The following is a 115,343-nucleotide window of genomic DNA, read 5'->3' as shown; positions in this document are numbered from 1 at the left end:
CGATTCGCATTGTTCGGTCCAGCGGAGAAATCCGACTACTGTGGTGCTTTCGTGTCGCGGGTGGTTCTCGGAGGTGCGTATGGGGCGGCTCCGAAAATGCGCGGCGCTGTTCGCCGCCCTCGTTCTCACGAGCGTCGGCTGCGCCGAGACACCGTCCCCTCGGTTCGATCCGCTGTCGATCAGCTTCCTCTCGGACACAGAGGGATTCGTGCTCGGCACCGACTCGCCCTGCCCCGCCGGTGCATCGCGCCTGGCGGTGCGGCGCACCGTCGACGGCGGGGTGACCTGGCACGAGATGCCCGCGATCGTGCCGCCTCCCGGGACGACGAACCTCCGGTTCGTCACCGCGCGAGACGGATGGGCGCGGACGCACGTGCTGTGGGCCACGCACGACGGCGGGCTGACCTGGCGTGACGCGAAAGCCGACGAGGGCTCGTTTCCCGAATGGGGCGGTCGGGGCAATCTGGCGCTCCGCGACCGGACCGTCGAGTCGATCCGGGTTTCGCGCGACGGCGTGCCGACGATCCACCGCGGCGGTGTGGGCGGCGGCGACTGGGTCGACGTCGCGAGCCTCGAACTCGGCCCGAAGGACATGAGAAAGCCGTTCGTCGACGTGGCGGGCGACGGTGACAGAACGTGGATCTGGGTACTCGAGAGGGAGTCCGGAACTCCCGCGACCGGAGCGATATGGGACGGCAGCGGTCTGGCGCGGTGGACACCGCCGTGCTCCGGTCCGCGGGACCGCCCGGTCGAAGTGCGCGCGCCCGCCCCAGCCACCGTGCTCGTGGCATGCGGCACCGGCGATCTCCGAGCCCGCGACGAACGCGAAGTCGCGCTGCTGCGGTCGACCGATGGCGGCGAAAGCTTCACCGGCGCTCCGCTCCCGGCCGACCCGGCGTTCGGGTCCGGGGTCCGGCTCGTCGCGGCGCCTACACCGAGAGATCTACTGCTGGTCAGCGGGATCGGACTGTGGCACTCCGGAGACGGTGGGCAGAATTGGAGCGTCGCCTACAAACCGGATCGCCTGGGTTCGCAGCAGCAGGGCGGACCCTTCATCTCCTACCCGTCCGACGCGGTATTCCGCACGCCGAGTTCGGGTTTCCTCATCGAGACCAGGCGGTGGATGCCGGATACGGCCCGAAGCTATCGGGAGCAGCGCACTCTGCTGCGCACGGAGGACGCGGGGAAGACCTGGACGGCAATGGAATTCGACGCCTGAGACGTCGCGGTTCGCACAGCGCACCTTCGGTGCCGAACAGGCCGACCGGCTGATCAGGTCGGTGCGCGGGCCGCTACTCCCCTTCGTCCGGGTCGGTTTGCCCCGCGCCCGGCCTCGTTCCGGTCGGCCGCGAGCCTTCCGGTTCCGACGTTTCCGCCGGTTCGGACTCCTCGGGTTTCGGTTCCGGTTCGGCCGATTCGCATTTCACCACCGGGATCGGGTCGTACTTGACGGTGCGGGTGGTGCGGGAGATCTCGGCGCCGGTGGCACGGTCGGTGATGACGCGGGTGTCGGAGATCGTGAAGCCCGGAGCGCCTTGGGAGGGGATGCAATCGCGGCCTTCGGGGAGCGTGATGGTCTGGGGCTCCGTGGGTTTGGTGCGTTCGCCGGTGATGGATTCGACGTTGACGGTCTTGGTGCCCCAGATGCGGACGGTGATCTCCGAAGAGGTGGCGACGGTTTCGATGTAGACGCCGGTCTCGGTGTTATTGCGGAACTTCAGGTCGATCGCGCCGTCGAAGACCGTCGCTTCGCGCGCGGCCGGGTACCGCGAGATGTAATAGCTGTGCTCGGTGTGGCCCGCGTCCTCGAGGCCCGCGAAGTAGGCGGCGTTGTAGAGGGTGGTGGCGAACTGGCTGATGCCGCCACCGACCGCGGTGCTGGGGCGGCCGTGGTCGATGATGCCCGACTCCACATAGCCCTGCTCCACCCCGCGCGGGCCGGTGAACTCGTTGAGCGAGAACGTTTCTCCGGGCAGCACCACCGCGCCGTTCACCTTCGCGGCGACGGTGCGGATGTTCACGCCGGAGGGTCCGCTGAACCCGCCCGTGGTGAACGCGCCCATCGGTTCGACGATGCGCAACGCCTCGGCGGCCTGCGTGGTGAGTTTCGGTTCGACCTTCGCGTACACCGCTTCCGCGTTGCGCTGCGCGGTGGCGGTGAGCAGCGCGGGCAGGCGCTCGAGGGTCTTGGGCCAGTCGACCTTGTCGCCGACCACGCCGGGCACCACCCGCGCCGTACCGCCGCCGACGGCGAAAGTCGCGTCCTTGGGCTCGACTTCGGATTCGGCCAGCTGCGGCGCGAGCAGCGCGGTCGCGGCCTCGGTGTTGTAGCGGACGGCCAGGCCGCCCTGGCCGTCGGGTTCGAAGATCAGCACGGTGGCGATCTGCTCGGGGGTCAGGCGGGCGTCGCCGCCCTTGCCCTCGAACACCACGTCGGCGCTCACGGCGGGCTGAGCGATCTCGCGCAGGGCGCGGTCGACCGCTTCCGGCTGCACGGTGAGCGGGGCCGGGATGACCGGCAATTCGACCGTGCCGCCGTAGATCCAGTTGTCCACCAACGCGTTGCGCGCGGCGGGAATGTCGAGCACGCGGCCCTGAACCGGCGGCACCGCAACGGGATTCGCGCCCTGGAAGGTGATGGTGCCCTCGACGGTCGGCCGGTCGTAGGCGCGCAGTTCGGTGATCTTGCCGTCGAGCTTGGCGTCGTCGACGGTGCTGATGACGGAGATCTCGCGCTTGCCGAACAGGGAGATCAACCGGGTGACCGGGTTGAGGGGCTGGCCGCCGATGTGGTCCCACGTGGCGTTCCAGTCGATCGAGAGGCCGGCCTCGGCGGGGACCATGCGATCCTGCACGTCGCCGATGCGCAGCGGAAGTTCTTGTGCGGAGCGGTTTTCGAGCGCGCCGCGCAGTTTGGCGTCGGCGGCGTCGACTTCCATACCGCCGATGTCGACACCCGCGACCACGACGCCGCGCGGCACATCACCGGAGGAGACCACCGCGTCGACGGCGTAGGCGAGACCGCCGATGGCGATGAGGGCGCCCGCCGCGAATCCGGCGCGCCGGGCGGCGGGACGCTGCCACCACGGACCCGAACCGGCGGACCCGGGTCTCGGCCTGGGCCTGCGCGCGTTCATCCAGCGCTGTGCGCCCGCGGCGAGGCCACGCCCGGCGCCTGCGGGCGGCTGTCCGTCGTCATGTGCGTCCTGAGTCTTGTCGTGCGCCCGGTCGGCGGTCTGCCCCAGGGCCGTCGTGCGGGCGCTCTCGTTCGCGCCCGGATCGCTTGCGGTATCCAGCTTTTCCGTCGCCCACGACTCGACCGGCCTGCCGTGCGGGGAATCGGAGGCGAGCGGCACGCCGAAGGCGTTGGTGCGTTCGTGCGGATGCGAGGTCGCGTCCTGCGCACCGGAATGCGGTCCGGCCGCCAAGTCGAAACGCTCCGTCGCGTACTCGCGATCGAAAGGCTCGGGCGGCGCGCCGATTACGCCACCGAAGTCGGCGGAGGCGGTCGCGTCGGGTTTGCCTGCGGCACCGGGGTTTTCCGGGTGCGGCTTGTCGAAAGCGTTCGGCGCGTTCGCCGGTGACCTGTCGAACGCCGCTCGATCATCCGGAGCGTTCAGGGGCGCACGTACAGCCGCACCCATTCCCCCTCGGATATCGAAACGCTCGGTGACATGCTCCTGCTCGAACGCCGGCACCTCGCCGGTGCGCCCGGCCGGCTCCGAGCCACCGAATCCGGAACCCGTGGGCGGCCACCCCTCCCGATCCGGCGAGTTCTGTCCGCTCGCCCCGGGCTGCGCGGTCGGGATCGGCCGGGTGTCCTGGCTCGGCGCCTCTTGCGCGGCGAATCCGGGCTGACCGGAAGGATGCGGGTGGCCCTCCTGGCCCGGCGCACCCTGTGCGGGCAAGTCCAGCCCGCCGAAGCCGAGCTGTCCGTCGGCCTCCGAACCGCCACGCCCTGGCGACTCCGGCCCCGTATCGGGTCGCGCGCTCGAATGTCCTTCTTGGCCTATCGAATTCGACGCGCTTCGAGTGGGAGCGTGGCCGCCACCGGAGTTGCCGGTCAGCCCGCCGTCGGGACGCGGTCCACCGTCGGGACGCGCGGCACCGGTGACAGCGGCACCGGTAAGACCCGCACCGTGCTCCGGCCGTGGGTCGGCGTTCGTCTGCTCGGCAGAACCCACGCGCGGCTCGGCGTTCGGCGGGGGCGGCGGGTTCAGCCAGCCCGAGGCGCGCGGGCGATCGGGCGCACCGGCCGACTCCCCGGCGCCAGGTCGACCGGCAGCGCGGGATTGCCCGCGCAGATCCAGCTCATCGGTCGGTTGCGAGGGATTCACCGCGGGCGGCTGATCAGCGGGCCGCGACTGTCCGAGCCCGGTCCCCGCCTCGCCTCGGTTCGGAAGCGTCAATTTCTCCGTCGGGTAGGAGTGCTCGAACAGGCTCCCCTGTCCGCCTGCCCGCTCCGACTCGAACGGGTTGAACGGGCCGCCCTGCTCCGGCCCGGACCACTCCCCCTGCCGACGCGCCGCCGGCCCGGTACTCGACGGCCCAGCCTGCTCCGGCCCGGACCACGCACCCGGCTCACGCCCGGCCGACTCAGCACCCGACGGCCCACCCTGACCACTCACCCCACGATCGTCACCCTCGCGCACGACCTTCGCGGGCTCACCGAACGCGCTCCACCCCGCAGCACCGGTGTTCCCCCCGGGTCGCTGAAAGAAGCTCTGCTGCCCCCGTGCGGGCGACGGCGGATTGCCACCGCTCGGCGGCGGATTGCCGCCGCTCGGCGACGGAGCGCCCGACGGCTGCTCGGGCAATTCGCGAGCATTCCCTTCGGCGCCCTCCGGCCCTGAGACCTGTAGCGGCTGGGTGGCGGTGGAGTCGCTGGGGGATCCGGCGGTGGGCGTGACCTTCGTCACGGTCGGGCGAGGAGTCGGCTGCGCGGAGTTCCGGTTGCGGTAGGACTCGAGGAGCTGACGGAGTCCCACTTCGCCACTTTGGGGTGCGCTGTCGCGCTTTCCGGTGCTCGACTCGCTGGTCACGAACCGTCCTCCGATGAATCCGGTGAAGTTGGCCGACCGCGCACGCTGCCGGTCTTCGCCCACGATAGTGGTCCGCGGCCCGGTCGGCAGCACGGTCGTGCACCACAGCAAATCTTGCGCAAAGAACCGCCCCGAACGCGGAAAGGGCCCCGCGCAGTTGCCGGGTCGGGGGTCTGGCAACTGCGCGGAGCCGATCTGTTTATCGGGGCAGCGCACCGCGCGTTACACACTTCGCGCGACAATCGACGGCGACCCTCCTACCCCGTCCCGCCGAACTCGAGGAGATGGACGCCAATGCAGCTGGGAATGATCGGCCTGGGCCGGATGGGCGCGAACATCGTCCGCCGGATCGTCAAGCACGGGCACACCGCCGTCGGCTATGAACGCAAGCCCCACCACATCGAGGAACTGGGCGCCGAGCTGGGCGAATCCTTCCGGGGAAGCACCGACCTGAACGAGTTCGTGAGCATGCTCGACACGCCACGCGTGGTCTGGGTGATGATCCCGGCGGGCGCGACCGGCGCGGTGATCGACCAGCTCGCCGAGGTGCTCGAGCCCGGCGACATCATCATCGACGGCGGCAACAGCCGCTACCACGAGGACATCAAGCGGGCCGCGGCACTGAAGCCGAAGGGCATCCACTACATCGATATCGGCACTTCCGGCGGCGTCTTCGGGCTCACCCGCGGCTACTGCCTGATGATCGGCGGCGAGGCCGAGCAGGTCGCGTACCTGGATCCGCTGCTGAAATCCATCGCCCCCGGCGTCGAGGCCGCGCCGCGCACCCCCGGGCGCACCGGCGAGCCCACCCCTGCCGAGCAGGGCTACCTGCACTGCGGGCCCGCGGGCGCGGGGCACTTCGTGAAGATGGTGCACAACGGCATCGAGTACGGCGCGATGGCCGCCTATGCCGAGGGCATGAACATCCTGCACAAGGCCAACTACGGGTCCCAGCAGTCCGGCGAGTTCTCGGCCGAGGAGACCCCGCTCGAGCATCCCGAGTACTACCGGTACGACATCGACGTCCCTGAGGTCACCGAACTGTGGCGGCGCGGATCGGTGGTCGCGTCGTGGTTGCTGGACCTCACCGCCGAGGCTCTGCACGCCGACCCGAACCTCGACTCGTTCGGCGGACGGGTGTCGGATTCCGGCGAGGGCCGCTGGACCGTGGATGCCGCGATCGACACGGGTGTGCCCGCGCCGGTGCTGTCGGCCGCGCTGTTCGCCCGTTTCTCCTCGCGCGGCGAGGCGCTGTACGCCGACAAGGTGCTCTCGGCGATGCGCAAGGCGTTCGGCGGGCACCACGAGTTGCCGAAGTGACCGACCGGCTCGGCGTGCGTCGCCGAGCCGGTATTACGCGTCAATCGAACCTGCTGTCCATCCATTCGATGGTCTGCATGCCGAAAAGGTCTGTGCCCCAGCCGTACAGGTCGGTGATCATGCGCACCATGCTGCAATTCGTCGGCTGGTAGGTCACGTCCGCGCCCTGCGCGCGGTAGATGTCGGCGAGCTCGCGGGAGTCGGCGGCGGGTACCAGCGACATGAACGAATCGTCGGCCGCGCAGGAGGCGATGAGCATCTTCGAGGTCGGCGTGCCCGAGCGGCCCAGGATGTTGTCCTCGAACGCGTGCTGGAAGCCCGGCTCGTCGGCCGGGTTCAGTCCGGTGTGGAACAGCATGTGCAGCGGCAGGAACGGCAGGCCGAAGTACGCGGGCGTCTGGCACTGGGTGCGGAAGAAGTCGGCGATCGCCTTGCCCGCCGGGTTCAGTTTCTCGTCGATCCGCATCTCCGGGTACCAGGGTTCGAGCCCGAGCAGCGTGGCGAACGCGAATCCGGAACCGACCGACCCGTCCGCGACGCGCATGAAATTGCGCGGTTTGACGACCATGCCTTCCAGCACAGTCGATTTCACGTTCAGGTCCGGTGCGTACTCGGGGTGGCGTTCGGCCGAGAACGCCGCACCCACACCGCCGCCCGCGATCCCGAACAGCGCGACCTGCGCCCGCGAATCCAGTCCCGCGTCGGGGAGCCGCAATGCCGCACGCGCGCCGTCGAGTTGGGCGTGGGCGGCGAACTTGCCCGCGAAGACGCCGTGCGGTTTGCGGTCGGCGTCGTTGCCCACGTCGGAGATCATCACCGCGTAGCCCTTGCCGAACATCATGGCCAGCGGCCCGAGCGCCGACCAGGACGCACCGTCCATCGGGGCGCCGCCGGTCCACTGGGTGCTCGGGTGACAGGACCAGCCGACGCTGTCGTTGGCCTCCTGATAGGAGATGAGCTTGCGGTCGGCGTTCGGGGTGCCGTCCACCGGGATCATGAGGATGCCGGTGCTGATCACCGGTGTGACGCCATCGATTCCGGTGGTGACGTACATGAGTTTCCACGCGTTCAGATTCGCGGGCTTGACGCCCGTGAACAGCACGTCCACTTTCTTGGACTTCAGTACCGTGCCGGGCTTTTCGTTCCCGGTGAGCGGAGGCTCCTGATAGAAGGGATCATCGGCGGCCAAGCCCTCCAGGATCTCGTGCGGCGAGGCGGGCTGCGCGCCTCGCAGAGAGCCGATCACGTAGCCGTTGAACACCTCGCCCAATCCGGGCGTGCGCGGCGGAAGCGGCTCGGCGGCGACGATTCCGGCGCACGAGACGGCCAGGGCGGCAGCGGCGAACGCGGCGGCCGCGCAAAAAGTACGACGTTTCATGTCAATTCACCGCCAGTTCGGTCTCGACGGGTTCGACGCGCAGATTGCGCGCCGCGGAATCCAGCAGCTGCGGGATGTTCAGCAGGGGCCGGTGGGTTTCCATCTGGATCTCGTAGGGAGTGCGCATCACGGCTTCCAATGCGGGCCAATTGTTCTCGACCTGGAACTTGTATTTCGGGAGCAGTTCGGCGGTGATGTAGTCCCAGCGCGCGTCGAAGACCGACCAGTTCCAGTCGGGCAGCGGCAGGACCAGCCGGGCGGGGCGGCCGTCGGCCTGCGTGAACGGGATGCGCACCGGGCGGAATTCGCGGGGCGGTGCGACGCCGGCCACCGACGGCGAACCCGCGGCGCCGCTGACGTAGGTGATGGCCTCGCCGACCGCGCCTTTGTATTCGCGGACGTGGTCCCACTGGGCGCGGATAGCCCATTCCTGTTCGCGGCGAAGCAGAGTCGCGTTGCCCGCGGCGATGCGGTCGCGATCGCCGGAAGACACATCGCGCCAGGCGTTCATGATCGACGCGTCGAACAATCCCGCGGCCTGGAACTCCTCGAGCGCCGGAAGTCCTTCGGTGACATAGGCGTCGTGCATCGGCATCAGGTCCGAGAAGATGTTCTTCTGCATCACCAGGATCATCCCGATGATGTAGTGCAGGTCGCCTGGGGTGATCTGCGAGCCGGCTTCGGCGAGCGCGCGCAGGCCGCCGGGGAGTTGCGCGACGGCGGCCGGGCCCGCGGCCTGCTGCACCGCGGCCACCACGCCGCGCGCCGACTCCGATATGCCGGGAAGCGCGTAGAGGGTGCCCATCAGCTCGAAATCGAGCAGGCCGCCGCCGAAGTCGGCGCCGACCTGGCCGCCCATGCCCGCCCACTGGAGTTCGCGGTGGGCCAGTTGCAGGTCCTCGTAGTAGCGGTAGGAGCGGATCAGGTTGTCGCGGTTGGCCTGTACGCCCGTCCTCGGGTCCCAGGAGCGCAGGTCGATGCCCGCCTTGCCGGTGGCGTCGACCAGCCAGTACTGGAAAAGCAGGGCGGCGTAGCGGGTGGGGGCGATGCCGCGCGAGCGGGCCTCGTCGAGCAGGCCGCGCAGTTCCGCCGCGTCATAGGGCAGGTCGGGGTGGACGCCGCCGGGGCCGTGCGACGCGTCGCGATTGACCAGCGGTAGGTCCAGATATCGATCCACCGCGCCGTTCGCCCCCGCGGGGCCCGCGACCGCGAGCCCGAGCCCGACCACCGCCGCGATCGCCACCGCCGCGGCGCGCAGCGAAACACCTATACGCATCAGCCGATTCAGCCTTCCTGTGCGGGCCCACCCCGGGACGCTTCCCGGATGCGGATCGATTTCCTGTCGGTAGCTAACAATCGAACATCTCCACACGAGAGGCCCCGACACGCTCCCGAACCCGCCGCATCAGCAGGTTACGAGCACGTAAACACAGAGATCATCCTGAATCAACCCTCGCCACCCCACCCTGCAACCCTGCCGAACGGAACCGAACCGTCATATTCGCGAGCAATTTGCTACAACATCGCAGGAAGAGTGCTACTTCACCTGAAGCCACCCACCTCGAGTTCCGATGAGAATCTTCACAACCCGTAACGCGCGAACCAGCGCCGAACACCGCCCGGACTCATGCGCCACGACAACCGGCCGCACAGCGCTCGGGCCCAGCCCACCCTTTGCCGACCGCGCCGGCCGTCATGGTCGGATACCTGATCGTCGACGGCGCCTTCATCGACACCGCCCTCGAGTCGGCAGGATTCTGCCGACTCACCGGTCGACATCGCCGACGATGGCCGAAAATCTCAAAATCGGCAATATATTGCCGATTGCCTACCGATGAGCGCTTTCCGGTGCTCCGAAGTGAGAAATCGGCAATATTCTGCCGATCCGGAGGTCGAACGTGATCAGCGATATCGGCAGGGCCGTGCGGACGACGCGACGCGCGTACAACCTGACACAAGAGCAACTCGCGGAGTTGGCGGGCACCTCCACCCGCACCATTCGCGAGATCGAACACGGCAGCGGCTCCACGAGTATCGGAACGGTCGCCGCGGTCCTCGGCGCCCTCGGCCTCACATTGCGAGCCGACCGATGACCCGGCTCGACGACCTCCGGCGAATCACCCGGGCCGACGTGTCACTTTTCGGAGCTGATACCCCCGAAAATGGCCGTGGCGCCCGGCTTTCGGAAAGCCGGGCGCCACGAGAAACTACCTGCGTCAGCGCTCCAGGATGGCGACGACGCCCTGGCCGCCGGCGGCGCAGATGGAGATGAGGGCGCGGCCGCCGCCCTTCTCGGCCAGCTGCTTGGCGGTGGAGGCGATGATGCGGCCGCCGGTGGCGGCGAAGGGGTGGCCCGCGGCGAGCGAGGAGCCGTTGACGTTGAGCTTGCTGCGGTCGATCGCACCCAGCGCGCCGTCCAGGCCCAGGCGCTCCTTGCAGTACTGGTCGGACTCCCAGGCCTGCAGGGTGGCCAGCACCACGGAGGCGAAGGCCTCGTGGATCTCGTAGAAGTCGAAGTCCTGCAGGGTGAGGCCGTTGCGGGCGAGCAGGCGCGGCACCGCGTAGGTGGGCGCCATGAGCAGGCCGTCGGGGCCGTGGATGTAGTCCACGGCGGCGACCTCGGAGTCCACCAGGTGCGCCAGCACGGGCAGGTTGCGCTCGGCGGCCCACTCGTCGCTGGAGAGCAGCACCGCCGACGCGCCGTCGGTGAGCGGGGTGGAGTTGCCGGCGGTCATGGTCGCGTCACCGGCCTTGACACCGAAGACCGGCTTCAGGGTGGCCAGCTTCTCGATGGTGGAGCCGGGGCGCAGGTTGTCGTCGCGGGTCAGCCCGAGGAACGGGGTGATGAGGTCGTCGAAGAAACCGCGGTCGTAGGCGGCGGCCATGTTCTTGTGCGACAGGTACGCCAGCTCGTCCTGCGCCTCGCGGGAGACGCCGAACTCCTTGGCGGTGATGGCGGCGTGTTCGCCCATCGACAGGCCGGTGCGCGGCTCGGCGTTGCGCGGGATCTCGATGCCCACCATGGAGGGACGCAGCTGGCCGACCAGCTTGAGGCGGTCCTTGGTGGTCTTGGCGCGGTTGGCCTGCAGCATCCACTCGCGCATGCCCTCGCTCACGCCGATCGGCGCGTCGGAGGTGGTGTCGGTGCCGCCGCCGACGCCGGCCTCGATGCGGCCGAGCGCGATCGCGTCACCGACGGTGACGATGGACTGCAGGCCGGTGCCACAGGCGAGCTGCAGGTCGTGGGCCGGGGTGTAGGGCGAGAGCTTGCTGCCGAGCACGCTCTCGCGGACCATGCCGTGCTCGCCGACGCGCTTGAGGACCGCGCCGCCGACGACCATGCCGAGGCGCTCGCCCTGCAGGTTGAACCGGCTCACCAGCCCGTCCAGCGCGGCGGTGAACATGTCCTGGTTGGAGGCGTTGGCGTACGCCTTGTCGGAGCGAGCGAACGGGATCCGGTTGCCGCCCACAATCGCGACGGGGCGCGCCGTCTTCGCGGTCTTGGCCGTGCTCTTGGCCGAACGGGCTTTGCTTGTCACTCGAGTCTCCAAGGTCTCGTCGGGGAATTGCCCGGCGCTCGGGTGCCACGAACGCCGTATCGCATCGGTTTACTTTAAACTTACTCTGGAGTAAGTTTGTTGTCGACACCGCATTCCCCGAAGGTGCGCCGACACGCCTCGTCGCCCGGTGCCTCCCCCGCAGGTCGCACCCGCAGCGCGTAGCGTGCCCGGAGCACCCGCGAACGCGACAGACATCCGCCGAGAAGACAAGAAAAGGTAGGAACCGTGGCAGCCAAGAGCAAGGGCGCACCCAACCTCTACGGATCGTTCGTCCACTCCGCCCCCGGACAGTTCCTGGCCAGCAAGCTGGGTCTGCCGCAGCCGGAGAACCTGCGTCGTTACGTCCCCGGCGAACCCCCGCTGACCGGCCCGGTGCTGATCGGCGGCAAGGGCCGCGTCGCCGAGCCGGTGCGCGCGCTGCTGAGCGACTACACCTTCGCCGACTCGCTGGTCCAGGGCACCAAGCACGGCGCGCTGGTGTTCGACGCCACCGGCATCGGCGCCATCGAGGACCTCTCGCAGCTGTTCGAATTCTTCCAGCCGGCCATGCGCAGCATCGCCGCGTCGGGCCGCGTCGTCGTGATCGGCACCACGCCGGAGCTGGCGGCCACCGTCGACGAGCAGATCGCCCAGCGCGCGCTGGAGGGCTTCACCCGCTCGGTCGCCAAGGAGCTGCTGCGCGGCGCCACCGCCCAGCTGGTCTACCTGCACCCGGAGGCCTCGGCCACCGCGACCGGCCTGGAATCCACCCTGCGCTTCCTGCTCTCGGCCAAGTCGGCGTTCGTCGACGGCCAGGTCATCCGGGTCGGCAAGGACGACAACGCCGCCGCCGGCATCAACTGGGACCGCCCGCTCGAGGGCAAGATCGCCGTGGTCACCGGCGCGGCGCGCGGCATCGGCGCCACCATCGCCGAGGTCTTCGCCCGCGACGGCGCGACGGTGATCGTCGCCGACATCCCGGCCGCCGGTGAGGCGCTCTCGGAGACCGCGAACAAGGTCGGCGGCACCGCGCTGGCGCTGGACGTGACCGCGCCCGACGCCGCCGACAAACTCGCCGAGTTCGCCACCGAGCGCTTCGGCGGCATCGACATCGTCGTGCACAACGCGGGCATCACCCGCGACAAGCTGCTCGCCAACATGGACGAGGGCCGCTGGAACTCCGTGATCAACGTGAATCTCGCCGCGCCGCACCGCATCACCGAGGGCCTGGTGGCCAAGGGTGTGCTGAAGGAGGGCGGCCGCGTGATCGACGTGTCCTCCATCGCGGGCATCGCGGGCAACCGCGGCCAGACCAACTACGGCGCGTCCAAGGCCGGCGTCATCGGCATGGTGAACGCCGAGGCGCCGAAGCTGGCCGAGAAGGGCATCACCATCAACGCGGTGGCGCCCGGCTTCATCGAGACCGCCATGACCGCGGCCATCCCGCTGGGCACCCGCGAGGCGGGCCGCCTGATGAGCTCGCTGCTGCAGGGCGGCCAGACCGTGGACGTGGCCGAGACCATCGCCTACTTCGCCAGCCCCGCGTCGAACGCGGTGAGCGGCAACGTGGTCCGGGTCTGCGGTCAGAGCCTGATCGGAGCATGATGACCGAGACCATCACGCTCACCGAAACCCCCAAGAACAGCAGCCTTTTCGTCAAGGCCGCGCTGGGGGCCGTTCCGGTGCCGCTGCTTTCGGCACGCAAGCCGCAACTGCCCGACCGGGTGATCGAGCTGGAGGGGCTGCGGGTCGATCCCGACCACCTGGCCGCCTACTGCCGGGCGACCGGCCTGCGTTTCGGCGATTCGCTGCCGCTGACCTACCCGTTCATCCTCAGCTTCCCGCTGGCGATGCAGCTGGTGGTGGCGCGGGACTTCCCGTTCGTGGCGGTGGGCGCGGTGCACGCGCAGAACCTGATCGAGCGCACCCGCGACATCTCGGTGTCCGAGCCGCTGGATTTCCGCACGCACATCGAGAACCTGCGCGAACACCCGAAGGGCCTGCTGGTGGACGCGATCACCGAGGTGAGCGTGGGCCGCGAACTGGTGTGGCGGCAGGTCACCACCTTCCTGCACCAGCAGCGCACCTCGCTGTCGGGCGGGCCCAAGCCCGAGCCGAAGCCCGACGAGGTGCCGCCGCCCCCGCTGCGCACCCTGCGGGTGGATCAGAAGACGATCACCCGCTACGCCAACGCGTCGGGCGATCACAACCCGATCCACACCTCGGCGTTGGGCGCCAAGGCTTTCGGCTTCCCGAAGGCCATCGCGCACGGCATGTGGTCGGCGGCGAACATCCTGTCGAACATCGAGGGCCGGATTCCCGAGAAGACCACCTACGCCGTGAAGTTCGGCAAGCCGATCCTGTTGCCCTCGACGGTGAACGTCTACGCCGATCAGGTCGACGGCGGGTGGGATCTGGCGCTGCTGAACCCGAAGAAGGGGTACCCGCACCTCACGGCCACGCTGCGCTGAGTGGACGTCGGCACCGCCCCCGGATCGCGTTGATCCGGGGGCGGTTTCGCGTTTCGGCGGCGCTCGGATCGTGGATCAGCAGTCGCAGCAGCAGTTTCCGCACTTGCCGCAACTGCCGCAGCAGTTGCCGCAGGACGAGGTGCAGTCGGCGCAATCGCAGCACCGCTCACACCAGCGCTTCCAGCGCGGTTCACGCCGCCGCCGCGTCTGCTGGTCGCGCTCGTCCCACCGGGGTGGTGGTGCGCTGCCCCAGGTCGCCGCGACGGGGATGAGCTGGCCGCCGGTGAACGCTGTTGCGGAGGCGAGCGTGTCACCGGATGTTCCGCAGGCGTGCCCGGATTCGGCGGGATGACAGACATGGGACGCGAGCGCGCCCATGCCCCGGCCGACGCGGTGCACGAGGGAACGCAGCGGGTCCAGCAGCATCCACCGGACCGTGGACACCTCGGCCAGTTCGGATTCCGCGAGGGCGATGCGCAGCGCCCGGTCGGATTCGCCGATCAACTCGTACGCTTCGGGCAGCGTGGTGCCGGTGGCGCGGAGCGGGTTGAAGCGGTCGACGTCGTCGTCGTAGTCCTCGACAGCGTCGGTGAGGTGAGCGATGCGGCCGAAGTGGCGGCCCGCGATGCGCAGTGGCTCGACGTTCTCCGGCCGGTCCGCGAGAACCGCTGTGTGCGCGAAGAACTCGGCGGCGCACAGCTGGGTCGGCGAGGTGAGTACGTCGAGAGGGTCAGCCCCACCCTGCGGTTCGCCGCCGAACGTGAATGTTCCACCGCGACTACGCGACTCGCCGGGGTCCGAAGTCTCGCACGCTGTGCCGTGGCGACGCTCTCGCGCACTGTGCCGCGGCGCCGAGCCGCTCGACCCGTCGTCTGCGGCTAAGGCGGCGACCGCCTCCCGCTCCAACCGTGCCTGCGAATCAATCGCGGCGACAAGCGGTTCCACATCGAACCCGATGGTCGCCGCCTGTGCGCGGGCGGCGTCGGCCCAGCGCGACGACACCCGCGTCATCGGGCGGCGGGCCAGTGCGGAGCTGTCGCCGTCCTCGACGTGATCGCGAATCTTGGCCGCCCCCAGCAACAGTGACGCCGTCACCGCCAGCCGCACACCGGGCGAATCGGCGGTGGCGACCCGAGCGCGCCGCATCCCGCGCAACGGGCACGGCCCCGCCTCGGCGCGCGGCGCGGGTGCGCGGAGCTGCGCTTCGGTGAGCATGCCGAGCAGCAGCGCGTCGGTGTTGGTCGCGGCGCGCGCCAGCTGACCGTGCTCGTCGCGCAGACCCAGGCACAGCCCGCACAGGTGCGCCCGCCATTCGCTCGCGTCGATTCCATACCGCGCCGCGCCGTGCGAACACGGCCTGAGCATTCCGAACATTCCGTCCCGTAAGTTTCGAGATTCCGGTGAACGGATGAACATAGGCCGAGCGCGAACCACCCGGCAACAGGAACGACGAGCGCGCCCTACTCCGGCTTGCGCCCCGCCAGACCGCGCCAGGCCAGATCGTCCAGCAGGTTCACGGCTTCCGCCACTTCGATGCGCCCGCTCGCGACCCGGTCGGCGATGGCCTCGCCCGCTCCGATCACGGCGACGGCGACCACGTCGAAGTTGGTGCCGGGTTCGGCGTGCCTGGCGCTGGATTCGAGCAGCTTCGCGGTGAGTTCGATGACCCGCTCGCGCGCGTTGTCGATCTCGGAGGCGAACGCTTGCTGGCCGATCGCCTGACGGTAGAGCACCTGCCAGGAACGGCGGTTGTGGTCGACGAAGCCGAGGAAGCCCTCCAGCGCGGTGCGCAGCTGTTCGTGCGGTTTGAGTTGCGGGTTGCCCGCGGGCGCCACGGCCTCGATGAAACGCATGCCCTCGCGCTGGATGCAGGCGCGGAACAGTTCGTCCTTGGAGCCGTAGTACAGGTAGAGCATCGGTTTGGAGATCTTCGCCTCGGCGGCGATGGCGTCCATCGAGGTATCGTGGAACCCCTTGCGCGAGAACACCTCGACGGCCGCGTCGAGCATCTGCTGCTCACGAACCGCCCGGGGCAGTCGCTTCGTTCCGCCGGCCATCCACTCTCCTACCGCATGGTGAAGCTTTCATCTTACTCCAAGGTAAGTTAGGCCGGATCGATTTGCCGAGGTGTACCGCGTGCCCGCGTCAGCAGGCCAGGGCGCCCTTGTACTTCCCCATCCGCACGACCGACGCGTCCACCTGCGCGGTGGGCAGCCGACCGTTCGCCACGGCCTGCTCCAGCCCGTCGAGCACCGACGAGACCGCGGTGGTGCTGATCCACAGGGCGTTGTCGGCCCCGGCGACCAGCGCGGCCTCCACGGCCTGCTCGATCCCCATTCGGTCGGTGATCGCGGCCATACCGCTCAGGTCGTCGGTGAAGATCGGCCCGTCGAAGGGTGCCGCGCCGTAGCCGGTGCCCTCCCGCAGCAGGCTCATGACCTGCGGGCTGATGCTGGCGGGCACGTCGGGCGTGGTGAGACCGGGCACGTCGAGGTGGCCGATCATGACGGCTGCGCCCGACCCGATCAGGTTGCGGAACGGCACCAGATCCACGGTCTGCAATTGGTCCAGCGGCGGGGTGCGGACCGCGCCGATGTGGGAGTCGCCCGACCCGGAGCCGTGGCCGGGGAAGTGCTTCATCACCGTGCCCACGCCCACCTCGCGCATGGCGCGGATGTAGGCGTCGGCGTAGCGGGTGACCACCTCGGGATCGTCGGAGAACGAACGGTCGCCGATGACGGTGTCGTCGGGCTGGCTGCTGACGTCCACGTCGGGCGCGAAGTTCACCGTCACGCCGAGGTCCTTCAGCGCGCGGCCACGGGTGAGGGTGGCCTCGTAGAACTGCTCGGGCGTCATGGTCTGCGCGGTGACGCGGGCCGAGGGGGCCGGGCCGATGAGATCGCGCACGCGCGAGACGCGCCCGCCCTCCTCATCGATCGTCACCATCAGCGGCGCGACGGCCTGGGCTTGGAGCGCGTCGAGGGAGCCGTCGGTGAGCATCGACCGGTCGGTCCATCCGCCCACGAAGATGCCGCCGACCTGCTCGGTGCTCACCACGTTGTTCGCGTCGGCCGCGCCGGTGATGCCGACGGTGAGCAACTGCGCGAGCTTCTGGCGCGGGGTGAAACGCGCGAGGTATTCGGCCGCGCAGTCCCGCGCGGCGGGGGTGGTGGGATCGGCGGTCGCCTCGGTGGTGCCGGGCGTGCCCGTGGGCGATGCGGTGGTGGTGGACGGCGTGTCGCCGCCGGAGCACGCCGTGGCGAGCGCCGCGCACACCGCGAACAGGGCCAGTGCCGTTTTCCGCATGGGATCCCACGGTAGTTCGCGGGCGGAACGCGTGTTCGGACGGGTCTGCCCGCGTGCGCCGGACCGACGGATGCGCGCGCCGGGAGCCAGAGCCCACATGATCGGCTCCGGCGTCGCCCGCGCTCCCGGTTCCTCGGCGAGCGCGCCGGCTGTCCCGGCCCGCATCGCCTGCCGACGCCCGCACATGCTCATCGACCCGATTCCCGCAGTTCAGCGCCGAAATCTCCGCGCGCCGCCGCCGCGTGGGCCGGCGCGAACGGGGTACCCTCGACAACACAACCGCTCGACTCCAGCGGGAGGTCACCGTGCCCTGCGATCTGATGCTCATCGCCTACGACGGTTCCGAGAACGCCAAGCGCGCCATCGAATACGCGGGCCGATTCCTCTCGGCGAACAGAGCCGTGGTGCTCACGGCGTGGGAGCCGATGGTGCGCCAGGCGGCGCGCCTGTCCGGACTGTCGGGCGTCATGCAGCCGGAATGGGTGCCCGACGAGGAGATCGAGGACATCGCCTACGTCGACGCGCGCAACACCAACACCGAGGGCGTGCGGCTGGCCAAACTCGCCGGACTCAACGCCGAGGCGCGCACCGCCGAATGCACCACCACCATCTGGAACGCCATCGTGGCATGCGCCGACGACCTGGACGTCGACATCATCGTCGCGGGCACCCGCGGCGCCACCGGCATCCGCGCCCTGCTGCACAGCAGCGTCGCCGACGCGGTGCTCAAACACTGCCACCGGCCGGTCCTGCTGGTGCCGCCCGGCAAGGAACCGCACCGCTGAGCGCGAGCGAGGCACAGCACACCCATCTCGGCCTCGCCGCCAACGCCATCCGCCGCACCCCACCTGCGATCAGACGTCTCATTCGCGCCTTCCGACCACCTCGGGGAGGGAGCCTGACGACCGACTGTTCGCGGCCACCAGCGCGCCAACAAACACAGCCCGCTTTTGTCCACCCCGCCGCGCCCCGATGAGACGTAGATCGCTCGCGGCGAGCTAGCACAACAATTGCGCTCGTGACCGGCCTATCGTCGGAATCCATGAACGGATTCCTGCTCGCCCAGCCCGGGGCCGTGATGCGCTCGACCGGGAGTGCCGCGGCATTCGACCAGGTGGAGGGGGCACGAGCCGCTCTGCGCGACGGCGCGGGACTCGTCGTCGGCGCGCTCGCGTTCGACCCGGGCAAGCCCGCCGCGCTCACCGTGCCCGAACGCTTCGAGTACACGGCCGGTCCGTGGCGCCCCGCCGCGGTGCCGCCGCTGCCGGAGGTGCGGGCGGTCACCGAGATCCCCAGCCAGGCCGAGCACATCGCGCGCGTCACCAAACTGGTCGAGCAGCTCAACGATCCCGCGCAGCCGCTGCGCAAGGTGGTGGCCGCCAGGGCGGTGCTCGCGGAGGCCGCCGAACCGCTCACCGCCGACCTCGTCGCCGCGCACCTGCTCACCCGGCACCCGCACGCCAACGTCTTCTCCGTCGATCTCACCCCGTCGGGCCGCACGGGCGCGGCGCTGATCGGCGCGACCCCCGAGGTGCTGGTCGCCCGGCACGGCGACAAGGTGACGTTGCGCCCGCTGGCGGGCACGCTGCCGCGCCACCCCGATGCCGAGACCGACGCCGCCCGCGCCGCCGAACTCCTGGCCAGCGCCAAGAACCGCGACGAGCACGCGTTCGTCATCGAGTGGATCCGCGACATCCTCACCCCGGTATGCGCCGAACTCGACATCCCCGACGGCCCCGAACTCGTCGACACCCACGACGTGTGGCATCTGGCCACACCGATCACCGGCCGCCTCGCCGACCCCTCGATCACCTCGCTCGACCTCGCGGTCATGCTGCACCCCACCCCGGCGGTGTGCGGCACCCCGACCGAGCTGGCGCTGGACACCATCAACCATCTCGAGGAGGACCGCGGCTTCTACGGCGGCGCGGTGGGCTGGTGTGACGCGCGCGGCGACGGCGACTGGATGGTCGCGATCCGCTGCGCCGAACTCTCCGCCGACGGCCGGTCGCTGCGCGCGCACGCGGGCGGCGGGATCGTGGCGGCCTCCGAGCCGCGCGCCGAACTGGACGAGACCTCGGCCAAGCTGCGCACTTTCCTGGGCGGGCTGAACTGCGCCGTGCCACAGGACTGAAACCGCCACGTTTGTCACCTAGCTCACGCCGGGGTGGTTTCATGCGGTAGGTTGACCCGGAATACGCCCTGCTTCGATGTATTGGAGTGCCGTAATGAAGTTTGCTGTTCCTGGTGTTGCGAGCGCGGTCGTCGGCGCCGTGCTCGGTGCGATCACGGTGTTCGCGATCACCGCCGCGGTGCAGCAGAACAGCCGCCCCGACATCGATCGCAGTGGCGACGCCGACTCCTCGCTGCTCAACAGCGTTGAGTACGGCAGCCGCTGAGCCGCTGACCCCAGACCTATCCGCCGACTCGCTCGGCACACCCGGCGCGGTCCCGGCTCGGCCGGACACCGCGCCGCTCGGTAGACGGTGGTTCGCCGCGACCGCGGTCGTGGCGTTCCTGCTGACCTTCCTGCAGGCGCCCGGCCTGACGGTCGCCGACACGAAGTACGACCTGGCGCAGAATCCGCTGGGTTTCCTCGACCGCGCCTCGCACCTGTGGAACAGCCTGGCCCCGATGGGGCAGGTGCAGAACCAGGCGTACGGGTACTTCTTCCCGCACGGCGCGTTCTTCTCCGCCGGTGATCTGCTCGGGCTGCCCGCCTGGGTGACGCAGCGGATCTGGTGGGCGCTGCTGCTGCTCGCCGGGTTCTGGGGGATCATCCGGCTCTGCGAAACGCTCGGCATCGGCACGCGCGGGTCGCGCATCGTCGCGGCGATCGCGTTCACGCTCTCGCCGCGCGTCCTCACCACCCTCGGCTCCATCTCCTCGGAGACGCTGCCGATGGTGCTGGCGCCGTGGGTGCTGCTCGCGCCCGCCGCGCTGGGCAACGCCTATCGCAAACACACACGGGGCGGCGCGGATTCACCCGCCGGAAGCGCGCTGGCACTCGCGCTGATGGGCGCGGTGAACGCAGTCGCGACCGTCGCCGCGTTCCTGCCCGCGCTGCTGTGGTGGGCCTCGTACAAACCCGATCGCCGCTGGTGGCGGTTCACGCGGGCGTGGGTGCCGCTGCTGGTGCTGGCGACGTTCTGGTGGGTGGTGCCGCTGCTGCTGCTCGGCCGCGTGAGCCCGCCGTTCCTGGATTTCATCGAGTCGTCCGGTGTGACGACGCAGTGGGCGTCGCTGGCCGAGGTGCTGCGCGGCACCGACAGCTGGACGCCGTTCGTGTCGCCGGAGCGCATCGCGGGCGCGGTGCTGGTGACGCAACCGGCCGCGGTGCTGGCGACGGGGTTGATCGCCGCCGCGGGCATGGCGGGCCTGGCGATGCGGTCGATGCCGCACCGCGGGCGGCTCGGGCTCATCCTGATGGTGGGGCTGGTCGGGATCTGCGCCGGTTACGTCGGGGAGCTGAGCGGGCCGTTCGCCGATTCGGTGCGCGTGTTCCTCGATTCCCAAGGCGCGCCGCTGCGCAACGTGCACAAACTCGAACCGCTCATCCGCATCCCGCTGGTGCTGGGCCTGGCTCACCTGCTGGCGCGGGTGCCGCTGCCCGGATCGGCGCCGATGGCGCGGTGGCGCGAGGCCTTCGCCCATCCCGAACGCGACAAGATGGTGGCGCTGGCCGCGCTGATCCTGACGGCGCTGGCGCTGGCGACCTCGCTGGCGTGGACCGGCAAGCTGGCGCCGCGCGGCGCCTACGACGCGGTGCCGGAGTACTGGCACCAGACGGCGGACTGGTTGCGGGACAACGCCTCCGACACGCGCGCGCTGGTGGTGCCGGGCGCCCCATTCGGCAGTCAGGTGTGGGGCCTCACGCGCGACGAGCCGTTGCAGGCGCTGGCCACCACGCCGTGGGCGGTGCGCGACGCGGTGCCGCTGAACCCGCCGGGCACGATCCGGGCGATGGACTCGGTGCAGCGGTTGATCGCCGACGGCAGGCCCTCGGCCGGACTGGCCTCGACGCTGGCCGAGCAGGGAATCGGCGTCCTGGTGTTGCGCAACGACCTCGACCCGGAGACGTCGCGGTCGACGCGTCCGATGCTGGCGCACCGGGCCGTCGAAGGGTCGCCGGGATTGACCAAAGTCGCCGAATTCGGTGCGCCCGTGGAAGCTTCGGTGGTCGCCGACGGCCTGGTCGCCGACGGTGATCTGCGGCCGACCTATCCGGCGGTCGAGATCTACCGGGTCGATCCGGCGGCTCCGGGTGTGGCGGATGTCGAAATACTCTCCGGCACAGGGGCTCCCGAGTCGTTCCCCGGTGCGTACACGGTGCCGCTGTCGTCGGTGCCCGTCGTGCAGGGTGGGCCCGAGGTGCTGGAGCGGCGCAACCGCGACGGTTCCGCGCCGCACCCTTCGCTGCTCGCGGCCGACGCGGCGCGGGCCGGGGTGCCCGTCGGGGCGGTGACCGTCACGGATACGCCGATGAACCGGGAGGCCGATTTCGGCCGCGTCGACAACCACAACTCGGCGCTGCGCTCCCCCGACGACGCGCGCCGCACCCACAACCTCGTCCCGGACTACCCGGTGGACGGCGCCGAACTCGTGCAGGGCGAATGGTCCGGCGCCACGGTCACCGCGTCGAGTTCAGCGGCCGACGCCACCCAGCTGGGCGGCGCCGCGCCCGGCAGTTCGACCGCCGCCGCCGTGGACGGCGATCCCGCCACCTCGTGGATCAGCAACGGCGCGGAACGCGCACTGGGACAATGGCTTCGGCTCGATCTCGACGAGCCGGTCGGCGTCGGGCAGCTGCGGTTCACGGTGAGCGGAGCCGCCATCGGCGATCCGGTGCGCTGGGTGGAGGTGCGCACCAATAACGGCAGCACCTCGGTGCGGGTCACCGAACCCGGTGAGCCGCTGTCGGTTTCGCTGCCCGCCGGAAAGACCGACTGGGTCCGGATCACGGCGACGCGCACCCGCGACGGCAGTGGCGGCGGACAGTTCGGCATCAGCGAACTGGAGCTGTTCGACTACACCGTCCGCGACGCACCGGAGCGGGTGAACATCCGGCACCGCACGGTGCTGCCCGCCACGCCGGACGGCGCGCAGGTTCTCGGCTGGGATCTCGGCCAGGAATTCCCCGGGCGCAGTGCGTGTTTCGATTCGCCCGACCGCGTGCGGTGCCACAAGGGCCTGGCGCTCTCGGCTGAGGAGCCGGGCAAGTTCGAACGCACGCTCTCGGCGCCCGCGCCGATGGCCGTCACGCCCGAGCTCACCGTGCGCACCCGGCAGGGACCCGCGCTGGAGGCGCTGCTCACCGATCCGGAGCGGCCGGTGGCGCGCGGACAGTCCGACGTGGGAGATCTGCGCGGGTCGGCGTTCGCCGCGACCGACGGCGATGTGCGCACCACGTGGACCGCGCCCGAGGACACCGCGCGCAACGCGGCCGGCGCGAAACCCACACTCACGCTGGAACTTCCGTCGCCCACTCTGGTGACCGGGCTGGAGATCACGCCCTCGCTCGGCGGGCTGCCCGCCCCGCCCGCGACCGTCGCGGTGAACCTCGGCAACGGTCCGCAGGTGCGCGAGGTGGACGGGCCGACCCGGATCTCATTGTTCCCCACGGTCACCGACCGCATCGAAATCAGCGTGCAGAGCTGGCATTCGGTGCTCGACCGCACCGCGATCGGGTTCACCCTCACCCAGCCCACCGGCTTGGCCGAGGTGTCGGTGCTCGGGCCGGAGTATCCGGCGGCGGCCTTCGATCGCGAACTCACGGTGCCGTGCGAACTCGGCCCGACCATCGCGCTCGGCGGACAGGTCGTCCGCACGTCGGTCACCGCGACCGTCGAGGAACTGCGTTCGGGTGCACCGGTTTCCGCTCGGGTCTGCGATCCGGTGGAGCTGCCTGTCGCGCAGGGCGCGTCCGACGTGGTTGTCGCCCCGACGGAACTGTTCTCCGTCGACCGGCTGCGCCTGAACAGCACCGCGCCGGCCCCGCCCGTCGCGGCCGACGGCACCCGAGTCCTGGTGCTGCCGTTGAGCACCAACGTCGGATGGGAGGCGCACACCGCCGACGGACGCGCCCTCGACCCGATCGTCATCGACGGCTGGCAGCAGGCGTGGTTGCTCCCCGCCGGCGTCGAGGGCCCGATCACCGTGTCGTTCCCCGCCGACCGCTGGTACCGGCTCGCCATCTTCGGCGGACTGCTGCTCGTGCTACCCCTCTTCTACCTCGCGATTCCGCGCCGTGGACACCCCGCCGCCGAACACCCCGTCCGCACCTGGGGCACCCGCCCGATCGCCGCCCTCGGCCTGCTCGCCACCGCCACCATCATCGCGGGCCCCGTCGGCGCGGGCCTCACCCTCGCCGGCCTCGCCGCCGCCCACTTCCAACCGCACCGCACCGCCAAATCCCTTGCCGCGGTAGCGGGCCTGTTCACTGCCCTCAGCATGGCCGCCCTCTCCACCGGGCCCTGGCGCGCGCCCGGCGGTTACGTCGGCGACTCCCTCTGGGTGCAGTTGCCCGCGCTGATCGCGGTGGTCGCCGTGGGGCTGGCCGCCCTTCCGCGGCGGAGGTGATGCGGGGTTACGGCGTTTCGTCACGCCGACCGCCCAGCAGCACGATTGTCGCCGTGCCCTTTCAGCGGCGGAGGTGAGATTCGTCCGGTAATTGCTGACGTCGCGGAGGACGTAGCAGGCCTGATCCGGAGTGCGTTACGATCTTGGTCGTCAGGTTGCGGCCCGACGGGCTTCCGCCCTGCGGATATGCCCCCGCTGCACGAGGTTTCGTGCTGGCTTGGGGTAGGGGCGTGGTGGACAAGGCACTGCGGTCGACAGCGGAACAAGTGTTGGACTGGTCCGCGGAGGCCATCCTCGCGGAGTTGCTCACCGACCATCTGAGGCGACAGGCAGGGCACCGCGGCTCGGAGCAGCGGTCATGGGAAGCCAGTCTGCCGATTCTCGCGCAGGATCTACTGGATGCCGGTCTGGGTAAGGTCGAGATGCTGCTGGAGTATCGGCTACCAATGGCCAGGTCCCGGGCGGATGTGGTCCTCTGCGGCGTACATCCGCAGACCGGTGAGGACAGCTACGTCGTGGTCGAGCTCAAGCAATGGAGCGCGGCCGAGACCGTCTACAACAGTGATCGGATCGTCAGGGCCCACGGTCTGCCTGGAGAACAGTTGCACCCGATCGGTCAGGTACGGGGCTACTGCAAATACCTCACACAGAATGTCGAGTTCCTCCACGACCGACCCCACGCGGTACACGGCGTGGCATATTTGCACAACGCGACCCAGAATTCGATCAGCAGTCTCCGGGTCGGTCACGCCGACCGGTTCGGCCGCATGTTCACCGGTGACACCCGCACACAATTCAGGGAGTTCCTGGCAACGAGGTTGGCTCCGGCCGCCGACTTCTCGCCCGGCGATCGACTGCTGAAGAGTCCGATCCGACCGCGGCCCACCCTGCTCGACTTCACGGCCTCGGAACTGCGCGGCCCGACAGAGTTCGCTCTGCTGGACAACCAAGAACTCGCCTACCAGCGTGTGCTCGAGAGTGTCCGATGGTCACACGAGCGGGATGGCAAGACCGTGGTGATCGTGACCGGCGGACCGGGCAGTGGGAAGAGCCTCATCGCGGTGGCACTGCTGGCGGAACTGCACCGCGCGGGAAAGCAGGTACGCCACGCGACCGGCGCGCAGGCGTTCACCGAGTCATTGCGCAAATACCCGGCGCGAGGCTCGACCGAGCTGAAGGGCTTGTTTCAGTACTACCGGACCTTCGCGGACTACGCGAAGAATGAACTCGACGTCCTGATCTGCGATGAAGCGCATCGCATTCGCAGGGTCTCGACCAACCGCTTCACCAAGAAGGAGAAGCGCACTGATCGGCCGCAAGTAGATGAACTCATCGCAGCGGCCAAGGTCCCGGTGTTCCTCTTGGACGAGCATCAGGTCGTGCGCCCGGATGAGGTCGGCACCGTCGAGGAGATCCGGGCTCACGCCACGCGCGCCGGATACCCGGTCGACATGATCGAATTGGACGGGCTGTTTCGGTGTGGCGGTTCGGAAGCGTATGACGAGTGGGTCCGCCGCCTACTGGGCTTACGGGCCGGTGGTCCGACTCGATGGAATGGTGATGCGAACTTCGAGGTTCGCGTCGCGCGGTCGCCACAGGAGATGCAGGACTACCTGCGTGCGAAGAACAGCGCGGGGGAAACGGCTCGGATCACCGCAGGATACTGCTGGCCGTGGAGTGATCCGAACCCAGACGGCAGCCTCGTCGATGACGTCCGCATCCAATCTTGGTCGATGCCATGGAATCTGAAGACGGAACGGGCGGTCAACGGGATTCCGTCGCGATTGTTCTGGGCCACCGATCGGGCGGGTTTCGATCAGGTCGGCTGCATCTACACCGCTCAGGGATTCGAATACGACTGGGCTGGGGTGATCATCGGTCCCGACCTCGTCGCCCGCGGAGGACGCCTCGTCAGCGTGCGGAGTGCGAGTAAAGACCCTGCGATGAGGGCGAAAAGCCTGTTGGACGACAGGTACGACGAACTGACCCGCAATATCTACAAGGTGCTGCTCACCCGTGGAATGCGGGGCGCCATCCTTTACGCGACCGATGAGGAAACATCGGCATTTCTCCAGGAGTTGGTCGGGGAATCCACGTCAGGTTGATGTCGCCGATCCGGAGCGACCGCGTCGGGCCCGCTCACCGGCGGTTGGCGAGACGCGTCCGCGTGTGTCATCGAATTGGCTGTCCAGCGCGAGGGGCGATGCCCCGCACGAACACGTGGAGCTCCGATGCCGTCGGCAGGGCTGGTCAGGCCCCGCTTCGTCAACGCCGCCCGAAAACGGACCACGACCTCGCAGGTTCGTTGCGCCTCTGCGAATCGGGTCGCCGTGAGACCTAGCGTGCGCTCCGAGGTGTGAGCACCGTGACCCCGAAACTCGGTCGACGGATCGCCCGTCCTCGGGCTATGGTCGATCTCGTGCAATACCTCTTCTTCCTCTGAGAGCTCCGGGCCCGCATCCGCACCGGCGGATGACGTGCGGCCCCGCATCGATGTGCCCTCGCGCGGTGCGCGCGCATTCATCGACCAAGGCACACCCCGTGATTCCCGCCGTGGATGGCGTGTGCCCGGAGGAAGACATGAACACCACTCGTATTCGGCCTGCCCGTGCGCAGGCGCAACTGTCCTGCTCGAATATTCGCGTCCGGCGCGGTGAGCGCACCGTGCTCGACGGCGTCGATATGACGGTGTCGCCGGGTTCGCGGTGGGCGATCGTCGGGGAGAACGGGCGCGGCAAGTCCACGCTGCTGCACGTGCTCGCCGGGCTGCTCGCTCCCGACGACGGCGTGGTGCGGCGCGTCGGGACGCTGGCGCTCGCCACCCAGGAGATGCCCGACCACGACGAGCGCACCGTCGGCGACGTGATCGACGAGCACCTGGCCGACGCGCGCGAGGCGATGCGCGGGCTCGACGCGGCGACCGAGGCGATGGCCGAGGGCCGCCCCGGCGCGGACGAGCAGTACAGCGAGGCGCTCGACCTCGCGCAACTCCTCGACGCCTGGGACGCCGACCGGCGCGTCGACGTGGCGCTGGCCGGGCTCGGCGCGGTCGCCGACCGGGCGCGGCCGCTGGCGACGCTGTCGGTGGGCCAGCGGTACCGGGTGCGGCTGGCGGTGCTGCTCGCCGCGGGCGACGACTTCCTGCTGCTGGACGAGCCGACCAACCACCTCGACCGCGCCTCGCTCGACTTCCTCACCGCGAGGTTGCGGGCGTACGCGGGCGGTGTGGTGGTGGTGAGCCACGATCGGGCGCTGCTCTCGGATGTCGCGGAGACGATTCTCGATCTCGACCCGACCCGCGACGATCGCCCGCGCGTCTACGGCGGCGGGTACGCCGGCTACCGCGACGGCCGCCGCGCCGAACTGGAACGCTGGGCCGACGAGTACAAGCAGCAGCAGACCGAGCACACCCGGCTCGCGCAGGATCTGTCGTCGGCGCAGAACCGGCTCGTCAGCGGATGGCGGCCGGACAAGGGCACCGGCAAGCACCAAAGAGCCACGCGCGCAGGATCTCTGGTGCGCGCGGTGCATCGCCGCCAAGACGAGCTGGAACGGCATCGCATCACCGCGCCGCGCCCGCCGCAGCGGTTCACCATGCCGGAACTGCCGGAGCGGGCCGGTGTCACGGTGGTGCGCGCCGAGGAGGTCACGGTGGCGGGCAGATTGCCCGAACCCGTTGAGCTGTCGTTGGATTCGGGCGATCGCCTGGTGATCAACGGACCGAACGGCGCGGGCAAATCCACATTGCTCGCCGTGCTGGCCGGACTCGTCGAACCCACCGCGGGGCAGGTGCATCGGGCCCGCAGGTCGCGAATCCACTTGCTGCGCCAGGAATCCCGGCATCCGCTGCGCCGTCGCGCCCGCGAGGTCTACGAATCACACGTGGCGGAGCTGGTGACGGCGGGCATCCTGCCGGAACACGAGACGGTCGGCCTGTCCGCGCTGGGCCTGCTGTCCTCAGCGGAGACGAACAAGCCGGTCGGCGACCTCTCCATGGGCCAGCAGCGCCGTCTCGACCTGGCCTGCGCCCTCGCCACCCGCCCCCACGCCCTACTCCTCGACGAACCCACCAACCACCTCTCCATCCAACTCGTCGACGAACTCACCGAGGCCCTGCGCGCCACCCCCGCCGCCGTGGTCGTAGCCACCCACGACCGCCAACTCCACCGCGACCTCTCCGACTGGCCCGTCCTCGACCTCTCCACCCGGGAGGTGTCCCCCGCCCGAAACTGACAACGGCGCCGGGCCGCCCGAAGCGACGGCCCGGCACCGCGCAAACCCCCGTGGTCAGGGGGCGGGGTCCGGGGTTGGTGCTGAGGGTTTGCGGTCGAAGCGGCGGGCGAGGCGGCGGGAGGGTTCTTCGATGAGGGCGTAGCTGGCGGCGGCGAGGGGGAGGGTGATGGCGATGGTCAGGAGCAGGACGTAGGGGAAGTTGCCGCGGAAGGGGAGGATGCCGAAGACGGGGAAGACGATCGACAGCACCACCAGGTGCCAGAGGAAGATGCCGTAGGACCAGCGGCCGATGGTGAGGGCGAGCGGGGATTCGAGCAGGCGGTGGCGATGCTCGCCGAGGACCAGCGGGGCGAGCAGGCCGAAACCGATGAGCGCGCCGAGGCCCATCTTCGCGGCGTACTGCCACGGTTCGGCGCGGGTGAGGCCGCCGGGGCCGCTGAGTTCGGTGGCCGAGAGCAGAAAGGCGGTCAGGGCCATACCGCCCATGAGCCACCGGTTGCCGCCGATTCGCCGCCAGAGTGATAGCGGTTGCGCATCGAAAACGAGTTCGGCGAGCAGCATGCCCGCCGCGAACCAGGGCAGGTACCCGGGCAGCCAGTTGTCGGCGTTGATGGCGTCGGGCGTGGGCACCGGCAGGAAATTCCAGACGAGGCTGACCACGCCCAGACTCAGTACGGCCGGGATACGCAGTCGCGCGGACTCGCCGCGCAATCCCACGACCGCGAACGCGAGCAGCGGCAGCACCAGATAGAAGGCCACCTCCACCGCGAGGCTCCACATCTGGGTGAGGCCGTCGGTGAGCGTGAGCGGGACATAGATCTGGAGCAGCGCCAGATTCGACACCCACACCCGGATGCCCGCGGTGTCGGCCGCGTTCGGCAGCAGGATCAGCGCCGCGCACACCACCGCCCAATACGCGGGCAGGATGCGGGCGGCGCGATGGCGCAGGTAATAGCCCGTCGACGGGGCGGTTCCGGCTCCGCGCGCCGCCGCCGCGTGCGGGCGCCACAGCAGGAACCCCGACAGCGCGAAGAACACCGCGACCGCCATATCGAAGCGCTCCCAGATCGCGCCGAGCACCGGAGTGTTGGACGCGCCGGTCTGGAAGGCCACGTGCGTGAGCAGAACGCCGAGCGCCGCGAGCCCGCGCATCCCTTCGAGCGCGGGCAGGAAGGCGCGCGGCCGTGCGGGCGCGTCGACGGTTCCGGCGGGGCGGGTGAGGGTCATCGGGAACAAGTCTGCCCTACGAGAAATCCAGTGAGAACTACTCGTTTCACTTTTCGCGCTAAACTCGGGCGATTTCTGGTCGGAATCCGGCCTCGGCACGGCATGGTACGGCAAAGGACTGTTAGTGTCGGGGCTCACGAGTGCCGCGGCCTGCCCGCAGTACTAGCCGGACCGACCGTGTTCTATGACGAGGAGTGTTTGCATGGCACTGAGTGCCGGTACCAGAAGGACGGTGGCCTGCCTGCTCGTAGGTCTCGGCGCGTTGCTCATCGTGGTAGCGCTGATGATCCCGACCTACACCGTCGACAAACTGGCCAAGACTCCTCTCGACCTCGAGATCACCACGATCGCGAACAGCGTGCCCGGCGAAGAGAGCCTGGTGCTGGACTCGCGGTCGCTGACCTCCCCGGAGGGCTCGGCCAGGGTGGACACCGACGTCCCGCTCATCTCGCAGCGGTTCCTCACGGTCGAAGAGCCGTCGAACGCCACCGAGATGACGGTCCAGGCCGGTCAGACGCTGCGCCGCATCGACAGGCAGGGCGACACCGGCCTGCTCACCGCGAGCGTCGACCGCGTCACCATCGACCGCAAGACCGGTGAACCGGTGGCCACCGAGCCGAACGGTTCGATCGCGGTCAATGTCGATCCCCAGACCATGGAGAGCATCGCCGACCCGGTGCAGCACGTCGGTCTGCAGTACCGCTTCCCGATCGGCACCGAGAAGAAGTCGTACCCGTACTTCGACCTGAACGCGCGGTCCACCAACGACATCGACTTCATCGAAGAGACCGAGGTCAACAACACCAAGGTCTACCTGTTCCGGCAGACCGTCCCGGTGACCAACCTGTGGGACGTCGTGCAGGCGCCCACCAACCGCCTGAGTCTGCCCGCCAACAAGTGGGGCCTCGAGGGTGAGGAGCCGGTCACCATGTACCGCTTCTACACCAACGTCCGCGAGGTGTGGGTGGAGCCGCAGACCGGCACCGTCATCAAGGGCGGCGAGCACCTGCACATCTTCTACGGCCGCAGCGCCGAGCAGCAGGATGTGACCGCGCTGAAGTCGCACCTGGTGTTCGACGAGGCGACGATCGAATCGCAGATCGCGGTGGCCAAGGACAATATCGACCGCCTGTCGCTGTTCGGCCGCGTGCTGCCGATCATCCTCGGCGTGCTCGGCGCGATCCTCGCCATCATCGGCGTGCTGATCGGCGTGCGCGGCGGCGGCGCGACCACCCCGGCGACGCCGGCCCGCGGCGGTAACTTCCCGCCCAGTGGTGGTGCGGCCCCGCCCCGTTCGCCCGCACCGCGCGGCGCGGATGACGCACCGACCGAACAGATCAAGGTGCAGAAGAATCTGTAGCGCGGATCTGTAGTTCAGCGGAACGGCTCCCCTGCCTGATGGTGGGGGAGCTGTTTTGTGTTTGGGGTGATCGCCGCGCGGGATGCGGAACCCGAAGAGCGATAACGCCGGCGGCGGGTCGTCACCTGGCGCATATCCACCTCACTACCTGGGTCAGGTTGTGAGGTGGGGTTTCTCGGCGGCGCGGAGCACGGTTCCGGCGACGATGACCGTAGTCACGGTGGCGACGGAGACGGCCGTGACGATGAGGGTGGGCACCGTGCGCGCGAAGGCGATCATCAGCGCGACCTCGACGGCGAGGCCGAGCCAGGCGAGGGCGGCGGTGGCCGTGCGGTCGACGGCGATCGCGGACAGCACCGCGCCTTGCAGGACGGCCAGGACCGCGCCGTGCAGGGCGAACAACCACAGCAAGCCCTGGATCGGGGCGTAGTCGCGTCCGGCGAACAGCGGCGCCAGCGGTGCGGCGAGGGCGGCGCCAGCCACGGCGAGCACGCCGATGCCGGAGAGCACGGCGAGTGCGTCGCGGATGGCGCGGGCCGAATGCGCGGGCTGGGCCATGCGCGGGTACAGCACCACGCCCACGGCGGCGGGCAGCCAGAAGGCGATCTTGGTGGCGATGGCGCCGAGGGCGTAGCGGCTGGCGTCCTCGTCCTCGAGCACCATGCGCACGACGATCAGGTCGGCGGAGGAGAGGGCCATGAGGGCGGCCTGGAGTTGCGCGGCGCGCAGGACGGGGAGGACGCCGGTGCGGTGGTCGGCCCGGGTCGGCTCGGCCGCAGCGTCGGCGACGGCAGCGGTGTGCCTTGTAGTGGACCTACGGGTTCCGTCCGCGCGCGCACCGCCGGTCTCGTGCTGCGTTACCTCGCCGGGCCGGGTGGTCGGTGCGGATTCGCTGGGAACCGGTGCGCCATGCTCACCCTCGATGTGAGACCGGCCCTCGACGGCTTGCCGTGCGTTTTCGTGGGACTGTCCCTCGACGGTGTGCGGTGCGTTTTCGCGGGACTGCCCCTCAACTGCGTGCCGTCCGTTTTCGCGGGACTGCCCCTCAACTGCGTGCCGTCCGTTGTCGCGGGACTGCCCCTCAACTGCGTGCCGTCCGTTGTCGCGGGACTGCCCCTCAACTGCGTGCCGTCCGTTGTCGCGGGACTGCCCCTCAACTGCGTGCCGTCCGTTGTCGCGGGACTGCCCCTCAACTGCGTGCCGTGCGTCCGCGGCGTCGCGGCTCGCGAGGGTGCGGGCGAACAGGGCCGCGCCGCTCAGTCCGAGGGCGGTCGCCCACAGCGCCGGGGCGGCGCCCGCGCCCATCGCGAGCAGGGCGAGGGCGGGCGTCACGCGGGCGATGCCGGCCGCGCCGAGCACGATCGCCAGCTCGCGGAAGCGCCGATTGCCTTGCAGGATGCCCTGTTCCCCGGAGAGCAGCACGAGCGCGGGCGCGGCCGCCAGCGCACCCGCGCAGGCGAGCACACCCACGTCCAGCGCGACCGTCACGACGGGCACCAGCACCACCGCGACGGCGGCGACCATCGCCGCGCACCGCCACTGCAACCCGCGCAGCGCGGCGGTATCGGCACCGCGCACCCGCTCGCGCGCGACCACGTTCTGCAAGGCGAGAGCGGGCACCGCGCACAGCAATTGCACGGCGAGCAGACTGGCGAACTCGCTGTAGCCGCCGACGCCGAGCCACCGCCCGGCCAGCAACTGCAACAGGTACCCCGCCACGTTGGCGGTCATGGCGCCTGCCGTCACCAGCGTCAGGTCCGCCACCACGGGAGGACGACGGACCACGGACATCCCGCAATGGTCCCACCCCGATGTGAAACACCGCCACACGGGCGGGGTACTCACCGAGGGGCGGGCCCAGCGCGTGCCGGTTACTCGCGCCGAGTGAACACAGTGCGAGCCGCCCGCACCCGACTCGGGTCGGTCGCGGCCGGCCGCCACCTGGTCGCGGTTCACCACGCGGACCGGAGATCGTGGAGTGGTCCCGATTCGGAGCCGGATTCGACCTCGACTAACGGACACCCCTGAGGAGTGAGCCCGTGAGCTCCGCCGCATTCGGAAATGCTGCCCGCAACCTCGCCCACGCGATGCGTGCGGATCGGCACGTGCGGGGGTGCTCGATCCGGGGACGCCGTCGCGTGGTCAGTACTCGACTGTGTGGAATACGCATCCGGGGGCCCGTGGAGTGTGGGATCGCCGGAGTGAGGTGGCTGTCGGGGTGTGCCGGAGGCGGGGCGTCGTAGGGTGGGCTTCCGTGAGTGACGGCGGCGGGGTTCGGGAGCGGGTTGTCGCGGCCGTGTACAGCGCCGCGCTCGCCCTGCTGGTGGTGGGGCCGCTGCTCGGTCCGGGGTATCTGCTGTTGCGCGACGCGGTGAGCACACCGCGCTCGTATCCGACGGATTCGGCGCTGGGGTTGGGCGACGCCGCGCCGCGCGCGGTCCCGCAGGACGGTCTGCTGGCGGCGGTCTCGACGGTGGTGGACGGCGGGATCGTGGTGAAGGCGATCCTGGTCGCCGCGCTGTGGGCCGCCGGGTACGGCGCGGCGGTCCTGACCCGCGAACTGCTGGGGGCGCGCCTGGCAGCCCAGCTCGTCGCGGTGACGGTCGCGGTCTGGAACCCCTACGTCGCCGAGCGCCTGTTGCAGGGCCACTGGAGCCTGCTCACGGGCTACGCGGCCCTGCCGTGGATCGTGTTGGCGGCGTATCGGATTCGCACGGGCGGACAGAGCGGCAATCCCGACCGCGACAGGTCACCCTTCCAAGCATCGAACCCGACGCACACACGAAGCGGTGAAAACGCCGACAGCGCACCGAACATCGCGGATCAGAGCCGCGAGCAGGGTGATCGGAGCCGCGCCCGGGGCTCCGAGTCGAAGGGGCCGCTCGCGGTCGGGGAGCACACTTGGCGCGCGTGGGCGATGCTGGCCGGCGCGCTCGCGGCGGCAGGGCTGACGCCGACGGGGGCGCTGCTCGCCGGGGTCACGGCCGCCGTGACGGTCGGGTGGCGCAGGCTGCCCGTTTTGGTGGCGCTGGTGGTGGCGGCGTCGGCGCCGTGGTTGGTGGCGACCGCGCTGTCCGGCGGGGGCGCGGAGCCCTCCGATCCGGCCGGGATCGCCGCGTTCGCCGCGCGCGCCGAACCCTGGCTCGGGACGCTCGGGTCGCTGGCCGGGCTCGGCGGCATCTGGAACGGGGACGCGGTCCCGGATTCGCGCACCACACCCATCGCGTTCCTCGCGACCCTTCTCCTGCTCGCGGTGGTGGCGGCCGGTGTGCGCACTGTGCTCACCGACGGCGCGCGCGGGCGGGACAGCCTCGCCGTCCGCCGCGCGCTCGTCGCGCTGGCCGGTGCCGCCGTGGTGCTGCCCGCGCTCGCCGCCACCGGGTGGGGCATGGCGGCGATGGAATGGTTGGTCGTCAACGTGCCGGGCGCGGGTCTGCTGCGCGACACCCAGAAGTACGTGGCGCTGGCCGTACCGGCGTACGCGCTGTGCGCCGCCGCGGCCTGCGGGGCGCTCGCGCGGGTGTTGTCCAGCGCTGATGACGTTGCGCCGCAACAAGATCGCCCGAGTCGCGGGAGCCTCGCCCTGATCGCGGCCGCGCTCATCGCCGCCGTCATCCTCCCCCTGCTCGATCTGGCGTGGAGCGTCGGAGGATCACTCCGTCCCGTCCGTTATCCGGCCGGATGGGAGTTGGTCGCGCAACGCGTCGACGCACCCGGTGACGTCGCCGTCCTCCCGGCCGGCATGTTCCGCAAGTTCCCCTACACCGGCCCGGCACCGGTCCTCGATCCCGCGCCGCGCATGCTCCCGAACGACGTCCTCCAGACCGGCGAACTACCGGTCCGAGGGCGCACCGTCGCGGGTGAAGGCACCCGCGCCCGCGAGGTCGAAGATCTACTACTGCGCGGTGGTGACGCGACCGACCTGGCGGCGCTGGGCGTGGGCTGGGTGCTGGTCGAGCGCACCACGCCGGGCCCACTCGGCGACTCGGAAGCCACTCTGGCCCAGCTGAATCCGGCCTACACCGACGATCACCTCGCTTTGTACCGGGTCCCGGGTGTCGTCACCGACGATCACGTGACGCCGGTACGTCGCTGGACAGCCATTGCGGCCCACCTGATCTGGGCCGCACTGCTCCTCGGCGCCCCGGTCGCCGCACTGGTTCTACGGCGAAGGCCACGCTGAATCCGACCACACAGCCGGGCCGAATCCCACGCCGCGCCTTGGCCCGCGAACCTCAGCGCACGAGCACATCCGGAAGCTCCTCGAGTGACCCGATCACCCGGATCCCCTCGTCGATCACATTGCCGCCCCGCGCATTTCCGCGATCCAGCCAGTACGCCACCAGCCCGGCGTCCCGCGCCCCCACCGCGTCGACCGCGTACTTGTCCCCCACGTAGGCAACTTCGCGAGGCTCCAGCCCGAGACTGTCACACCCGGCGCGAAAGATCGCGGCGTCGGGCTTCGCCACCCCGTGCTGATCGCTGCACACCAGCGCGTCACCGAAATACGGCAGCAGGCCCACGATTCCGAGCTTGCGGCGCTGCGCCTCCGCCGACGAGTTGGACACGACCCCCAGCCGGTACGCGGGCGCGAGCCTGCGCAACGCGGGCTCGGTATCGGGAAAGGCTGCCCACGCGGCGCGCCGGTGCGTGTCGTAGCGACGGAACCACTCGGCGATCTCCGCTTCCGCCAACGCGATACCCAGACCGTCGAGAAACGCGCGCGTCCGGACGCGCTGCTGCTCGGTGAAAGTCAGCTCACCACGGACGAATCGATCGAAATGCGTATCGGTGAGCTCCCGCCAGATGCGCAGCGCCGCAGCCGGATCGGTGAAACGGTCGAGCAGTCGCTCCGCGCGCAGGTGCGCGAACAGCCCGGACTCCTCCGAGTTCGAGAACGCGAACAGCGTGTCGTCCACGTCGAACAGGACCCCCCGGACAGCCATGCCGCTGTTCAGTCGACCGGCGCGGGCGCCACCAGTCCCGAGACGTACTCGCCGCGCGCCACCGCCGCCAACACCTCGTACACGCCGTTCCCCGTTTGCTCCCAGGAGAATTCGCGGGCGCGGGCGCGGGCCTTCTCGCCCATGTCGGTGCGGGTGGCCGCGTCGGCGAGCAGTTCGCCCGCGGCGTCGGTGAGCTGGACGAGGTCGTCCACCAGCACGCCGGTGACGCCGTCGACGATCGAATCGGTGAGCCCGCGCGAACTGCGGTAACCGATGGTGGGCACGCCGTGCTGCGCGGCTTCGATCACCGCCAGGCCCCACCCCTCCTTGCGGGAGGGGAGCACGTGTACCCAAGCGCGCGCGAGCAATTCGTGCTTGCGGCGCTCGTCCACGTGCCCATGGAACGTGACGGCGTCGGCGATGCCGAGCGCGCGCGCGGTGGCCTCCAGATTCTCGGCCCACCAGCCGCCGCCCACCACGTCCAGGTGCAGGCCGGGGATCGTGCCCCGCAGCCGCGCGACGACCTCGAGCGCGTCCTCGATCTGCTTGTGCGGCACCAGCCGCGACAACACCACCAGGCGCGGGCTCGCCGCGCGGGTCACCGCGGCGCCGGTCGGGGCGTCGGCGGGCACGGGCTCGGCGCCGTTGCGCACCACCGCGATTCGCGTGCGATCCACGCCCAGCGTCGCCAGCTCCTCCGCCGAGGGCAGCGACACCGTGAGGTACTGGTTGTCGCGGTGCGCGCGGGGCGACAGGCGCGATTCGATCCACCACCCGATCCGGCCGATGAGGCGGCCCGCGACCGGCCACTGCTCCCGGTGCCCGTGATGCACCAGCACCACCGACGGCGCAGCGGCGGCGACGCCGGCGAAGAAGGGGATGCCGTTCTGGGTGTCGATGATCGCGTCGGGCCGCACGCCGCGCAGCGGGCCCAGGCCGAGCCGGCCCAGCGCGATCGCGGCCAGCGCGCGCGGGTAGACGGTGTAGCGGCCGCCGCCGCGACTGATGTCGATGCCGTCGACGTGCTCGCGCCGCGCCGCGCCGGGGTAGCGCGCGGTGCGCAGCGTGACCTTGACGCCCCGCGCGGCGAGCTGCGCACCGACCTGCTCGAGGTACCGCTCGCTGCCGCCGCCCTGCGGGTGCCCGGTGTCACGCCAGCAGAGCAGGAGGACTTCGCGCACGGTGGAGCTTCTCTCGTCGACGGGTCGGACACGGATGTCCGGTACACCATAATGGACGTCACAGTTTCACACGCGCGTTCATCGTCGCGTTGGCGTACCCTGCCAATTCTTTGAAACGCCCACATTTCACTACCCGATCCGGATACCCTCCCGCCACCCCCGTTTGCCGGGGGCACGGCCGGTCGAGCGTTGGCCGGCCATCACGATGAGGAGAACACCATGAAAACGGCACGGACGCGCACCGGCGGCGGTGGCGGCGGCAACGGCGACTTCGACGGCGGGCTGCTGGGCATCATCCTGGCACTGCTCTCGTCCTCCACCTCCACGGGCAGCGGCGCCAGCAGCGGCATCGGCTGACCCACCGCATCGACCGGACGTACCCGGTCGATCCGACGAACGGTCCGGCACTGCGCGGGTGCCGGACCGTTCCGCTGCCCGGACGCGCCCGCACCTCCGACCACCGACCACCCACACCCCCACCCTGTGGAAAACTCGGCGCCGTGCTGAGAGCAGAGAAACCGCCGAGGAGAGCGCCCCGATTCGCGCGACGCGCGACGCTGCGCCGTTCGCTGCGCCTGCTCGGCAGCTTCCGCTTCGAGCAGACCGATCCCGCCGTATTCTACGGCGGACTCGCCACCGACACCGCCGCCATGATCGGCGACTTCTACACCGACGTCACCGGCCGGTCGCTCACCGGAACCACGATCCTCGACGTCGGCGGCGGTCCCGGCTACTTCGCCGACGAGTTCGCCGCCGCGGGCGCGCGCTACATTCCCGTCGAGCCCGACCCGTCCGAGATGCACGCGGCGGGCCTCTCGGTGCCCGGCGCGGTGCGCGGCTCGGGCATGGCGCTGCCGTTCCGCGACGGCGCGGTCGACATCTGCTTCTCCTCCAATGTCGCCGAGCACGTGCCCGATCCGTGGGCGATGGCCGACGAGATGGTGCGCGTGACGCGCCCTGGTGGGCTGATCGTGCTCTCCTACACCGTGTGGCTGGGCCCGTTCGGCGGGCACGAGACCGGCCCGTGGCACTACCTGGGCGGCGAGTACGCGGCGCGCCGGTACCGCCGCAAGACCGGCAAGGAACCCAAGAACCGGTTCGGGGAGTCGCTGTTCGCGGTGCGCGCCGCCGACGGGTTGCGCTGGGCGGCAACCACTCCGGCCCAGGTGCACACGATCTTCCCTCGCTACCATCCGCACTGGGCGTGGTGGCTGGTGCGGGTGCCGTGGCTGCGCGAGCTAGTGGTCAGCAACCTGGTGGTCGTGGCCACCAAACCGGCGTGAGCTACTGCGCGAGCCACCCGCGCCGCCAGCGCGGCGCGCACTCCTCGCGCGGCGCCCACGGCGACTCGCGCATGGCCAGCCCGACCGTCTCGAGGGCCGTGAGCCCGACCTGATCGGCGAGCACGCCGACGGTCGCGACGACCTCCGCGGCCTGCATCGCGGCCGTCGCCTGCTCGAGCGTGAGCGTGCGGCCCGGTAGGTAGGAGACCACCCACCCGCCGCCGCCCACGCTCCTGGCCTGATGGTCGGTCCGATCGCTGGTCATCAGCGACCTGCCGATCACTTGCACCGCCATGACGATTTCACCCCGATCGCGGTCCGAAGATCACATGCTGATCAGTAGCTACAGCATCCACGGTCGCGAGGCGGAACGCAATAGTGCGTTCTCCGAAAAGCGAACCGACAGGTTGGAATTCGAGCTGGTCAACGCGGTCCCGAGCGGGGAGATTAGAACAGGTTGCAGACAGCGGGGCGGAAAAATTGTAACGTGTTCTCATGCATTACGACAGCTTGTTCATCGGCGGACGCTGGACCGCGCCAGCGGGCTCCGAGCGCCTCCAGGTCATCTCACCGGTCACGGTCGAGCCGGTGGGCAGCGTCCCCGTGGTGGAACGCGCCGACGTCGACGCGGCGGTCGCCGCCGCCCGTCACGCGTTCGACCACGGCCCGTGGCCCAAGACCCCGCCCGCCGAGCGCGCGGCGGTGCTCACCAAGGCGGCCCGGCTCATCGAGCAGCGTTCGGCCGACCTGCTTGCCGCGCTCACCGCCGAGATGGGCGCGCCCACGGCCACCGCCCTGACCCTCAACCAGATCCCGGCCGTCGCCGCGCTGGACGCCTACGCCGAGCTGGCGGAGTCGTTCCCGTGGCACGAGACGCGCACCGGCATCTTCGGCACCACCCACGTCACGCGCGAGCCGCGCGGCGTGGTCGCGGCCGTCACGGCGTGGAACGTGCCGCTGTTCCTGGCCGCCAACAAGCTCGGGCCCGCGCTGCTGGCCGGCTGTTCGGTGGTGCTCAAGCCCGCGCCGCTCACCCCGCTCAGCACCAATATCGTGGCCGATATCTTCGCCGAGGCCGGCGTGCCCGAGGGCGTGATCTCGGTGCTGCCCGCCGAGGCCGACGTCGCCGAGTACCTGGTGTCGCATCCGGGCGTCGACAAGATCACGTTCACCGGCAGCACCGCCGTCGGCCGCAAGATCGGGGCCATCGCCACCGGCCAGCTCAAGACGGTGTCGCTGGAACTGGGCGGCAAATCCGCGGCGATCGTGCTGCCCGACGTGGACCTCGCCAACATTCCGGCGCTGGCGTTCGCCGGTCTCATGAACACCGGCCAGGGCTGCGTGGACCAGACCCGCATCCTGCTGCCGCGCAGCCGCCACGACGAGATCCTGGACGCGCTGGTCGCGAGCGTGCAGGCCATGAAGGTGGGCGATCCCGCCGATCCCTCGGTGGTGCTCGGCCCGCTCATCTCCGAGAAGCAGCGTGAACGCGTCGAGGGGTACATCGCCAAGGGCAAGGCCGAGGGCGCGCGCCTGGTGCTCGGCGGCGGACGGCCCGAGGGGCTGGACCGCGGCTGGTTCGTGGAGCCGACCCTCTTCGCCGAGGTGGACAACAAGTCGACCATCGCACAGGAGGAGATTTTCGGCCCGGTGCTCTCGGTGATCCCGTACGAGACCGAGGACGAGGCCGTGGCGATCGCGAACGACTCCGCCTACGGCCTGGCGGGTTCGGTGTGGACCAGCGATATCGACCACGGGCTCGAGATCGCGAGCCGCGTCCGCACCGGCACCTACGCGATCAACTGGTACGCCTTCGACCCCAGCGCCCCCTTCGGCGGCTACAAGAACTCGGGCCTGGGTCGCGAGAACGGCCCCGAGGGCCTGGACTCCTTCTGCGAGCAGAAGTCGGTGCTCATGCCGATGGGCTGGACGAGGTAGCGATCGCACGACGACCGGCCCGCCGAGTGTTCGGCGGGCCGGTTCTCGTTGGGGGGCGGGTGCGTCCTGCGGCGGCAAGGCAAGCAACGGCACGACACACCGGGTCATGGGGCCGAGCGGACGAGACCTACCGGGGCCTTCCGCCGCCCGCAACTGTTGAGCGGGCATTCCAGGCGGGAGGGTCCACAGGGAGCGGGCTGTTCACGCGCGGCTACTCGACGCGCCACCTGGTTTCGGCGGCGATCACGGTCAGGGGCGCAGCCGACTGAGCTTCCGCGACGGGTCCACCGGGAGCGGCCGTCAGTCGTCCGGCATCACGACGCGCAGCGCGGGGTCGCGGTCGGGACGGGTCTGGGGGTCGACCACCTCGACGCGCCAGCCGGGGGGCAGGGCACGTTGCAGGCGGCCCGCGGCGCGGGAGATGGGGGTGCTGGTGTCCGGATCGATCATCGCCGGACTGTCCGCGTCGAACTCCAGGTCGGTCATGCTCCAACCACCTCTCACGTCGATCGGTCGCGGGCCCGGGTCGATCGGGTGGCGACGGCGCTGGGGAAGCAGTTCGTGCGACCGGCGGACCGCCCGTGCGGCGAACCCACCGGCTGTGAAGCCGGGAACGAGAACAGAATAGGGCACGACGGGCCGTTTGCGGTGAAACACGGCCCGTACGAGTGCGAGCCGACCGGCGAGTAGCCGGTAGGGGTGCGCAAGTCGGGGCATTCTCGGCGCGCCTCCCGTCTGATCGGCGAGCTCGCCGACCGTTCCCCGCCGGGGTGCCTGCGCCCGGCGCGCCGACCCCGGATTCATGACGCGACAACAGATATGCCCGGACCCGCGGTAGCGCCTCCCCCGGAGCGCGTGAACCGGAACGGAGTTGGCCGCCGCATCCCGCGAATCGGCACGCGGAGCGCCTTATTGGCAAATCCATGGCAACAGATTGGTGACACCCCATCCGGCGCACGCCGGTCACTGGACGGTCGACCGATCAATACAACGGCGGACCGCTCGGCTCGACTGCGCACAATCCCGCGCAACCGCGAATCGCGCAACCTACCCGAAAAGCGAACAGTACCAGTCACAAACGCGCATAAACGCACGTAAAACGTTGTCCTCCAATCGGTTCCACAATGTGGAGAGTCTCACATTATTTGCCATCGCCGAACGGCCGCCACTACGAATTAGGGCGTTCAGATCGTTCGATTCGACGTTCGATTCGTCCACCTCGGGGGTCGGGGGTCGGGAGGGAGAAACTTTTCATGTTCCATCGTGCTGCCATGCGGGTCGGCCGTAAGGCGCTCATCGCCGCGCTGCCGCTGGCCGTGGCCACCACGTTCGCCGGTGCGGGCGCGGCCTCGGCCGATGACTACACCGAGCAGCGGGCGCAGCTCGCGGCCGCGATCTCGTCGTCCGGCTCGGACGCCGGGATCGGCTACGACACCGAGGTCGCGCCGGATCTCAGCGCCGTCTCGGTGACGCTGGACGCCGCCACGTTCCAGGTCGGCGAGCACTCGGTGCGGATCGTGAACGCCGGTGGCACCGCCGTGTCGGAGCTGCCGCTGGCCATCGCCACCCCGGCGGGCGAGATCGCCCTCGACGCGACCGTGTCCGAGGACGGCCGCAAGCTCTCGGTCGCCACGCCCGCGGCGTCGGCGGCCAGCACCGAGCTGTCGGAGATCGCCACCAACCCGCACGCGCAGAACCCGGATCCGGTGCTGAACGGCGCGGCCGGCGGTGCCGTCGTCGGCGCGATCGTCGGCGCCATCACCTGCATCCCGACTGTGCTGGCGCTGGTCGTCGGCTACGTCGTGTGCGCCGTGCCCGGTGTCATCGGCACCGCGATCATGGGCGCCGTGATCGGCGCGATCGTGGGTACGGTGCAGCCGGATGTGATCCCGCAGGTCCTGCCCTGACGGATCGCTGATCATCGCGACATCGCGCGTCGCTTCGAGCGGTGCGCGATGTCGTGTTGTCCAGGAAGCCCTTTCGCACGGATCAGCGGCGCAGGGAACGGCGATAGCCGGCCGGAGTGGTCCCCGTCGCGGCCCGCAGGTGCGTGCGCAGCGCGGTGACGCTGCCGAAACCGGCGTGCGCCGCGACGACGTCCACCGGCAGATCCGTGGTTTCCAGGAGTTCGCGGGCGCGGGCGGTGCGCTGGGCCTCCAACCACCGGCGCGGCGTGGCCCCGACTTCCGCCTTGAATCGCCGGATGAACGTGCGCTCGCTCATCAACGCGTGCCGGGCCAGCGTCGAAACATCGGACACCGCGGCGATATTCGCTACGGCCCACGCGAGAGTGGCGGCCAGACCGGAGGATTCGCCCTGGCGCGGCATGGGATCCGGAATGTATTGCGCCTGTCCACCTTCCCGGTGCGGCGGCGTGACATTCCAGCGGGCGAGTTCGGCCGCCGCGCCCGCGCCCAGTTCACGGCGCACCACATGCAGGCACAGATCCAGCCCGGCCGACAGACCCGCCGAGGTGAGAATGTCGCCGTCGTCGACGTAGAGCGCGCCGGGGTCGAGCCGCACGGCGGGATACAGCGCGGCGAACTCGTCGCAATACGCCCAGTGGGTGGTGGCGGGGCGCCCGTCCAGCAGACCGGTCTGCGCGAGAACGAACGCGCCGACGCAGATGCTCACCAGCGTCGCGCCCCGCGCGCTCGCCGCCCGCAAGGCGTCGGCGACCTCGGTGGCCAGCGGCATCGTGGGCAACCCGATGCCGGGCACCACCACGACATCGGCCTGCTCCAGCAATTCGATTCCATGATCGACGTGCAGGTCGAAACCGTTGGGCGTCCAGACCTTTCCGGGCCGCACCCCGCACGTGCGCATCTCGAATCCGCGCCCCTCCCCGGTCTTGGCCGGACCGTGCCGGAACGCCTGGACCGCGACCGCCAGGTCATAGGTCATGACGCCGTCGAGCGCGAGAGCCACCACCTGCTTCACACCCCCACTTTGGCACGAATCCAAGGGTAGGTGTCATTCGCGCCGCTGGCCGGGTGGGCTGCCGCCCGATTGACTGGCCTTCGACGACGAGAACGAGGAGGTCGGCGTGGGCGCGCCAACGGGATTCGACTGGGAATGGGCCGAGCGAACGGGTGGAAAGCTCACCGGTGCGCAGCGGCGGCAACTCACCGCCAAACTGGCGGCCACCCTGCCCGGCGTGGTCGCCGACCGGGTGCGCCTCGCGCTCGGCAAGCGAGGTGCGGGACACGTCGACCTGGACGCCGCCCCGCCCGATTCGAAGCTGTCCCGCGCGACGGAAGAGGAAGCGCGCGAATGCCTCTCGCCCTACGTGCTCGAACACTCCTATCGCACGTACTATTTCGGGCGCGCGCTGGCGGAACTGAGCGGCACATCCTATGACGACGAACTCGCCTACGTCTCCTGCCTGCTGCACGACTTGACACTTGAAACACCCTCTCCGGGAGCATGTTTCGCTGTTGACGGCGCGGAGCGGGCGAAGGCTTTCGTCACCGCGCACGGGGCGTCCGAACACCAGGCGCACCTCGTGGGCGCGGCCATCGCCGCCCACCTCACCCCGGGTGTCGCCGACGATCTCGACACGGTCGGGATCGTCTCGGCGGGCGCGGCGGCCGACGTCCTCGGCCTGCGCCTCGCCGATCTGGACCCGGTATGGGTGGACCAGCTACTCACCCGCCACCCGCGCGCGGACTTCAAACGCCGGGTGCGCGCAGCCTTCGACGCCCAAGCTGCCGCCGCGCCGAATACCCGCATCCACTGGATGATGAACACCGCGCGCTTCGGCCCCCTCATCCGCTTCGCGCCGTTCGACGAGTAAACCCCCGAAACGCGAAACCGCCCGCACCTAGACGGTGCGGGCGGTTCGGCGACGATCAGCCCAGGCGCTGCTTCAGCGCCTCGAACTCGTCGCGCACGCCCGAGGGGAGCTTGTCGCCGACGAACTCGAACCACTCCTCGATGAGCGGAATCTCCTTGCGCCACTCCTCGGCGTTCACCGCGAGCGCCTCGTCGACGTCCTTCGTCTCGACGTCCAGGCCCTCCAGATCCAGCTGCCCGGCGGTCGGGACGTTGCCGATCGCGGTCTGCTCGGCCTGCGCCGTACCCTCGATGCGGCCGATGATCCACTCCAGCACGCGGGAGTTCTCACCGAAGCCCGGCCACAGGAAGCGGCCGTCGTCGCCGCGGCGGAACCAGTTGACGTAGAAGATCTTCGGCAGCTTGGCCGCGTCGGCGCTCTTGCCGACGTTGACCCAGTGGCCCAGGTAGTCGCCCACGTGGTAGCCCATGAACGGCAGCATGGCCATCGGGTCGCGGCGCACCGTGCCGACCTTGCCCTCGGCGGCGGCGGTCTGCTCCGAGGACAGCGTGGCGCCCATGAACACGCCGTGCTGCCAGTCGAAGGACTCGGTCACCAGCGGCACCGTGGTCTTGCGGCGGCCGCCGAACAGGATCGCCGAGATCGGCACGCCCTGCGGGTCGTCCCATTCGGGCGCCAGGATCGGGCACTGCGACATCGGGGTGCAGTAGCGGGAGTTGGGGTGCGCGGCCAGCGTCTCCGTCTCGCGGAGGTACCAGTCGTTGCCCTTCCAGTCGATCAGGTGATCGGGCTCGCCCTCCAGGCCCTCCCACCACACATCGTTGTCGTCGGTGAGCGCGACGTTGGTGTAGACGGTGTTACCCGCGTCCATGGTCGCCATGGCGTTCGGGTTGGAGCTGTGGTTGGTGCCGGGCGCGACGCCGAAGAAGCCGTACTCCGGGTTCACCGCGTACAGGCGGCCGTCCTTGCCGAAACGCATCCAGGCGATGTCGTCGCCCAGGGTCTCCGCGCGCCAGCCGGGAACGGTGGGCTGGATCATGGCGAGGTTGGTCTTACCGCAGGCGCTGGGGAACGCGGCCGCGATGTAGTAGGCCTTGTTCTCCGGGGAGATCAGCTTGAGGATGAGCATGTGCTCGGCCAGCCAGCCCTCGTCGTGGGCCATCGCCGAGGCGATGCGCAGCGAGTAGCACTTCTTGCCGAGCAGGGCGTTGCCGCCGTAGCCGGAGCCGTAGGACCAGATCTCGCGGTCCTCCGGGAAGTGGGTGATGTACTTGGTGTCGTTGCACGGCCACGGCACGTCGGCCTGGCCCTCGGCCAGCGGCGCGCCCACCGAGTGCAGCGCCTTCACGAACGGCCGGTCGGTGCCCAGCTTCTCGAGGGCGGCCCGGCCCATGCGGGTCATCACGCGCATCGACACCACGACATACTCGGAGTCGGTGATCTCGACGCCCAGCTTCGGGTCGTCGGCGCCGAGCGGGCCCATGCAGAACGGCACCACGTACATGGTGCGGCCCTTCATCGAGCCGCGGTACAGCTCGGTCATGGTGGCGCGCATCTCGGTCGGGTCGACCCAGTTGTTGGTGGGGCCGGCGTCGGCCTCGGTCTTGGAACAGATGTAGGTGCGCGACTCCACGCGCGCCACGTCCGACGGGTCGGACAGGGCGAGGAAGGAGTTCGGCTTCTTGCGCTCGTCGAGCTTGCGGAAGGTGCCCGCCTCGACCAGCTGGGCGGTCAGGCGATCCCATTCCTCGTCGGAACCGTCCGCCCAGACCACCCGGTCGGGCTGGGTGAGTTCCGCGACTTCCTGTACCCAGGCGAGTAGTTCGCTGTGCTCGGTCGGCGCCTTGCCGTCGGATCCACGAAGACCAGGAATGGTCGCTGAGGTCATGAAAACTCTCCTGAGATGGGCGGCTGTCCGATATCCCGCCGCCCGGCCCGAGGCCCATGACCGGCGCGGAACACCGAGCGCCACCGTTGGCGGGAAGGCACCCGCTGCGACCAGTCGAAAGCGCGCCCCGGCTGGACGGCGTACAAGGACGAAGCGGACGCCCAGGTTCCTGCTAAGAGGTTAACGCGATGTGACGATCGGTACGGCATCGGGTTCCCCCCTATGTACCCATTCTGTCGCCTATTCAACAGGCACGATGTGCCGGTCGATGATCGCAATGTCGCGTTCGCACGCCGCGAGTTGTCCCGGTTGCTCGGCCGCGGCCCGCCGGATCAGGGCTTCCAGTTCGGCGACGCGCCGGTCGGTTTCCAGCGCGCGGGTGGCGCCCGCGCGCACCACGCGGTCGGCCAATTCGGTCTCCGCTTCCACCAGCGCCGTCGCCACACGCTGCTCTAGCTGGGCTTTCACGTTGACCAGCGCGTCGGCGACCCACTGGCGCACGTGCGCGCGATCGGCGACCAGGCGGCGCGCGCGCACCACCCACCACGCCACCAGCGCGCCCAGCAGCAGCGTGACGGGGATGCTCGCCACCTCCAGCGCGGGCACCAGCGAGAGCGGCATGACGAGCAGTCTGCCGAGGCCGACACCTGCCGACGCGCCCAGTGCGATCATCACGTGATCTTCGACACCGCGATGCCGCGGCTCCGGATCGGGACCCACCCGCGGCGCCGGATCGAGCCTGCGGTGCGGCGGCGTCTGGGCGATCTGTCCGGTTTCGTCGAGGCGGTACGCGAGTTCGGCCATGCGGCGCTCGATGGCGGAGTCGACCACGCCGGTCAGCTCGGTGACCGCCTGCTGGAGGCGATCGGGGTAGTCGCCCAGTTCGGCGGGGCGCAGGCGGTCGAGCTCGGCACGGGCGGCGGTGTGCAGGGCGCGGACGTGGCCGCCCACCTCGGTCATGAGATCGACGCGGGCCAGGTGCAGCCGGCCGCGCAGCGTGGACATGGCGGTGGCGCGCCCGCCGTCGCGTCCGGCGAGCAGCGCGGCCCGCTCCTCGCGCCAGCGCACGGGTTGCGCGCCGGCGCGCAGGGCGGCGACCTGTTCGGCGATGCGCTTCCTGGTGTCGGTGAGCACGCGGTGCAGCACGGCGCCGTAGCGGTCGCCCACGGCGGAGCCCGCGCCCGCCGCGGCGGCGACCAGGTCGGCGTGCAGGGTGGGCAGGCCCGAGCGGTCCACCAGACCGGCGTCGCCGCCCGCGCGGCCCGCGACCGCCAGGCGCGCCGACACCGGCAGGATGTCGAGTTCGTCGAGGCCGTTCGCCGCCAGGATCTCGAGGTTGTGCGCGAGCACCGCGCGCCAGTCCTGGTAGGCGTGGATGCCGTTCATCACCAGTAGCACCCGGGCCCCGTCGGCGCGCAGCTTGCGCACGGCGGTCAACGTGCCGGTGCCGAGCGCGCTGCCCGCGTCCAGCAGGACCAGCGCCACGCTGGAGGGCGCCGCGCCCGAGGACGAGGTGGTCTCGACGGCCGCGCCGGGGTCGGTGATCGGATCGGTGAAGTCGATGTGCGGCTCGTAGCGGGCCAGTTCGGTGCGCAAGAGCGTGGTGTTCGCGTCGTCGGGGCCGATCAACGCGACGGTCGAGGCGTCCCCCGCGCCCCGCACCGCCTTGAGCAGCGCCGTGCCCTGCGGATGCCAGCGGGCCACCACGGCCTCGACCTCGTCGGGGAGGGTGTGCGGCGCGGCCGGGGATGTGCCCACGACAGGAGTGCCGGACGGAGGCGCGACATCCGGAGACGCGGGAGGCGGCGGTGATGGGTGCGCGCCCACCGCCGGGCTCGACGCATCGACTGGCGAATTCGTCCCATCCCGGGACGGGACCGGAACGCCCGCAGGCGGAATCGATCCGACCGGCGACGAGCCCGGCACGGACGACGGCCCCTGCGCGGGTGGGGGCGAACCCGAGGGCGGCGCTCCCGGCCTCGGTGGCGCGGCCGTGGTGGCGGGATCAGCAGCGGGCGCGCTCGGCACGGGATCGGGCTGGGAATCCGCCGCACCAGGGTCGGCGGTCCGTCCGGCCCACCCGCCGAACGGGCGCCACTCCTGGGCGGTGGCCGGGTCCGGGGGTTCGGCCGGACCCGGCCGGTCAGAGTCCGGCACTGCTCATCCGTTCCCATAGTCGGATGTAGCCGTTGTGGACGCGCAGGGCGGCGCGGCGGGCGACCGGCGGCATATCGCTGGACACCACGGCGCGCCAGCGGGCGGCCCTGGTGAGGGCATCGTCGGCGTCGGCGGGCGCGGGCGACGGGTAGCCGGCGGCCAGGTGCGCGACGGCCGGGTTGGCCAGTCCCGCGGTGAGCGCCAGCCACATCGCGTCGTCGCCGTAGAGGTAGTGCTCGATGACGTCGCGCACGGGCGCGCCACCGTCGGGGACGGCGCGCGCCGCCAACCGGGCCAGCTCGTCGAGCAGTTCGCCGCCGCGCAGCGCCGCCACCTGCTCGTAGCGGCGATGCAGCAGCCGGTGCAGCGCGTCGATGCCGCTGGCGGCGTGCAGGATTTGCAGGATCGCGTGCGGGCTCAGGCCCGGATCGTGGCGCAGCGCGCTCAGCGCGCAGTTCACCCCGTGCAGCTCCCAGCGGTGCAGCAGTTGCTCGCGCTCGGCGAAGTCGGGGCCCGCGGCGGGCGAGACGAACAGGTCGGCCGAGAGCGTCAGCGAGGGGTCGGCGTCGGCCGCGAGCCTGCGCAACGTGGCCATATCGGCGTCGGTCACCGCGCCCGCCCTGGTGCGCACGGCCAGCGCCGACACCACCGGCAGCGTGACGATCCCGAGTTCGCGCGAGTACTGCTCGGCGGCCACCACGGCGTCGCCCCAGCGCGAGCCGATCGCGTCGGCCTTGTTCAGCACCACCACCGTGCGCTCGGGCGGCAGACCCGCCAGCACCCGGCGGTCGGCGGGCTGCGGCGCGCCCGCGAGCACGTAGACGACGATATCGGCGTCGAGCACCGGATCGGGCACGCCGGGCTCGTCCACCGGACCGGTCTCCGCGGCCGACATCAGCGCCAGCGCGTGCAGCACCGTGGTGCGCCCGGCGTGCGCGCGCCCGGTGACCTGGATGCGCGGCGGCCTGCGCCACGCGGCGACGGCCGCGTTGGCCTGCTGCCCGAGGGCGGCGGCGCGGCCGCCGAGGGCTTGCAGGTCGTAGAGCAGTCGGTCGAGTTGATCCTGTTCGCGGGTCCGCGCGGTGAACTCGGTGGCCGTCGGCATGGTGGCACCCCCTTTTCGGTGCGCAATTCTGTCAGACGAGGGCCGCTCGGGGCAGCCGAGGAGTTCAGGACCCGGAGAAGAACTTGTTGACGGTGCGCACCGCCCAGCCCGGCGCGACCTTGGCCGCCGTGGCCAGCACCTTGGCCTGGGCGCCGATCTCGTAGTGCACCTTGGGCAGCCTGGGCCGTTTGCTGGTGGCCTCCCAGATCCCGTGCGCCACGTCCTCGGCGGTGAGCCGGACGCCGAGCGATCTGGTGGTCCCGGTGTCCACCCCCTCGACCATGGCGGTCGCGACGAACAGCGGCCACACCGCGATCACCCGGATGTCGTGGCGGGCCCATTCCAGGTCCAGCGCCTCGGTGAGGCTCTTGACCGCCGACTTGCTGGCCCCGTAGCTGGCCAGTTCGGGCTGGCCGTAGATCGCCGAGGCCGAGCACAGGTTCACCACCTGGGCGCCCTTGGTGTCGCGCAGGTACGGAAAGGCGTAGTAGCTGCCCGCGATGACGCCGCCGATATTGACGTCCACGATCGCCTGGTGGGCCGCGATGTCGAGCGCCTCGAAACGCCCCGACCGCAGGATGCCCGCGTTATTGATCAGCACGTCCAGGCGCCCGGTCTCGCCGTGGAACTCGGCCAGGCGCTGCTCCCATTGCGTGTTGTTCGTCACATCGAGCACGCCGGTCTGCGCCGTGCCGCCCGCCGCGGCGATGTCGGCGGCGAGCCGGCTCAGGCCCACCTCGTCGATGTCGTAGGCGCCCACGTGGTACCCGTGCCCAGCGAAAACAAGCGCGGTGGCCCTGCCGATGCCCGCCGCCGCACCGGTGATGAACACCGTCGGTGAACTCATGCGGGCAGTCTAGTGCCGGAATCGCCCGTTTCCGCGAGGGAATTCCGCGGCCGCCGGGGGCTATCGCGGGTTATCGGTGTTCACTTATTGTCAGCGGACGTGGCCGTCACCAGTGTCGGTGTGCAGCATCGCTTTTGGTGACGCTCTTCGGCCCTCCGAGGAGGTTGCGATGAGCGTCGACGCCATCGGTGTTGTCGGCAGCGGCGAACCGCTCTTACCGAGCGCCGACCCGTTCCACCGCCCGCCCCGCGGGTTCGCCGCGCGGCCACCCGGGACGATCCTGCGCAGCCGTCGCGTCGACCTCGCGGCATTCGGCCTCGTACCGCAACGCGCCTCGGCCTGGCAGCTGCTCTACCGCAGCACCGATATGCACGGCGCGCCGGAGGTGGCGATCACCACTGTGCTGCTGCCGGACGGCGCCGAACCGGGCGAGGACCGTCCCCTGCTGGCGTTCCAGACGGCGATGGACGCCGTCACCGAACGCTGCTCCCCGTCCTACGCGCTGCGCCGCGGCTCGCGCGCGCTGGGCTCGGTCACCCAGATGGAATGGCTGCTGGTCGCGAACGCGCTGCGCCGCGGGTGGGCGGTCTCCCTCGCCGATCACGAGGGCCCGCACGGCAACTTCGGCGCGCCCCGCGAACCCGGGTACCGCGCGCTCGACGGCTTGCGCGCCGCGTTGAGCTTCGAACCCCTCGGCCTGCCCGCCGACACCAGAATCGGCGTGTGGGGCTACTCCGGGGGCGGTATGGCCAGCTCGTGGGCGGTGGAGATGGCGCCGACCTACGCACCGGAACTCAATATCGTCGGGGCGGTGCTCGGCGCGCCCGTCGGCGATCCGGGACAGGTCTTCGAGCGGCTCAACGGCGGTCATTACGCGGGGCTGCCCGCGATCGTCATCGCCGCGTTGCACCGGCTCTACCCGGCGCTGGGCGAGGTCGTGGCGCGCGATATGACCGACGACGGCCGCCGCTTCCTGGGCATCGCCGAACGCTCCACACCGCTGGCCGCCATCCTCGCGCTGGCGGGCAAACGCGTGGACGACCTGATCAGCCGCCCGCTCGACGAGGTGCTGGCCTCCCCCGAATTCCGGGCCATGTTCGACGACCTCCGGCTGGGCAACTCCATCCCGGCCTGCCCGCTGCTGGTGGTGCAGCCCGTACACGACCAGGTCATCCATATGGACGGCGTGGACGGGCAGGTGGCCCGCTACCGGCGCGGCGGCGCGCACGTGACCTACGTGCGCGACCGGCTCAGCGAGCACTTCTCGATGATGGTGCTCGGCACCCCGATGAGCCTGGACTGGCTGGCCGACCGTCTCGCGGGCGAACCGCCGACCGCCGACGGCGACACGACGGTCTGGTCGGTGCTGACCTCGCCGACCACGCTGCGCGGCCTGCTGGAGATCGCGACGACCACCGCCCGCGTACTGCTCGGCCGCCCGCTGCGGTCCGACCCCGCGCCCGCACCGGCCGCCGTCACCGAGCGGGCCGCCTGAGGGGGCCGGGCGGCGTGATCACCCGCGACCACACGCCGACCCCGGCAATGGGACTTGACAGCGCGACCACACGCGACCGCGCGCCGGTCCCGGCACCGGGACCGAACCCAGTCACCACCACACCGCGAACACCCCGCCGACCCCGCCCTCACCTGGCGCACACGGCCCGGTGAGCACCCGCCGACGACGCGCGCCGAGGGAATCGGACACCGCCCGCCGCCCGCGCGAAAGCGCCCGTCCGGGGTACGAGTGCCGTGCGGTTACGGTGATGCTGGACAATGGACGCCGTGAACGACGCCGCCAACCACACTGTCGAGTCGGTTCCGGGCAGGCCGTCCACAGCGTCGGTCCCGCTCGAAGCGGGCCGACGATCGCCGACCGGATCCCGCCTGTACCCCCGCGTGACCAGCTTCCGCTCCCGCCGGGGCGCGCTGACGCCCAATCAGCAGGGCGCCTGGGAGCGCATGTGGCCGGCGATCGGCCGCGAGGTCGGCGACGCGCCGCTGGACGCCGCCGCCTGGTTCGGCCGCGAGGCGCCGCTGGTCATCGAGATCGGCTGCGGGACGGGCACGGCCACCGCCGCGATGGCGCAGGCCGAACCGCACCTGAACCTGATCGGCATCGAGGTCTACCAGCCGGGCCTGGCGCAGCTGGTGCAGCGCGTGGAGCGCGACGGCATCCAGAACGTCCGCCTGCTGCGCGGCGACGCCGTCGACGTGCTCGAGCACATGATTGCCGAAGAGTCGCTGACCGGGGTCCGGGTGTTCTTCCCGGATCCGTGGCCCAAGGCACGCCACCACAAGCGCAGGCTGTTGCAGCCCGCGACGCTGGCGCTCATCGCCAATCGGCTGAAGCCGGGCGGTGTGCTGCACGTCGCGACCGATCACGCGGGTTACGCCGAGCACATCGCCGAGGTCGGTGCCGCGGAACCCCTGCTCGTGGGCCTGAACGAGGTCACGGGCGGCCCCGGCGGCGCGGTGCTCGACAACGCGCCGATCGGCTTCGAACGGCCCGTGACCAAGTTCGAGGGCAAGGCACATCGGGCCGGAAACGCCATCACCGACTTCATATGGGGCAAGATCGAGTGATGAGCCTTAGCGAGATGGCCCACGAAGTCGTGGATGTTGCCGGGGGGGTGCACGGCGGGTCGGAAGGCCCCGGCGGCGCCACGCCGGATGTACGCCGGGTGCTGCTCGTCTGGGACGCCCCGAATCTCGACATGGGGCTGGGCGCGATCCTGGGCGGCCGCCCGACGGCCGCCTACCGCCCCCGTTTCGACGCGCTCGGCCGGTGGTTGCTGGCGCGCACCGCGGAACTGTCCGTGGGCAGTGCCACCCGGGTGGAGCCCGAGGCGACGGTATTCACCAATATCGCGCCCGGCACCGCCGATGTGGTGCGCCCTTGGGTGGAGGCGCTGCGCAACGTCGGCTACGCGGTGTTCGCCAAACCGAAGATCGACGAGGACTCCGACGTCGACGCCGACATGCTCGCGCACATCGAATTGCGCAGCCGCGGCGCCGGACTCGCGGGCATCATGGTGGCCTCGGCCGACGGTCAGGCCTTCCGCGAACCGCTCGAACAACTCGCCGCCCAGGGCGTGCCGGTCCAGGTGCTCGGCTTCCGCGAGCACGCGAGCTGGGCCGTGACATCCGATACTCTCGAATTCATCGACCTCGAGGACATCCCCGGCGTGTTCCGTGAACCGCTGCCGAGGGTCAGCCTCGACTCGCTGCCCGACGAGGGCGCCTGGCTGCAGCCGTTCCGGCCGCTGTCGGCGCTGCTCACCTCTCGCCCTGCCCAAGGAGTCGCTTAGTGTTCACGCGCTGGGGCGATCTGGTCTACCGGCTGCGCTTCGCCGTCATCGGCGTGGTCACGGCCGCCCTCCTGGCCCTCGGTGGCTACGGCCTCGGCCTGGAGGACCATCTCAGCTCCAGCGGGTGGGACGACCCCACATCGGAGTCCGCGCAGGCCGCCAAGATCGCCGACGCCGCCTTCGGCCGCGATCACAACAGCGACGTGATCCTGCTCTACACGGCGCCGGAGGGGAAGACGATCGACGACCCGGAGTTCCGGGACAAGATCGTCGAGAGCCTCAACCGGCTGCCGCGCGAGCATCCGGAACAGATCGCGAAGGTCAACGGCGCGTACTGGATCACCGAGACCGGGCCCGGCCAGCCGATGCTGTTCGGCTCCAAGGACAAGAAGTACACCTTCGCCTCCATCGCCATCGTCGGTGACAACGACACCGACATGGTGCGCAACTTCCGCGCGGTCAAGGACGTCTTCTACATCGACGGCGTCGACGTGCAGGTCACCGGCCTGCAAGCGGTGGCGGGCACGCTCAACGACACCATGGCCTCCGACCAGAAGCGCATGGAGCTGCTGGCCATCCCGGCCGTCGCGGTGCTGCTGTTCTTCATCTTCGGCGGCCTGGTCGCGGCCGGCCTGCCGCTGGTGGTGGGCGGTCTCACCATCATCGGCGCCAACGGCATCATCATGGCGTTGACGAAGTTCACCGAGGTGAACTCGTTCGTGGGCGGTGTCGTGTCGATGATCGGCCTCGGTCTGGCCATCGACTACGGCTTGTTCATCGTCAGCCGGTTCCGCGAGGAACTGGCCGAGGGCTACGACACCCGCGCCGCCGTGCGCCGCTCGGTGATGACGGCGGGGCGCACGGTCGTGTTCTCCGCGACCATGATCATCGCCAGCCTCGGCGGCATGCTGCTGTTCCCGCAGGGCTTCCTGAAATCGGTCGCCTACGGCACCATCGCCACCGTCTCGCTGGCCGCGCTCACCGCGATCACCATCCTGCCGGCGATGCTCGCGATCCTCGGCCCGCGCGTGGACATGCTCGGCCTCAAGCGTTTCCGCAAGACCAAGACCGCCGAAGAGGTGGAGAACAGCTTCTGGGGCCGGTCCACCCAGTGGGTGATGAAGCACCCGCTCAAGATCGCGGTGCCGATCTGCGTCGGCCTGCTGCTGCTGATCATCCCGGTGAAGAACCTGGCGTTCGGCGGCATCAACGAGCGGTACCTGCCGCCGGACAACCCCACCCGCGTCGCGCTGGAGAACTTCTACGAGGTGTTCCCGCTGCGCAAGACCGACCCGGTGCAGCTGGTGATGGTCTCCGAGGACAGCCAGGCCGTCGGCAACGTGTGGCGCCAGGCCAACGACGCCCCCGGCCTGACCGGTGACTTCTCGACGCCGAGCCGCTCGGTGGACGACCGCAACGTCTACCGCATCGAGGCGACGCTCGAGGACTCCGAGAACGCCAACCCCACCATCGACTATCTGCGCTCGCTCGACGTGCCCGACAACGTCGAGGTCTACGTCGGCGGACAGCCCGCGATCCAGAAGGACAGCATCGACGCGCTGCTGGACCGGATGCCGCTGATGATCGCGCTGGTGCTGTTCACCACCACGGTGCTGATGTTCCTGACGTTCGGATCGCTGGTGCTGCCGATCAAGGCCGCCCTGATGAGCGCGCTCGGGCTCGGGTCCACGCTCGGCATCCTGACCTGGATCTTCGTGGACGGGCACGGTTCCGGGCTGCTGAACTTCACCCCGCAGCCGATCATGTCACCGGTTTTGGTGCTGATCATCGCGGTGATCTACGGCTTGTCCACCGACTACGAGGTGTTCCTGCTGTCCAGGATGGTGGAGGCGCGCAGCCAAGGCGCGTCCACCACCGAGGCGGTGCGCGCCGGCACGGCGCACACGGGTCGCATCATCACCGCGGCGGCGCTGATCCTGCTGGTCGTCGTGGGCGCGTTCGCGTTCTCCGACCTGGTGATGATGCAGTACATCGCCTACGGCCTGATCGCGGCGCTGATCATCGACGCCACCATCCTGCGCATGTGGCTGGTGCCCGCCACCATGAAGCTGCTCGGCGACGACTGCTGGTGGGCGCCCGCCTGGATGAAGCGCATCCAGGAGAAGATCGGCCTGGGCGAGCCCATCCTCGACGACGAGCGCCCCGGCGGCGGCGAAGTGGTCGACCTGGTGAAGACCACGCCGATCACCGATCCGGTCACCATGCAGATGCCGGCCCTGCCGGAGAGCAAGCAGCGCAAGTCGCCGCGGCGGCCGCGCACCATCGAGGAGATCGAGGCCGAAGCGCCCACGCAGCGCATGGATTCGCTGCCGCCCGCGCCGCGGCCGGTGCTGGGTCCGCACGATCCGACGCGCCCGCGCGCCAGTTCGCTGTCGGGGTTGCCCGATCCGGGTGAGTCGCGAGCTGCCATGGATCCGGAGCCTCCGGCCGTGCCGGATGTGGATCCGAATCCGACACAGCGCTTTTCGCCGATCACCGGGGATGCCCCCGGGATCTCGCTGCCCGCCGAGCATGCTTCGGGGCCGAAGCCGCCGCGCCGGATCTCCGATTCCGGTGTGCCGGACGAGGTTTCGTCGGAGGATTCGACGCCGGAGCGGCCCGCGGGGTTCTCGACGCCAGGTGCGCCGGATTCGCCGGCCGGAGTTTCCGGGTTCCGGTTGCCGGAAGCCGAGTCCCAGGAGCCCGGTGGATCGCCTGCGTCGCAAGGTGATTCGGATGCAAGGTTCCGGTCCGGTGCGGATTCGGAGTTCACGCTCGGTGGCGAGTCGGGTGCCGGTGCGCACTTCCGGTCCAGCGAGAACTCGGGAGTGCCGCTCGGCAATGCCGCGGGACCTGCTTCCGGATTCGCGTTCCCCGGTGCGGAATCGGCGCGCTGGCCCGAGACCGAATCCGCCGGGGCGCGGGACGATTCGGGTGCCGATCGCCGGTTCCTGAACGGCGATGCGGATCACGGGCGGTCCGAGGCGGGCGACTCGCGTGCCGCCGACGGGTTCACGCTTCCGGGTGCGGCCTTCGGGCGCCGCGATGATACCGACGCCGCCGCTACCGAAGCGCCCGATTCCGGGGCGTCCAGCGATCCGGGCGTGCCCGGTGGGTTCCGCCCGTTCCAGGCGGATTCGCCCGCGCCGCAGAGCAGCCCGTTCGACGCGGGCACCGGGCTCATCGGCGCCAACCCCGACGCGTCCGAGGACGAGTCGCCGGAATCGGACCTCCCCCTGCCCCGTCTGCCACAGCGCCGACCGGCAAGTCCCGAGAGTTTCTCGCGTCCGGACGCTCCCGACGCGAGCCGGGACGTGTTCACCGCGCCGGGCGCTTCCGGAGCGCCCGAGGGCTTCCGCCCGTTCGACCCGGAAGCGGACGCACCGCAAGGGAATCCGTTCGGCCCGGGCATCGGATTCACCGCGCCCGAGGCGCCGGGCTCGGCGCTGCCGCGACGCGGTGGTGCGCCCACACCGCCGGGCGGGGGATACGCGGTGCCCGGATTCGAGCGGGAGGCTACGTCGCCGGATCGCGGTCCCGCGCACACCAGCCCGGCCGCGCCGGAGGACCTCTGGTCCGCACCCGGCACCGAGGATTCGGTATCGCACGGAAGCCCCTTCGGCACTGCTGCCAGCGCGGATTCGCCTGCGGGCGAGGATGTTTCGCGGAGTGCGGGCCACGGTGACGTCGGGTTCTCGCCGTCGGATTCCGAGGCGGCGCGCGGTGTTTCGCAGGGCCGTGAGTTCTCGGTGCCCGGTTTCGACCAGTACGTGCCGTCGCAGGGTGCACCTGATCCCGGCTCGGCTTCGGGTCGCGACGAGCAGACCCGAGGCCCTCTCGACGCGCCCGTCAACGGCAGCGCCGCCGCGCCGGGCTTCCCGACCGCGTACGACGCGCCGGGACAGGGGACTTCCGAGGAACCTCGAGGCGAGGGCGACCGGCCCGGTGCAGCCGACGGGCCTGCCATCGACGACCGATCCCGGGCAGCCGACCGACCCGGTGCCGCCGATGACGAAGCGGCGCGCCGCGAGGCCGCGCTCTCCGAGTCGACGCGCCCGCTGCCCGCCTCCGAGCTGGCCGGGCCGTGGCGTCCACCGTCGTCCGGCGACGCGGAAGCTTCCCCGTTCGGCCCCGCGCCCACGCAAACCCGGCCGTCGGCGAATCCGCCGCGTATCCCCGTCGGCCGCACCGAGCCGCCGAACACGGATCAGCCGCGCCCGCAGCACATCCCGGCACCGCCGAACCCGATCCGTCACGCTCCCGGCGCCACCCCGGACACGTCGCGCCAGACCCCGACCGACCAGGCCGCGGACGCTCGCGACACCACCCCGGACGACAACCGCGCCAGCATCGAGAACTGGATGGCGGAACTGCGCTCCTCGCGCCGCCGCCCCATCGATCCCGACGCGGGCAAGCACCACAGCGGCGACGGCCGCTCGGTCAGCGTGGACGAACTCCTGCGCCGCAACGACGACGACTGAGCCGAGGCGGCGGCCGTACCCGCGCCGCCTCCACCGTGATCGCACACGAAAGAACCCCGCCCCCAAGTGTTTCGGGGGCGGGGTCCGGTTCGGTCAGGCGGCCGGGTTCTGCTCCGGTTCCCGTTCGCCCGCCTCGGCGAAGGCGCGGGCGTAGCGGGTGCCGGTGAGCAGCAGGAGGATGCCGACGGCGAGGAAGGCGGCCACGCGGACCAAGCCGTCGAGGGTGGCCAGGTCGAACAGGAACAGCTTGGCCAGGGCGGCGGCCGTGACGAGCAGGCCCGAGGCCAGCGCCACCTTCGCGACCGACGGCTTGCGCGCGAGGTTGCGCAGGCCGTAGAACAGCGCGGCGGTGGCGGCGGCCATCCAGCCGATGGTGGCGACGCTGTGGCCGATGATGAACCCGTCCTCGACACCCGTCGCGACGCCGATCGACACGAACGCCGCGGTCACCAGGTACAGCGTCAGGAGGCTGGCCGCCAGCCACAGCACCGATTCCTCGGTGCCGCCCTTCGCCATTCCGGGCAGCCGGCGCACACCCCACACCGCGACCGCGACCACCGCGATGCCGAGGAGAGCGGCCAGCACCGTCGACACGCCCAGCTGTTCCTCCGCGAACCGTTGCGAGGCAAGCGTTTCCGGAGAGGCGGCGTCGAGCAACACGAGCCCGCCGAGCAGCGCGAACACCACACCGATCCCGGCCGCCACCACTGAGCGGACCTGCCCGGCCACCGCCAGGAAGGCCAGGGCCACCAGCAGTGTCGCGATCGGCAGGGTCTGCGCGTTCGTCACGCCGATGCACGCTTCCAGCAGGGCGAACGACCCGGTGACGGCGGCGGCGATCGCGGTGTGACCCGGAATCCGCGCGATATCACGCAGTTTCGGGATCAGCGGCACCGCGGCGACCGCGAGCAGCACTGCGGCGGCGACACCCGCGATGAGCGCGGCCGGGTACCGGTCGAACAGCACGGGCACCGCGAGCAGCGGCAGCGTCGCGACCGCGAACATCGCGGTGGCGGTCACGTCTTGCGCGTGGGCGCGCACCATGATCAGCGTGCCGGCCAGTCCGACCACCGCGATCGCGGACGCCGCCGCGAGCAGCCACAGCGCGCGGTCCTGCTCGACGGTGTCGAAGGTCGCGACGGCGATGCTGACCAGTGCCGCCAGCACCACGGGCACCGTGCGCGCCACGTGCAGGAACGGCCACTCCCTGCCGAGTTGCACTGGCAAGCAGGCGAATTGGAGCACGATCAGGAACGCCAGCAGCACCAGTTCGGAGGTCACGAACGGCGAGAGCAGCGCCGCGCCGAGCACCACCAGCACCGCCAGCGGCTGCGACTTCCACTGCACCGCCAGCGCCACACCGCCCGCCGCGACGGCCAGCGCCACCGCGAGGCCGAGCACCGGATGCAGCCACTCGTAGTAGGCCGTCACCGCGACGACATTCAGGTACGCGCCCGCGATTCCGGTGCCCGCCAAGGCGATTCCGCCGACCCGGCCACCGGTCCTGCCGAACACTCGCATGCCCGCGACCACAAGCCCCGCCGACAGCACCGCACCGGTCGCGACCCGCGCCACCGGCCCGTACAGGCCCGCCTGCGCTGCCAGCACCAGCAACATCACCACGCCGATGAGCGTGACGCCCACACCGGCGATCGCGAGCACCCGGCTGATCACGCCGTCGCGCTGCCACCACGGCACCCCGGGCTGCTTGCGCACCGGCGGCGGCCGCATCCCCGGCGGCACCGCTCCCCCACCGTGCGGCACCGGACCCCGAGGCGGCCAACCCTGCGGCGGCCGCCCGGCATACCCGGGCGCGTAGCCGGGCAGCGGATACGGCACCGCCCCACCCGGCCACCCCTGCTGCCCGGCGGCCTGCCACTGGCCCGGATTCCACTGTCCGGGCGGCGGAACCGGCACACCGCCGGGCGCGCCCGTGGCGGCCGATGTATCGGGCATCGCGGTGCCGGAAGAACCCTCGGCACGCGCCGAACCGGTGCTCCCGAACCCGCTGGCACCTTCGGCGGCGCCGGCATCACCGGCCTCGTCCGCACTTCGGGGTCCACCGACACCCGCCGGCTCACCCGCCGGTGTCGAACCGGACGCACCGGCGGACTTCGACGAAACCGCTTCCGCACCAACAGAAGTCCGATCCCCGCCGCCCGGCGTGCTACCGCTCGCGCCCGGCATCTCACCGGCCGCGTCCGGCACACCAACGGCCGACCGACCCGCCTCCGTCGGCGCGGACGCATCGGTTACGCCCTGCGCACCGGCGAGCGCGCCGGATCGCTCCGACGCCGTTTCGGCAGGAGGTCGGCTCATCGCGCCGGCCGACTCCGGCCGCGTCCCCACCGGAGCCCCGGCCTCGGCCGTCCCCGGCACAGCCGAACGCCCGGCCTCCACCTCGGCCTCCGCCGAGGCACCGGTCTTCCAGGAAACGCTGCGCGGGACCGTGAGGTCCGCGGCCACTTGTTCGCGCAGCAGCGCGAGGTCGCGCCCGAGGACACCCATCCGCGTTCCGAGCGCGGTGAACTCACCGGACAAGCGCGAGATCAGCGCGGGATCGAGAGATGTAGTCATATCTCCATGCTCGGCCCCTCATCCGCGCCGAACATGAGTAGAAACACCCGGACCGCGCTCGATATCTACGCGACTTCCGCCCGACCGGCCCCCACCCGTGGGAGTGGGGGCCGGTCCCGCCGGATGGTCAGGCGGTGTGGGCGCGCACGCCCGTCACCTGGTGCACGGCGCGGATGACGGCCGCGCGGGGCGGCATGCGCAGCACGCCGGACCCGGGTTCGCCCGCCCAGTGCCAGCCTTGGGGCGAGTCGGTGCTGGGCAGCAGCACGTGCCTGCCGCCCGGCACCACGGTGACCCCGTGCCCGGCGAGGGTGCGCCGGACGTGCGGATCGACCGGCGTGACCGGGCTGGGCGGGTTGACCAGGAAGGTCCAGGTGCGTTCGCCCGGATCGGCGATCACCGGGGCGTGACCGGTCCGGTCCAGCGCGGCGAGCACCCGTTCACCCAGATCGGGTGGCATGACGATCGCGCCGAGGATGGTGCCCGTGGTCACCACGGGACGTCCGGCGAGCAATTGCACGGGCAGCCCGTAGCGATGACGCAGCAGGTGGGCGGCTTCGTGCGGAGTGTGACAGCTTTCGAACATGGCGATTCCCCCTCAGACGATGCGGTGATGGTGGCGGATCGTCCCGGGTAGTACGCCGTCGCGCGGTAAGTGCCGCGCGGGTCGGTCGGTGAGTACCTGCGATGCGGTCGCGCGGTCGGCGCGCCGGGCTCGCACAGTGGTGTTCGGCATCGTGGTCATTTGCCGTCGCCCTTTGCGTTCTCAAAGTTGCAGAAAGGCAACGGTATTCCAACGGGGGGCCGACGAGTCGTACGTAATGTCCCACTTCATGTGAAAGGTATGGCCTAGCGTCGTACCCTGAAACCCGGATGTAACAAAGGACATGGCTACATGGACGACTCATCGATCGGGGTACGGATCCGGCGTTTCCGCGGCAAAGCGCTTACCCAGCGCCAGCTCGCGGACCAAGCCGGGGTGAGCGTCGACCTGGTGCGCAAGCTGGAGCAGGGCGGACGCCAGACAGCGTCGATCGCCAGCCTCCAGAAACTGGCGCGCGCCCTCGACGTGGACATCTCCGATCTGGTCGGCAAACGCCACGGGATACCTTCCGGCAACCCCGACGCGGGCATCGTCGCGATCCGGCGCGCGTTGACCCCGGTTGACGATCTGCTCGGCGAGGTGCCCGAGGAGGAGGCGGTGAGCCTGGACGACGGCCGCCGCGCCGTCGACTACGCCTGGGGCGCCTACTGGGCGGGGCGCTACGAACTGCTCACCACCATCCTGCCCGCGAACCTGACCCAGTTGCGCGCCACCGTGCACGCCGCGCGCAACGGCACGGTCGCGCCGGCCAACGAACTGCTGGCCCGCATGTACTGGGTGACCGGGTGCACGCTGGTGCACCTCGGGCAGACCGATCCGGCGTTCCTGGCCATCCGCCAGGCGCTGGCCGCCGCCGAACTCGGCGACGATCCGCTGTTGCTCGCGACGGTGCGCGGTTCGGTCGCCTGGCAGTTGCTGGTGCAGGGGCGCTACGACGAGTCGCGCCGGGTGGCGCTGCGCGCGGCGGCGGAGCTGGAACCGGCCGGTGACGTTGCGCCGGCGCATCTTTCGGCCTACGGATCGCTGGTTCTGCAGGGCGCCACCGCTTCCGGGCGCGCGCAGGACGTGCCGGAGGCGCTCTCGCTGGCGCAGGCGGCGGGCGAGGTGGCGGTGCGCCTCGGCACCGATCGTCAGGACTACGAAACCTATTTCGGCCCTTCGCAAGTCATCATGCAGACGGTGGACGTGAACGTCTCCTCCGAACGCTATTCCGAGGCGCTGACCGCGGCCCGCGAGATGCCCGCCAGTTCCGGCCTGCCCCAGGCCTCCCGGGCCCGCCACCTCACCGACACCGCCGTGGCGCTCACCCGCACCGGACAGCACCAGCGCGCGCTGGACGCGCTGCTCACCGCCGAGCGCGTCGGCGGCCCCGACTGGCTCAAATACCAATCCCTGCCCCGCCACATCGTGTCCGAACTGCTCGACCACGACCGCCGCATCCCCCTGCGCGCCCTGGCCCGCCGCATCGGCGTCAACACCTGACGCGAATCACCGAGACGCGCCGGACGATCCCCACCGCCGGCACATGACGTGCGAGTCACCAAGTCGCACCGAACACCGCCGAAACCCTCACATCCCCATGAACTTGCGCCAGTGGGTGCTCAGCGGGTGTTTGGCGGTGACGCTGCCGAAACGCAGCCGGCCGTGGACGACGATGTGGAGCGGGCCGATCGGGGGGCCGGTGCGCACCTTGTTATTGATGCTGGAGCCGATGAGGTCGAGCGCGTTGAGGTCGACGGTGGCCTTGTCGGGGACGATGAGGGTGAGCGAGCTGCACACGTCGTCCACGCGGAGTTCGACGACCTGGGTGGTCATCACGGCCTCGGTGAAGTCGAGGGTGACGCCGGAGAACCAGCTGTTGAGGTGCAGGGTGGCGGGCACGGTCCACGGGCCGCGCCGGGTGGGGTTGGACATGCGGCCGCGGATCACGTCGGCGCGGGCGGGGACGGCCGCGGACGACGCGACCGGCGACGGATGCCCCGGCGCGGCGTTGACGAAGTTCGTGGGCGTGGCGGCGGGCTGCCCCACCAGGCGCACGCCGGGCAGGTCGATGAGCACGGCGTTCAGCTCGCCGCGCGTCTTGGCGGCCAGCGCGGTGTCCATGCGCTCGGTGAACTCCCCGAGCGAGAGCATGCCGAGGCCGACGGCCCGCTGCAACAGCTGGCCGACGTGTTCGCGCTCGGCGTCGGAGACGCGCAGATCCCGGTCGCTCACGGTCTCCCCGCGCCCGATACCGCTGGTTTCCGATTCGGCGCCGCCCATGGCGTCGAGATTACCGAGAATCCGGACATCGCGGCATCAGGGCGATCCCCGATTCCCGGGGGCTCGCGCATCCTCCGGAAGTCGGACGCGCTACTCGAGCCCCTGCTCGATGGCGTAGCGGGTGAGCTCGACGCGGTTGGCCAACTGCAACTTCCGCAGCGTGGCCTGCACGTGATTCTCCACGGTGCGGTGGCTGAGCCCGAGCCTCGACGCGATCTGCTTGGCGGACAGGCCTTTCGCCACCATGCGCAGCACCTCGGTCTCGCGTTCGGTGAGCGCGGGGCGGTGCGGTTCGTCGGGTTCGGCGGGCGCGGTGGCCATCCGGCGGTACTCGCCGAGCACCAGCCCGGCCAGGCCGGGGGTGAACACCGGCTGACCGGCGGCGGTGGCGCGCACCGCGTCGACGAGTTCGGCCGCCGACGCGCTCTTGACCAGGTAGCCCGACGCGCCCGCCTTGATCGCGTCGAGCACGTCGTCGCGTTCGGCCGAGGCCGAGAGCACCAGCACCCGGCTCTCCGGCGAGACGCGCAGCACCTCGGCGGTGGCCTGGGCGCCGTTGCCGTCGGGTAGCTGCATATCCATCAGCACCACGGCGGGCCGCACGGCCGCCGCACGCCGGGTGGCGGCCGCGACGCCGTCGGCGGTCGCGGCCACGTGGAAACCGGCCTCGCCGAGGTCGCGGGAGACCCCGTCGCGCCACATCGGGTGGTCGTCCACCACCATCACCGAAACCTGCTCGGCCACACCGTCATCGGTCACCGCGACCTCCTCTCGACGCCGTTCTCGTCACGCCGGGCCGCCGCGCGGTACCCGGAACTCCCATTCCACACCCTCACCCTCCCCTTCCGTGAGCAGTTCGGCGACCCCGCCGAGCGCGGCGATCCGCCCGACGATGGAGCGCGACACGCCCATCCGGCCCTCAGCCTCGGCCTCGGCGAGCCGTCCCGCCGGGATGCCCACCCCGTCGTCGCGCACGCTGACGATCAGCTCGTCGCCCGTGTCCTCCAGCAGCACATAGGCTTTCGCGTCGGGCCCGGCGTGCAGTTCGACATTGGTCAACGCCGTCGACACGGCCGCCGCGAGTTCCCCGGCCGCCCACCGCCCGACCCGCACCGGCTCACCGGGCGTGGACACGAACACCTTCGGCGTGGCGTGCGCGGTGAGCAGCGGGCGCAGGTCCACTTCCGCCCCGCCGCGATCCTCGCGCACCCCTTGTTCGGAGATGAGCACCCGCAGCGCCACCTCCTGCTCCCCGGCTCGCTGCGCCAATTCCTCGGTGGCGCCGCCGATCTCGCTGCCGCGCCGCTTGATGTAGCTGAGCACCTGGAGCACGCCGTCGTGCACCTCGCGCGCCAACCGCTCGCGTTCCTCGGCGGCGGCGGTGAGCCGCACCGCGCGCTGCAACTGCTCCTGGGCGCGCCGCGCGGTGTTGGCGGCCAGCCCGAGCGCCAAGCCCACCGAGACCAGCACCGGGGCCGTGGCGTCGGCCCACACGTCCTGCCCCCACTGCTCGCGCGCGGTGATGATCATGCAGGCGATCAGCAGCCCCGAGGCGATGCCCAGGATCGGGCCGCGCAGGATGGCCGCCGAGATCACGGCGTTGGCCGCCCACATGGTGGTGGGCAGGGTCTGATGCCCGTGGTACCAGTCGTAGTCGGCGACCAGGCGGGTGGCCCAGATCAGCCCGATCACCACCACGTGGTCGCCGATCACCACCCAGCGCCGCACCCGCGCCACCTCCTCGCCCTGCCACTGCGAGAGCATCAGCGCCGACGCGCCCGACCACAGCACCATGAGCGCGATGAAGAACCAGCTCAGCCGCTGATTCTGGTAGTACGGCACCGATGCGAACTGCTGGCCCACCGCGTACAGCAGCGTGACCAGGCGAAACGCCTGCACCGCCCGCCACAGCGGCGCGGTGGCGGCGTCCTCGGGGTCGGGTTCGGCGGCGCGCGTGGTCACCGGGACCCGCCCGGTTTCGGCGTGCGCAGCAGCGGCGAGTCGGGGCGGCGCGCCTCGCTCTCCAGGGTCGCGGCCACGTCGAACCGTCCGGGCTCTGGACGGTCCGGTTCCGCCGAATACAGCCGGTAGTCGCCGGAGCGCAGCTCGCCGATCGCCTCCTGCGGACTGTCCACCAGCAGCGAGCGGATGGCCGTGTTCATCACCGCGACGAACGGCACCGCCAGCAGCGCGCCCGCGATCCCGCCGAGCACCAGGCCCGCGGCGATCGCCAGCACCACGGCCAGCGGGTGGATGCTCACCGCCCGGCCCAGCAGCAGCGGTTGCAGCACGTGGCTCTCCAGCTGCATCACCGCGATGATGATGCCGAGCACGATCAGCGCCGTCACCAATCCCTTGGTGACCAGCGCGATGAACACCGCGATGAACCCGGCCAGGAACGCGCCGATGATCGGGATGAACGCGCTGATGAACACCAGCGAGGCCAGCGGCAGCGCCAGCGGGACGCCCAGGATCGCCAGCCCGGCGCCGATGCCGATCGCGTCGACCGCCGCCACCACCACGGTGGCGCGCACGAACCCGACCAGCGAGCCGAACCCGAGCTGCCCGGCCAGGCGCACCCGCTCGCGGTGGCCCCTCGGCACGATCCGGGTGACGAACTCCCAGATCTGATCGCCGCCGTAGAGGAAGAAGATGAGGATGAACAGCGTCAGGAAGGTGCCGGTGAGGATGTGCCCGATCACCGTCGCGGTGGTCAGCGCGCCCGAGGTGAGACTGTCCTGGTTGGACTGGATGGCGTTGACGATCGTGTCGCCCGCGTTGCGGATCTGGTCGTCGCTCATGTGGAACGGGCCGTTGATCAGCCAGTCCTGGATCCGCTCCACGCTCGCGGTGAACTCGTCGGTCAGCTGCGGCACGCCGGCCACGAACTGCTCCACGACGAAGGTCATGATGCCCGCCACCACGCCGAGCGAACCGACCAGCGCGACGAACACGCCCACCCAGCGCGGCACGCCGAGCCGCTGCATCCAATCCACCAGCGGGGCCAGCAGTGCGGCCGCCAGCAGCGCGATCGCCAGCGGTATCACCACCGTCGCCAGCCGCTGCACGATCATCGACAGTGCCAGCACCGCGGCGAAGATCACCAGCAGCCGCCACGCCCACTCCGCGGTCTGACGGACGATCGGATGCACCGCGTCGGCCGCCGGACCCCGGCTCGGCGCGCTCTGCTCGGGTTGGCTCACCCCCCGCAGCGTAATGGACCCGGATGGCGCGCCGAGGGCGTGAACGCGCGGGCGGGGGCACGAACCCGCATGATCGAAACGCTAGATTGGTGAGCGTGTCAGCGCCCCTGCAAGCGGTCAAACAGACCATGCGCACGCGCTGGCCGCTATACCTGACATCGATGCTGTTGGCCAATGCCTTCGGCGCGGTCCTGGTGTGGGCGTTCCTCCAGTACGGTCTGCCCACCCAGGAGGGCGAGGCGGCCGGCGCGCGCCGCATCGGCCTGGTGGTGCCCGCCCTCGTCTTCTGCACCGGCGGGCTGCTCAGCCTCGCCGCGTCCGCGCTGATGCTGCGCCCGGTGATGCGCTGGCAGGTGCGCGGCGGTCCGCCGAGCCGCCAGGAGCAGATGGCCGCGCTGCACGCGCCGCTGCGCCAGGCGATCCTGCACCTGGTGCTGTGGATCATCGGCGGCGCGGTGCTGGCCGGGATCATCATCGTCGAATCGCCCGAACTGGCCGGCGCGGTGGTCATCACCGAGTGCATGGCCGCCACCATCGTGTTCGGCTTCACCTACATGCTGGGCGAACGCATCCTGCGCCCGGTCGCCGCGCAGGCGCTCACCGAGGGCTCGTTCGACCACACGCTCACCCCGGGCGTGGGCACCAGGATGGCGATGACCTGGGGGATGGGCACATTCGCGCCCACCATCGCCATCGTGCTGCTGTGCGTCACCCAGATCTCCACCGACGTGCGGTTCTCCGCGCAGTCGCTGGCCATCTCCATCCTGCTGCTGTGCGGTGTGGTGATCATGCAGGCGCTGGCGCTGTCCATGCTCACCGCCTCCAGCATCTCCGATCCGGTGCGCCAGCTCAGCCAGGCCATCGACAGTGTCCAGGACGGCGCGCTCGACGTGCAGGTGGAGGTGTTCGACGGCAGCGAGATCGGCCTGCTCCAGGTCGGTTTCAACCGGATGATGGAGGAGGCGGCCAAACGCCGCCAGCTCCAGGAGCTGTTCGGCCAGCATGTGGGCGAGGAGGTCGCCCAGCGCGCCCTGGACTACGGCACCGAGCTCGGCGGTGAGACCCGGTTCGTCGCGGTGCTGTTCGTCGATATGGTCGGTTCCACCGCCACCGCCGCCGAACGCCCGCCCACCGAAGTGGTGAGCCTGCTCAACGAGTTCTTCCGCGTCGTGGTGGACGTGATCGACCGGCACCACGGATTCGTCAACAAATTCGTCGGCGACGCCGCGCTCGCCATTTTCGGCGCGCCGCTGGACCGCCCCGACGCGCCGACCGCCGCGCTGGCCGCGGGCCGGGAATTGCGCGAGGCACTGCGCGAGGTGCCCGGATTGGATATCGGCATCGGGGTGTCGGCGGGTCTGGCGGTCGCGGGCAATATCGGCGCGGCCAACCGGTTCGAATACACGGTGATCGGCGATCCGGTGAACGAAGCGTCCCGGCTCACCGAATTGGCAAAGGACCAGCCGGGCCGGGTGCTCGCCTCGGGCAGCGCGCTGTATTTCGCCGACGAGAGCGAACAGAGCAATTGGGAGACCGGCCCCGAGGTGCAATTGCGCGGCCGCCGCCGGAAAACCCGGCTGGCCTGGCCGAAGGCCCAGACCGATCCCCGTGCCGAATCGGACGCCGAGACCGCGGATTCGCTAGGCTGACCTCGTGGCGGCCAACGGGGAGCGCACCGGCGAGCACACATCGCCGCCGTCCACCCGGAAGTCGCGCACGGGCCGATACCGGTGGGTGAAATGGGTGCTGGGCGCCGCCCTGCTGGCCCTGCTCCTCGCCGAAGGCGTGTATCTCGCGCCGCGGTTGCACGAATCCTGGCGCAAACTCACCGAAATCCATTGGGGCTGGGTCGCGCTCGCCATCGCTTTGCAGGCGTTGTCGATGAGCGGATTCGGGCGCGTGCAGAAACAATTGCTGCGCGCGGGCGGCGTCGAGGTGAGCCAGCGCAAATCGGTGGCTGTGGTGTACGGCGCCACCGCCATGTCGGTGACCCTGCCCGCGGGACAGGTGTTCTCCACCGCCTTCACCTACCGCCAGACCAGGCGCTGGGGCGCGAATCCGATGGTCGCGTCCTGGCAGTTGGTGATCTCCGGCGTGATCGCGAGCATGGGACTGGCGCTGCTGGCGTTCGCGGGCGCGCTACTGGTCGGCAACCGGGTGGGCCCGGTGCAGCTGGTGCTCTCGGTGGCCGTGGTCGTCGCGGTGGTGTGGGCGGGCAACCACCTCGCGCGCAACCCCGGCGCCCTGGAATCGATGGCGCGGCGGATCCTGGCCCTGATCAACCGGATTCGCAAACGGCCGCCCGAGCGCGGGATGGGCAAGGTCTCCGACGTACTGTCCCAGCTGGAGTCGGTGGACCTGGGCAAACGCGACGGCGCGCTGGTCGGCGTGTGGGCGCTGGTGCACCGGTTCGCCGACGTGGCCTGTCTGGGCGCGGCCTGTTACGCGGTGGGCGGCGATCCGAAGATCGCCGGCCTGCTCATCGCCTTCACCGCGGGTAAGGCCGTGGGTTCCATCCCGTTCGCGCCCGGCGGCATCGTCTACGTGGACGCTACGCTCATCTACGGGCTCACCGCGGGCGCGGGCCTGCCCGCCGCGCAGGCCGTCGCGGCCGCCTTCGTCTACCGCATGGTGAGTTTCGTCCTCCTCGCGATCGTCGGCTGGATCATCTTCGCCTTCCTCTTCCGCACCCCGCACTCCGACGACGCCGCCTACGAGCGCGAATTCGAGGAACGCCGCGCGGTGTAGTCGCGGCCGCGGGGTCACTGGCGAGTGCATGCACCGTCCACCCCGTCCGGTATGGGCGGCCGTCCAGTGCCCACTACTCTGGCGCGCGTGAAGAGACTGTGGCCGCTGGCGGTGGACGTGGTGTTGGTGATCCTCTTCTGTGCCATCGGCCGGCGCAGTCACGACGAGGCGGTGCTGGCGGGGTTGGCCAAGACCGCGTGGCCGTTCCTGATCGGGCTGGGGATCGGGTGGGGCGCCGCGTACGCGCTCACCTCGCGCAACGGCGACCGGTTCGACGGAACCACGCTGTGGCCCACCGGAATCCTGGTGTGGGCCTGCACTCTGGTGGGCGGCATGCTGCTGCGCGCGGTGAGCGGGCAGGGCACCGCGGCCAGCTTCCTGCTGGTCGCGGGCACCGTGCTCGCACTGTTCCTGCTGGGCTGGCGCGCGGCGGTCAAAGCGCTGGACTGACCGCTCAGGTCTCCGGCTTGGCCAGCGCCTGCAACATCCTGGCCGCCATCCGCGCGGTCGCGTTGCCGCTGTCGACCTCGCTGATGTGGATCGCGAACGCCAGGTCGCCCATGTTCGCGATCAACCAGCCGTCGGATCCGGCCGGCGCCGCGTAGGCGATCACGGGGAAGGACCGCAGCGGCGCCAAATCCGGCGCGGCCATGCCCTCCCGCAACATCATTCGCAGCCGCTCGGTCAGCTCACCCGAGAACGGCGTGAGCTCGGCGTCGGTCGAGGCGGGCCGGCCCGCCTCGATCATCGGCGCGGGCACCCCGCCCCTGGCGATGGAGGCGGCGGCGATCGCCATCCCGAACGGGCTGGCCAGCACCGCGTCCGAGCCGCCGCCCTGGCGCACCTGCTCGGCGGTGCGGCCCGCGATGGCCAGGCGACCGGTCACCTCGTCCAGTCCCGGCACGTGCACGTCGAGGCCGATGCCCAGCGTCGGCGCGGCCTCCGCGGCCTCCTGCACCGACACGTCCTGCGGCGCTTTACCGTCCTTCGCCGCCGCGACGGCGCGCAGCAGTTCGATATTGCCGCCGATCGGGTAAAGCCCCGTGAACGAGATCGGCCCCTGCTCGGTGGCGTAACTGTTCTGTGCCACCGCGACCACCGCACCGTTGGACGGCTGGATCGCGACGATCGAGGCGGGCGTGCCGACGCTCACCACGGCGTCCTCGGCGGCGCGCTGCAAGCGCTGGTCCATGGTCGCGGCGATGTCCGGGCCGGGCGGGCCCTGGTAGCCGGCCACCTGGCCGACGAATCGCCCGTCGGCCTCGAAGATCTGCACGCCCCACCCGGAATGCTGTTCCTGGCTGGCCTCCCACACCTTGCGCAGCGCGTCCAGTTGCGGCGACCACACGCGCCGGTCGGCGGCGATCAGCCGGGGCTGCTTCTCCATCACCACGCCCGGGATCGGGGCCATGCGCGGTTCGAGGATCGCGAAATCGCCCTCGCGCAGGTTCACGGCGGTGATCGGCGCGCCCTCCGCGTTCGCCAGCTGCTCGCGCAGCGATTCACCGGTGATCAGCGGCGCGACGGGTTCGATGGCGGCGGCCAGCGCGTCGGTGGAGGCCACCGGATCGGCGATGCGCGAGGGGTCGAGCTTGATCACGTTGATGATCTGCTCGGTCATGAGCGGTTCGCCGACGATATCGATCACGCGCGGCGGCGGTTTCGGCGTGGTGCGCACCAGTTTCACGGTGCGGCTGCCGGTGAGGTCGGGCATCACCACGGCGGGCTCCCACGAGATCCGCCAGCCGATGGCGAGTTTGCGGACGGTGCCCTGCACGCTGTAGCGCCAGTCCTTGTGCTCGCCGAAGTTCCAGCCGACGTCCATGCTGAAGAGCGCCGATTGCCCGTCCAGGTCGATGAATTGGGTCTTCTCGTAGTCGGCGGTGCCCGGCGCCAGCCCCTCGAACATTTGCTTCAATGTTGCGGATGCGGCGTTCGGGTACGAGGTGAGTTCGGCGGCCTTGCCGTAGTCCTGCTCGTCGAGCAGTTCGGTGAACCGTTCGACGATGGCCTCGGGCTCGTTCGGTTCCTCGCTGAACCCGCACGCACCCATGGCGATCGCCACAGCCGCCACCCCCGCGAGTGCCACAGCAACCCGAACGCGAAAGCGGCGGGATCCCCACACATCCATGTCGCCCACTCTTCACTCTTGTCACTTCAGTAACAAGACAACCGTACCTGAATCGACCGTGCCCGCCACGCCCCGGTGATCGGGCCGTTACCCATGCTCAGCCCTACCGATTGTGCCCGATGAGCGGCGGTGTTCGGACTCGATCACGAGTGGTGTCCCGTCACAAGGCGATAACCGGGCGCCGCTACGGTACCGGCCGGATCGCGGACGCGGGCGAGAACCGCCCACGGCGGCGATTCGCCGCCTCCGCGACCTGTCCGGCAACGCGCGACGCCCTCTGGATACCCGATCTTGTCCCCGTTCACGCACGGCGAAACCGCGCGGTCGATTTGCGGCGTAATCTTGTAATCACCGCAATAAAGCACCACCGTAAGTAGGTGATCGACCATGCGTAAACACGGCTTCGGACGACCGGGCGGCTGGCAACAGGCCGACCTGCCCGACCCCGCCGATGTGCCCGACTGGTTCGCCGGTCGATTGCCGCAGGACTGGTTCACGGGCGAGCCGGTGATCGAGGTGGACCGCGAGGAGATCGTGGTGATCGGCGAGTTGCCCATGCCCGAACCCAAACGCGCCGAGGAGGGCGACGAGGCGCCCACGGAGAAGATCCCCACCGCCACCAAGGAGGGTGCGATCTCCCGGTTCCGCGAATCCACACGGCCCGACCGCATGAAGATCGCGAGCGAGGCGCAGCGCCGCTACGGGCGCAACGTGGCCTGGGGAGTCTCGGTGGACGGCGAGCGAATCATGTTCACCCAGCTGGCCGTTCCGGTGATGACGCGCCTGCGCCAACCCGAGCGCAAGGTGCTCGACACCTTGGTCGACTCCGGCGTCGCCCGCTCCCGCTCGGACGCGCTGGCCTGGACGGTCAAGCTGGCGGGCAAGCACGCCGAGGAGTGGCTCGAGGAACTGCGCACCGCCATGCGCAAGGTCGACGACCTGCGCTCGGAGGGCCCGAAGGGGCTGTGAGCGCGCGATAGGGTGTCGGGCATGGCCGCTCCGATTCTGGTCCTGAACGGGCCGAACCTGAACATGCTCGGCACCCGTCAGCCCGAGGTTTACGGGGCGGCGACGCTCGACGACGTGGTCGCCCTGTGCGAGCGCACCGCGGCCCGGTTCGACCGCACGGTCACCGCGTTCCAGTCCAATCACGAAGGCGCGCTGATCGATCGCATCCATCGGGCGCGGGGCGCGGAGTCGGCCATCGTGATCAATCCGGGCGGACTCACCCACACGTCGGTGGCGTTGCGCGACGCGCTGGTCATCCCGGAGGTGCCGATCGTGGAGGTGCACATCAGCAATGTGCACGCCCGCGAGGAATTCCGGCACCACTCGTTCGTCTCCCCCATCGCGACGGCCGTGATCGCCGGGATGGGGATTCAGGGGTACGCGGCCGCGATCGAGTTCCTCGCGACGCGCTGAGCGTCAGGCCAGCCGGAAGACCGGGAAACCCGGTGCGATGGCGGCGAGTTCGGCGTCCGTGGAGTCTTTGGTGACGCCCTCGAAGAAGCGGCCCACCTCCCAGCCCCACTTCTCCAGGTAGAGGCGCAGCACGGGAATCTTGTCGGCGTCGGCGATCTCGGTGGCGGAGAACGGCTCGACCTTGCGCCCGAGGCGCAGTTCGCCCGTGCCCGCCGCGCGCAGGTTGCGCACCCACTGGGTGTGGCCGCGTGGCGCCACCAGGTAGCGGTCGCCGGAGGGATCCACCAGCAGGTTGACCATGGTGGTGCGCCATTCGCCGCTCGTGCGCCCGCGCACCGCGAGCAGTCGCGAGCCCGCGACACCGATCCCGATCCTGGGCAGCCAGTTCAGCACCCGGTTGAGCACGGGATCGAGGCCGGTGGGGGCGAGGTAGCGGGGGCTGGCGTTCATAGCGACTCCTATTGTGTGAGCACTGCTCTCTACTGAGAACGATACTCCGGCATGCTCGCGCCAAAGTCAAGAGCACTGCTCTCTAATCACGGGCGAGAAACAGCGCTGATGCGGCGAAAGGTAGTAGGTATGCTACGAGTCATCCGGTCTGGACAACGGGAGGACAGTCAATGACCGTGGAAGAATCCGTCGCGCTCGATGTCGAAGGCCTGCGCATGCGCTACGGCCCGAAGGACGTCCTGCACGACGTCACGTTCCAGGCGCGCACCGGCGAGGTCCTGGCCCTGCTCGGCCCCAACGGCGCGGGCAAAACCACCACCATCGAAATCCTCGAGGGGTTCCGCATGCGGTCGGCCGGACGCGTAGACGTGCTCGGCACCGACCCGGCGCACGGCGGGGAGGCGTGGCGGGCGCGCATCGGCGTCGTCCTGCAGTCCTGGCGCGACCACGCCAAGTGGCAGGTGCGCGAACTGCTCACCAACCTCGGCGCCTACTACGCGCCCTACGGCACCGAGAGCGTCCGCAAGCCGTGGGACATCGACGCACTGATCGAGGTCGTCGGGCTCACCGACCAAGCGAAGACCCGAGTCGGCGCGCTCTCCGGCGGCCAGCGTCGCAGGCTCGACGTGGCCATCGGCATCGTCGGCCGCCCCGAAGTGCTGTTCCTGGACGAACCGACGGCCGGGTTCGACCCGCAGGCCCGGCGCGAATTCCACGACCTGGTCCACCGTTTGGCCGACGACGAGCGCACCACCATCCTGCTCACCACCCACGACCTGGACGAGGCGGAGAAACTGGCCGACCGCATCCTGATCCTCGCGGGCGGGCGAATCATCGCCGACGGGTCGGCCGACGCGCTCTCGCGGCGCATCGCGGGCGAGGCGGAGGTGCGCTGGACCCGCGACGGGCAGCGTTTCGTGCACACCACCGTGGAGTCGACGAAGTTCGTCCACGACCTGTTCAAGCAGCACGGCGATCAGATCGGGGAACTCGAGGTACGCCGCGCCTCACTGGAAGACACGTACATGACCCTGGTGCGCCGGTTCGAATCCGGACAGCCCGACACCGAGGTCCGCACCCTGGAAGAGGTGGGTCGATGAATCCGGTCGCCAACGCCGTCCGCGCCGGACTGTCGCGCGGCGTGATCGAACTGCGCCAGTCGCTGACCAACGGCACCGACCTGTTCGGCCTGCTGTTCTGGCCGATCGCCATGGTGATCACGCTGGTCTTCCTGCGCAACAGCACCTTTCAGGCCACGGACTTCGAACTCGGCACGCTGGCGCTGCCCAGCATCCTCGGCATGCTGGTGGCGTTCAGCAGCATCGTGAGCATCGCACAGCTGTTGGCGGTCGAGCGCGAGGACGGAACCCTGTTGCGCGCCAAGGCGACTCCGAACGGAATGGTCGGCTACCTGGTCGGCAAGTCGGTGATGGCGGCGGGGTGGGTGCTCACCTCGTTCTGCGCGGTGCTGATTCCGGGGCTGCTGCTGATCGGCGGCGTCGAATTGGACACGCCCGCACGGTGGTTCGCGCTGCTCAGTATCGTGCTGCTGGGCATGCTCGCGTCGCTGCCGATCGGCGCGTGTCTCGGCTCGCTGTTCGCCACGCCGCGCGGCGTGGGTTTCGCGTCCATGCCGATCATGGCGCTGGTGGCGGTGTCGGGGATCTTCTACCCGATCACGTCGCTGCCGGGCTGGTTGCAGGGGCTGGCGCAGGTGTTCCCGATCTACTGGCTCGGCCTGGGCACCCGCTCGGCCATGCTGCCAGAGGAGGCGGCGGCTCTGGAGTTGACCGGTTCGTGGCGGCACCTGGAAACCGTTGCGGTGCTGGGCACTTGGGCCGTGGTCGGCATGCTCGTCGCGCCGGTGCTGCTGCGCCGGATGGCGCGCAAGGAGTCGGGATCGAGCGTCGCGGCGCGGCGGGAGAGGGCCATGCAGCGTGCCTACTGAGACGATCTACAACCGGATCGCCATGCTGCGCGCCGAGCGCGGGATCTCCCGCCGCGAACTCGCCGAAGCGCTGGGGGTGCACTACCAGACGATCGGATACCTGGAGCGCGGCGAGTACAGCCCCAGCCTGCACCTGGCGATGCGGATCGCGGAGTACTTCGAGGTGACGGTGGAAGTGGTCTTCTCCACCAAGCCATTTCCTCGGCTGGGTGCTGAAACCGCTTGACGGGAAGCGGGTCCCGGGACGGATCCGGCGTGCGAGATAGCCACGATCCCACACGTCCGGATCCAGCCCGAACCCCACACATGTGGAGCCAGTTCTTATTGCCGAGCAGTACGCCGAAGGCGTTGGCTAACCCTTTCCTCAGTTGGGTGCCGAAAGTGCTTGATGGGAAGCGGGTTTCAGCGCCCGGCCAGCAACTCGAACACCGAAACCCCGTGTCCCGCTTCCTCACTGGCCGCGACGGCCTTGCGCCACAGCGCCTGTGAGGCGTGCGAGAGGCTGGCGTCGACGCCGACTTCCTCGCTGGCGTCGATGATGTGCTGCGCGCCCGCGACCATCATCTTCAGCGACGCCACATCGCGCCAGCCGCCCGCGAGGTTGGTCTCGCCGAACTCCTGGATGAAGTACTCGTAGGCGCCGGCCGAGCGCACCGCGTACGGGAGGAACTGGTTGAGGTCGTGGCCCGACTTCACGATCATCGCCGTCGCCTGGTCGAAGGCGAGCAGCCAGGGGTGGAAGAAGGTGAGCAGGGCCTGGTAGTAGATCTGCGAGAGGCCGTCGTCGGTGCCCAGGTACTCCTGCGGGCTGAGCGGGCGCAGCAGCTCGGCGTGGGCGTCGAACACCTCGCGGGGGCCGCTGTAGAAGATGTAGGAAGCGGGGTGGCCGATGTTGTCGCCCGCCGACATCACGCCGCCGGAGAGGAACCGCGCCCCGCGCTCGCGCACCCACGCCGCGCCCGTGCGGGCCTTCTCCGGCGAGTCCGACGAGAGGTTCACGATCGCCTTGCCGGGCAGGTGGTCGGCGGCCTGGCCGAGCACGTCGTACATGGCGTCGTAGTGGGTGAGGCTCAGCACGGAGACCTCGTTGGCGTCGAGCGCTTCGGCGACCGTCGCGGCCCGCTTCGCGCCGAGCTCGACCATCGCGTCGGCCTTCGCGGCACTGCGGTTCCACACCGTCACCTCGACGCCGGCGTCGAGGAACGCCCGCACCATCGCCTGACCCATCGGGCCGAGGCCGAGCACGGAGACGGAGCGGGTTGACTTCTCGGACATCGTGTCCCTTTCGATTCGCGGATCTTCCTGCACTGCCACCGATGCTCGTTCGTGCAGGTAGAGTCGACAAGACCGCACGTTCGCGTGGGGATACACACCTCGAGGTACGCAATCTGGTCAGGAGGCCGGCATGGGCAGCGACAGTGACACGGATAACATTTGCGGAATGTCGCTGGCCATCGACGTGGTCGGCGGCAAGTGGCGGATGCACCTGATGTGGGCCCTCGCCGACGGGCCGCAGCGCTTCGGCGAACTGCGCCGCCTGCTCGACGGCGTCAGCGAGAAGGTCCTCGCCGAGAACCTGCGCCACCTCGAATCCCACGGCGTCGTCCACCGCGAAGTGTTCGCCGAAATCCCCCCGCGCGTCGAATACACCCTCACCCCCTTGGGCCAGGAACTCGCCACCGCCCTGCACTCCCTCGAACAGTGGGGCGACAAACACCGCTCCGAAATCCTCCGCACCTTCGCCTCGGCGAGTTGACGCCCACCCCGGGGGAGGCGACCGCCCGCATCGACGCCGAGTTGGTGGCCGAGGCGGGTGTCACCGAGGTCGACCGCGCGGAGGCCGCAGCGGCGTTCGCCGGCGCGGAGCACGCCGCGGCGGCGGACCAGGACGGGCCGGTTCGGCCTTGATCGCGCCGGACGGCGGAGCGCCGACCAGCCGCTGATCACGAGGTCAGCGCTTCAAGTGCCGTTCGGCGATCTGTTCGCCGAGGCGGTGGAGGAGGGACTGTGCGGCGGTCATGCAGCGGGCCGGGTCGGGTTCGAGGTCGGTCAGGGCGTAGCAGGCGGTGAAGCCCGCGGCTTGTATTTCGTTGTCTGACAACATATTTCGGCCGACGGCGGCGATGACGGGGAGGTCGGCGCGGCGGGCTCGGGAGGCGACGCCGATCGGGGCCTTGCCGTGCAGGCTCTGGGCGTCGAAGGACCCTTCGCCGGTGACGACGAGGTCGGTGCCGGCGAGGAGGGTGGGGAAGTCGAGGAGGTCGAGGACGACCTGGATGCCGCTGCGGACCTCGGCGTTCAGGAAGGCGAGTGCTCCGAAGGCGGTGCCGCCCGCCGCTCCGGCGCCGGGCACGTCGGCGTATTCGGGTCCGGCGACGCGAGACCAGTTGGCAAGGGCCGCTTCGAGAGTCGCGCGCTGGGCGAGGTTCGCGCCCTTTTGGGGCGCGTAAACGGCGACCGCGCCGGTGGGGCCCAGCAGGGGGTTGTCGACGTCGCACGCGAGGGTGAAGCGGGTGGTGGCGACGGCGGGATGGAGACCGGTGCGATCGAGCGTCGCCGCATCGGCGAGAGCCGCACCGCCGGAGGGGAGTTCGTGCCCCTGCGCGTCGAACACGCGGGCACCGAGCGCGGTGAGCATCCCTACGCCACCGTCGGTGGAGGCGCTACCGCCGAGACCGATCACGATGTGCCGCGCGCCCGCGTCGAGCGCGTGGCCGATGACCACTCCGAGCCCGTGAGTCCCCGAATGCAGCGGATCGAGTTGCCCGCCAGGCAGTTTCACCAATCCGACCACTGCCGCCAACTCCACGACAGCCGTATCCCCCTGCCGCGCATACGAAGCCGGCCCGACAACCCCGGTCGGCCCCGGCGCCCTCACCTCCACCCGCTCCCACCCCGCCGCGACGAACGCGTCCACCGTCCCGTCCCCGCCATCCGCCACCGGCACCTGCCGGATCACCGCCCCGGGCACCACCCGTGCGATCCCGCCCGCCAGCGCCGCCGCCACCTCCGGCGCCGTCAACGATCCCTTGAACTTGTCGGGGGCGAGCACCACCCTGGGCGCGTCGTTCATCCCCACATTCTGACCGCGGCCACCGGAACCCGCATGTCAAGCCACCGGAACGCGGCCACCGCGCCGGAGGGCTCGGCCTGCATGAGGGGAGCGCCGGAAAGACCACCCATGATCGGAACGATCATTCGTTCCGATCATGAGCTCCTGACGCGGCGGGTTCCGGAGGTGAGTCCGGCCGGTTCTCGAAGTCGGCGAGGGTGACCTCGAGCCAGTTGCTCGCCGACGGCCGCTGCGTCTATGGCTTGGAATACGACTCGCTGCAACCGGTCACGGCGTCGGTCGACTATTTCACCCACGCCGCCGAACGGATCCTGGCCCTCAATGGCGTCGGCACGCTCGACCTCGTCGGTAAATCGCAGGGCGGCTTGATCGCCCGTGCGGTCAGCCTGAGACTCGCCGAAGGGACCGCTGGTTCGGCTCGCCAGGTCGTATCGATATTCGGTCCGCAGCACGGCATTCGCACGGTGGTGGCGGGGAGGGATGTCACCGGGGCGATCGCCGGGGTCCTACCGGTGGTATTCCCCGAGCGACGCGGCCCTGGCCGATATGGTGGCGGGCTCTCCGTTCCCGACCGAGCTCAACAGTGGCCCGATGACAGCGGCCGACGTGCGCTACACCATGATCGCCACCCGTGACGACGCGATCGTCACGCGGTACACCTCCGCGTTCATCGACGCGGCCAACGTCACCAACATCCTCGTCCAAGACGGTTGCCCGCAGGACCGCACCGGGCACATCGCCGGGTCGACAGACCCGCGGACCATCGATCTCGCGCTCAATGCCCTCGATCCGCACGAACATCCCGCCCTCCGCTGCGTTGCCAACGACGACCGGAGGTGAGGTCCGCGTGCGCGAATCGACCCGCGGATAGCGTGGCCTCAGCGGCGCCTTCGGGTCGAGTGCGGTCGGGCCGCACACGATGAGCCGTTGCGCGCTCACCGGCCTCGGCCGATCACCGACATGCGGTGTGTGCCCCGCTCACCGCACGGTCAACGGCGCCTGATCCGCACGATCGATCGTCACGACCCCGCTGCGCAGGTACTCCAGCACCGCCTCGTCCACCGCGGCGTTCCCTCGCCCGAGCACCCCGTGATCCCCGCCCTCGACGGTGATCAGCGAGCCGCCGAGCGCCCGCGCCATGGCCGGGCCGCCCTCGTACTGGGTGAGGGCGTCGTGGCGGCTCTGCAAGAGCAGGGGTGGGGTGGTGAGGGCGGTGCCGGTCAGGGCCACCGGTTCGGTGACAGGTTCCCAAGAGCCGCAGCTCATTCCGGAGCGCACGAGGTCGGCGCGGGCGTCCATGGCGTTGCCCCCGGAGACGATGGTGCCGACGGCGGAGCCGATGAGCTCGGGACGCGGCGGCACCGCGTTCTCGTTGCAGGTGATGGCCGCGAAGACGAAGCGCCCGGTCGGGTCGGTGGCGGTGGCGGTCTCGATCGCGAGCAGGCGGCCCACGTTCGCCGGGTCGCCGTTGGTGTCGGCCATGGCCCGCGCGAAGGTGGGCCAGTAGGCGCGGGTGTAGGTGGCGACGGCGGTCGCGGCGACCAGCGGCACCTGCGCCGACGCGCCGCCGGAGAGCAAGGTGCGCACCAGGTTCTGCACCTTGCCCGCCTGCTCGACGGTGCCGTTGACGCCGTCGCGGGCGATCTCGGCCAGCGGTTCGGGCAGTTCGCCGGGCAGGTCGGCGACGCTGGCGGGCGGCGGGGTCAGGTTGGCGTACCAGCCGCCGCCTTGCGCCGAGACCAGCCGCACCCAGTTCTGGTAGACGCGCAACGCCGTGTCGCCGAGACGGTATTCGTCGTCGTGCTCGGCGATCCAGGCGAACAAGTCGTCGAGGCGCTGTTTGCCCGCCGCCTGCTGCTGGGCGAACTCCTCGGTCCACACCCAGCCCGGATGCACGTTGGAGTCCAGCACCATTCGCTCCACCCGCTCGCCGAACAGCGACGCGTACACCGCGCCGAGATAGGTTCCGTAGGAGGTGCCGAGGTAGCCGATCCGGTCGATGCCGAGCGCGGCGCGCACCGCGTCCAGATCGCGCGCGGTCTGCTCGGTGGTGATGGTGTCGAGGTAGCCGGGCTGCGCCGCGTCGCATGCCGCCTTGATCGCGCTGCGCGTGGCGCCCGCCGAAATCTGTTCCGCCCCTTCGGCTCCGGTCACGCACCGCAGCGGCGTCGCCCATCGCAGCCCGCGCGGCTGCACGGCGATCCGGTCGTAGTGCTCGGCGATCGCGGCGGGCATCGTCTCGGCGCGCTGGGCCCAGTAGCCGAGCGCGTCGGCTCCGGGACCACCAGGATTGGCGAACAGCACGCCGTGCCGGGCGCCCTTGGCGGCGATCCGGCTGACGGTGAGGTCGATGCGGGGACCGTCGGGATCGGCGTGGTCCATCGGCACGCTCACCACGGCGCACCGCACGTCGGCGCCCGCGGGCACCGAACCGTCCGGGCAGGAACCGAATACGGGAGCGGCCCTCGCCGACCCGGCGACCATCGTCGCGCCCAGCAGCACCGCCGCCCCCACGGCGGCGACCGCCCGTGAAATCCTGATCATGTTTCGCACCTCCGCCGAGCCACCGCGCGGCACGACCAAGAGCATTCTGCGCAGCCACGCGCCCGGCCGACAAGTCGTACGGCGGTATCCGGCGACCACGCCGGCCCTGTCATCGGGGCCCGGCCCGAGGAATCCGCGGCGGGAGTTCGTCGTCTGGCAGGACGGAAGCCGGGAGTTTCTTCGGCGACGCGACCGGCGTGGATCCGGTCCGCGCGCCGGACGGGACCCCGAGACAGGTCCGAGGGGCTGACCTGGTCCGGACGCCGGGCGGCCCGTCACCAAGGCGCAGGCGGCCGACGCGGTGGAGCGGTGCCGGGAACAGGCCCGGCGTTTCGCGAGCTAGGCGCGGGTTCGACGACCGATCCGTGGCCCGCGAGGGCGAGCCGATGCCGGGTCCACCCTGGCAACGCGGCGCGCACGCCCGGGACACTGCCTCGGTGGATGCGTCGTCACGACGGTGTTCGGAGTAGCGTCGAGCCATGTCGACCGAGGTCCGGGACAACACCGCGCAGCAACGATTCGAGATCTACGTCGACGGCGCCGTCGCCGGGCACACCGAATACCAGGACACCGCCTCCGAACGCGCCTTCGTGCACACCGAGATCGATCCGCGCTACGAGGGCCGCGGGTACGCGAAACAGCTCGTCGCGGCCGCGTTGTCCCGCAGCCGCGACGAGGGTTTCGGCATCCTGCCGCTGTGCCCGATGGTCCGCCACTTCGTGGAGACCCATCCCGAATACATCGCGTCGGTACCGCAGTGGGCGCGTACGAGATTCGGGCTGCCGCAGTGACTCAGTAGGCGGCGACGGCGCCGTCCAGCGCCAGTTGCAGATCGGTGCGCACCAGCCGGGCGATCTCGGCCGGTTTGGCGGGCAGGTCGGTGATGGGCGGGCGGAAGTAGAAGCTGGCAGACACCGCCTCCTCCTTGGTCGGCTCGATCGCCGGGTCGGCGCGCGGGCCGTAGCTCAGGCCCAGGCACACCAGCGCGGGCTGCACGTCGAGCTTCATGGTGCGGAACGCGATGTGCCCGATACCGCTGCCGATGGCCTGCACCTGGGTGGGGTCGACGTCGTTGCAGGTGCCCTCGGGGAAGATCGCCAGGTGGTCGCCGCCGGCGAGTCGTTCGGCGCAGACGTCCATCATCCGCTGCCCCGCCGCGTTCACCGCGCGGATGCCGTGATCCTTGCCGCGGAACACCGGGATGCCGCCCATCATGTCGACCTTGCGGCGCTGCTCGGGTTCGACGAACAGCTCGTCCTTGGCCAGCACCCGGACCTTGCCGATGATCGGGCGCAGCGGGCTGCGCCATGCCGCCGCCGCGACGGTGTAGGGATCGTTCTGCGACAGGTGATTGATGGCGAAGATGGTCGGCGTGCCCGAACGGATCAGCGCCTTCACCTTCTGCTTCGCCTGCTCGGCGTAACTGATCCGCGGGCGGTAGCGGCGTCCCAGAAGGGCATAGGCGGCCAGCGCTTTCAGGCGGTTCTGCCGGTGATTTCGATAGAAGTCGTAGACGGTGTCACAGTTCTCGAGAACGACCTCGGGCGGTTGCATGACCCGAGCCTACGACGCCGGGCCGTGAGCGACGTACATGAGTCCGGCGGTACCACCTTGGCGGACAGCCCGACCCAGACAGTCGGGCCCGCGCGCGCACTTCCGCGCACTTTTCCAGAAATCCAGGCCCCTGGAAACGAGCACTCCGGCCGACAAACTGCGATGATGTCCGAGTGGCACGCCCAGATGACCCGGACGATCGCAAGACTCACGGCGGGCACGGCGACCGCCGCCGCGGGCCCCGGCGCGGCGAGGCAGTCGTGCGCGCGGGCACCTTGTTGCTGGCCGCCACCGATCTGGTCGAGCCGACCTTCCGCCGGACCGTCGTGTACATCATCGAGCACAACGACTCCGGCAGTTTCGGTGTGGTGCTGAACCGTCCCACCGACACCGCCATCCACGACGTGCTGCCGCGGTGGACCGAGATCGCCGCCTCGCCGCGCACCCTGTTCGGCGGCGGACCCGTCAAACGCGACGAGGCCCTGTGCCTCGGCACCCTGCGCGAGGGCGCCACCACCGCGGGCGTGCCCGGTATGCGCCGCGTCGACGGCCGCGTGGTGATGATCGACCTGGACGCCGATCCCGACAAGATCGCCCCGCTGGTCGAGGGCATCCGCGTCTTCGCCGGGTACGCGGGCTGGACCTTCGGCCAGTTGGAAGGCGAACTGGAGAACGACGACTGGATCGTGCTCTCGGCCATGCCCGGCGATCCGATCAGCACCGGCCGCTCGGACCTGTGGGCGCACGTGCTGCGCCGCCAGCCGCTGCCGCTGTCGCTGCTCGCCACGCATCCGATTGAACTCGAACGCAACTGACAACGTGTACTCCTCGAGACGACAGGAGTCACACCGCATGAAGCGTACGAACTGATCCGGTGAGCGCATGGCGAAACCACCGGACGACCAGGCCGAATTGATGCGCGCGCTGTACGCCGAGCACGCGCCCGCGCTGTGGCGCTACACGCTCGGGCTGGTCCGCGACCCGGGCCGCGCCGAGGACATCGTGCAGGAAACACTGCTGCGCGCCTGGCAACGCCCGAACGTCCTGGACCAGAGCACCACCTCGGCGCGGGCGTGGCTGTTCACCGTCGCGCGCAACCTCGTCGTCGACGAGCACCGCAGCGCCCGCAACCGCCGGGAGTTCCGCACCGACAGCCCGCCCGAACAGCCGGCCCCCGACCAGGCCGAGCGCGCCCTGGACGGCTGGCTCGTCGCCGACGCGCTGGCCAAGCTCAGCGCCGACCATCGCGAGGTGATCGTGCGCGCCTACTACCGTGGCTTGTCCACGCATCAGATCGCCGAGGAACTCGACATTCCCCCGGGCACCGTGAAATCCCGTATGCACTACGGCATGCGGGCGCTGCGACTGGCTCTACAGGAGATGGGGGTGACCACCCGATGACGGACATCGCCGACGACTACACCACGTGGGACGCCCCGTACGTGCTCGGATCCCTCACCGGAAGCGAACGCCGCGAGTACGAGGAGCACCTCGCCGGCTGCGCGAGCTGCCGGGCGGCGGTGGCCGAATTGGCGGGTATGCCAGGGATGCTCGGCCTGATCGACGCCGACACCGCACTCGACATGATCGCCGACGAGCCGGCGCCGTCGGTGCCACCGGTGCCCGATCTGCTGCCGCGCCTGGCCGCCGCCGAACGCAAGCGCAGGCGGCGCGACCGCTGGTACGCGGTGGGTGGCGCGGTGGTGGCGGCCGCCGCCGCGGTGGCGATCGCGATCCCGGTGGTCTCGTCCGTCACCGACGCGGGCACGCCAGCGACCGAACAGGTGATCGCCGAACGGTCCATGAGCCCGCTGGAGCCCTCGCCGGTCACCGCGAGTTTCAAGCTGCTGGCCGACGGCGACCGCGCCCGCGTGGTCATGACCTGCACCTACGGCGACAGCGACCAGCGCTACACCTGGAAGTACCGGCTCACGGTCACCGGCACCGACGGCAGGCAGCTCGAGCTCGACGAGTGGCCCGCGGGCCCCGGCACCGTGCTGACCGTGGACCGCACCCTCGACATGGCCCCCGACCAGGTGCAGAAGGTCGAGATCAGGTCGGTGGCCACCGACAGGGTGATCCTCACCGGATCGGTCTGACCGGCGGGTGGTCGACGACTGAACCACCCGCCCGGCCGTCTCGTGTATCTGCTGTACGAGCACTCGGGTCTCGAAGGGAGCATCCATGCCGGACCGGGTCGTGGATCATCTGGTGCGCGCGGTTTCCGCGCTGGGCGCGCGACACGTCTTCGGCGTGGACGGCGCGAATATCGAGGACCTGTACGACGCGCTCTTCGATTCCGGCGTGACCGGCGTGGTCGCCAAACACGAGTACTCGGCCGCCACCATGGCCGACGGGTACGCGCGCGTCACCGGCGGGCTCGGTGTGGTGGCCGCGACCTCCGGCGGCGGGGCGATGAATCTCGTTGCGGGGCTGGCGGAGTCGTACGCCTCGCGGGTTCCGGTGCTGGCGCTGGTCGGGCAGCCGCCGACGGCGCTGGAGGGGCGCGGGGCGTTCCAGGATTCCAGCGGGCGCGCGGGCACCATCGACGCCGTCGCGCTGTTCGGTTCGATCAGCGGGTATTGCGCGCGAGTGGAGCGGGCCGCCGAATTGCCCGTCCGTCTCGCCGACGCCGTCGCCGCCGCCCGGCGCGGCGCGCCCGCGGTGCTGCTGTTGCCCAAGGACGTCCAGCAGTCCGCACTCGACGCGCCGCCCTTCCGGCTGCCGCCGCGACCGCATCACCGCGATCACTCGGCGCTGCGCCGGGTGCGGGCGGCGATCGAGGCGGCGCGGCGGACCGGCAAGGTGGTGATCCTGGCCGGCGACCAGGTGGCGCGCGACGACGCCCGCGACGAACTGGCCGGACTCGCGGCCACGCTGGACGCGAGCGTGGGCGTCGCGCCCGACGCGAAGGACGTGTACGACAACACCGATCCCGGATTCCTCGGCGTCGCGGGCACGATGGGCCACCCCGAACTCGTGGCGGCGCTGCGGTCGGCGGCGCTGTGCCTGGTGATCGGGACGCCGCTGCCGGTGACGGCGCGGACCGGGCTGGAGGAGCTGCTGGCGGAGGTGACCGTCGCGAGCGTGGGCGTCGCGCCGCCGCATCTGCCCGCCGTGCACGCCACCAGCACCGACCTGGCCATCACCCTGCGTGAGCTGGCGGCCGAATTCGACGGTCCCGCAGGGGTTTCCCGCCCGGCGCGCACCGCAGCGCCCACACCGCTGAGCGTGCCGGACGGCCCCGGGCTGCGCTACCGCGAGATCGTGGAGACTATCGGCGCCGCATTGCCCGCGGGGACCGTTGTTTTCGCCGACGCGGGGAACACCGGCGCGGCGGTGGTGCATCACCTGCGGGTGCCCCGGGGCGGACGATTCGTCGTCGCGCTCGGCATGGGCGGCATGGGGTACGCGTTCGGCGCGGGCATCGGCGCGGCCTTCGCGCGGCCCGAGACGCGCACCGTCGTGATCGCGGGCGACGGTGCGTTCTACATGCACGGCATGGAAATCCACACCGCCGTCGAACATCGGCTGCCGATCACATTCGTGGTGCTGAACAATAACGCGCACGCCATGTGCGTCACGCGCGAACAGCTGTACTACCGGGATCGCTACTCGTTCAACAGGTTCGGCGCCGCGCACCTCGGCGACGGCATCGCCGCCATGTTCCCCGGACTGCCCACGCGCACCGCCCGCACCCGCGCCGAACTCGACGACGCGCTCGGCGCCTGCCTCGCCGCGACGGGACCGTCGTTCGTCTGCGTGGAGTGCGACCCCGACGAGATCCCACCGTTCGCCCCGTTCCTCACCGCCCTGGACGCCACCCCTAGGAGGACCCCGTGACCCGTGCGCTGCCCGCACTGAGCGATATCCCGGAAGACGTGGTGCCCGGCGTGCTGCGGATCGAGAACTCCGACAAGGACGCCACCACGCCGATCATCATGGACATGCTGCGGTCGGTGTATCCGCACGACCAGATCTTCGGCGACTTCTGCCCGGTCCAGGGCTACATCGCCGCCCCGCCGCGCGAAGTGTACGAATACCTGGCCGACACGAGGTCTCTGGAGGAGTGGACCTACAGCCTGCGCGGTTTCACCGAGACCGACGAACCCGGGTTGTGGCTGGCCTACGACCGGCTCGGTGACGCGACGAAGATCTACACCCGCACCGTCGCCCACCCCGGGGCGATGACCGTCGACTACCACTGCGCGTGGGATCAGCCCGATCACCTGTGGATGGTCTATCTGATGCGGGTGGTGGACGCGCAGGTGGTGCTGGACAAGCCGGGATCGGTGGTGCTGTGGACGAATTGCCACCATCCCTTCTACGACGAGAACCCCTACCCGCACACCGCGCCGCCGAAGCGCCCGGTGTGGGTGGGCGATTTCTGGGAGATGTTCTCCGCCGGGCATCAGCTGGAGCTGGACAACCTGCGGGCCATCTGCGAGTACCGGGCCGCGCACGGGCTGCCCGTCAAGCCCGACTGGATGAAGTGAGACCCCATGAGCGAATCCTCCGCCGCCACGGTCAGTTTGGCCGACGTGTCGTCGTACCTGCCCGGTGAGCCGATCGGCACCGAGTACTTCACCCGGTTCGCGCGTTCGGACCGGATGGCGAAGAACGTGATGTTCCGCTCGCCGCGCACCCGCCACCACGTGGATCGCGACGAGACCGCCGTCGACATGGTCGAGCGCGCCGCCACCCCGCTGGCCGAACGCCATGGTGCGCAATTGTTCTCGAAGATCGACGTGCTGCTCACGCACACCCAGCTGCCCGACAATCCGGTCATGGGATGCGGACCCGAGGTGGCGCGGCGGCTGGGCATGCGGCCGCAGATCGCCTACGACCTCCACAACGGCGGCTGCGCGGCCTTCGTGAATATGATGGGGTTGGCGCGAATGATCCTGCGCACCACCGACGCCCGCACGGCGCTCATCGCGGTGGCGCAGAACTGCGCGGGACCGGTGTTCACCCAGACCGAGATCCGCAAACTAGCCCAGGCGCCGGTGCCCGGCGACGGGTGCGGGATCGGGCTGCTCGTCAAGGACGACAGCGCGCCGATCCTGGACGTGGAGTGCCGCACGTACCCCGAGTTCGCGGGCGATATGGACTTCTCCACCAACGGGGACCGCAAGTACTGGGAGCCCGGCGAAGGGCAGGGTTGCGTGAGCTTCACCGAATCGAAGGTGACGAAGGTGTTCGCGCGCGGCAACCGGCTGGTCCCGGAAGTGGCGCACACCGTGTGCGAGCGGATCGGCGTGAAGGGCCGCGACATCGACACCTTCGTCACGAACCAGCCCAATCGCCTGTTCCTGCGCAACTGGCGCGACGCGCTGGAACTGCCCGTCGAACGCCACCCCGACACTTTCGACGCGTGCGGAAACCTCTTCGCCGCAGGCATTCCCGTCACGCTGGACACCGAGAACCGGGCGGGGCGGCTGCGCAACGGGTCGATCGTGCTGATGTCGGCCTTCGCGCACGCGGGCGATTTCGCGGCCGCGGCCGCCGTGCGCTGGGGAGCGGGGCGGTGAACGTTGGTCTGCACGAAGACACGCGGTCGTCGCGGCGTCATACGCGTCCGCGACCGCCCGCGCGATTCGATCTGAGCCTGAGCGAGAATCCCTTCGCGCCTTTGCCTTCCGTGCTGGCGGCGGTGCGCTACGAGTTGGGGCGGGGGAATCGGTATCCGGAGTTCCTGCCCGCGCGGCTGCCGGAGTTGATCGCGCGGCGGGTGGGGGTGGGTGCGGACCAGGTGGTCGTCGGGTCCGGGGCGACCGGGGTGGCGATGCAGATCATCCAGTCGGTGGCGAGCGGTGGCGGCGAGATAGTCACCAGCACACCGACTTTCGACGGGTATCCGATTCTGGCCGAGATGGCGGGGCTGCGGCTGGTGCCCGTCGAGCTGGATGCGGCGGGCGGGCAGGATCTGCGCGGGCTGCTGCGCTCCATCGACAAGAGCACCGCCGTGGTGGTGCTGTGCCGTCCGCACAATCCGACCGGCACAGTGCTCACGGCGGGCGAGTTGAAGGGGTTCCTGGGTTCGGCGCCGCAGCGGGTGACCGTGATCCTGGACGAGGCGTACGCCGAATTCCTCGCGCCCGCCGACCGGCTCGACACCCTGGCGCTCCTGCGCAGGCACCCGAATCTGCTGATCCTGCGCACCTTTTCGAAGGCGTACGGGCTGGCAGGGCTGCGCATCGGGTACGCGTTCGGGCGCCGCGAGTTGGTCACGCGGGTGCGCCGCCTCCAACTGCCCTTCGGCGTCCCGACCCACGCCGTCGCCGCGGTCGCCGCGTCCTACGCCGCCGAATCCGAACTCGCCGCCCGCGTGCGCGCCATCACCACCGACCGCGAACACCTCCGCGCCGCCCTGCTGCCCCTCGGCCTCACCATCCCCCGCAGCCACGCCAACTTCCTCTACCTCCCCGGCCCAGGCACCGCCACCACCCTGCGCCGCGCCGGCATCACCGCCAAGTCCTACCCCAACGGCAGCGCCCGCATCACCGTCGGCGACCCCACCGCCTCCCGCGCCGTCCTCGCGGCCCTCACCGGGCGCGGGTGAGGGCCGCGACCGGCCCGATCCGGCCACCTGCCCCGATCCAGCACCGGTCCAGCGACACGCGAATTCAGTTGCTGCCAACGGCGCGAATCCGGCCTCGCGGTCGTTCAGGGTGAGTGCCGAACGGCTCGTGTCCCGCCAGCGCTGCCACCGGTCAGTTCCCGCCGCCGCCACCACCGCCGCAACCGCCCCCACCGCCGGACATATCGGAACCACCGGAACTCCCGGAGCTCCCGGAACTGTCGGTGCCGAAGTCCAAGGAGGCGATCCGGCGCAGCTGGCGGCTCTGCCACCGCGCGCCGAGCCCGTCGTCAGCGGGGCCCGTCCGCCGGGCATCCCGGCGGGGCCGTCCGCGTCTCGACCACGCGATGGCGCCGAGCACGGCCGCCACGGCGAAGCACGCCGCGCTGAATCCGAACCCCAGCGGCGCGGCCACCATCATTCCCAGGATCGCGAAAGCGATGGCGAATCCGGACATGTGAACCTCCCCGGTCTTCCTCCCGTACTCCAGGGTAAGTACCCAGCGGCACACCCGCACCCACATCGATCGAGGCGGGTGGTTCCATGGGTGGGTGATTCCGCGATTGCGCGCACTACAGCCGAATCCGGCACCCGCGGCGGGGACCGCGAGCCGGGTACTGGTGCGGTTCGGTCTCGGGCGGCGCCAGATCCTGCTGCGGCAGACGGTGATCGAGCCCGGCGGCACCAGCGGTTGGCACTACCACGACGGCACGCTGGTCGTCCTCGTCGCGCGCGGCACCCTGGATCACCCGGGGGCGGATGGCGTTGCGGTGACCTACCGGCGCGGCCGCGTCTTCCGGGAACCGAGCGGCCCCGCGTACCCGCACGTGGCGCGCAATCTCGGGACCACCCCGGTCACCCTCTTCGTCGTCTACCTCACCCCGAAGGGCAGCCCGCTCTCGCGGAGCCTCCCACCCCCGCCGGGCATCGCCTCGGACTGAGCGCCTCGGGCGCCCACCCCAGCGGCGCGAAGATCCGTTCGACGTGAACCCCCATCCGGGCACACCCCGAGCGCTACGCCCCAGCGGCCCGAAGAACCGTTCGGCATAAACGCCCGCCCGGGCACACCCAGAGCGCTACGGCGCATCGTCCCCTATCAGCGGGCCGACGTCGCGCGGTGACCGGGGCACGCAGCGTTCAGCTGCCTCCACCCCCGCCGCAGCCACCTCCGCCACCGCAACCACCGCCGCCTCCCCCGCCGCCGTCACCCCCGTGACCGCCACCGTCGAAGATCCCGCCGAGGAATCCGCCACCGGCCGCGCCGGCACCCCAGCCCGCGCCGCCGCCGCTACCGCTACCGCGCAGCGAGCCCCGGCCCGACGAGCGCGGCAGCGCGTTGTCGCGGATCACGCGGATCACGCCGACCACGAGCGAGAATCCGGCGAGCAGAAAGAACGGCCAGGCCGCGTCGAAGCCGAACGTGCTGGTGATGATGGCCCCGACCAGCACGAAGATGAATGTGAGCGCGAAAAACATCCGTACCTCCCCCGGATAGTTCCTCCTCGAGTCACTCCAGGCTACCGAGGGGGTACGACACCGCGCCGCCCCATTTTCCGGCGGCAGCGGGCCTCAGCTCGCGGGCTGGCAGGCGTCGCGCAGCGAGCACGCCCCGCAGGAGTTGCCGCAGCCGCCGGTGTCGGCGGGGACCAGGCCCGCGATGGCCCGCCCGGCCGCGTTCGCGCCCGCGCCCAGGGTGAACAGGGCGATCACGGCGGCGAATCCGGCGACGACCAGCGCCATCGGCCCACCGGCCGCATACGCGACGAGTCCGGCGGCGAACAGCAGCGCGCCTGCCATCACGGAGGTGGGGGCGGCGATGCGGTTCGCGACGCGGAAGGTCTCTTCGGTGCTGAGGGCCTCGTCGGTGTGGACACCGACGAAACGGTTGCGCGGCAGCTTGCCGGTGAGCCCGAGCACGCCGGTCGCGACGGCCACCGCGGCCAGCGCGAACAGGACGAGAGCGACGACGAACACCCCAGCAGATTAACCTACGACTCCGCGCGTACTACTCGCGGTAGGGGGTGGCCCCGATTTTCGGCCCCTGACGTCGGGCGTTCTACCCTGTAGGAGCAATCCCAGGCGACCGAGAAGCGACACAAAAGCGAAGGCAGGACCGTGGAGGACACCCGAGCCACCGACAGCGACGTACCCCAGCACCGGTACAACGCCGCTCTCGCGGGCCAGATCGAGGCCCGCTGGCAGCGGAACTGGGCGGAGCGGGGCACGTTCGAGGCCCCGAACCCGGTCGGCCCGCTCGCCGGTGCGACTCCCGCGGACAAGCTGTTCGTGCAGGACATGTTCCCGTACCCGTCGGGCGCGGGCCTGCATGTCGGCCATCCGCTCGGCTACATCGCCACCGACGTCTTCGCCCGCTACCACCGCATGCACGGCCGCAACGTGCTGCACGCGCTGGGCTACGACGCCTTCGGCCTGCCCGCCGAGCAGTACGCGGTGCAGACGGGCGCGCATCCGCGCGACACCACCGAGGCCAATATCGCCACCATGCAGCGTCAGCTGGACCGCCTCGGCCTGGGGCACGACCGGCGCCGCTCGTTCGCGACCACCGATCCCGAGTACTACAAGTGGACGCAGTGGATCTTCCTGCGCATCTACAACGCCTGGTACGACCTGGAGCTCAACCGCGCCCGGCCGATCGCGGAGCTGGAGGCGCAGTTCGCCTCGGGTGCGCGGGCGGTGCCCGACGGCAAGACCTGGGCGGAGCTGTCCACCGCCGAGCGGCGCGCGCTGATCGACTCGTATCGCCTTGTGTACCAGACGGATTCGGTGGTCAACTGGTGTCCCGGACTGGGCACGGTGCTGTCGAACGAGGAGGTCACCGCCGACGGGCGCTCCGAGCGCGGCAATTTCCCGGTGTTCCGTAAGCGCCTGTGGCAGTGGATGATGCGCATCACCGCCTACGCCGACCGCCTGGTCGACGACCTGGAGCTGCTGGACTGGCCCGACAACGTGAAGGCCATGCAGCGCAACTGGATCGGGCGTTCGCGCGGCGCGCAGGTGAAGTTCGACTCGCCCGCCGGACAGATCGAGGTGTTCACCACCCGCCCCGACACCCTGTTCGGCGCGACGTACGTGGTGCTGGCCCCCGAACACGAGCTGGTCGACGCGCTCGCTGCCGCGGCGTGGCCCGAGGGCACCAACCCCCGCTGGACCCATGAGGGCGCGGCCTCCCCGGTCGACGCGGTCGCCGCCTACCGCAAGGAGATCGCGGCCAAGTCGGATCTGGAGCGCCAGGAGAACAAGGAGAAGACCGGCGTCTTCCTGGGCGCCTACGCCACCAATCCGGTGAACGGCGAACAGATTCCGGTCTTCATCGCCGACTACGTGCTCAGCGGATACGGCACCGGAGCCATCATGGCGGTGCCCGGCCACGACCAGCGCGACTGGGAGTTCGCCACCGCGTTCGGCCTGCCCATCCGCGAGGTCATCGCCGGCGGTGATCTGAGCCAGGGCGCGCATTCCGGCGACGGCGAACTGGTGAATTCGGACTACCTGAACGGACTTCCGGTCGAGGAGGCCAAGGCCACCGTGATCGGCAGGCTGGAGGCCGACGGGCACGGCACCGGCACCATCCAGTACAAGCTGCGCGACTGGCTGTTCGCCCGTCAGCGGTACTGGGGCGAACCGTTCCCCATCGTCTACGACGAGGACGGCGCACCGCACGCGCTGCCGGAATCCATGCTGCCCGTGCAGCTTCCGGAGCTGGACGATTTCGCGCCGGTCACCTTCGACCCCGACGACGCCGACTCCGAGCCCTCCCCGCCGCTGGCCAAGGCCACCGACTGGGTGCACGTGGAACTGGATCTGGGCGACGGCCCCAAGACCTACCGCCGCGACACCAACGTCATGCCGAACTGGGCGGGCAGCTCCTGGTACCAGCTGCGCTACACCGACCCGACCAACGCCGACGAATTCTGCGCCAAGGAGAACGAGTCGTACTGGGTGGGCCCGCGCACGGACGAGCACGGCCCGAACGATCCGGGCGGCGTGGACCTCTACGTCGGCGGCGTGGAGCACGCGGTGCTGCACCTGCTGTACGCGCGGTTCTGGCAGAAGGTGCTCTACGACCTGGGCGATGTGAGCGGCAGCGAGCCCTACCGACGCCTGTTCAATCAGGGCTACATCCAGGCCCACGCCTACACCGACGAGCGCGGCGCGTACGTGCCCGCCGCCGAGGTCGTCGAGCGCGACGGCAAGTTCTTCTGGACCGACGCCGCCGGCGCCGAGATCGAGGTGTTCCAGGAGTACGGCAAGCTGGGCAAATCGCTGAAGAACGCGATCTCGCCCGACGAGATGTACGAGCAGTACGGCGCGGACACGTTCCGGTTCTACGAGATGTCGATGGGCCCGCTGGACCTCTCGCGCCCGTGGTCCACCAAGGACGTCGTCGGCGCGCACCGCTTCCTGCAACGCGTGTGGCGACTGGTCGTGGACGAGGAGACCGGCGCGGTCCGCGTCATCGAGGACGCGCCGTCACCGGAGACGCTGCGCCTGCTGCACCGCACCATCGCCGGTGTGGACGAGGATCTGGCCGCGCTGCGCGACAACACCGCGGGCGCGAAGCTGATCGAGCTGACCAACCACCTCACCAAGACCTACCCCGACGGCGCGCCGCGCACCGCGGTGGAGCCGCTGGTGCTGATGCTGGCCCCGCTCTCCCCGCACATCGCCGAGGAGCTGTGGGAACGGTTGGGGCACACCACCTCCCTGGCGCACGGCCCCTTCCCCGTCGCCGATCCCGCACTGCTGGTGGAGGATTCGGTCGAGTACCCGGTCCAGGTGAACGGGAAGGTCCGCAGCCGCATCCAGGTGCCCGCCGACGCCGACAACGCCGCCATCGAGGCGGCCGCACTGGCCGACGAGAAGATCGTGGCCCTGCTGAACGGCGCGGCCCCGCGCAAGCTCATCGTGGTGCCGGGGCGGTTGGTCAATATCGTCGCCTGAGTCGAGGCCGGGGCGGTGCTCCTTCGATGCGAGTGAGTACCGCCCGGCGCTAGACGGGCGGCAGCAGGACGTCGTTCAACGTCACCATCGACAGGTTGCGCTCCCGGATGATGTCCACCAGCTGCCCGTAGCACCGCGTGACGGCGGGCGCGTTCGCGTGCCCGATGATGATCGTCTGCGGGTTGAAATACTTTCGCGCGCACTCGATCAGGAATTCTTCGGTGATCACCCCGGAGTCCGAGAGGGACCCGAACCACATGGTGGGCACGGTGTAGCCGAGGTCGGCGGCGACACGGTCGACGATCGCGTTGTGCCTGCCGAACGGCGGCCGGTAGTAGGGCGTGCCGTCGACGCCGAAGTTATTGCGCAGGAACGTCTTCGCACGTTCCAGCTGGGACGCGGCCGTCGAGGCGGAAATGGCCGTCAGGTCGGCGTGGTCCCAGGTGTGGTTGCCGAGCTGGATCTGTCCCGATTCCACCAAGGGCCGCAACTCGTCCCGGTGCTCGGTCCAGGACGGGTAATGGGCGGTGACGAAGAACGTGAACCGCGCGCCGGTGTCCTTCGCGAACTTGATGTAGGCGCCGACCACTTCGGGGCTCGCGCCGTCGTCGACGGTGAGCGCGAGACTCGAACCGGGGCCGGGCAGCCCGGTGATCGTGGCGGCCGGGATCGGGGTCTTCGGACCGCCGGGCGGCGGTGGCAGCAACGGCTGCGCGGGCGGCGGCGGGATTGCGGCTTCTCCCGCGCCACCGGCGACCGATTCCCCCTGGGCCGCGGTGCAACCCGTGAGGGCCGCGGCGGTCCCCGCGGCCACGAGGGCGAGCAATTGTCGTCTGTCCACAGCGGCCCCGCACTCGCTCGAACTCACCGCCCACCGGTCGGCGGGCGGCCCAGATCCCCGAACCGGTAGCGATCATAGAGCATCCAGCTACCGACCGGCGTACACCGCGCCGCCCTCGGGCGCGATTGGTCCGGGTCCGCGAATGCCCAGTTCCGACGCCCGCTATCGGGCGATGGGCCGCAGCACGATCTCGGTGGGGTGCGCGTCGCGCGGAGTCTCGACGGCGTTGCGCACCGCCGCGGCAACCGTTTCGCCGGTGAGAAATTCCTCGGGCCGGTACGGCCGCCCCTCGCCCGCGACGATCTCGCGCTGCATATCGGTGTCGATGCGGCCCGGGTGCACCGAGGTCACCCGCAGCAGCGGCTCCTCCAGGCGCAGCGCGTCACCGAAGGCGCGCAGGCCGAACTTGCTGGCGGCGTAGGACGCCCAGCCCGCGTTGGCGCGCAGACCCGCGCCGGAGTTGATCAGCACCACGTGCCCGCGCGCGGCCCGCAGCGCGGGCAGCAGCAGCCGGGTCAGCTCGGCGACGGCGATCAGGTTGGCCTCCAACGTATTCCGCCACTGCGCCACCGACGACTCCGCGACCGTGCCGAGGTCGGCGACGCCCGCGTTGTGCACCAGCACGTCGAGGTGGTCGATCTCCGAGACGGCCGCGGTCACCGCCGGATAGTCGGTGAGCGGCACGGCGAAGGGCCGGGCGTCGGGCAGTTCGGCGCGGATGGCGTGCAGCGAGGCGGGGGTGCGCGCGCCGAGCAGCAGATCGTGGGTCGGGGCGAGTTCCCTGGCGATCGCCGCGCCGAGGCCGCGGCTGGCGCCGGTGATCAGAGCGGTCGGTTTCCGGGCGGTGGTCATACACAAAACGTAATAGGTCCGGCCAATACGTACCGAGGGGCGTAAAAACGCGTAGCGCCCGGACGATCGGTAGCGATGCACGCATACGTCGTCGGTCACCAAACTCCACGGACGGGGCATGCCAGAGTGAGAACTGCCGAACACCATCCGGTCGCGCGCCGGGCCGAGCCGGACTCCGCTGAACGCGCGTACCTGCGCGTGGCGTCGCAGAATAGGGGGATGACGAACCCGGGTTTCACCCCCACCCAGCTCGCGGCCCGCGCCGCCTACCTGCTGCGGGGCAACGACCTGGGCAGCATGACCAGCGCCGCGCCGCGCCTGTACCCGCACATGTGGAGCTGGGACGCGGCGTTCGTCGCGGTCGGGCTGGCGCCGCTGAGCGTGGAGCGCGCGGTCGTGGAGCTGGACACGCTGCTGTCGGCGCAGTGGAAGAACGGGATGATCCCGCACATCGTCTTCGCCAACGGCGTCGACGGCTACTTCCCCGGGCCGGCGCGCTGGGAGTGTCGCAAGCTGGCGGTCAACGCGCCCGACGGGCCGGACACCTCCGGCATCACCCAGCCGCCCGTGCACGCCATCGCCGTGCAGCGCATCCTCGACCATTCGCGCCGCCACGGCCGCAGCACCCGGGCCACCGCCGAGGAATTCCTCAATCGGCGCTGGCCCGATCTGGTGCGCTGGCACCGGTGGCTGGCGCACGCGCGCGACCCCAAGGAGAGCGGGCGGATCACGCTGTACCACGGGTGGGAATCCGGCATGGACAACTCGCCGCGCTGGGACCGCGCCTACGCCAACGTCGTGCCCGGCGAGCTGCCGCCGTACCGGCGCGAGGATGTGCTGGTGGTGTCGGACCCCACGCAGCGGCCCACCGACCGCGAGTACGACCGCTACCTGTGGCTGGTCGAGCAGATGCGCCGCGCCGGCTACGACGACTACCAGCTGACCTCCACCATGAGCTTCGCGGTGGAGGACGTGTTCGTCACCGCGATCTTCGCGCTGGCCTGCGAGGTGCTGGCCAATATCGGCGAGGAGTACAAGCAGCCGCACGCCGACGTGCGCGATCTCTACGCCTGGGCCGACCGGTTCCGCGCGGGTGTGGTCGCCACCACCGACGCGCGCACCGGCGCGGCCCGCGATTTCGACGTGCGGTTGCAGCGCTGGATCACCACCGAGACCTTGGCCGTGTTCGCACCGCTAATCTGCGGCGGACTGCCCCGCGAGACCGAGCGCAGCCTGCTGCGCCTGTTCGAGGGCCCGCGCTACTGCGGCCACCCCGACCTGCGCTACGCGCTGCCGCCCTCCACCTCCCCCGTCGCCAAGGACTTCCGCCCGCGCGAATACTGGCGCGGCCCGGTCTGGCCGGTCATGAGCTGGCTGTTCTCCTGGGTGTTCGCCCGCCGCGGCTGGGCCGAACGCTCCTTCATGCTCCGCGCCGAAGGCCTGCGCCAAGCCAGCGACGGCAGCTTCGCCGAATACTACGAACCCTTCACCGGCGAACCCCTCGGCAGCATGCAACAGTCCTGGACCGCCGCCTCGGTGCTGGATTGGCTGGGGTGAGCGCAAGCGCGCCCTCTCCCCCGCGTCGTGGCCCAGCACAGTGAACTGTCGGCGAAAGACCCACTTGTCACTCTGGTCACAGGAGCCGAGGGTGGCTAGTCTCGGGCGGCATGGATAACACTCGGTGGAGAGCGGTTCGCGGTGTTGCGGGGTCCGTGCTCGTGGCGGGCGGCATCCTGGGGGTGGGCGCCCCGGTGGTGGGGGCGCAGCCGACCGGGCCCGATGTGTCGTCGTGGCAGCACGTCGACGGGCGGATGATCGACTGGGTCGCGGTGAAGCGGTCCGGGCACGACTTCGCGATGGTCAAGGCCACGGAGGGGCTGAACTACATCAATCCTTACTTCGTGCCCGACAGCGTGCTGATGCGGGCGGCCGGGGTGGCGCGCGGGACGTACCACTACGCGCAGCCGAGCCTGCCGCCGGAACCGCAGGCCGCGCTGTACGCGACGGTGGTGCTCGGGCAGAACGGACCGCTGGACATGCCGCCCGTGCTCGACCTGGAGCATTCCGGCGGACTGTCCCCCGCGCAGTTGATCGACTGGACGCACCGCTACCTGAACACCGTGCAGGCGCTCACCGGCCGGACGCCGATCATCTACACCTACCCCAACTTCTGGAAGACCGCGATGGCGAACACCAACGCGTTCACCCGCTACCCCCTGTGGATCGCCGACTACCGCGGCAACGCCCAACCGGAGGTGCCCGGCGGCTGGCCCACCTGGACGTTCTGGCAGCAGACCGACTCCGGCCGCATCCCCGGCATCAACGGCCCCACCGACGTGAACGTATACAGCGGAGCCCAAGGCGATTTCACGCGTTTCGCGAACATGGGCGGGTTGACGGGCAGCGGGTAGCAAGGTCGCCCGGCGTTCGCATAGCCCCGAAATATGCTGGGCGCTAACGATGTTCGCCCGCGTAGACGGCGATGAGCACCACTTTCGACCCTGTTCTGCGCCCCGGTGGGCCCGGGCGATGACCCGGCCGGTACGCGTCCTCGTCGCCGACGACGAACCGCTGGTCCGCGTCGGCATCGTCGGCCTTCTCGACACCGAGGAACGGCCGGCCGCGCTCGGATCGGGCTACGCTCGCCGGCTCACCAGGGTCCGGCAGAGCCGGCCCTCCGTGGAGAGGCCGGCTCTGTCCTGAAATCGGTTGGCGGGCCCTGCCTTACACGCCGATGCGCCCGTTGCCCGACTTCCACACCACCGCCACCGACGGGCGGGGCTGCGAGGAGCCGCCGTCAGGCCAGTGCGAGATCGGATTCTCCGCCGAGGCGTCGTCGGACTCCCCCGGGTGCTGCACACAGACCAGCACCCGCGACTCGGTGATGACCGGCCCGCAGGTCTCCGCGCCGCGCGGCACGGTGAGGAACTGCTTGGTCTCGCCGCGGTTCTCGCCCTCCAGCACCACCGAGAACAGCCCGTCGTTGGACTTCAAGGCGTTGCCGTCGGTGGAGATCCACAGGTTGCCGTACTGGTCGAAGGCCAGGTTGTCGGGGCAGGAGATCGGGCTCACCTTCGACTTGTCGAACCCGCCGAAGTAGGTGTCCGCGGCGTTCGGATCGCCGCAGACCAGCAGCAGCGACCAGGTGAACGTCGTACCGGTGTGGTCGTCGTCGATCTCGAGGACCTGCCCGTTCTTGTTCAGGTTGCGCGGGTTCGCCTCGTCGGCCGCGGGCTTGCCCTCGGCGCCGCGGTTGCTGTTGTTGGTCAGCGCGACGTAGACCTTGCCCGTGATCGGATTGGGCTCGAAGTCCTCGGGGCGGTCCATCTTGGTCGCACCCACCTTGTCGGCCGCCAGCCGGGTGAACACCGCGACCTCCTCGGCGGTGAAACCCTCCACCAGCGACCTGCCCTTTCCGTCGGAGCCGGTCTCCAGCAACGGAATCCACTCCCCGGTACCGGTGAACCCTTGATCGGAAGGCAGGGTGCCGCTGCCGTCGATCCGGTCCGGGTGGTCCCCGGTGAGCTTGGCGACGTACAGCGTGCCCTCGGCCAGGATCTTCATGTTCTCGCGCCTGCTCGACGCACCGGTGCCGGGCTGCACCTTGCGGGAGGAGACGAACTTGTACATGTAGTCGAACCGCTCGTCGTCACCGGAGTAGGCGACGACGTCTCCGCCGTCGGTGACGTAGACGGTTCCCGCCTCGTGCTTGAACCGCCCGAGCGCGGTGTGTTTCACCGGCGTCGACTGCGGGTCCCACGGATCGACCTCGACGATGTACCCGAAGCGGTTGACCTCATTGGGCTCCTGCGTGATGTCGAAGCGCTTGTCGGCACGCTCCCAGAAGTACGGCGTGGCCCCCTCGACCAAGCCGTAGCGCTTCAGGCGCGCCGCGGCGTCGGGGTCGGTGATCCGATCACCGTGGGAGAAGTACTGATTGAAGTTCTCCTCGCCGGAAAGAATGGTTCCCCAAGGGGTGACTCCGCCGGCGCAGTTGTTGAGCGTGCCGAGCACCTTGGTGCCGGTGGGGTCGGCGGAGGTCTTCAGCAGATCGCTGCCCGCGGCGGGACCGGTCACGGCGAACTCGGTGGACGGCGTGATGCGGCGGCTGTACTGACCGAAGACCGGGGTCAGCTTGCCCGATCCGGACTCGCCCCTCACCTCGATCACGGTGAGTCCGTGCGCGGCCAGGGTGATGCCGATCTGCTCGTCGGTAGGGTTGCTCTCGTCGTACCCGCGGAACATGTGCGGCGCGGTGGTGTACTCGTGGTTGACCACGAGCAGGAAGCTGTTGGCCTGGCCCTCGATGGGCAGCAGCGCGGCGAAATCGTTGTTGTACCCGAACTGCCTGGCCTGCGCGGCGGCGGTCTGGTTGTCGAAGTCGAAGGCGGGCGCGTCCTCGAAAAGCGGGTCGCCCCAGCGGATCACGACGGACTGTTCGTAACCCTCCGGTACGACCAAGGCGTCGTCGGTGTTCGGCGCGACCGGGGTGAACCCGGTGCCCACGCCCGGCGACCCGGCGGCGTCGGTATCGGCGGCGCCGGAGGCTCCGTCGTCACCGCAGGCCGCGAGCGCCGAGGCGGCGCCGACCGCGAGCACCGCCGCCGCGCCGCCCTTGATGAGGCCGCGCCGGTTCAGCGAGCTGACGATATCGCCGAAGTAGGCACCGGCGGAATCGTTCGGCGGCTCGTGGAAGCACGCGTTACCGCATTTGTACTCGCAGGTCACGGCGGCGCGATTGGAGCGGCCGTCGTGCTGCACGAAGAGGGCGAGTGGCTTGAGACTCACGATCACTCCTGACTCGAGCTGACGGCCGCACGGTAAACGGCGCAGACAATTCCAAGGAAACACCCAGATGAACAGCCGACCAATTAGGTAACCCTCAGTTTGCGGACGCCCAGCGAGGCGATCCACGACAGGTTCGCAGGCCCCGGTGGATCGCGCCACCGGAACCCGCGAACCGACGGGTGCGCTCACGCGTTGACGGGGATCGCGGTCACCACCTCGCGCTCGTTCTCCGGCAGGTAGTACACCTGGAGGATGCGGCCGACCTGCACGTTCCCGATCGCGGCCGGCGGCAGGAACTTCTCGGAGCGGGTGGCGAAGGTGCTGCCGTCGGGCCTGGTCACCACCAGGTCCAGCTCGACCTTGGTGTGGCCGTCGCGGATCTCGCCGGGCACCGAGAGCGCCCGAACCACCGCCTGCGCCGCCACGCCCCGCGCCACGATGTCGAGCTTAGCCTTCGTGGTGAAGCCCTTGCGGATCATGGATTCGTTCATGGCCCGCTGGGCCGCGACGGCATCGCCGGACATGTCGATCTCCACCCGGTCGGTGCGGCCGGGCAGATAGCGCACGGGCAGCACCACACCGGGCCGCAGCAGCGACAGCTCGGTGAGCGGCACGATCTTCTTCGCGGACGACTCGAAGACCTTCCCGTCGGCCGTCTCGACGGAGAACTCGATCAGCACCTGCGGCTGGTCGTTGAGCCGTACGCCGGTCTGCTGGAACGATTTCACGGTGCCGATGCCCATCGGCGCGTTGCGGAACTCACCGGAATTGCGGCCGGTCATCGCCGACCCGATCCCCTCGCCGGTGAACGCGAGCACGAAGATCAGCAGCATGAACGCGAGCATCGGCAGGACCATCAGGCCGTTCGCCCAGGCGCCGGAGTCGTAGGGGCCGGACGGTTCGTAGGTGAGGCCGTGCCAGAGGTAGGCGCCGACGGCGAGCACGGCGATGGCTACGGTGGTGAGGCGGACATTGCGGATCATGGTCGCTCCCTGGGGTTTTCGGTGTGGCCGGGCTCTCGGGAACCCGCCGCCCCGCGCGGAGGGCGCCGGGCGGCGGGAAGCCGAACGTCCGGATCAGCCGCCGACGATGGTCGAGCAGGCGAAGGTGATGTCGAACGTGGCGGTCGACGGGCCGGCCATCGGGTTGGTCATGTCCGGCGCGCCGACGCCCTCGCCGGTGACCTTGAAGGTGTTGCCGTCCTTGACGACCTTCGCCGAGCCGCCGGGCTGGCCGTTGCCGTATCCCACGGCGTAGGGCAGGCCCGACGAGCCGCCCTTGCTGCCCGCGATGCCGACCGCCTGCACAGTGTCGTCGCCGGTGAGAGTGGCGCTGACCGAGAGCTGGCCGTAGGTGGCGTTGTCGTTGTCGGTGAGGGCCAGCGCCAGCGTGTCGCCCTGCTTGGCGCAGGTGGTGTCGAAGCTGCCCGCGAGCTCCTTGCCGTCGACCAGCGCCACGGAGCCGCCGCCCGACGGGGCGGCCGCCGCGCTGGTGCCGGGGGCCGAGGTGGCGGGGGCGGCGCTGTCGGAATCGTCGCCGCAGGCGCCGACGAACGCGGTGAGCGCGACGGCGGCGAGGGTGGCGGCTCCGGCGCGGAAGACGGTGGTGTTCATGGTGGTGCTCCTTCGTTTCTCGGTGATGCGGCCCGTTGCTGGGGCGGCCTGAGAGAAACGTAGGAACGGCGCCCGGCCTACCGATCCCAGGTTTGCGCGTTCCGTCGCGGCGGCGGTGGCGTTAACCTGGCACGATGCGACGACCGCGCGCCATGGTGCTGGACGAGGTGTGGCGCGGTCTGGACGGTGTCGAAGCGCTCAGCGGCCCACACGGCGGTCCGCTGCGCCGCACGGTGAAACTCGTGCTGGACCCGCTGGTCATCCGGCCGGTGCGACACCCGGCGTGCGCGGGTCCGCTGATCGGCGCCGACGGCGCGACGCTGCTGGCGAGCCTGGTCCACGCGCACGCCGACGCGCTGCGCGCCACGGCGGCGTGGTTCACGCTGCTCAAGCAGGTGCGGCGCGGGTTGCGGGTCACCGAGGGGAATCCGCAGGACCTGTACTTCCAGCGCTGCTTCGAGCTGGCCGTCACGGCGGGGCATCCGGATCCGGCGCGCGACCGCCCGCGCGCCGAGGCGGCGTTGCGCGACATCCACTCGTTCGCCGCCGGGCGCACGACGCAGGCGCTGAAGGACCATCTCACCGATGCCGAACGGGCCGAACGGCTTTCGGCGTTGATCGCGGTGGCGTGGGGAAGGCGGCCCGGTGCTGTCGCGGGGCGGGAGTTCGCGTTCGCACCGCTGCTGGAAGCGTGCGTGAGTGGGGATGGTGGTGAGCTGTTCCGGCGGCTCGTCGCGTCCAATGCGGGTACACACACCGGGATCTCGCTGTGGTACCGCGAGAAGAATTGCGGTGCCTTCGATTTGGGGCTCACCGAGCACCCGTTGCCGCAGCCGCCGCGGCTCGGTGCGTCGGCCTCCACCGCCGACCTCGGGTTACCGTTCGATCGCACCGTGTACGAGCGGGTCTTCACGGTGTTGCAGGCGTCTACCGAACGGGCCGAGCTGCCCGCGATCCCCGATCTGGTGACCGACGAGATCGCCCGCAGCTGTGCGCCGTGGGCGCTGCTGGACGAGACGCTGCGCGTGGTGGCGAGCGCGGGAGTCGCGTTGGCGCTGGGTCTTTCGCCGATCGTGGGGGCGGAGGGGATGTCTGACGCGGCGCGCAGGGAGCATCGGAGCGGCGGTCCGCGGGCGCGAGGTCACGAGTCCGGCTCGGACCCGCGGCATGCCGTAGCCGGCGGGCGGGTGACTGCCGAGGCCAGCTCGCATCGCGAGTTCTCGGGCGAGCGCCGGAGGGAGGTCGGGGTGGCGAGTCTCGCGTCGGCCGGCACGGGCGCCGACAGCGCGGTCCGCGCCAGGGAGGGCGCGCCGCACACCCGAGCGGTGGCAGTCGATACCGGTGCGAGTGCACCCCATACCGGAGTCGTCGGCTCGCGGGATTCGGGTCCGGACGGTGTCGGGCCCGAGCGTTCGAGCGGGGAGACGGCCGCGCATCGGGTCGTGAATGCCCGGTGGCGGCGGGAGGCCTATGTGTTGCAGGCGCGGCGGTTGGTGGTGAGCGGAGCCGAGGTCGAGGGGCCACTCGGGGCGATAGCCGAGGAGTTGCGGACGCCGTGGCGGCCGTATCTGCGCAGGCTGTGGGTGCGGCTGCACGGGCGGGATGTGCGCGGTGCGCCGGCGGACGAGCCGGGCGAGCTGTGGGACCTCCTCGACGGCGTGGCGCGCTCGGTGATGCTCGATCACCGCACCCGCGTGCGCAAGGCGCTCAGTGTGCGGGCGGCGGAGCCGGGCGCGGCGGAATCGAGGGCGAGCTGATGGAAGTGCGGGTCCGCGTACTCACCGACGGGTCGATCGCCATCGCCCCGGCCGGCGCCCCCACCGTGCTCGACGACGCCCCGGCCCCCGACACGGCGGTCTTGGAGGTAGCGGGCGGCCACCTGACCTGGAGTCTCCTTGCCGGCCAACGCATCCCGGCCGCCGTCCTGGACAACGCCGACGCCGCCCAGGACTGGTTGTGGGCCCTGTACGGAGAACGCGTGGCCGTCGTGATCGGCGAACTCTCCGCCCCGACAGGGGATTCCGGAGGACCGGGCGATGGTGGGGCACCGTCCAGCGCCGGCATCCGGACCACCGAGCCCGGCAGTTCCGCCGCCGACGGCGGAGGCATCGGGCAGACCAGTGTCGGCGGAACAGACCGGTTCGAGATTGGCGCGGCCACGCGCCCGCGCGGTGGTGCGAGTCCACTCGGCGCCGACGACCATGCCGGCGAGAACGGCGGCATTACAGCTGGAGGTGGTGTGGAACCACCGCCCGACGACGACGTCGACGCAGCCGCCAGCGGAACGACCGAGCCCAGCGGCGCGACGGACCGGTTCGGCACCGGCCGGGCCATGCGCCCGCGCAGCGGTGCCACCGCGTCCAGTGGGACGGCTCCGCTCGGCGACGATGACAGCACCGCCAAGGTCGACGGCGGCGCGACCGACCCCGGCGACAGCGTGGTCGAGAGCCGCGACAGGGCGACGTCCAGCGCTCACCTCGATACGGCTGACGTCGCGAGGTCCGGTAGCGCTCCGGGCGAAGGCGGGGCCGCACTCGGCGATGGCAACGCGGCCGGGTCTGGTGGGGGTAACGCGGAGTCGGTCGTCGCGCCGGGCGTTCACGGATCGGCGGACACGTCCGGCACCGAGGCGAACGGCCCGGCCGTCGCGATCGATCTGCTGGTCGAACCCGCGCTGCCCGAGGTGGTGGGGCGGGCGTGGCGGTTGGCGTACGCGCACTGGGCGGCGCGGTGGTGGCCGGCGTCGACGGTGGATGGGATTCCGGCGTTGGATCAGGGGTTGCTCGCACGGGAGATCGCGACGTTGACCGAGGAGTGCGAGCTGCTCGTGGACGGCGCGGATGCGGAAGTTGCAACGGAAGACGTTGTGGCCGAACCACTGTCGGCCAGGGCCGAGGATTACGCGCTGGCGGCTGGTGGTGCGCGCGGCGGTGGGCTGGCGTTCGGGCGCGGGATCGGCGGGTGGGATTGGTGGCGCTGCCCGCCGGGACTGGTGGATGCGTCCGAGCGGGCGGTCTCGTGGGATTTGAGCCGGGAGGCGGGCGCGACCGTCGCGCGGGTTCAGGTCGTCGCGGCACCCACGCTGACCTCCGCGCCGGACCATCTGCGCCCCCGCGCGGCGTTCACGACTCCGGCGGGAAACGTGACCGCCGACCTCACCCTGCGCGGCGACACCTGGTACGGCGAAACGCCCCTCCCCGCCGACTCGGTCGACACCGTCGAGGTGTACGTCCCGGGCGTCGGCGCGACCACCCGCACCGATCCCGCACTCCGGCAACGCATCCGGGATTTCGCTACCACCCGCGTGCGCCGGGCGAGTGCGCCGGACGACGCGGACCCGCCCCTGCTCGCGGAAATCGCCGCCGCCGCAGGCGAATCGGACTTCTGATATGGCGCAGATTCCCGAGAACTCCCCACCCGGCCTGGAACTCCTCTACGAGGGCGCCGCCGCGCATCAGCGCGGTGACGTGGTGGAAGCATTGCGCATCTTCGAGCACGCCGCGCGCACCACCGAAGGCGGGGTGCGGGTGAGCGCGCTGATCAACGCGGCGAGCATGTGCGACGAGTTGGGCGAGCACGCGCGGGCGATCGCCATGTTCCGGGAAGCTCTGGCGCAGATCCCCGAGGACGCCGTGGAGAAGCGCGTATCGACGCTGATCAACTACTCGCAGGCGCTCCAGCACGTCGGCGAGCTGGACGAGGCGCAGGACGCGCTCGAGCGGGGCTACGCCGATCTGGCTACGCACCCGGATCTGGTGGCGCTGCGCATTCCGTGCCTGCTCTCGCTCACCGCCGTCGCGTTCCATCGCGCGCAGTGGTTGCGCGTGATCGACCTCGCCACCGAATCCCTGGATCTGGCCGACCGTTTCGCGCCGGAACTGCGCGCGCATCCGCTGATGAACCTGGCGGGCGCGTATTTCGAGACCGGACGGCGCGAGCTCGGTCTCGACTTCGCCACCCAGGCGCTGGCGGCGTTCGAAGCGGCGGGCGACGTGAACGGCGTCGCGGAGACCAAGCAGAACCTCGCGGTGCTGTACACGCGGGTCAACAGGTTCGACGAGGCGGAGGCGCCGCTGCGGGCCAGCCAGGAGTACTTCGAGCAGGCCGGGCTCGGCTACCGGGCGGGTGTGGGGCTCAAGACGCTGGGGTTTCTCGCCGAGGGCCGCGGCGATCTCGACGGCGCGGGCGAACTGTACCGGCGCAGTCTCGACTACTTCACCGAATCGGGGGCCGCGCTGGACGTGGCCGCCGTCCAGACACGCTTGGCCACACTAGAATTCGCCCACGGCCGCCTCGCCGAGGGCCGAGAACTGCTCGACACGGCGTTCCGGGCCTACGCCCAGCGCGGGCTCGGATTGCATTGCGCCCAGGTCGATTTCTGGCACGCGACTCTGCTGGAGATGGTGGTCGACCACATCGAGGGCACACCGCCCGCCGAACTCCTCACCCTCGGCCGCGACGTCGCCGTGACGGCCGCGATCGCCATCGACGCCGTGCGATACACGCTGCCGGGCGGCGGGCAGCGCGACCAGTGGAACCGCGAGATCGCCGACCCCGCCACGCGTCTGGCCTTCCGGTTCGCCTACCTGTGCGGCGACGCCCAGCTGATCGTGGACCTGGTCGAAACCCACTGCGCCGGAACCACACTCGACATGGACCGCGCCGCACGCCCCGCTCCACCGCGCCTACCCCTCGAACCCCTCACACCCACGGAGTCGCACGCCGACACCGGCCCGGCCCTGCGCTTGGGCTCCGCGCTCGCCCACGTCGCCGCCGAAGCCGGCCTCCCCGTCACCCCACCCCCGCGCCTGGCCGTTGCCCCGGACGGCCACATCGCTCTGGCGGATTACATCACCGCCGCCGAACAACGCTACGGCCGCACCGTGCGAGAGGACCGGGTGCTGCCGGTATGAGCAACGAAAGGTGTTGCGGGCGTGCCTGACACAACCGACACCCAGCCCACCGCCATAGTGCGGATGGCCGACGCCGGCGACCTCTACATGTCCTGGCGATGGGAAGGCGACCCGGACGCGCGCGGGACCGCCATGCTGCCCGGCGCGCAGGTGGACGAGGCGGTGGCCGCGCTGGCGGCGGCACTACCCGATCCGCGCGGCGCGGACGGCCTGCGGGATTGCCTCACCACAGGCGCGTTCATGAACCGGGACGCGGAATACCACCTCGCCCAACAGCTTTCCCGTGCCCTGCTCCCCCAGGCACTCGCCGTCCAACTGCACGCGCTGCACACGCGAGGCGTGCGCCCACACCTGCGGATCCAACCGTCACCGAGGGTGGCGCAGGTGCCGTGGGAACTCCTCGCACCCGACCCGACTCTAAGGCTCCTCGACATCGCCGACGTGAGCATGCTCGCCCCGGCGGGCGTCGTGCACGCACCGGGACGGGTCGCGCGCACATGGCACACCGACCGCGAGCTGCCGGTCGTCGCCGTGCTCGACCCCCGGGTGCCCGGTTTCCGCGCGGACTCGGCGCTCGGTTCGGTGCTGGGCCGCATGGACGCCACATCACCGCTGGCCGCTCGTGTGGCCGAACACAGTGCGCGCCAACGACTCCGGCCCGAGGTGGTCGATCCGGTCGAGGCGTTCCGCCGCACCGACCTGGACCGCGACTGGCTCTCGAAGACGTTGCGCGCCGGCGCCTCCCGGCTGATCTACGTCGGCCACGTCACGGCGGCCGCGCCGGAATCGGGGCGCAGCGAGAACGCGGAACTGCACCTCGCCTGCACCGCCGGCGCGCTCGGATTCGCCGAACCGCAGCGCACCCACCGCCCGCTCTCCGCGAAGGACCTCCTGCTCGGCACCCACACGCTGAGCGAGGAGCCCGTCGCGGGCCCCGAGCTCTGGCCGATCCCCAGCCGGGTCGCGCTCATCGCCTGCGAAAGCGGCGGCGACCTGCGGTTCACCGAGGCGCTGGGCCTGATCGCCGCCATGGTGAACGGCGGTGCCGAACTCGTCACCGCCACCCGCTGGCCGCTGCCGACCGACCTGGCGTTCCAGCGCCTGGCCGCCGTCGACGCGACACCGCTGCAAGACGTGGTCCGCGCCGTCGACACCGCCCACGACCACCCCGACCCCCTGACCACCCTCGCCGAATGGCAACGCGCCCGCCTCACCGCGTGGCGCGAATCCGCCGCCCCGGCCGACTCACCCCTGCTCTGGACCGCCTTCGCGACCTTCCACACCTAGCCACGAAGACCCGGGCGGACGCGAGAAACGCCCGCCCGGGGTCCGGCGCTCGCCGGGTCAGTGCTCGTCGTAGTGACCGTCGTGCGGGGCGTGGCGGTGGCCGTCGTGGATGTAGTCGACGTGGTCGCCGTGTGGGACCGCGACGTGCCCACAGCCCTCGCCGTGCACGTGGTCGTGGGCCGTGTGTTCGGTGTGACCCGCGGATTCGCACTCGTCGAAGTGGCCGTCGTGGGCGCGGTGCAGATGACCGTCGTGGACGTAGTCCACGTGATCGCCGTGCGGCACCGCCACGTGGCCGCACCCGGGTCCGTGCTCGTGCGCGTGACCGGTGTGCTCGAGGTGTGCTGTGGTCATCAGAATGCCTTCTTCCAAGCCGATGGACAGGAGATCTGTGATCGGTAACACATTAGCGTATATGCATCAGTATAGATTGCTGACGATGCGCTGACAGCCCCCGATCACCCCGTCAGAGCACTTGGGAGAGGAATTTCCGCAGCCGCTCGGTCCGCGCGTCGGTGAACAGGGCGTCGGGCTCGCCGGTCTCCACCACCTGGCCCGCGTCCATGAACACCACGTTGTCCGACACGCTGCGCGCGAACCCCATCTCGTGGGTCACCACCACCATCGACATCCCGCCCGAGGCCAGCTCGGCCATCAGCGCCAGCACGCCCTTGACCAGCTCGGGATCCAGCGCCGAGGTGGCCTCGTCGAAGAACATGATCTGCGGCCGCATGGCCAGCGCGCGGGCGATCGCCACCCGCTGCTGTTGCCCGCCCGACAGGTTCGCCGGCCGCGAATCGGCCTTCTCGGCGAGGCCCACGATCTCGAGCTGCTCGAGCGCCAGCGCCCTGGCCTGCTCCTTGGACAGTCCGCGCAGCTTGCGCGGGCCGAGCGCGATGTTCTCGGCCACCGTCATGTGCGGGAACAGGTTGAACTGCTGGAACACCATGCCGATGCGCTGGCGCAACCGGTCGGGGTCCTCGCGCAGCACCGATTCGCCGTCGAGCAGGATGTCGCCCTCGTCGGGCTCGTACAGCCGGTTGAGCACCCGCAGCAGGGTCGACTTGCCCGAGCCGGACGGTCCGATGACCGTGGTGGTGGTGCCCGCTTCGACGTGGATGTCGATCCCGCGCAGCACGTGGTTGCGGCCCAGGGTCAGGTGCAGGCCGGTCCCGGTGAGAGAGGCACTCATTGATCAGCGTCCTTCGGTGATGGTGGCCTGCTCGAGCTCGTCGAGGGGGCGGTCCGGGCGTCCCGTGCGCATCCGGCGGTCGATGTAGTTCACCAGGTGGGTCAGCGGCACGGTCAGCACCAGGTACATCAGGCCCGCCGCGACCAGCGGCGACAGGTTGCCGGTCTGGGCGTTGAGATCCCTTCCCACCGCGAACAACTCGCGCTGGCTGGCCAGCAGGCCGAGGAAGTAGATCAGCGAGGAGTCCTTGATGAGCGCGATGAACTGGTTCATCAGCGCGGGCAGCACGCGCCGCACGCCCTGCGGGATCACCACCAGCGTCATGGCCTGGCGGTAGCCGAGGCCGATGGCGCGGGCGGCCTCGAGCTGGCCCGGTTCCACGGATTGGATTCCGGAACGGAAGATTTCGCCGATGTAGGCCGAGGCGAGCAACGCCAGCGCGACCGCGCCGAGCCAGTACGGATTGCTGCCGGTGATGTCGCGGACCACCGGCCCGATGCCGAGACCGATGATCAGAATGATCACCACGGCGGGCAATCCGCGGAAGATGTCGGTGTAAACCCTTGCGGGCCACCGCAACCAGCGCGTGCGCGAGATGCCCGCGACGGCCAGCAGCATGCCGAGCAACGTGCCGAGCACACCCGAAACCACCGCCAGGATCAGGGTATTCGGCAGACCGGTCTTGATCAGATCGGGAAAGGCCTTGCGGTACAGCTCCCAATCGAAGAAGGTCTCGCCCAGCTGCTGCAACGTCGACTTGGGCGCGGACTGTTCGGTGGCGCCGGTGTCACCGCGCTCGGCGGCCAGCGCCGCGAAGTCGGGCAGGTCCGGCACCGGCGCGGCCTTGGAACCCGGCTTCCAGCCCGGCGGCAGTTCGCGCAGCACCCAGTCGCTGTAGAGGCGGGCGTAGGTGCCGTCGGCGATCACGGCGTCCAATCCGCTGTTGAGCGCGTCGATGAGCGGCTGATTGCCCTTGTTCACCGCCCAGGCCGCGAAATTGTCCAGGCTGAAGGAGTTCGCCACGATCGCGGTGCCGTCACCGGGTTTGACCGCGCCGTCCGCCTGCGCCGACGGCGCGACCCAGGCATCCACCTGACCGGTGCGCAGATTCGCGTAGGCGGTGTTGTAGTCGGGGAACTTCACCGGGTCCAGGCCCAGGGTGTTCACCACGTACTCGTCCTGCACGGTGCCCTGCACCACCGCGATCCGCGAGCCGGGCCCCAGGTCGTCGAAGCCCTTGACGGGGCTGGTGTCGGACACGACCAGCGCGAAATACCCGAAGTCGTAGCCGTTGGTGAAGCCGACGAGTTCGCGGCGCGCATCGGTGGTGGTGATGTTGGACGAGCCCACATCGAACCGCCCGCCCGCCACCTGGGCCAGCAGCCCGGCGAACTCGGTGCCGGAGAACTCCACCCGCAGACCGAGTTTCGCGGCGACCGCGCGCAGCAGTTCGTTGTCGAAGCCGGTGAACGAGCCCGCCGAGTTCACGCAGATGCTGGGCGGCGCGTCGGAGAGGGTGCCGACGCTGAGCACGCCCGGGGTGAGCAGCCCGAGCCGGTTCACGTCGATGCTTTCCAGCGGCGCGACCGTCGCGGTGGTGTAGCGATCGGGACCGGCCGCCGCGGGAATGGCGAGGTTCTCCGGCGCGGCGGAGGCGGCGTTCACCCCCGGTGGCGCGCACAGATCACGGCTCTCGCCCGTGGAGCCGCACCCCGTCGCGGCGAATCCCACGGTGAGCAGGATCAGGGCGAGCAGGGCGCGGTAGCGCGCGACGAGCAGACCGGACATGACGGATCACAGTAACGGGTATCGCGCAAATACACAGCAACACCAGGGGAAACGCGATTTGGGTCACGCGCGAGCGCCTCGGCGCGCTGTGCGAGAATCGCCGCGCGGTTTGCCCGGGGGAAGCAGACAATTCCGACATCCCGTTCGCCGCACGGGTTCCACCGATCGAAACGCTCGACGTTCCACCGCTGCTCGCCACGGCGCGCACGCCTCGCAGAACAGCCAAGCCACCTTCGAAAGGACGTACGTGAACCACCCGGAGTCGCAGCCGCCCGCACCGGCCGACGAGATCCTCGAACTGACCGACGACAGCTTCTACCGTGACCCGCACGCCGTCTACCGCGTGCTGCGCGCCCGCGGGCCGATCCACCGCGTGCGCCTGGACGGCGTGCTGGGCTGGCTGGTGGTCGACGGCGACGTCGCCAAGCAGGCCTTCGTCGAGCCGACCATCAGCAAGCGGGTCAGCTCGCCGGAAGGGCAGGCGGCGCTGGCGCGCAACGGCGCGGCCGGACTGTTCGGCGGCGCGGTCAACGACAACATGCTCTTCGCCGATCCGCCGCAGCACACGCGGCTGCGCGGACTGGTGTCGAAGGCGTTCGCGGGGCGCGCCGTGCGCGGGCTCGGTCCGCGCGTCACCGCCCTCGCCGACGACCTGCTGGACGACATGCTCGCGCGCGACCGCGCCGACCTCATCGACAGCTACGCCTTCCCGCTGCCGATCGCGGTCATCTGCGAACTCCTCGGCGTGCCGGACGACGACAAGGACGACTTCCGCTCCTGGACCGCCGTCGTGGTGGACGAGACCGCGGGCGTGGAAGCGCGCACCAGCGCGGGCATCAGCTTCTTCACCTACCTCACCGAGCTGATCGCGGCGCGCACCGACCACCCCGGCGAGGACCTGCTCTCCGACCTCATCGCGGCCAGCCAGGACGGCGACCGGCTCGATCAGCAGGAACTCATCGCGATGCTGTTCCTGCTGCTGGCAGCCGGGCACGAGACGACGGTCAACCTGATCGGCAACGCGGTGCTGGAGTTGCTGCGCGATCCGGCGACGGCGGCTCGGTTGCGCGCGGCACCGGAGCGGATCCCCGCGTTCGTGGAGGAGATCCTGCGCTGCCAGGGCCCGGTGCACTTGGCCACCGCGCGCTTCACCACCGCGCCGATCACGTTGGGCGGCAAGGATATCGACGCCGGGGAGTTCATCATGATCTCGCTGGCGGCAGCCAACCGCGACCCCCGGCGCCATACCGACCCCGACCGCGTCGACCTCGACCGCACCGACAACCGCCACCTCGCGTTCGGCCACGGCATCCACTACTGCGTCGGGGCCGCGCTGGCGCGCATGGAGGCGACCGTGGCCATCACGCGGCTGCTGGAGCGGGTGCCCGCGATGGCGCTGGACGGGGAGTTCGACGAATTGTCCTGGCGCAGGAGCCTGCTCATCCGCGGGCTGAGCGAACTGCCGGTGCGGTTCGCCACCGCGGACGAATACGTGCTCGCGCCCGTGTGATCCGTTGGTGGTGTGGACGATTCGCCCGATCGTCCACACCACGCTCACGCCAGGCCCGCGACCTGTTCCGGGTTCACCTCGTCGCGCCAGCGGATCGCGCGGATCAGTTCCCCGAGGTCGTAGTCGGGCCCGCTCACGCCGACCGTGAACAGTGAGACACCCGCCGCCCGGTAGGCGGGCGCCTTCTCCACACCCGGCCAGGCCAGCGACCGTTCGATGCGCGATTCGTCGGTGCCGACGGCGGCGGCGTGCTCGGCGAGGACCGCGTTCTTGTGGGCCAGCGTCTCCAGATCGGAGAAGCTGTGCCAGATGTCGGCGTACTCGGCGACCAGGCGCAGCGTCTTGCGTTCACCGCCGCCGCCGATCAGGATCGGGATGTCGCGCGTGGGCAGCGGATTCAGCTTGCGCAGTCGGGTGGTGAGTCGAACCATGTTGTCGCGCAACAAGTTCAGGCGCGACCCTGCGGTACCGAACTCGTAACCGTATTCGTCGTAGTCCTTCTGGAACCAGCCGCCGCCGATACCCAGGACCAGCCTGCCGCCGCTGATGTGGTCGACGGTGCGCGCCATATCGGCCAGCAGATCGGGGTTGCGGTAGCCGCCGCCGGTGACCAGCGCGCCGATCTCCACCCGCTCGGTCTGCTCGGCGAACGCGCCCAGCATGGTCCAGCACTCGAAATGCGCGCCGTCGGGATCACCGCTGAGCGGATAGAAGTGATCCCAGTTGAACACGATGTCCACGCCCGCGTCCTCGGCGCGCAGCACCGCGTCGCGGATCAACCCGTACTCCGGCGCGTGCTGGGGTTGCAGCTGGACGCCGATCCGAACCGGTCGAGTGCTCACAGTCCCTCCTCCTCGCTCGCCCCCGCGCACGAGGCTACCGGCGGGCGCGTTCCCTGCCCACCGCATCGCGGTTCACCAGCGGTTCCAGTGCAGGACCTGGGTCCGGTCGACGCGGGCGGCCGGGCGGAATTCGGTGCCGAGGGTGTAGGCGAGAGGGTGCCAGCGCTGCCGGTTGCGGCCGGTGGGCGCCTGGGTGGCGAGGTCGACGCACTCCTCGATGAGGTGCCGGGGTACCGGCCGGGTGAGGTCGAGGCGTTTGCGCACCGCGCGGGTGGTGGACAGGACTTCGTCGGCGGTCAGGTTCAGCGATATCGGGGCCCGCTTCCTCGGGGCGGGCGCAGCGCCCGTCTCCATCTGTTCACAAATCATCTTCGGCGCCGCCGAGGCGGCGGCCACGGAACCAGGTCTCGGCGTCGGACAACACCTGGTGCTGCGCATGCTCGCGGCGGTGGGCCCGTGCTCCCAGCGCACGCTCAGCGAGGAACTGCGGATCGACCGCAGCGTCATGGTCGGCATCGCCGACGACCTCGAAAGCCACGGCTACGTTCGCCGCGAACGCGATCCCGGCGACCGCCGCGCCTACGCCGTCACCCTCACCGCGGCGGGCAAACGCGCACTCACCGCCGCCGAGCGCACCGTCCCCGCCTTCCTCGACCGCACCTTCGCCGCCCTCACCCCCCGCGAACGCGACCAGCTCACGACTCTTCTCGGAAAACTCTTGGCCGCGAGCTGAATCCGGCCGCACTCAGCGGGGATGCAGCCTCAGGCGGAAACCGTCGGGCTTCAGGGTGATCTGTTCCCGGACCTTCAGGCGGTAGCGCGGGTCCGGTTCGAAGGTGAAGGTGCGCAGGATGTGCGCCAGGGCGAGCAGGATCTCGTGGTAGGCGAACTGGCGGCCGATGCAGGCGCGCTCCCCGGTGCCGAAGGGCTTGTAGATGTGCGGGCCGAGGCGGCGGAGGTTCTCCGGGAGGAAGCGGTCCGGGTCGAATTCGTCGTGGTCGGACCCCCAGACGGGGTCGCGGTGCGCCTGCAAGGTCAGGACGAACACCCAGTCACCCTCGGCGAACGAATACTTCCCGTCGCCGATCGTGACGTCGTGCCGCGCTTCCCGGAAGTACCCGGGGGCGATCGGCCACAGACGCAACGTCTCGTCCACCACGCGACGCAGGTACCGGAGCTTGCCCACGTCGGCGTACTCGAGCTCGCCACCGGACCCGCGTTCGTCGACTTCGTCGCGCGCCCGCGCGGCGATCCCGGGATTCGCCGCCAGGAAGTGGAGCGCGAATGCCAGTGCGCCCGCCGACGTTTCGTGACCGGCGACCAGGAAAGTGAGGATCTGGTGGCGGATATTGATCTCGTCCAGTCGCTCGCCCGTCACCGGATCGGCGCTGTTGAGCATCAATCCGAGCAGGTCGGCGGTGCCGTCGGGATCCTCGCGGCGGCGCCGGGCGATGACCTCGTCGACGAGGCCGTGCGCGAACGCGATATCGCGCCGGTGCTGGGCGGCGCGTGCCCGCGGCAGATTGTGCAGGGCGGGAGGCAGATTGGCATTGCGGTTGATATGGCGCAGCCCGCGGCCCATCGCGGCGACGAAAGGATGCTCGTCGCCGCGCGTGAACGAGTCGAAGGAGTAGCTGAATCCGGCCCGGCCGATCACCTCCAGCGTGAATCTGTTGGCGGAATCGGCGATGTCGATCCACTCGCCCGCCCGGGCGGTCCAGTGCTCGAGCAGGTCCGACACGGCACCCGCCATGGTCCGGTGGTAGCCGCGCATCGCCTCCTGCGTGAAGGCGCTCGCCAGAATGTGGTGTGCCCTGGACCAATTGGGCTCGTGGTTGTAGGCGGTGAACAGGCCGTCGCGCACGATCGGGCGCATCAGCTTGAACAGCACACCGACGTTCTTGGTCCAGTGCCGCTCGTCGTTGATCTCCGCGATCAGATCCGGCCCGCTCACCACGACGATCGGATAGCCCGCGATGCGGCGCTCGAAGATCGGCCCGTAGCGCCTGGCATCGGCCATCGACGCCTGGGTGGGCCGGACCGGGTTCACCGTCAGCACATCACCCAGCCACGGCAGCCGCCAGCGCGGGTGCGGCAGCGGCGTCGCGCGATGTTCCGATACGCGTGTCAATGGATTCGCTCCTCATACATCCGGTCGCCCACGCGCCGGACAGCGTCGGGCCAGAAGGCGGCGATCGCCGCGAGCTGCGTCGAATCTCCTGGCAGAGAATACGTTTCGACGTCGGCGGACTGGTTCGACACGCGGCCCTCCCG

At 70.3% G+C, this 115,343-nt stretch carries 96 protein-coding genes and 3 pseudogenes (1 of these 99 cut by a window edge); 54 read left to right on the top strand and 45 right to left on the bottom strand.

Annotation, left to right across the window (positions count from 1 at the left end):
- Positions 1–79 precede the first annotated feature (79 nt).
- Positions 80–1,219, top strand: a complete 1,140-nt coding sequence (locus OHB21_RS09090) for a sialidase family protein (protein ID WP_195125079.1) — start codon at positions 80–82, stop codon at positions 1,217–1,219.
- A gap of 73 nt (positions 1,220–1,292) precedes the next feature.
- Here the strand turns inward: OHB21_RS09090 and OHB21_RS09085 are convergent, their stop codons facing one another.
- Complete coding sequence (locus tag OHB21_RS09085; protein ID WP_324192248.1) at positions 1,293–5,135, bottom strand: VanW family protein; 3,843 nt, start codon at positions 5,133–5,135, stop codon at positions 1,293–1,295.
- Between the two features lie 201 nt (positions 5,136–5,336).
- Between OHB21_RS09085 and gnd the strand changes: the two genes are divergently transcribed.
- On the top strand, positions 5,337–6,362 hold the full coding sequence (gnd, locus tag OHB21_RS09080) for a phosphogluconate dehydrogenase (NAD(+)-dependent, decarboxylating) (protein ID WP_067503532.1): 1,026 nt from the start codon (positions 5,337–5,339) through the stop codon (positions 6,360–6,362).
- A 40-nt stretch (positions 6,363–6,402) separates the two neighbouring features.
- On the opposite strand, the gene OHB21_RS09075 is transcribed toward gnd, so the two are convergent.
- Positions 6,403–7,740, bottom strand: coding sequence for a lipase family protein (locus OHB21_RS09075; protein WP_195125078.1), 1,338 nt, complete (start codon positions 7,738–7,740; stop codon positions 6,403–6,405).
- A gap of 1 nt (position 7,741) precedes the next feature.
- On the bottom strand, positions 7,742–9,016 hold the full coding sequence (locus OHB21_RS09070) for a hypothetical protein (protein WP_067503527.1): 1,275 nt from the start codon (positions 9,014–9,016) through the stop codon (positions 7,742–7,744).
- Positions 9,017–9,638: 622 nt separating this feature from the next.
- On the opposite strand from OHB21_RS09070, the gene OHB21_RS09065 reads away from it, so the two are divergent.
- Positions 9,639–9,833 carry a helix-turn-helix domain-containing protein gene (locus OHB21_RS09065; RefSeq protein ID WP_067503524.1) on the top strand — a complete coding sequence of 65 codons (195 nt, stop codon included), beginning with the start codon at positions 9,639–9,641 and terminating at the stop codon, positions 9,831–9,833.
- 123 nt (positions 9,834–9,956) lie between these two features.
- Here the strand turns inward: OHB21_RS09065 and OHB21_RS09060 are convergent, their stop codons facing one another.
- Complete coding sequence (locus tag OHB21_RS09060) at positions 9,957–11,279, bottom strand: acetyl-CoA C-acetyltransferase (protein ID WP_067503521.1); 1,323 nt, start codon at positions 11,277–11,279, stop codon at positions 9,957–9,959.
- 246 nt (positions 11,280–11,525) lie between these two features.
- Here OHB21_RS09060 and OHB21_RS09055 point away from each other — a divergent pair, with 246 nt between their 5' ends.
- Positions 11,526–12,884, top strand: a complete 1,359-nt coding sequence (locus OHB21_RS09055; RefSeq protein WP_067503518.1) for a 3-oxoacyl-ACP reductase — start codon at positions 11,526–11,528, stop codon at positions 12,882–12,884.
- On the top strand, positions 12,881–13,750 hold the full coding sequence (locus OHB21_RS09050; RefSeq protein ID WP_067503513.1) for a MaoC/PaaZ C-terminal domain-containing protein: 870 nt from the start codon (positions 12,881–12,883) through the stop codon (positions 13,748–13,750). Before OHB21_RS09055 ends, OHB21_RS09050 begins: the two co-directional genes overlap by 4 nt.
- A 75-nt stretch (positions 13,751–13,825) precedes the next feature.
- Here OHB21_RS09050 and OHB21_RS09045 read toward each other — a convergent pair whose 3' ends face one another.
- From OHB21_RS09045 to OHB21_RS09035, 3 genes are all read right to left on the bottom strand, one after another.
- Positions 13,826–15,124: a DUF5685 family protein gene (locus tag OHB21_RS09045; protein ID WP_195125077.1), complete on the bottom strand. Its 1,299-nt coding sequence runs from the start codon at positions 15,122–15,124 to the stop codon at positions 13,826–13,828.
- An 86-nt stretch (positions 15,125–15,210) separates the two neighbouring features.
- Entirely contained in the window at positions 15,211–15,807 is a 597-nt protein-coding gene (locus OHB21_RS09040) for a TetR/AcrR family transcriptional regulator (protein WP_067503510.1), read from the bottom strand.
- Between the two features lie 88 nt (positions 15,808–15,895).
- Entirely contained in the window at positions 15,896–17,056 is a 1,161-nt protein-coding gene (locus OHB21_RS09035; protein ID WP_195125076.1) for a glycoside hydrolase family 3 N-terminal domain-containing protein, read from the bottom strand.
- Between the two features lie 305 nt (positions 17,057–17,361).
- Between OHB21_RS09035 and OHB21_RS09030 the strand changes: the two genes are divergently transcribed.
- The 6 genes from OHB21_RS09030 (at position 17,362) to OHB21_RS09005 (ending at position 27,868) form a co-directional block, all read left to right on the top strand.
- Complete coding sequence (locus OHB21_RS09030; protein ID WP_113975122.1) at positions 17,362–17,841, top strand: universal stress protein; 480 nt, start codon at positions 17,362–17,364, stop codon at positions 17,839–17,841.
- A gap of 257 nt (positions 17,842–18,098) precedes the next feature.
- Positions 18,099–19,190 (top strand): isochorismate synthase, encoded by a 1,092-nt coding sequence (locus tag OHB21_RS09025; protein ID WP_067503507.1) that lies wholly within the window; start codon positions 18,099–18,101, stop codon positions 19,188–19,190.
- A 94-nt stretch (positions 19,191–19,284) separates the two neighbouring features.
- On the top strand, positions 19,285–19,455 hold the full coding sequence (locus tag OHB21_RS09020; RefSeq protein WP_084537321.1) for a DUF2613 domain-containing protein: 171 nt from the start codon (positions 19,285–19,287) through the stop codon (positions 19,453–19,455).
- A 4-nt stretch (positions 19,456–19,459) separates the two neighbouring features.
- Positions 19,460–23,635: an alpha-(1->3)-arabinofuranosyltransferase domain-containing protein gene (locus OHB21_RS09015; RefSeq protein WP_195125206.1), complete on the top strand. Its 4,176-nt coding sequence runs from the start codon at positions 19,460–19,462 to the stop codon at positions 23,633–23,635.
- Between the two features lie 230 nt (positions 23,636–23,865).
- The gene (locus tag OHB21_RS09010; protein WP_324196556.1) at positions 23,866–25,740 is read left to right on the top strand and encodes a DUF2075 domain-containing protein; all 1,875 of its coding nucleotides are present in this window, start codon (positions 23,866–23,868) and stop codon (positions 25,738–25,740) included.
- Between the two features lie 475 nt (positions 25,741–26,215).
- Positions 26,216–27,868, top strand: a complete 1,653-nt coding sequence (locus OHB21_RS09005; protein ID WP_195125075.1) for an ABC-F family ATP-binding cassette domain-containing protein — start codon at positions 26,216–26,218, stop codon at positions 27,866–27,868.
- A gap of 54 nt (positions 27,869–27,922) precedes the next feature.
- On the opposite strand, the gene OHB21_RS09000 is transcribed toward OHB21_RS09005, so the two are convergent.
- The gene (locus OHB21_RS09000) at positions 27,923–29,095 is read right to left on the bottom strand and encodes an acyltransferase family protein (protein ID WP_067503498.1); all 1,173 of its coding nucleotides are present in this window, start codon (positions 29,093–29,095) and stop codon (positions 27,923–27,925) included.
- A gap of 202 nt (positions 29,096–29,297) precedes the next feature.
- On the opposite strand from OHB21_RS09000, the gene OHB21_RS08995 reads away from it, so the two are divergent.
- Complete coding sequence (locus OHB21_RS08995; RefSeq protein ID WP_067503495.1) at positions 29,298–30,455, top strand: DUF3068 domain-containing protein; 1,158 nt, start codon at positions 29,298–29,300, stop codon at positions 30,453–30,455.
- A 153-nt stretch (positions 30,456–30,608) separates the two neighbouring features.
- On the opposite strand, the pseudogene OHB21_RS37430 reads toward OHB21_RS08995, so the two are convergent.
- Positions 30,609–31,205 (bottom strand): annotated as a pseudogene (locus OHB21_RS37430) (polysaccharide biosynthesis protein); the annotation flags it as partial.
- Positions 31,206–32,709: 1,504 nt separating this feature from the next.
- Between OHB21_RS37430 and OHB21_RS08985 the strand changes: the two are divergent.
- A complete protein-coding gene (locus OHB21_RS08985; protein WP_067503491.1) occupies positions 32,710–34,638 on the top strand; it encodes a hypothetical protein in 1,929 nt (642 codons plus the stop codon).
- 52 nt (positions 34,639–34,690) lie between these two features.
- Here OHB21_RS08985 and OHB21_RS08980 read toward each other — a convergent pair whose 3' ends face one another.
- The gene (locus OHB21_RS08980; RefSeq protein ID WP_195125074.1) at positions 34,691–35,401 is read right to left on the bottom strand and encodes an HAD family hydrolase; all 711 of its coding nucleotides are present in this window, start codon (positions 35,399–35,401) and stop codon (positions 34,691–34,693) included.
- Positions 35,402–35,409: 8 nt separating this feature from the next.
- On the bottom strand, positions 35,410–36,582 hold the full coding sequence (locus OHB21_RS08975) for a glycosyltransferase family 4 protein (protein WP_067503486.1): 1,173 nt from the start codon (positions 36,580–36,582) through the stop codon (positions 35,410–35,412).
- 219 nt (positions 36,583–36,801) lie between these two features.
- On the opposite strand from OHB21_RS08975, the gene OHB21_RS08970 reads away from it, so the two are divergent.
- Together OHB21_RS08970 and OHB21_RS08965 are read left to right on the top strand one after the other, a co-directional pair.
- Entirely contained in the window at positions 36,802–36,939 is a 138-nt protein-coding gene (locus OHB21_RS08970; protein WP_157115791.1) for a hypothetical protein, read from the top strand.
- Between the two features lie 143 nt (positions 36,940–37,082).
- Complete coding sequence (locus OHB21_RS08965) at positions 37,083–37,865, top strand: class I SAM-dependent methyltransferase (protein ID WP_195125073.1); 783 nt, start codon at positions 37,083–37,085, stop codon at positions 37,863–37,865.
- 1 nt (position 37,866) lies between these two features.
- On the opposite strand, the gene OHB21_RS08960 is transcribed toward OHB21_RS08965, so the two are convergent.
- Complete coding sequence (locus tag OHB21_RS08960) at positions 37,867–38,130, bottom strand: hypothetical protein (RefSeq protein ID WP_456153866.1); 264 nt, start codon at positions 38,128–38,130, stop codon at positions 37,867–37,869.
- Between the two features lie 230 nt (positions 38,131–38,360).
- Between OHB21_RS08960 and OHB21_RS08955 the strand changes: the two genes are divergently transcribed.
- On the top strand, positions 38,361–39,803 hold the full coding sequence (locus tag OHB21_RS08955; protein WP_067503476.1) for an aldehyde dehydrogenase: 1,443 nt from the start codon (positions 38,361–38,363) through the stop codon (positions 39,801–39,803).
- 300 nt (positions 39,804–40,103) lie between these two features.
- Here OHB21_RS08955 and OHB21_RS08950 read toward each other — a convergent pair whose 3' ends face one another.
- A complete protein-coding gene (locus tag OHB21_RS08950) occupies positions 40,104–40,289 on the bottom strand; it encodes a hypothetical protein (protein ID WP_067503468.1) in 186 nt (61 codons plus the stop codon).
- Between the two features lie 767 nt (positions 40,290–41,056).
- Here OHB21_RS08950 and OHB21_RS08945 point away from each other — a divergent pair.
- Entirely contained in the window at positions 41,057–41,710 is a 654-nt protein-coding gene (locus OHB21_RS08945) for a hypothetical protein (protein WP_195125072.1), read from the top strand.
- An 82-nt stretch (positions 41,711–41,792) separates the two neighbouring features.
- On the opposite strand, the gene OHB21_RS08940 is transcribed toward OHB21_RS08945, so the two are convergent.
- Entirely contained in the window at positions 41,793–42,743 is a 951-nt protein-coding gene (locus OHB21_RS08940; RefSeq protein ID WP_113975105.1) for a GlxA family transcriptional regulator, read from the bottom strand.
- Positions 42,744–42,849: 106 nt separating this feature from the next.
- On the opposite strand from OHB21_RS08940, the gene OHB21_RS08935 reads away from it, so the two are divergent.
- Positions 42,850–43,599, top strand: a complete 750-nt coding sequence (locus OHB21_RS08935; protein ID WP_067503465.1) for an HD domain-containing protein — start codon at positions 42,850–42,852, stop codon at positions 43,597–43,599.
- Positions 43,600–43,654: 55 nt separating this feature from the next.
- Here OHB21_RS08935 and OHB21_RS08930 read toward each other — a convergent pair whose 3' ends face one another.
- From OHB21_RS08930 to OHB21_RS08915, 4 genes are all read right to left on the bottom strand, one after another.
- Positions 43,655–45,487: a phosphoenolpyruvate carboxykinase (GTP) gene (locus OHB21_RS08930; protein ID WP_067503462.1), complete on the bottom strand. Its 1,833-nt coding sequence runs from the start codon at positions 45,485–45,487 to the stop codon at positions 43,655–43,657.
- Between the two features lie 240 nt (positions 45,488–45,727).
- Positions 45,728–47,245 carry a hypothetical protein gene (locus OHB21_RS08925; protein WP_233444439.1) on the bottom strand — a complete coding sequence of 506 codons (1,518 nt, stop codon included), beginning with the start codon at positions 47,243–47,245 and terminating at the stop codon, positions 45,728–45,730.
- Positions 47,246–47,630: 385 nt separating this feature from the next.
- Entirely contained in the window at positions 47,631–48,749 is a 1,119-nt protein-coding gene (locus tag OHB21_RS08920; RefSeq protein ID WP_067503319.1) for a hypothetical protein, read from the bottom strand.
- A 64-nt stretch (positions 48,750–48,813) separates the two neighbouring features.
- Positions 48,814–49,596: an SDR family oxidoreductase gene (locus tag OHB21_RS08915; protein ID WP_067503316.1), complete on the bottom strand. Its 783-nt coding sequence runs from the start codon at positions 49,594–49,596 to the stop codon at positions 48,814–48,816.
- 169 nt (positions 49,597–49,765) lie between these two features.
- Here OHB21_RS08915 and OHB21_RS08910 point away from each other — a divergent pair, with 169 nt between their 5' ends.
- The 4 genes and pseudogenes from OHB21_RS08910 to OHB21_RS08895 form a co-directional block, all read left to right on the top strand.
- On the top strand, positions 49,766–51,091 hold the full coding sequence (locus tag OHB21_RS08910; protein ID WP_067503313.1) for a lipase family protein: 1,326 nt from the start codon (positions 49,766–49,768) through the stop codon (positions 51,089–51,091).
- A 278-nt stretch (positions 51,092–51,369) separates the two neighbouring features.
- On the top strand, positions 51,370–52,179 hold the full coding sequence (trmB, locus tag OHB21_RS08905; protein ID WP_195125071.1) for a tRNA (guanosine(46)-N7)-methyltransferase TrmB: 810 nt from the start codon (positions 51,370–51,372) through the stop codon (positions 52,177–52,179).
- The gene (locus OHB21_RS08900) at positions 52,179–52,904 is read left to right on the top strand and encodes an NYN domain-containing protein (RefSeq protein WP_084537304.1); all 726 of its coding nucleotides are present in this window, start codon (positions 52,179–52,181) and stop codon (positions 52,902–52,904) included. Before trmB ends, OHB21_RS08900 begins: the two co-directional genes overlap by 1 nt.
- A pseudogene (locus tag OHB21_RS08895) lies at positions 52,904–55,525 on the top strand (MMPL family transporter); the annotation flags it as partial. The gene OHB21_RS08900 and the pseudogene OHB21_RS08895, both read left to right, overlap by 1 nt.
- Positions 55,526–57,478: 1,953 nt before the next feature.
- Here OHB21_RS08895 and OHB21_RS08890 read toward each other — a convergent pair.
- Positions 57,479–59,962, bottom strand: a complete 2,484-nt coding sequence (locus OHB21_RS08890) for a DUF2339 domain-containing protein (RefSeq protein ID WP_228789792.1) — start codon at positions 59,960–59,962, stop codon at positions 57,479–57,481.
- A gap of 127 nt (positions 59,963–60,089) precedes the next feature.
- Positions 60,090–60,548: a hypothetical protein gene (locus tag OHB21_RS08885; protein ID WP_067503310.1), complete on the bottom strand. Its 459-nt coding sequence runs from the start codon at positions 60,546–60,548 to the stop codon at positions 60,090–60,092.
- A 309-nt stretch (positions 60,549–60,857) separates the two neighbouring features.
- Between OHB21_RS08885 and OHB21_RS08880 the strand changes: the two genes are divergently transcribed.
- Positions 60,858–62,048, top strand: coding sequence for a helix-turn-helix domain-containing protein (locus OHB21_RS08880; RefSeq protein ID WP_067503306.1), 1,191 nt, complete (start codon positions 60,858–60,860; stop codon positions 62,046–62,048).
- Positions 62,049–62,135: 87 nt separating this feature from the next.
- On the opposite strand, the gene OHB21_RS08875 is transcribed toward OHB21_RS08880, so the two are convergent.
- The 4 genes from OHB21_RS08875 to OHB21_RS08860 form a co-directional block, all read right to left on the bottom strand.
- Complete coding sequence (locus tag OHB21_RS08875; RefSeq protein ID WP_113975125.1) at positions 62,136–62,780, bottom strand: DUF1707 SHOCT-like domain-containing protein; 645 nt, start codon at positions 62,778–62,780, stop codon at positions 62,136–62,138.
- A 138-nt stretch (positions 62,781–62,918) separates the two neighbouring features.
- On the bottom strand, positions 62,919–63,551 hold the full coding sequence (locus OHB21_RS08870) for a response regulator (protein WP_067503448.1): 633 nt from the start codon (positions 63,549–63,551) through the stop codon (positions 62,919–62,921).
- 63 nt (positions 63,552–63,614) lie between these two features.
- The gene (gene macS / locus OHB21_RS08865; protein WP_084537303.1) at positions 63,615–64,790 is read right to left on the bottom strand and encodes a MacS family sensor histidine kinase; all 1,176 of its coding nucleotides are present in this window, start codon (positions 64,788–64,790) and stop codon (positions 63,615–63,617) included.
- Complete coding sequence (locus OHB21_RS08860; protein ID WP_067503298.1) at positions 64,787–66,031, bottom strand: AI-2E family transporter; 1,245 nt, start codon at positions 66,029–66,031, stop codon at positions 64,787–64,789. Before OHB21_RS08860 ends, macS begins: the two co-directional genes overlap by 4 nt.
- 128 nt (positions 66,032–66,159) lie before the next feature.
- Between OHB21_RS08860 and OHB21_RS08855 the strand changes: the two genes are divergently transcribed.
- The 3 genes from OHB21_RS08855 to OHB21_RS08845 all read left to right on the top strand — a co-directional run bounded on the left by OHB21_RS08855 (position 66,160) and on the right by OHB21_RS08845 (position 69,229).
- Positions 66,160–67,680, top strand: a complete 1,521-nt coding sequence (locus OHB21_RS08855; protein WP_195126408.1) for an adenylate/guanylate cyclase domain-containing protein — start codon at positions 66,160–66,162, stop codon at positions 67,678–67,680.
- 4 nt (positions 67,681–67,684) lie between these two features.
- A complete protein-coding gene (locus OHB21_RS08850) occupies positions 67,685–68,779 on the top strand; it encodes a lysylphosphatidylglycerol synthase transmembrane domain-containing protein (protein ID WP_067503295.1) in 1,095 nt (364 codons plus the stop codon).
- 87 nt (positions 68,780–68,866) lie between these two features.
- Entirely contained in the window at positions 68,867–69,229 is a 363-nt protein-coding gene (locus OHB21_RS08845) for a DUF3054 domain-containing protein (protein ID WP_067503439.1), read from the top strand.
- Positions 69,230–69,233: 4 nt separating this feature from the next.
- Here OHB21_RS08845 and OHB21_RS08840 read toward each other — a convergent pair whose 3' ends face one another.
- A complete protein-coding gene (locus OHB21_RS08840; RefSeq protein WP_232331621.1) occupies positions 69,234–70,844 on the bottom strand; it encodes an NTF2-like N-terminal transpeptidase domain-containing protein in 1,611 nt (536 codons plus the stop codon).
- Between the two features lie 453 nt (positions 70,845–71,297).
- Here OHB21_RS08840 and OHB21_RS08835 point away from each other — a divergent pair, with 453 nt between their 5' ends.
- Both OHB21_RS08835 and aroQ read left to right on the top strand, forming a co-directional pair.
- Entirely contained in the window at positions 71,298–71,879 is a 582-nt protein-coding gene (locus OHB21_RS08835) for a hypothetical protein (protein WP_067503292.1), read from the top strand.
- Between the two features lie 21 nt (positions 71,880–71,900).
- On the top strand, positions 71,901–72,332 hold the full coding sequence (aroQ, locus tag OHB21_RS08830) for a type II 3-dehydroquinate dehydratase (RefSeq protein ID WP_067503289.1): 432 nt from the start codon (positions 71,901–71,903) through the stop codon (positions 72,330–72,332).
- 3 nt (positions 72,333–72,335) lie between these two features.
- On the opposite strand, the gene OHB21_RS08825 is transcribed toward aroQ, so the two are convergent.
- Positions 72,336–72,782: a nitroreductase/quinone reductase family protein gene (locus tag OHB21_RS08825; RefSeq protein WP_067503286.1), complete on the bottom strand. Its 447-nt coding sequence runs from the start codon at positions 72,780–72,782 to the stop codon at positions 72,336–72,338.
- Between the two features lie 170 nt (positions 72,783–72,952).
- On the opposite strand from OHB21_RS08825, the gene OHB21_RS08820 reads away from it, so the two are divergent.
- The 3 genes from OHB21_RS08820 to OHB21_RS08810 are packed head-to-tail and all read left to right on the top strand — an operon-like array spanning position 72,953 to position 74,956.
- Positions 72,953–73,882, top strand: a complete 930-nt coding sequence (locus OHB21_RS08820) for an ABC transporter ATP-binding protein (protein ID WP_195125070.1) — start codon at positions 72,953–72,955, stop codon at positions 73,880–73,882.
- On the top strand, positions 73,879–74,730 hold the full coding sequence (locus OHB21_RS08815; protein WP_195125069.1) for an ABC transporter permease: 852 nt from the start codon (positions 73,879–73,881) through the stop codon (positions 74,728–74,730). Before OHB21_RS08820 ends, OHB21_RS08815 begins: the two co-directional genes overlap by 4 nt.
- Positions 74,720–74,956, top strand: coding sequence for a helix-turn-helix transcriptional regulator (locus OHB21_RS08810; RefSeq protein WP_195125068.1), 237 nt, complete (start codon positions 74,720–74,722; stop codon positions 74,954–74,956). Before OHB21_RS08815 ends, OHB21_RS08810 begins: the two co-directional genes overlap by 11 nt.
- A 176-nt stretch (positions 74,957–75,132) precedes the next feature.
- Here the strand turns inward: OHB21_RS08810 and OHB21_RS08805 are convergent, their stop codons facing one another.
- Positions 75,133–76,005, bottom strand: coding sequence for an NAD(P)-dependent oxidoreductase (locus OHB21_RS08805; protein ID WP_067503277.1), 873 nt, complete (start codon positions 76,003–76,005; stop codon positions 75,133–75,135).
- A gap of 130 nt (positions 76,006–76,135) precedes the next feature.
- On the opposite strand from OHB21_RS08805, the gene OHB21_RS08800 reads away from it, so the two are divergent.
- Together OHB21_RS08800 and OHB21_RS08795 are read left to right on the top strand one after the other, a co-directional pair.
- Positions 76,136–76,486, top strand: coding sequence for a winged helix-turn-helix transcriptional regulator (locus OHB21_RS08800; RefSeq protein ID WP_195125067.1), 351 nt, complete (start codon positions 76,136–76,138; stop codon positions 76,484–76,486).
- Positions 76,483–76,638 (top strand): hypothetical protein, encoded by a 156-nt coding sequence (locus tag OHB21_RS08795; RefSeq protein WP_157115790.1) that lies wholly within the window; start codon positions 76,483–76,485, stop codon positions 76,636–76,638. The genes OHB21_RS08800 and OHB21_RS08795 overlap by 4 nt, the downstream gene beginning before the upstream one ends.
- Before the next feature lie 43 nt (positions 76,639–76,681).
- Here the strand turns inward: OHB21_RS08795 and OHB21_RS08790 are convergent, their stop codons facing one another.
- Positions 76,682–77,803: a glycerate kinase gene (locus tag OHB21_RS08790; protein ID WP_067503270.1), complete on the bottom strand. Its 1,122-nt coding sequence runs from the start codon at positions 77,801–77,803 to the stop codon at positions 76,682–76,684.
- 197 nt (positions 77,804–78,000) lie between these two features.
- On the opposite strand from OHB21_RS08790, the gene OHB21_RS08785 reads away from it, so the two are divergent.
- Entirely contained in the window at positions 78,001–78,438 is a 438-nt protein-coding gene (locus OHB21_RS08785) for an esterase/lipase family protein (RefSeq protein ID WP_147265825.1), read from the top strand.
- Positions 78,395–78,643 (top strand): hypothetical protein, encoded by a 249-nt coding sequence (locus OHB21_RS08780; protein WP_147265826.1) that lies wholly within the window; start codon positions 78,395–78,397, stop codon positions 78,641–78,643. The genes OHB21_RS08785 and OHB21_RS08780 overlap by 44 nt, the downstream gene beginning before the upstream one ends.
- Before the next feature lie 138 nt (positions 78,644–78,781).
- On the opposite strand, the gene OHB21_RS08775 is transcribed toward OHB21_RS08780, so the two are convergent.
- On the bottom strand, positions 78,782–80,347 hold the full coding sequence (locus OHB21_RS08775) for an alpha/beta hydrolase (RefSeq protein WP_195125065.1): 1,566 nt from the start codon (positions 80,345–80,347) through the stop codon (positions 78,782–78,784).
- A 479-nt stretch (positions 80,348–80,826) separates the two neighbouring features.
- On the opposite strand from OHB21_RS08775, the gene OHB21_RS08770 reads away from it, so the two are divergent.
- Positions 80,827–81,138, top strand: a complete 312-nt coding sequence (locus tag OHB21_RS08770; RefSeq protein WP_067503262.1) for a GNAT family N-acetyltransferase — start codon at positions 80,827–80,829, stop codon at positions 81,136–81,138.
- 1 nt (position 81,139) lies between these two features.
- Here the strand turns inward: OHB21_RS08770 and OHB21_RS08765 are convergent, their stop codons facing one another.
- Positions 81,140–81,901, bottom strand: coding sequence for a lysophospholipid acyltransferase family protein (locus OHB21_RS08765; RefSeq protein ID WP_067503259.1), 762 nt, complete (start codon positions 81,899–81,901; stop codon positions 81,140–81,142).
- Between the two features lie 173 nt (positions 81,902–82,074).
- On the opposite strand from OHB21_RS08765, the gene OHB21_RS08760 reads away from it, so the two are divergent.
- From OHB21_RS08760 to OHB21_RS08730, 7 genes are all read left to right on the top strand, one after another.
- Positions 82,075–82,716, top strand: coding sequence for a YqgE/AlgH family protein (locus OHB21_RS08760; protein WP_084537301.1), 642 nt, complete (start codon positions 82,075–82,077; stop codon positions 82,714–82,716).
- Positions 82,717–82,783: 67 nt separating this feature from the next.
- On the top strand, positions 82,784–83,302 hold the full coding sequence (locus tag OHB21_RS08755) for a sigma-70 family RNA polymerase sigma factor (protein ID WP_067503253.1): 519 nt from the start codon (positions 82,784–82,786) through the stop codon (positions 83,300–83,302).
- Positions 83,299–84,000: an anti-sigma factor family protein gene (locus tag OHB21_RS08750; protein ID WP_067503249.1), complete on the top strand. Its 702-nt coding sequence runs from the start codon at positions 83,299–83,301 to the stop codon at positions 83,998–84,000. The genes OHB21_RS08755 and OHB21_RS08750 overlap by 4 nt, the downstream gene beginning before the upstream one ends.
- A gap of 85 nt (positions 84,001–84,085) precedes the next feature.
- A complete protein-coding gene (locus OHB21_RS08745) occupies positions 84,086–85,744 on the top strand; it encodes a thiamine pyrophosphate-binding protein (protein WP_195125064.1) in 1,659 nt (552 codons plus the stop codon).
- Positions 85,741–86,397 carry a hypothetical protein gene (locus tag OHB21_RS08740; RefSeq protein ID WP_067503242.1) on the top strand — a complete coding sequence of 219 codons (657 nt, stop codon included), beginning with the start codon at positions 85,741–85,743 and terminating at the stop codon, positions 86,395–86,397. The genes OHB21_RS08745 and OHB21_RS08740 overlap by 4 nt, the downstream gene beginning before the upstream one ends.
- A gap of 6 nt (positions 86,398–86,403) precedes the next feature.
- Positions 86,404–87,432 carry a 3-oxoacyl-ACP synthase III family protein gene (locus OHB21_RS08735; protein ID WP_067503239.1) on the top strand — a complete coding sequence of 343 codons (1,029 nt, stop codon included), beginning with the start codon at positions 86,404–86,406 and terminating at the stop codon, positions 87,430–87,432.
- A complete protein-coding gene (locus OHB21_RS08730) occupies positions 87,429–88,463 on the top strand; it encodes an aminotransferase class I/II-fold pyridoxal phosphate-dependent enzyme (protein ID WP_195125063.1) in 1,035 nt (344 codons plus the stop codon). Before OHB21_RS08735 ends, OHB21_RS08730 begins: the two co-directional genes overlap by 4 nt.
- Positions 88,464–88,614: 151 nt before the next feature.
- Here OHB21_RS08730 and OHB21_RS08725 read toward each other — a convergent pair whose 3' ends face one another.
- Positions 88,615–88,938, bottom strand: a complete 324-nt coding sequence (locus OHB21_RS08725; RefSeq protein WP_195125062.1) for a hypothetical protein — start codon at positions 88,936–88,938, stop codon at positions 88,615–88,617.
- A 94-nt stretch (positions 88,939–89,032) separates the two neighbouring features.
- Here OHB21_RS08725 and OHB21_RS08720 point away from each other — a divergent pair, with 94 nt between their 5' ends.
- Positions 89,033–89,422, top strand: a complete 390-nt coding sequence (locus OHB21_RS08720; RefSeq protein WP_067503233.1) for a cupin domain-containing protein — start codon at positions 89,033–89,035, stop codon at positions 89,420–89,422.
- Between the two features lie 196 nt (positions 89,423–89,618).
- Here OHB21_RS08720 and OHB21_RS08715 read toward each other — a convergent pair whose 3' ends face one another.
- Together OHB21_RS08715 and OHB21_RS08710 are read right to left on the bottom strand one after the other, a co-directional pair.
- The gene (locus tag OHB21_RS08715) at positions 89,619–89,957 is read right to left on the bottom strand and encodes a hypothetical protein (RefSeq protein ID WP_195125061.1); all 339 of its coding nucleotides are present in this window, start codon (positions 89,955–89,957) and stop codon (positions 89,619–89,621) included.
- 93 nt (positions 89,958–90,050) lie between these two features.
- Positions 90,051–90,455 carry an SdpI family protein gene (locus tag OHB21_RS08710; RefSeq protein WP_067503226.1) on the bottom strand — a complete coding sequence of 135 codons (405 nt, stop codon included), beginning with the start codon at positions 90,453–90,455 and terminating at the stop codon, positions 90,051–90,053.
- A gap of 141 nt (positions 90,456–90,596) precedes the next feature.
- Here OHB21_RS08710 and leuS point away from each other — a divergent pair, with 141 nt between their 5' ends.
- Positions 90,597–93,443 carry a leucine--tRNA ligase gene (gene leuS, locus OHB21_RS08705; RefSeq protein ID WP_195125060.1) on the top strand — a complete coding sequence of 949 codons (2,847 nt, stop codon included), beginning with the start codon at positions 90,597–90,599 and terminating at the stop codon, positions 93,441–93,443.
- Positions 93,444–93,492: 49 nt separating this feature from the next.
- Here the strand turns inward: leuS and OHB21_RS08700 are convergent, their stop codons facing one another.
- Complete coding sequence (locus OHB21_RS08700) at positions 93,493–94,284, bottom strand: polysaccharide deacetylase family protein (protein WP_232331619.1); 792 nt, start codon at positions 94,282–94,284, stop codon at positions 93,493–93,495.
- A 162-nt stretch (positions 94,285–94,446) separates the two neighbouring features.
- Positions 94,447–95,136 carry an SDR family oxidoreductase gene (locus tag OHB21_RS08695; RefSeq protein WP_195125059.1) on the bottom strand — a complete coding sequence of 230 codons (690 nt, stop codon included), beginning with the start codon at positions 95,134–95,136 and terminating at the stop codon, positions 94,447–94,449.
- A gap of 219 nt (positions 95,137–95,355) precedes the next feature.
- On the opposite strand from OHB21_RS08695, the gene ggh reads away from it, so the two are divergent.
- From ggh to OHB21_RS08680, 3 genes are all read left to right on the top strand, one after another.
- Entirely contained in the window at positions 95,356–96,693 is a 1,338-nt protein-coding gene (gene ggh, locus OHB21_RS08690) for a glucosylglycerate hydrolase (RefSeq protein WP_195125058.1), read from the top strand.
- Positions 96,694–96,803: 110 nt separating this feature from the next.
- On the top strand, positions 96,804–97,547 hold the full coding sequence (locus OHB21_RS08685; protein ID WP_084537299.1) for a glycoside hydrolase family 25 protein: 744 nt from the start codon (positions 96,804–96,806) through the stop codon (positions 97,545–97,547).
- A 118-nt stretch (positions 97,548–97,665) separates the two neighbouring features.
- On the top strand, positions 97,666–97,839 hold the full coding sequence (locus OHB21_RS08680; RefSeq protein WP_157115789.1) for a hypothetical protein: 174 nt from the start codon (positions 97,666–97,668) through the stop codon (positions 97,837–97,839).
- 21 nt (positions 97,840–97,860) lie between these two features.
- Here OHB21_RS08680 and OHB21_RS08675 read toward each other — a convergent pair whose 3' ends face one another.
- The 3 genes from OHB21_RS08675 to OHB21_RS08665 all read right to left on the bottom strand — a co-directional run bounded on the left by OHB21_RS08675 (position 97,861) and on the right by OHB21_RS08665 (position 101,537).
- Complete coding sequence (locus OHB21_RS08675; protein ID WP_067503423.1) at positions 97,861–99,924, bottom strand: PhoX family protein; 2,064 nt, start codon at positions 99,922–99,924, stop codon at positions 97,861–97,863.
- 185 nt (positions 99,925–100,109) lie between these two features.
- Positions 100,110–100,907, bottom strand: a complete 798-nt coding sequence (locus OHB21_RS08670) for a hypothetical protein (RefSeq protein ID WP_195125057.1) — start codon at positions 100,905–100,907, stop codon at positions 100,110–100,112.
- Positions 100,908–101,000: 93 nt separating this feature from the next.
- Positions 101,001–101,537 carry a lipoprotein LpqH gene (locus OHB21_RS08665; protein ID WP_067503199.1) on the bottom strand — a complete coding sequence of 179 codons (537 nt, stop codon included), beginning with the start codon at positions 101,535–101,537 and terminating at the stop codon, positions 101,001–101,003.
- A 134-nt stretch (positions 101,538–101,671) separates the two neighbouring features.
- Between OHB21_RS08665 and OHB21_RS08660 the strand changes: the two genes are divergently transcribed.
- The 4 genes from OHB21_RS08660 to OHB21_RS08645 are packed head-to-tail and all read left to right on the top strand — an operon-like array spanning position 101,672 to position 107,737.
- Entirely contained in the window at positions 101,672–103,294 is a 1,623-nt protein-coding gene (locus OHB21_RS08660) for a hypothetical protein (protein WP_228789786.1), read from the top strand.
- Positions 103,294–104,925 carry a hypothetical protein gene (locus tag OHB21_RS08655; RefSeq protein ID WP_067503196.1) on the top strand — a complete coding sequence of 544 codons (1,632 nt, stop codon included), beginning with the start codon at positions 103,294–103,296 and terminating at the stop codon, positions 104,923–104,925. Before OHB21_RS08660 ends, OHB21_RS08655 begins: the two co-directional genes overlap by 1 nt.
- 1 nt (position 104,926) lies before the next feature.
- Positions 104,927–106,450, top strand: a complete 1,524-nt coding sequence (locus OHB21_RS08650) for a tetratricopeptide repeat protein (RefSeq protein WP_067503192.1) — start codon at positions 104,927–104,929, stop codon at positions 106,448–106,450.
- A 21-nt stretch (positions 106,451–106,471) separates the two neighbouring features.
- Positions 106,472–107,737, top strand: coding sequence for a CHAT domain-containing protein (locus OHB21_RS08645; protein ID WP_407675170.1), 1,266 nt, complete (start codon positions 106,472–106,474; stop codon positions 107,735–107,737).
- Positions 107,738–107,794: 57 nt separating this feature from the next.
- On the opposite strand, the gene OHB21_RS08640 is transcribed toward OHB21_RS08645, so the two are convergent.
- From OHB21_RS08640 to OHB21_RS08630, 3 genes are all read right to left on the bottom strand, one after another.
- The gene (locus OHB21_RS08640; protein ID WP_084537317.1) at positions 107,795–108,091 is read right to left on the bottom strand and encodes a hypothetical protein; all 297 of its coding nucleotides are present in this window, start codon (positions 108,089–108,091) and stop codon (positions 107,795–107,797) included.
- Between the two features lie 112 nt (positions 108,092–108,203).
- Positions 108,204–108,929 carry an amino acid ABC transporter ATP-binding protein gene (locus tag OHB21_RS08635; protein ID WP_067503182.1) on the bottom strand — a complete coding sequence of 242 codons (726 nt, stop codon included), beginning with the start codon at positions 108,927–108,929 and terminating at the stop codon, positions 108,204–108,206.
- A 3-nt stretch (positions 108,930–108,932) separates the two neighbouring features.
- Positions 108,933–110,717, bottom strand: a complete 1,785-nt coding sequence (locus OHB21_RS08630; RefSeq protein WP_195125056.1) for an ABC transporter substrate-binding protein/permease — start codon at positions 110,715–110,717, stop codon at positions 108,933–108,935.
- Between the two features lie 247 nt (positions 110,718–110,964).
- Between OHB21_RS08630 and OHB21_RS08625 the strand changes: the two genes are divergently transcribed.
- On the top strand, positions 110,965–112,227 hold the full coding sequence (locus tag OHB21_RS08625) for a cytochrome P450 family protein (protein WP_067503175.1): 1,263 nt from the start codon (positions 110,965–110,967) through the stop codon (positions 112,225–112,227).
- Positions 112,228–112,271: 44 nt separating this feature from the next.
- Here the strand turns inward: OHB21_RS08625 and OHB21_RS08620 are convergent, their stop codons facing one another.
- Together OHB21_RS08620 and OHB21_RS08615 are read right to left on the bottom strand one after the other, a co-directional pair.
- Entirely contained in the window at positions 112,272–113,069 is a 798-nt protein-coding gene (locus OHB21_RS08620; protein WP_324192157.1) for an LLM class F420-dependent oxidoreductase, read from the bottom strand.
- Between the two features lie 156 nt (positions 113,070–113,225).
- A pseudogene (locus OHB21_RS08615) lies at positions 113,226–113,423 on the bottom strand (hypothetical protein); the annotation flags it as partial.
- Between OHB21_RS08615 and OHB21_RS08610 the strand changes: the two are divergent.
- Positions 113,341–113,802: a MarR family winged helix-turn-helix transcriptional regulator gene (locus tag OHB21_RS08610; RefSeq protein WP_324195159.1), complete on the top strand. Its 462-nt coding sequence runs from the start codon at positions 113,341–113,343 to the stop codon at positions 113,800–113,802. The pseudogene OHB21_RS08615 and the gene OHB21_RS08610 overlap by 83 nt on opposite strands.
- Positions 113,803–113,814: 12 nt before the next feature.
- Here the strand turns inward: OHB21_RS08610 and OHB21_RS08605 are convergent, their stop codons facing one another.
- Both OHB21_RS08605 and OHB21_RS08600 read right to left on the bottom strand, forming a co-directional pair.
- The gene (locus tag OHB21_RS08605; protein ID WP_195125054.1) at positions 113,815–115,200 is read right to left on the bottom strand and encodes a cytochrome P450; all 1,386 of its coding nucleotides are present in this window, start codon (positions 115,198–115,200) and stop codon (positions 113,815–113,817) included.
- On the bottom strand, positions 115,197–115,343 hold the final stretch of the coding sequence (locus tag OHB21_RS08600; protein ID WP_195125053.1) for an MAB_1171c family putative transporter. Its footprint extends 960 nt past the window's final position; 147 of the gene's 1,107 nt are visible here — the last part of the coding sequence; the start codon falls outside the window, past its right edge; the stop codon is at positions 115,197–115,199. The genes OHB21_RS08605 and OHB21_RS08600 overlap by 4 nt, the downstream gene beginning before the upstream one ends.

It is taken from the genome of Nocardia puris (assembly GCF_036051655.1).
GTDB lineage: Bacteria > Actinomycetota > Actinomycetes > Mycobacteriales > Mycobacteriaceae > Nocardia > Nocardia puris.
Note: the sequence above shows the minus strand (reverse complement) of the source record. Positions and strands in the feature narration are given on the sequence as shown.

What these genes read in the sequence shown, in the direction of transcription:
- OHB21_RS09005 (WP_195125075.1), top strand. Translation starts at nt 26,216, where the DNA reads ATGAACACCACTCGTATTCGGCCTGCCCGTGCGCAGGCGCAACTGTCC.
- OHB21_RS09050 (WP_067503513.1), top strand. Translation starts at nt 12,881, where the DNA reads ATGATGACCGAGACCATCACGCTCACCGAAACCCCCAAGAACAGCAGC.
- OHB21_RS09090 (WP_195125079.1), top strand. Translation starts at nt 80, where the DNA reads ATGGGGCGGCTCCGAAAATGCGCGGCGCTGTTCGCCGCCCTCGTTCTC.
- OHB21_RS08630 (WP_195125056.1), bottom strand. Translation starts at nt 110,717, where the DNA reads ATGTCCGGTCTGCTCGTCGCGCGCTACCGCGCCCTGCTCGCCCTGATC.
- OHB21_RS08695 (WP_195125059.1), bottom strand. Translation starts at nt 95,136, where the DNA reads ATGACCACCGCCCGGAAACCGACCGCTCTGATCACCGGCGCCAGCCGC.
- OHB21_RS08805 (WP_067503277.1), bottom strand. Translation starts at nt 76,005, where the DNA reads ATGTCCGAGAAGTCAACCCGCTCCGTCTCCGTGCTCGGCCTCGGCCCG.
- OHB21_RS08945 (WP_195125072.1), top strand. Translation starts at nt 41,057, where the DNA reads ATGTTCCATCGTGCTGCCATGCGGGTCGGCCGTAAGGCGCTCATCGCC.
- OHB21_RS08995 (WP_067503495.1), top strand. Translation starts at nt 29,298, where the DNA reads ATGGCACTGAGTGCCGGTACCAGAAGGACGGTGGCCTGCCTGCTCGTA.
- OHB21_RS08920 (WP_067503319.1), bottom strand. Translation starts at nt 48,749, where the DNA reads ATGCCGACGGCCACCGAGTTCACCGCGCGGACCCGCGAACAGGATCAA.
- OHB21_RS09040 (WP_067503510.1), bottom strand. Translation starts at nt 15,807, where the DNA reads ATGGCCGGCGGAACGAAGCGACTGCCCCGGGCGGTTCGTGAGCAGCAG.
- OHB21_RS08670 (WP_195125057.1), bottom strand. Translation starts at nt 100,907, where the DNA reads ATGATCCGCAATGTCCGCCTCACCACCGTAGCCATCGCCGTGCTCGCC.
- OHB21_RS09070 (WP_067503527.1), bottom strand. Translation starts at nt 9,016, where the DNA reads ATGCGTATAGGTGTTTCGCTGCGCGCCGCGGCGGTGGCGATCGCGGCG.
- ggh (WP_195125058.1), top strand. Translation starts at nt 95,356, where the DNA reads ATGACGAACCCGGGTTTCACCCCCACCCAGCTCGCGGCCCGCGCCGCC.
- OHB21_RS09035 (WP_195125076.1), bottom strand. Translation starts at nt 17,056, where the DNA reads ATGCGGAAAACGGCACTGGCCCTGTTCGCGGTGTGCGCGGCGCTCGCC.
- OHB21_RS08890 (WP_228789792.1), bottom strand. Translation starts at nt 59,962, where the DNA reads ATGACTACATCTCTCGATCCCGCGCTGATCTCGCGCTTGTCCGGTGAG.
- OHB21_RS08790 (WP_067503270.1), bottom strand. Translation starts at nt 77,803, where the DNA reads ATGAACGACGCGCCCAGGGTGGTGCTCGCCCCCGACAAGTTCAAGGGA.
- OHB21_RS08870 (WP_067503448.1), bottom strand. Translation starts at nt 63,551, where the DNA reads ATGGTGGTGGACGACCACCCGATGTGGCGCGACGGGGTCTCCCGCGAC.
- OHB21_RS08815 (WP_195125069.1), top strand. Translation starts at nt 73,879, where the DNA reads ATGAATCCGGTCGCCAACGCCGTCCGCGCCGGACTGTCGCGCGGCGTG.
- OHB21_RS08655 (WP_067503196.1), top strand. Translation starts at nt 103,294, where the DNA reads ATGGAAGTGCGGGTCCGCGTACTCACCGACGGGTCGATCGCCATCGCC.
- OHB21_RS08855 (WP_195126408.1), top strand. Translation starts at nt 66,160, where the DNA reads ATGCGCACGCGCTGGCCGCTATACCTGACATCGATGCTGTTGGCCAAT.
- OHB21_RS08825 (WP_067503286.1), bottom strand. Translation starts at nt 72,782, where the DNA reads ATGAACGCCAGCCCCCGCTACCTCGCCCCCACCGGCCTCGATCCCGTG.
- OHB21_RS08885 (WP_067503310.1), bottom strand. Translation starts at nt 60,548, where the DNA reads ATGTTCGAAAGCTGTCACACTCCGCACGAAGCCGCCCACCTGCTGCGT.
- OHB21_RS08745 (WP_195125064.1), top strand. Translation starts at nt 84,086, where the DNA reads ATGCCGGACCGGGTCGTGGATCATCTGGTGCGCGCGGTTTCCGCGCTG.
- OHB21_RS08685 (WP_084537299.1), top strand. Translation starts at nt 96,804, where the DNA reads ATGGATAACACTCGGTGGAGAGCGGTTCGCGGTGTTGCGGGGTCCGTG.
- trmB (WP_195125071.1), top strand. Translation starts at nt 51,370, where the DNA reads ATGGACGCCGTGAACGACGCCGCCAACCACACTGTCGAGTCGGTTCCG.
- OHB21_RS08780 (WP_147265826.1), top strand. Translation starts at nt 78,395, where the DNA reads ATGACAGCGGCCGACGTGCGCTACACCATGATCGCCACCCGTGACGAC.
- OHB21_RS08715 (WP_195125061.1), bottom strand. Translation starts at nt 89,957, where the DNA reads ATGTTTTTCGCGCTCACATTCATCTTCGTGCTGGTCGGGGCCATCATC.
- OHB21_RS08880 (WP_067503306.1), top strand. Translation starts at nt 60,858, where the DNA reads ATGGACGACTCATCGATCGGGGTACGGATCCGGCGTTTCCGCGGCAAA.
- OHB21_RS08820 (WP_195125070.1), top strand. Translation starts at nt 72,953, where the DNA reads ATGACCGTGGAAGAATCCGTCGCGCTCGATGTCGAAGGCCTGCGCATG.
- OHB21_RS08755 (WP_067503253.1), top strand. Translation starts at nt 82,784, where the DNA reads ATGGCGAAACCACCGGACGACCAGGCCGAATTGATGCGCGCGCTGTAC.
- aroQ (WP_067503289.1), top strand. Translation starts at nt 71,901, where the DNA reads ATGGCCGCTCCGATTCTGGTCCTGAACGGGCCGAACCTGAACATGCTC.
- OHB21_RS08955 (WP_067503476.1), top strand. Translation starts at nt 38,361, where the DNA reads ATGCATTACGACAGCTTGTTCATCGGCGGACGCTGGACCGCGCCAGCG.
- OHB21_RS08800 (WP_195125067.1), top strand. Translation starts at nt 76,136, where the DNA reads ATGGGCAGCGACAGTGACACGGATAACATTTGCGGAATGTCGCTGGCC.
- OHB21_RS08765 (WP_067503259.1), bottom strand. Translation starts at nt 81,901, where the DNA reads ATGCAACCGCCCGAGGTCGTTCTCGAGAACTGTGACACCGTCTACGAC.
- OHB21_RS08770 (WP_067503262.1), top strand. Translation starts at nt 80,827, where the DNA reads ATGTCGACCGAGGTCCGGGACAACACCGCGCAGCAACGATTCGAGATC.
- OHB21_RS09020 (WP_084537321.1), top strand. Translation starts at nt 19,285, where the DNA reads ATGAAGTTTGCTGTTCCTGGTGTTGCGAGCGCGGTCGTCGGCGCCGTG.
- OHB21_RS08665 (WP_067503199.1), bottom strand. Translation starts at nt 101,537, where the DNA reads ATGAACACCACCGTCTTCCGCGCCGGAGCCGCCACCCTCGCCGCCGTC.
- OHB21_RS08900 (WP_084537304.1), top strand. Translation starts at nt 52,179, where the DNA reads ATGAGCCTTAGCGAGATGGCCCACGAAGTCGTGGATGTTGCCGGGGGG.
- OHB21_RS08960 (WP_456153866.1), bottom strand. Translation starts at nt 38,130, where the DNA reads ATGACCAGCGATCGGACCGACCATCAGGCCAGGAGCGTGGGCGGCGGC.
- OHB21_RS08835 (WP_067503292.1), top strand. Translation starts at nt 71,298, where the DNA reads ATGCGTAAACACGGCTTCGGACGACCGGGCGGCTGGCAACAGGCCGAC.
- OHB21_RS08930 (WP_067503462.1), bottom strand. Translation starts at nt 45,487, where the DNA reads ATGACCTCAGCGACCATTCCTGGTCTTCGTGGATCCGACGGCAAGGCG.
- OHB21_RS08910 (WP_067503313.1), top strand. Translation starts at nt 49,766, where the DNA reads ATGAGCGTCGACGCCATCGGTGTTGTCGGCAGCGGCGAACCGCTCTTA.
- OHB21_RS08980 (WP_195125074.1), bottom strand. Translation starts at nt 35,401, where the DNA reads ATGGCTGTCCGGGGGGTCCTGTTCGACGTGGACGACACGCTGTTCGCG.
- OHB21_RS08640 (WP_084537317.1), bottom strand. Translation starts at nt 108,091, where the DNA reads ATGACCACAGCACACCTCGAGCACACCGGTCACGCGCACGAGCACGGA.
- OHB21_RS08750 (WP_067503249.1), top strand. Translation starts at nt 83,299, where the DNA reads ATGACGGACATCGCCGACGACTACACCACGTGGGACGCCCCGTACGTG.
- OHB21_RS08970 (WP_157115791.1), top strand. Translation starts at nt 36,802, where the DNA reads ATGAAAACGGCACGGACGCGCACCGGCGGCGGTGGCGGCGGCAACGGC.
- OHB21_RS08725 (WP_195125062.1), bottom strand. Translation starts at nt 88,938, where the DNA reads ATGTCCGGATTCGCCATCGCTTTCGCGATCCTGGGAATGATGGTGGCC.
- OHB21_RS08660 (WP_228789786.1), top strand. Translation starts at nt 101,672, where the DNA reads ATGCGACGACCGCGCGCCATGGTGCTGGACGAGGTGTGGCGCGGTCTG.
- OHB21_RS08775 (WP_195125065.1), bottom strand. Translation starts at nt 80,347, where the DNA reads ATGATCAGGATTTCACGGGCGGTCGCCGCCGTGGGGGCGGCGGTGCTG.
- OHB21_RS09025 (WP_067503507.1), top strand. Translation starts at nt 18,099, where the DNA reads ATGAACGGATTCCTGCTCGCCCAGCCCGGGGCCGTGATGCGCTCGACC.
- OHB21_RS08915 (WP_067503316.1), bottom strand. Translation starts at nt 49,596, where the DNA reads ATGAGTTCACCGACGGTGTTCATCACCGGTGCGGCGGCGGGCATCGGC.
- OHB21_RS09075 (WP_195125078.1), bottom strand. Translation starts at nt 7,740, where the DNA reads ATGAAACGTCGTACTTTTTGCGCGGCCGCCGCGTTCGCCGCTGCCGCC.
- OHB21_RS09045 (WP_195125077.1), bottom strand. Translation starts at nt 15,124, where the DNA reads ATGTTCGGAATGCTCAGGCCGTGTTCGCACGGCGCGGCGCGGTATGGA.
- OHB21_RS08635 (WP_067503182.1), bottom strand. Translation starts at nt 108,929, where the DNA reads ATGAGTGCCTCTCTCACCGGGACCGGCCTGCACCTGACCCTGGGCCGC.
- gnd (WP_067503532.1), top strand. Translation starts at nt 5,337, where the DNA reads ATGCAGCTGGGAATGATCGGCCTGGGCCGGATGGGCGCGAACATCGTC.
- OHB21_RS08950 (WP_067503468.1), bottom strand. Translation starts at nt 40,289, where the DNA reads ATGACCGACCTGGAGTTCGACGCGGACAGTCCGGCGATGATCGATCCG.
- OHB21_RS09000 (WP_067503498.1), bottom strand. Translation starts at nt 29,095, where the DNA reads ATGACCCTCACCCGCCCCGCCGGAACCGTCGACGCGCCCGCACGGCCG.
- OHB21_RS08650 (WP_067503192.1), top strand. Translation starts at nt 104,927, where the DNA reads ATGGCGCAGATTCCCGAGAACTCCCCACCCGGCCTGGAACTCCTCTAC.
- OHB21_RS08735 (WP_067503239.1), top strand. Translation starts at nt 86,404, where the DNA reads ATGAGCGAATCCTCCGCCGCCACGGTCAGTTTGGCCGACGTGTCGTCG.
- OHB21_RS08680 (WP_157115789.1), top strand. Translation starts at nt 97,666, where the DNA reads ATGACCCGGCCGGTACGCGTCCTCGTCGCCGACGACGAACCGCTGGTC.